Here is a 90,416-nt window from a genome sequence, read left to right on the forward strand (position 1 = left end):
CGGCTACATCCGGCGTGCAGCCCCGGGCATCTACAGCTGGTTGCCGCTGGGACTGAAGGTCCTCGCCCGGGTCGAGGCGATCGTGCGCGAGGAGATGGAGGCGATGGGTGCACAGGAGGTGCACTTCCCCGCCCTGCTGCCCAAGGAGCCCTACGAGGCGACCAACCGCTGGACGGAGTATGGCGACGGCATCTTCCGGCTGAAGGACCGCAAGGGCGCGGACTACCTGCTGGCGCCGACGCACGAGGAGATGTTCACCCTCCTCGTCAAGGACCTGTACACCTCGTACAAGGACCTGCCCGTGAGCCTGTTCCAGATCCAGACCAAGTACCGCGACGAGGCCCGCCCACGCGCCGGGCTGCTCCGCGGCCGCGAGTTCATCATGAAGGACTCCTACTCGTTCGACGTCGACGACGAGGGGCTGGAGGCGAGCTATCAGCTCCACCGCAGCGCCTACCTGCGCATCTTCGAACGGCTCGGCCTCGAGGTGGTCCCCGTGACGGCCACCGCAGGTGCGATGGGCGGTTCCAAGAGCGAGGAGTTCCTTCACCCGACCCCCATCGGCGAGGACACCTTCGTCCGCTCGGCCGGAGGCTACACGGCGAACGTCGAGGCCGTCACGACCGTCGTCCCGGACGCCATCGACTTCACGGACGCGCCAGCGGCAGAGGTTCGGGACACGCCGGACACGCCGACCATCGGCACGCTGGTGGAGCATGCCAACTCTGCAGCTCCGCGGGAGGACCGGCCCTGGACAGCGGCGGACACCCTGAAGAACGTCGTCCTCGCCGCGGTGCTGCCCACGGGTGAGCGCGAGATCGTCGTCGTCGGCGTGCCCGGCGACCGCACGGTGGACCTCAAGCGGATCGAGGCGAACATCGCGGGGCACCTCGAGACGGGCGGGGAGGTGGCGGTCGAAGCCGCGAACGAGGAGGACCTCAAGAAGCACCCGGGCCTCGTCAAGGGCTACATCGGCCCCGGCCTCACGATCGGGTCCGCAGTCCTCGGCATCGAAGCCGCGACCGGCCTCCGGTACCTCGTCGATCCCCGCGTGGTCAGTGGGACCACCTGGATCACCGGCGCCAACGATCAGGGCAAGCACGTCTTCGGCCTGGTCGCCGGTCGGGACTTCGGCTGGGACGGCGTCATCGAGGCCGTCGAGGTGCGTGAGGGCGACGAGGCTCCCGACGGTTCGGGGCCGCTCGTCGCCGCTCGTGGCATCGAGATGGGTCACATCTTCCAGCTCGGCCGCAAGTACGCCGAAGCGCTCGGGCTCAAGGTCCTGGACCAGAACGGCAAGCTCGCCACCGTGACCATGGGCTCGTACGGTATCGGCGTGACGCGTGCCCTCGCAGCACTCGCGGAGTCCAACCACGACGACCGCGGCATCATCTGGCCCCGCAACGTCGCACCCGCCGACGTGCACATCGTTGCTACCGGCAAGGGCGCCGAGGTGTTCGAGGCCGCGGAGAGACTCGCCGGTGACCTCGAGGCAGCTGGACTCACCGTGCTGTACGACGACCGCCCGAAGGTCTCTCCCGGCGTGAAGTTCGGCGACGCGGAACTCATCGGCGTGCCCACCATCGTCGTCGTCGGGCGCGGACTGGCGGACGGCGTGCTCGAGGTGAAGGACCGCCGGACGGGTGAGGCGCAGAACGTGCCCGTCGACGAGGCGGCCGCGCTCCTGCGCGAGCTCACCGCGCACTAACCCGCCGTGGGCTCGGGACTGGAGGAACTGCACCTCGCGACGATCCTGCTGGTGCTCGTCGCGGGCTTCGCCGCGGGATGGGTCGACGCCGTCGTCGGCGGAGGCGGTCTCCTCCAGCTGCCGGCGTTGCTGCTCGTGCCCGGCATCGCGCCGGTGGAGGCCCTGGCGACCAACAAACTGGGATCGATCTTCGGCACGACGACGAGCGCGATCACCTACTACCGCCGGGCGCACCCGGATCTGCGGACGGCGCTTCCGATGGCGGGCATCGCCCTCGTCGGGAGTTTCGGCGGGGCGATCCTGGCCGCCTCCCTGCCGTCGTCGGTCTTCAAGCCGATCATCGTCGTGGCGCTCGTCGCCGTGGCGGTGTTCACCGCGCTGAAGCCCTCCGTCGGGACGCTGACGAAGCTGCGGCACCAGGGCGCACGACACTACGGAACGGCCGGGGGCATCGGCCTCGTCATCGGTTTCTACGACGGCCTGATCGGACCCGGCACCGGATCCTTCCTCATCATCGCGATGGTCACGCTGCTCGGCTACAACTTCCTCGGTGCCAGCGCCAAGGCGAAGATCGTGAACATGGCCACCAACTTCGGTGCGCTGATGTTCTTCCTGCCGAACGGTTCCATCCTCTGGGGACTCGGGCTCCTGCTGGGCGTCGCGAACATGGCCGGTGGCTACACGGGGTCCCGCATGGCGATCAGCCAGGGCAGCAGGTTCATCCGGATCGTGTTCCTTGCCGTGGTCGGCGCCCTGATCCTGAAACTGGGCGCCGACGTGTGGATGGAGAACGTCCGGCCGTTCCTCCGTGACTAGGAGCTCTCGTGGCTCCCGCTGCCGGTCCGGCTACAGGGCAGGGAGTTCGCTGACCGCTGGCAGCCCATCCAGCGTGCGTCCCGCCACCGAGCTCGCCACCCACAGCGAGCGCTGCGCATCACCCGTGCGGCGGTGGTGGAGGTAGGACAGCGCGTTGCGGACCTCGCGGACCACGGTCCAGCCGCGGGACAGTTCGCCGTCGAGTCCTGCGGCAGCCGACAGAGCGGCGCAGTGGGCACGCAGGTGCCCGGCCGGGTCACCCTGGTCCAGCTCGGAGAGCCGGTTCCACAGCATCGGAGCGACCGCGTATTCCGCGTCGCCGAGGACGGGCTTCGGGTCGATCGCCGTGAACTGCCGCAGCTGACCCTGCGCGGAGGGCAGGAGGTTCTCGTAGTGGAGGTCGGAGTGCACGAGGACGTCGCGCTCCGAACGCCGGCCGACGACGCCCCTCGACTGGCACACCTCGAGGGCAGCCTCCATGAGCCAGCGCGGAAAAGGCTCCCCGAGCTCGGCCCAGCGGGCGGGGAGGGTATCGGTCCACTGCTCCGCTTCCGATGCGAGGTGCGGGAAGGCGGCCCAGAGGGCGCTGTCTCCCGGCGGCAGCGACAGCAACCGCAGAACCTCGCCCCAGGGGGCAGGGGTCTCGTCGATCGGGAGGTGCTTAAGGGAATGGTCCCCATCGAGTCGGTCGAGCAGCATCGCATAGTCGGGACGAGACGCCGCCAGCAGGCGAACCGCGCCCGCGCCGTTCCACAGTTCCAGCGCGTCGGGTTCGGGCAGCGCCTCGTCATGCGGGATCGAGAGTTTGAGCACCGCTCTCTCCATGCCCCCCGTGCCGCGACGCAGGACCGGCACGACGACGGCGCACTGGCCGGCCCAGGCACTCCGTCCCGGCGGAAGGTCGAGTTGCAGGTCCCAGGCGTCGAGCCGGTCCAGGAGCAGCCTGCGCCACTGCCGTGTCCACTGCATCCCGCCGTCGATGGTCCGGGCGCTGTGCAGGAGGCGCGGCGGCAGGTCGGGGAGTTCGGGCCGGGAGTTGTCCGTGATGTGCGAAGAGCTCTCCGCGCCCTGATCCTCATCCCTGGTCATCGGCCGCTTCCACCGGCGCAGGAGGGCCCTGCGGCGTCGGTACCACGCTCGCGCTCGTCGGGGCTGCGCCAGCCGTGCCTTCCGGCCCGTCGTCGAGCCCGGGCAGCGGCTCAAGTGCCGCGCCTGCCCCGATGCTGCGCTGGACGGCGGCGTTGAGCGAGGTGACGGCCCAGGGACGTACAGCGGGACTGACGGCGGACACGAGGCCGGCATACAGCGCGACGTGGTCCTGCTCGAGGTCGCGCAGGGCACGGGAGGGATCAGCCCGGAACGCCGCACTGATCGTGAAGCCGGCAGGAGCCGGAGCGGCAGGGACGCACAGCGCTGCGAGGCGATCAGCAGCGGCATCCGCTGCTGCGTCATGCTCCGCCGATCGCGCGAGCGCTCCGGCCCTGTCCTCGAGCAGCGCCGCGGCGACCTCGTAGCCGTAGCGGGCCTGGTCCTCGGCGTTCTTCGCCGCGAGCAACGCCTGGCGGTCGGCGTCCGGCCCGAGCGGGGTCCCGGCGCACTCCCCGGCAATCGTTCCGTCCTCTGCCCGAGCCGGCGTCGACGCACCGGGCTGGTCCTCGGCAGCAGTACCCACAGACTCTCCGAGCGGCGGGAGATCCGGGGACACGCCGAGCACCTGACCGAGCGCTGAGGCGTGCCACCACTGATTCGCTCCGGCCGAGGCCAGCACCCTGGCCGCCCCGGGCTCGGCCGACACGGCGTCGCCGAGGCTTTCGAGGGCACTCTCGCGCAGCATCGCCAGCACCAGCATCCCGTCGACGGGCGGGGTGGCGGGAGTGGAGCCGGGACCCGGCGAATCCCCTGACGGGCTCGGCGTCCGCCCGGTTGCCGTGCCACCGTTCGCCGTGGTTTCGTCCGACTCGACCGAGGGCGCTGTCGGCGCCGGGGTGGGGGAGCGGGGCAGCGCGACGGCGTCCGCCTGGACGTCGAGGTCCGAGGCCGCTGCGGTCAGTCGGTCCGCGAGGGCAGGCTGGACGGCCGCCGCGGCACGCGCGTCCTCGGCCAGTGCGCGGAAGCGGTCCTCGGCGTCGAGCTGTGCCTGTTCCGATGCCGAGTAGACGCGTCCCTGAGGTTCCGGCGAGCGGACGCCCACTCCGATGCCCACGACGAGAAGGACCGCGATGACAAGACCGATGAGCCGTCCGGACCAGCGCACGGCACGCCCGGCAGCGGAGGCGACACGCCCTCCGCTTGCCTGCTGCCTGCTCTCCTGACCCCGGTTCATCACAGTTTCCGATGATGCCACGGCAGCCCGCGTTTCACCGGGCCATACACCGGGCGCCACGGAAAGTCGGTACTCTTGAAGGACAACATCATCGAGTGGGAGGCAGCCATGGCGGTCCGGTCCGGGAACGAAAATCATGCCTCGAGCCGCAAATCGGCCGTCGAGGCCGAGTTGCAGGCTGAGGCGCAGCGCCTGCGGACCAGGCTGCAGCCCGTGGTCGAGCAGCACAACCTCTACCTCGAGGATGTCGACATCAAGGTCGCCGGATCCCACCGCACGGTTCATGTCGTCGTCGACCTGCCCGAGGACGCCTCGGGAAGCGTCGGACTCGATGTGATTTCTGCCATCTCGACGGACCTCTCCGCGGCGATGGACAGCGATCCCGAGGACGACGACCGCCCCTACAACCTCGAGATCTCCTCGCCCGGAGTCTCCCGCCCCCTGACCGAGCCGCGGCACTGGCGCCGCAGCGTCGGACGCATGGTCGAGGTGAAGCCCGTCAGCGGCGACGTCGTCGTCGGGCGCCTGCAGGAGGTCACCGCCACGGGCATCCGGCTGATCCCCCAGCTGCCGGTCAAGAAGGGCATGAAGCCGAAACAGGGCGATCCGCTCGCCCTCGAGTTTTCCAGGATCCGCAAGGGGACCGTCCAGGTCGAATTCGCGCATCTTGAGGATGAACACCACGATGACAGCGATGGGGCCGATCCGGACATCTCCGGCGCCGTGCACCACGCCTAAGGAGAACCCACATGGACATTGATATGAGCGCGCTGAGGCTCCTCGAGCGCGAACGGGAGATTCCGCTCGACAAGCTGATTCCCACCATCGAGCAGGCATTGCTCATCGCATACCACCGCTCACCCGGCGCCCACGAGACGGCACGCGCCGAGCTCGACCGCCGCAACGGACACGTCACCATCTGGGCAACGGAGAAGGACGACGACGGCGCGCCCATGGGCGAGTTCGACGACACCCCGACGGGCTTCGGCCGCATCGCCGCGAGTACCGCGCGGCAGATCATCCTGCAGCGCCTGCGGGACGCGGAGGACGACAACATCCTCGGGGAGTTCCGCGGCAAGGAGGGCGAACTCGTCGCAGGCATGATCCAGCAGGGCAACAATCCGCACATGGTGCAGGTGAACCTGGGATCCGTCGAGGCCGTCCTCCCGCCGCCCGAGCAGGTGCCAGGGGAGAAGTACCTGCACGGCACGCGACTGCGCGCGTTCGTCGTCGATGTCCACCGTGGCATGAAGGGGCCGTCGATCACGCTGTCCCGGTCCCACCCTGGTCTCGTGCGGAAGCTCTTCGAACTGGAGGTCCCCGAGGTCGCGGACAAGACGGTAGAGATCGTCGCCCTCGCGAGGGAGGCCGGGCACCGCACCAAGATCGCCGTGAAGGCGAATGTGCCGGGCGTCAACGCGAAGGGTGCCTGCATCGGCGAGATGGGCACTCGTGTCCGCGCCGTCATGAGCGAGCTGAACGACGAGAAGATCGACATCGTCGACTACAACGACGACCCGGCTGCGTTCATCGCGAGCTCGCTGTCACCGTCGCGCGTCACCTCGGTGACGATCACGGACGAGGCCACGCGCTCGGCCCGCGTGGTCGTGCCGGACTACCAGCTGTCCCTCGCCATCGGCAAGGAGGGCCAGAACGCCCGCCTCGCTGCGAAGCTCACCGGCTGGCGGATCGACATCGTCTCGGACGCCGCGCAGGCGGCCCAGGCGCCGAAGCCCTAGCGCCGGTCGGCCAGCGGAACCGGAAGGGGTAGAATGGAAGGGACTGCTGTCGAGTCGCGCCCGGAAGACTCTGCTCATCGAGAAGACTCTGCTCATCGAGTGAATACTGCTCACCGAGAGAATACTGCTCACCGAGAAGAGTCCGGGCACCGTCCGGAGGACACTCATCCGATACGCACCTGCGTAGGATGCCGCCGGCGGGACCGCCAGTCACACGTGATGCGGGTTGTTGCACGACCGATCGACGGGCAGGATGTCGCCGTCATCGATGAGCGGCGCCGGCTATCCGGACGGGGTGCTTGGCTGCATCCCGACCCGGCATGCATGGAAACGGCCGTCAAGCGGAAAGCCTTTAACAGGGCCTTCCGCAAGCCGGTGGATACTGCGCAGTTCGCAGCGGACTTCCAGGCACACCTGGAGCGTCGAGATGGACGCTCCGACTCACCACCGTCCTCCCGGAAAGCGGGTCAGAACCCTCATGGAAACCCGATGAGAACCCAGCGATGAGTGCGCAACGATGACCAATCCGTTGCGCTCTGCATTCGATCTACCAGACGCCCTAGCGACTGGGATCAGCAGTAGGAAATAGACGGTTCGTGCCTGACTCGGTGCGGACCGAGACAGGAGAAATGTGGCCAAGGTCCGCGTACACGAGCTCGCCAAAGAGCTCGGTATAACCTCGAAAGACGCAGTCGCAAAACTGCAGGAACTGGGCGAATTCGTCCGTTCAGCCTCATCCACCATCGAGGCACCCGTCGTGAAGAAACTTCGCGGCGCGTTCCCCGATGCCGCCGGTGCCAAGAGCGTTGCGGCACCCTCACGCCCCGCGGCTCCCGCGCCGTCGGGCCCGAAGCCGGGTGCTGCCCAGGCTGCTCCTGAGGCTCCCGCCCCGGCCGCACCTGCACCCGCCGCACCTGCACCCGCAGCTCCCGCTGCTGCTGCAGCACCCGCGACTCCGGCGGCTCCGCCCGCTCCGGCAGCCCCCCAGGCATCCCCGTTCTCGAACGGTGCCGCTCCAGCCGAGAAGCCGGCCGCCGCAGCACAGGTCACCCCGCCCGAGCAGGGCACCCAGAACGACGGCGCGACGCCCGGTTCACGTCCGGCCCCGCGTCCCGCCACCCCGCCCGCCGCACCGTCGGCAGGCACCACGCGTCCCTCGGGTGCCCGCCCGGGTGGAGCGCCTCGTCCGGGCAACAACCCGTTCGCACCCTCGCAGGGTATGGGTTCGCGCCGCGGGGACACCGATCGCGGAGCCGACCGCGCGTCGGACCGTCCGCCGCGTCCGGGCAACAACCCGTTCGCACCCTCGCAGGGCATGCCCCGGCCCGGTCGTCGTGACGATGCCCAGCAGCGTCCCGCCGCAGGACCCGGTGGTCCCCGTCCGGCTGCTGGTGCAGGTGGACCCCGTCCGGCCGCTGGCGCAGGTGGACCCCGCCCCGGCGCGCCGCGTCCCGGCGCTCCCCGTCCCGGTGGTGCTCCCGGCTCGCGCCCGACACCGGGCATGATGCCCAACCGCACCGAACGCCCTGCTGCCCCCGGCCGCGGAGCGCCCGGTGCCGGTGCTGGTGCCGGTCCGCGCCGCGGACCCGGCGGTGCGCCGAACAGCCCCAGCGGAGCACCCGCAGGCGGCGGCTTCGGTAAGGGCACCCGCGGACGCGGCGGCACTGCCGGCGCGTTCGGAAAGGGTGGAGCCGGCCGCGGCAAGCAGCGCAAGTCGAAGCGCGCGAAGCGGCAGGAACTGGAGCAGATGTCGGCTCCTTCGCTGGGTGGCGTGAACGTACCCCGTGGTGACGGCAACACCATCGTGCGCCTGCGCCGTGGTTCCTCCATCACGGACTTCGCCGACAAGATCGAGGCGAACCCCGCCGCACTCGTCACCGTGCTGTTCCACCTCGGTGAGATGGCCACGGCGACCCAGTCCCTCGACGAGGACACCTTCGAGGTGCTCGGCACGGAACTCGGTTACAAGATCCAGGTCGTCTCGCCCGAGGACGAGGAGCGCGAGCTCCTCAGCAGCTTCGACATCGACTTCGACGCCGAACTGGCAGCCGAGGGCGACGAGGAGCTCGAGGTGCGTCCGCCGGTCGTCACGGTCATGGGACACGTCGACCACGGTAAGACCCGACTGCTCGATGCGATCCGTAACACCAAGGTCGTCGAGGGCGAGCACGGTGGCATCACCCAGCACATCGGTGCCTACCAGATCCAGCACGTCCACGAGGACAGCACGCGGGCCATCACCTTCATCGACACCCCGGGCCACGAGGCGTTCACCGCCATGCGTGCCCGAGGCGCGAAGGTCACCGACATCGCCGTGCTCGTCGTCGCGGCCGACGACGGCGTCATGCCCCAGACCGTCGAGGCACTGAACCACGCACAGGCGGCCAACGTGCCGATCGTCGTGGCCGTCAACAAGATGGACAAGGAAGGCGCGAACCCGGACAAGGTCAAGGGCCAGCTCACCGAATACGGCCTGGTGCCCGAGGAGTACGGCGGCGACACGATGTTCGTGCACGTCTCCGCGCTCCAGGGCGTCGGCATCGACGAGCTCCTCGAGGCCGTCCTCCTCACGGCGGACGCGGCACTGGACATGCGGGCCAACCCGAACAAGGACGCCCGCGGCATCGCGATCGAGGCCAACCTCGACCGCGGACGCGGCGCCGTCGCGACGGTGCTCGTGCAGTCCGGAACGCTGCATGTCGGTGACACCATCGTCGCCGGTACCGCACACGGTCGTGTGCGTGCCATGTTCGACGAGAACGGCGACGTCGTCACGAAGGCCGAGCCGTCGCGTCCCGTGCAGGTTCTTGGTCTGTCCAACGTGCCTCGTGCCGGTGATACGTTCTTCGTCACGGACGACGAGCGCACCGCTCGCCAGATCGCCGAGAAGCGTGAAGCAGCCGACCGCAACGCAGCCCTCGCGAAGCGCCGCAAGCGGATCAGCCTCGAGGACTTCGATCAGGCTGTCGCAGAGGGCAAGGTCGACACCCTCAACCTCATCCTCAAGGGTGACGTGTCGGGTGCCGTCGAGGCCCTGGAGGACTCGCTCCTCAAGATCGACGTCGGCGAGGGCGTGCAGCTGCGCGTCATCCACCGTGGCGTCGGCGCGATCACCCAGAACGACGTCAACCTGGCGACCGTCGACAACGCGATCATCATCGGCTTCAACGTCAAGCCGGCGGAGCGCGTCGCGGACCTTGCCGAGCGTGAGGGCGTGGATATGCGCTTCTACTCGGTCATCTACGCCGCGATCGACGATATCGAGCTCGCCCTCAAGGGCATGCTCAAGCCGGAGTACGAGGAGGTGCAGCTCGGTACCGCAGAGGTCCGCGAGGTGTTCCGTTCCTCGAAGTTCGGCAACATCGCCGGTTCGATCGTCCGTTCGGGAGTCATCCGACGCAATTCGAGGGCGCGCGTCCTGCGCGACGGCAAGGTCATCGGGGACAACCTCTCCGTGGACTCGCTCAAGCGCTTCAAGGACGACGCCACCGAGGTCCGTACCGACTTCGAGTGTGGTATCGGTCTTGGCTCCTTCAACGACGTCAAGGAAGGCGACACCATCGAGACCTTCGAGATGCGGGAGAAGCCCCGCGTCTAGCATGTAGGTCGGCACGGGCGCCCTGGTTCTCCGGGGCGCCCGTGCCTGTCGCAAACCCGGAACCCCGCGACGAGTTCCTCCACCACACCCCGCTTCAGTAGGAGTATCAGCAATGGCAGATCCGGCCCGCGCCGCGCGGCTCGCGCAGCGCATCAAAGTCATCGTCGCCGAGGCGCTTCGGCGTCGCGTGAAGGACCCCCGGCTGGAAGCCGTCACCATCACCGATGCCCGCGTCACCAACGACCTGCAGCACGCAACGCTGTACTACACGGTGCTGGGCGATCCCGAGGAGCAGCAGGCAACGCGGATGGCGCTCGAGTCCGCACGCGGTGTGCTGCGTTCCGAGGTCGGCAAGAACATCACGGCCCGGCTGACGCCCACCCTCGAGTTCGTTCCTGACGAGGTGCCGGTCAACGCCAGCCACCTCGAGGAGTTGCTGCAGAAGGCGCGCGAGCGCGACGCCGAAGTGGCAGCGATCGCGCAGGGCGCAGACTTCGCCGGCGATGCGGACCCGTACCGCACGTCCGACGACGACGACGCAGAGCGGTAGTCCTCCCACAGGTACTCGGCGAAAGGCAGTCGGCCTCCCGGTCGGCTGCCTTTTGCGTCCCCTTCGGCGGTGTCAGGAGCGGGGTGGCGCGGGAAGTCGGGAGAGCCCCTCGACGAGCTCGTCCGTCCGACCGCAGAGCGCTATCCGGACCCAGCCCTCGCCCATGGATCCGAAAGCGGTGCCCGGTGCGAGGGCGACTCCCCGCTCCGAGAGGAACGTCCTCGTCCAGGTGCGGACGTCGCCACCCGTCGCGAATGAGAGGTCGGCCCACAGGTAGAACGCACCAGAGGCGTCCAGATAATCGATGCCCAGTGAGTCCAGGACGGACGTGGCCGCATCCCGGTTCGAGCGGTAGTGCTCGAGCGCCGTGGAGACGTAGTCCTGCGGGCCCGTCAATGCCGCGAGGCCTGCGTACTGCGACGGCGCGGAGACGCAGGACACGGTCGCTTCCATGACGTTGCTGAGGAGCGGTTCCATCCCGGGCGGCGTGACGAGGGCGCCGATGCGGAGCCCTGTGAGTCCGTAGGTCTTGGAGAGCGTGAGTGACGTGATGACGCGGGCTTCCCGTGCCTGGGGAACGGCCTCCGGACCGCCGGCATCGAATCGTGCGGGACTCACGTGCGGCACGTCGTAGGTGAAGGCTTCGTAGCACTCGTCGGAGACGATCCAGAGATCCTGCTCGTGCGCGAACCGGACGAGCTCGCGCGTCAGCTCGTGGTCGAACACCGAGCCGAGGGGGTTCGACGGCGAGTTGAGCATGAGTACCTTCGTCCGCTCCGTCACGAGGTTCCGCAGGTCCTCGATCCGCGGTTGGAAGCCGTGCTGCGGGACCAGGGGATAGGAGACGGGCACGCCGCCGAGCAGGCCGACCGTCATGGTGAAGGTGGGGTATCCCGGATCGGGGACCAGCACCTCGTCACCGACCCCGATGAGGGTGCTGAGCGCCAAGTGGAGGCCTTGTTGCGCTCCGGCGACGACGAAGACCCGCGACGGGTCGTCGTCGACTCCCGACCGGCGCGAGAACCGCTCGGAGAACGCGGCTCGGACGGGAGCGATGCCGGCATTGGGTGTGTAGTTGGTGTCATCCCGGTCCAGAGCGGCCATCGCCGCCTCCAGCACATGCCGCGCAACGGGGAAAGCCGGCTCGCCGATGCTCAGGACGATGGCATCGGGAGTAGCCCAGGCCGCTTGGGTGATCTCACGGATCTGGTTGACCGGGACATTGACCACATGGGACGGAGTGGAGGGCATACGCAGGATGGTATCGCGGGGCAACGGACACGACTGCTCGTATCGCGCACCCGCCGGGGCGTGCCTGATCAGCAGGACCGGCCGCCCGGTGATAGCAGCGCCAATCGCTTCCACCCATCGGACGGACCGTCGCAGGGAAGCCGCACAGCGGCCCATATACTGGGAGGCGTGAATTCCGGGCAGGTCCACTCAGGGCTGATCATCGTGGACAAGCCTCAGGGCTGGACCAGTCATGACGTCGTGGGGCGTATGCGCCGACTGGCTGGAACCCGGAAGGTCGGTCACGCGGGAACCCTCGACCCGATGGCAACCGGGGTCCTGGTGGTCGGCATCAACCGAGCGACGCGGCTGCTCACCTTCATCGTGGGTACCTCGAAGACGTACACGGCCACCATCCGTCTGGGGCAGTCGACCGTGACGGACGATGCCGAGGGCGAGGTCACGGGCGGCAGCATCGCCGCTGCGGTGACCGAACAGGAGATCCGCGCGGCAGTAGGCGCGTTGACGGGTGAGATCCAGCAGGTCCCGAGCAGCGTCAGCGCCATCAAGGTCAAGGGCGAACGGTCCTACGCCCGAGTCCGCTCAGGGGAGGAGGTGGACCTGCCGGCGCGCCCCGTCACCATCCATCGATTCGCGGTCCATGCGATACGCCGGATCAGCAACGGGCGGCTACAGGACATCGACGTCACGGTCGAGTGCAGTTCGGGCACGTACATCCGAGCCCTCGCGCGCGACCTCGGCAATGCTCTCGGCGTCGGGGGCCATCTGACAGCCTTGCGCCGGACACAGGTGGGACCGTACTCCATCGATCACGCCCGGACTCTGGAGGAGCTCGCGGAGAACCTCGACATACTGTCGCTCGACGAGGCCGGGCGCGCGCTGTTCCCGGTCAGGGAGCTCTCGGACGCCGAAGCGGCTGATGTCTCCCATGGCAGGAAGATCGGACCGAGTCCCGAGCCGAACGTACCCGTCGCTGCATTCGCTCCGGACGGAACCCTGGTGGCTCTGCTCGAGAACCGGGGCGGAGCAGCGCGGACATCGTTGGTCTTCGCTCCGGGAGGCAAGGAATAGCCCATGGATCCGTTCTTCCTCGTCGGGGCCCTGGTGTGCGCCCTTTCCGCCGTCCTCTGCATCGGCGCGGCACTCCTGCGCCAGCCGCCCAACGACATCACCATCCTCTCCACGGCCGCCGTCGAACTCTTCCTGATCGCGTACGCGGTGGGTGCGCTGATCCGCCAGGTGACGGGCGAGCCCGTGCTGGGCGAAGCGTGGGAGTTCTGGGGCTACCTCCTGACCGCGCTGGTGGTACCCGTCGGCGCTTTCTGGTGGTCGATCCTCGAGAAGACGCGCTGGAGCAATTTCGTCCTCGCCGCCGCGGGGCTGACCGTGTTCGTCATGCTCTTCCGGATGGAGCAGATCTGGGATGGGGTGGCCGGCCTGTGAAGGACCGACGGGATGACCTACCTGAACCGGGAGCGCGTGGCGGTAGCTCGAGCGCGGCTGTCGGATCGAGCGAGCAGAGCCGAGCCACGGGTCCCGGGCGTCTGCTGGTCGCGGTCTACGGAGTCTTCGCGCTGGCCGCGACGGCGCGCGCCGGCTTCCAGATCGCTACGAAGTTCGAAGAGGCGCCCCTGGCCTATCTCCTCTCGGCGGTAGCCGCCGTGGTCTACATCGTCGCGACCGTCTCCCTCGCCCGGGCGGGGTCGCGTGCATACATCGTGTCCGTCGTAGCGGTCACCATAGAACTCGTGGGCGTCATCACCGTGGGCCTGCTGAGCATCCTCGATGCGCAGGCCTTTCCCAGCGAGACCGTCTGGTCCGCTTTCGGCCGGGGATACGGATTCGTCCCGCTCATCCTGCCGATCCTCGGCCTGGCCTGGCTGCGCAGGAACAGGCCGGAGGGTGCCCAGGACTGAAGCGCCGGGTCCCGCGCCCCGTAGATGGGTGGCTCCTGCCCAATCCGGTCCTCGGCGCGCGGTGACAGTCACCCCCGATTTCGGCCCCCGCCGCCCACACGCTCCGTGAGAGTATGGCGCTAGAGCACCGATCCAGCCTGCCCCAGGAGCGACATGACCAGTAACAGCCCCGAGCACGACAATCCCTCATCCACGGGCCCCGACAGGCAGTCCGGGGCCGGCGGACTCCGCCCCGACCGCGCGGGTGCGGCAGGTGGCCTCGGTCGGGTCCACTCGGACCCCTCGGGGGCTGAGCGCCCGACATCATCGCCGTCCGAGGCGCCGACGGTGCCCCGGACGGAGGGAGCCATCCCGGGTGGCACTGCAACCGGCGCGGGAATCACTCCGACCGACACCACGAAGGGCAAGGGCAAGGGCAAGACGGCCGGCAAGAACACAATCTCCGGTGGCGACTGGAATGTCTTTCGCACCGTCGTCGTCCTGGTGGGCCTTGTCATCGCCGGGTTCGGCGCCTATTACCTGATCCTGGGTACGGCTGGATTGCCGGATACGGAAGCCACTCCGGTCAATCCGACCTTGGAGAACCAGTTCCGGTTCTTCTCCGCGATGATGATCGGTGTAGGTGCTGCCTTCATCACCATCGCGATCAAGTTCCAGTGGGCGAACATGCTCTGGCTGGTGTGCCTCATGGTCTTCGTCGGCGGTATCGGGCGGGTCCTGTCGTGGGCTTTCTCGGGTACGCCCAACTACGTTCTGATCATCCTGATGGTTGTCGAGCTCGCGTTCCCTCCAGCTCTGCTCGTCTGGCACAAATACATCGCCAAGACGAGCGATCTACGCAGGGAGTTCGCGCAGCGCAGCTAGCGGACTGTGCGCCGGCGAGCGGCGATACTCAGCCCCACGCCGAGGCCGAGTGCTATCAGGGCGCTCCCTGCCATCGTCGCCGCACTGACGCCGGTTCGGGCGAGCTGCTGCTCATGGCCGGGCGACGCGTCCGCCTGGGCCGGTGCGGGAGCAGGGACGTGTTCGGCGGGTGGTCTGCCCTCCGGCACGGGGGCCGGTGCAGGTGGCTCCTCCACACAGACCGTCTCGTCAGGGATGCCGAAGGCGGAGACGAAGGGCTCCTCGGTGCTGCTTCCGCTGAACGACGCGACGACGGTGTAGCACCCAGGGGCTTCCAGAGGGACGAAGTTCCCGGACGTGACAGTGCCGTTGGCCGCTGGGACGTCGGTGTGGGAGTGAACCGGTGCATCGCCAGGGACGCTCGGTGACTCCGCAGGCATACCGGCGAGCGGACCGTACATCGTCAGCCGCACGAGGTCGCCGTCGTCAGCCGGATCGAAGCCCTCGCTGGCGACGGTGTCGTGCACGACCGATCCGACAGGAGCCGATGACTGTGAGAGCGTGGTCGTCAGTCTCGGTTGCCACGGCACCAGCGTTGTCTCGAGGGGCAGACCGAAGGGACCCGACCACGCCTGGATGAGTGGCGCCGCCTGGGCGGGTCGCGCGCTCCTCGGATCGATGCTCTCTGTCCATACGTAGAAACCAGCCGACGGCACGGTGACCGAGGGCGTCTGATAGCTGCCCGCGCCCGACACTCTCGTGGTCACGGTCCCGATCGAGGGAGTACCGGCTGGGACCGTCGGACCCTCGGCCGGCGCGGAGGGCAAAGGACCCCACAGTGTCGAGACCACGTCGAGTTCCACAGCCTCTCCGGATGCAGGATCGATGAGCCACTGACCCGGGGAGGCTACCGACACATCCAGCATGTCGTGGACGGGGGTGCCGGGAGAAGTTCTCGCGACGGAGGTACTCGTCGTGACTTCGGGCGCGAAGGCGCGCTGGAACGGAAGATCGACGGAAGTGGTGGCGTCAGCCGACACGGGTGCGACCACGAGCCTCTGGACGTCGGGTTCGCGCGGTGCGAGCCAGGCCGCGTTCGTCGCAGGAACGGAGGGGGCCGTGATCGTGACGCGAGCGGGCCCGAAGCCTGTGGGGCGAACGTCGAGGACGTGCGGATCGGCTCCGCTCGTCCATGCCGAGGTGGTCGAGCCGTCCACGAAGCCGGCGCCGGATGCCACAGCCTCCAGGCGCAGACCAGGCCGGGAAGTTCCGTCGGCCGAGAGGATCGTCGCACTCACCCGTCCACCGACACCCTCCGGAGTGAAGGCCGCCGAGATGCTGTAGGGGCCGGCCTCCGCCCGGGCTTGCTCGACCATGGCCCGGGCACGGCTTGCCACAGCGGGCGCGAGTTCCTGGTCGCGGATGAAGTGATCCATGGACGGCGTATCCCACCCCATCCCGGTGGCCGTCAGGGACCAGACCGCGAGCTGGACCGAGGCAGCCTCCCCGTTGTCCGCGGTGGCGCCCCAGCGTCCCAGCACGAGGGCGAGCGTCGAGTTGTCCTCAGCGCTGAGAGTGGTCCCGTCACTCCGGACGAACGGACCGGCGTTTCCGTCGGTGTATCCCGATGCATGGTCGGGAGAGAACCGTTCGAAGTCGGTGCAGTAGGCGATCAGGCCTTCCGCGTTCCGGTGCTGCCCCACGAAGTAACCTGTCCCTGCCACGCCTGCGCCGGTGTGCCACCCGCCGGAGACCGGCCCAGCCACAGCCGGCGCCACACCAGCCAGGCCGAGCAGGAGGGCGAGAAGCAGCGCGAGCATATGGCCGACCGTCGCACGCCGACGCCAGCGAACGGCCTGTGGAATCCGCCGGCCGACGCCGAAGGGATGCTGTCCGCGGTGTTGCCCGCGACGACCGGAGTGACGCGCACCGTGGTGAGATGCATGCTCCGGGGGGCAGTGCGAGGCAAGGTGCGAGGGTTCGTGCGGGGGTTCGTGGGAGGGTTCGTGCGCGGGAACGTGCTGGGCGGATTGCAGGGTGCTCATGGGCTACTACCGTTCGGGTCATGGGTATCGGGCTCCTCCGATGCTGGTTGCAGGCGCGTCAGAATCGATCGCCGCTGAGGCGTATGTGGACAACCGAGTACGATCGCGACGGGCGCCTGGTTGTGCAGGGGCAGTGGAGGCCTTGGAAGTACGGGCAGGGGGCGTGCGGATGGCGGCGACAGTGGCGCTTTCGGCCATAATGGGAGCGGCGATCAGTCCGCCGGGCCACATCCGAGGCCGCGGGGATCGGCCGAATCGCGAAGGAGATGCGTGTTCTACTGGAGAGACGTGGACAGTGTGCCCAGGGATTTCGGGCCCTCCGTCCTCACCCTCGGTAACTTCGACGGCGTCCATCGAGGCCACCAGCGCGTCCTGCAGCAGGTCGTCGAGGCAGCGCGCGATCGCTCCGCCGCCGCCGTCGTCGTATCGTTCGATCCACACCCCGCACAGGTCCATCGGCCCGAGTCCGCTCCGGAACTGATCATGGGTCTCGACGACCGCGTGGAGACCCTTGCCGAGACCGGCATCGACGCGCTCCTGATGATGCACTACACCCTCGACCTCGCCTCCAACTCGCCGGAAGAATTCGTCGAGCGGGTGTTCGTCGAAGCACTGAAGGCGAAAGCCGTGGTGATCGGGCACGATGTCCGGTTCGGTAGCGGCAACAGCGGCGACCTCGAGACGATGCGCGGGCTCGGGCGCAAACTCGGCTTCGAGGTCATCGCGATCGATGACTTCGGCGCAAGCTACCCGAAGGACGCCACCGATGCGGACGGCGATCGTAGGTGCTCGTCGACATGGGTGCGGGAGGCTCTGGAGGCCGGCGACGTGGGAACAGCCGCACGTGTGCTCGGCCGACACCACCGCATGCGGGGCGAGGTGGTGCACGGCGCCGCGCGCGGGCGCGAACTCGGCTATCCGACCGCGAACCTCGCTCCCTCCTCGCAGGGATTCATCCCCGCCGACGGCATCTACGCGGGCTGGCTGATCGACGAGGCCGGAACGAGGTGGCCGGCCGCCATCTCCGTCGGATCGAATCCGACGTTCGAGGGCGTTGATCGGCAGGTGGAGGCCCACGTCATCAACCGGCCCCCGGAGCGGGTCCAGGACTTCGACCTCTACGGGCAGGCCGTCGTCGTGGAATTCGTCGAGCGCCTGCGGGGCCAGGTGGCCTATACCGGCCCGGAGGCACTGATCCACCAGATGGAACGCGACGTCGATAGGGCGCGGGACCTGCTTTCGACAGAACAACAGCCCAGACGCTAAACTTGGATCAGATCCGGCTGCAGTCCGTGGTGGCTGGATTTTTCTGTGTCGTCGTGCAAACGACGCTCAGCACATGTTCACGGTACAACTCTAGGAGTTACTCGTGGCCCTTGACGCCGCCATCAAGCAGAAAATCATCAAAGAATACGCTCTCGCCGAAGGTGACACCGGTTCACCCGAGGTGCAGATCGCGATGCTTTCCCGCCGCATCCTCGACCTGACCGAGCACCTGAAGATGCACAAGCACGACCACCACACGCGTCGTGGCCTGCTTCTTCTCGTCGGTCGCCGCCGTCGCCTGCTGGACTACCTGCGGGACACCGACATCACGCGCTACCGGTCGCTCATCGAGCGCCTGGGTCTGCGTCGATAAGTAGCATCGGAAGGCGGCATCCTCTCCCTGGGAGAGGGAGCCGCCTTCTTGCTAGAGGTACGAACCGGCCGATCGCCGGAGCGTGCCGCCGGCAGGGTCCGGCACGGTGGGTGAGGCGGAGAGCTCTCCGCCTGATCGACACGCATGACCAGCACGACCTGACAGCATAGAAGTACCCAACGCACAACAGGAGTCAATCGGCGCCGCGCATTCGCGGTCCTCGGTAGTGGTCTCCGGAGCGAGGCGAAAGCCGCTCCGTGGATCTCGATCGAAGACCGGGTGCTGTGGGCCGCCCATGAGGGGCGGAGCCACGACGGGTGCCGATTGCCTCCGATACCAGGAAACGGAGGTGACTCTCTTGGAGGGTCCCGAAATTCAGTTCGCCGAAGCAGTGATCGACAACGGTCGCTTCGGAACACGCACAGTCCGCTTCGAGACCGGACGCCTCGCGCAGCAGGCCGCCGGTTCGGCGATGGTCTACATCGACGAGGACACCGCTCTTCTCTCGGCCACGACGGCCGGCAAGCACCCGCGTGAAGGTTTCGACTTCTTCCCGCTCACCGTCGACGTCGAAGAGCGCATGTACGCCGCAGGGCGCATCCCGGGCTCCTTCTTCCGCCGCGAGGGCCGTCCCTCCACCGAGGCGATCCTCGCGTGCCGCCTCATGGACCGCCCGCTGCGCCCCGCCTTCGTGAAGGGCCTGCGCAACGAGGTCCAGGTCGTCGTGACGGTGCTCGCGATCAACCCCGACGTCCGGTACGACGTCGTGGCGATCAACGCCGCGTCGATGTCCACCCAGCTGTCCGGCCTGCCCTTCTCGGGCCCGATCGGTGGCGTCCGCGTCGCCCTCGTCTCCGACGGCAGCGGCAACGACCAGTGGATCGCCTTCCCGAAGCACTCCGAGCTCGAGAACTCGGTCTTCGACATGGTGGTCGCCGGCCGTATCGCAGGCGACGACGTCGCCATCATGATGGTCGAGGCCGAGGCCACCGACAACTCGTGGACCCTGATCAAGGAGAACGGCGCGACCGCGCCGACCGAGGAAGTCGTTGCCGACGGGCTCGAGGCCGCCAAGCCGTTCATCCGTGCGCTGTGCGAGGCGCAGGCTGATCTGGCCTCGCGTGCCGCGAAGCCGACCGTCGAGTTCCCCGTGTTCCTCGACTACCAGGACGACGTCTACGCGGCTGTCGAGTCCGCCGGAGCCGAGAAGCTCGCGCAGGTCTTCCAGATCGCCGACAAGCAGGAGCGCAACAACGCTACCGACGCGCTGAAGGCCGAGTTGATCGACTCCCTCGGGGCTCAGTTCGAAGGCCGCGGCAACGAACTCTCCGCTGCCTTCCGCTCGCTCACGAAGGCCGTCGTCCGCCAGCGCATCCTCAAGGACCAGGTCCGCATCGACGGCCGCGGACTGAGCGACATCCGCAAGCTGACGGCAGAGGTCGAGGTCCTGCCGCGCGTGCACGGTTCGGCGATCTTCGAGCGCGGCGAGACCCAGATCATGGGTGTCACCACGCTGAACATGCTGAAGATGGAACAGCAGATCGACTCGCTGTCTCCCGTCACGCGCAAGCGCTACATGCACAACTACAACTTCCCGCCCTACTCCACCGGTGAAACCGGCCGCGTCGGTTCGCCGAAGCGCCGCGAGATCGGCCACGGAGCACTGGCAGAACGTGCACTCGTGCCCGTCCTGCCCACGCGCGAGGAGTTCCCCTATGCGATCCGCCAGGTCTCCGAGGCGCTCAGCTCCAACGGCTCGACGTCGATGGGCTCGGTCTGCGCATCGACGCTGTCGCTGCTCAACGCCGGCGTCCCCCTCCGTGCACCGGTTGCCGGTATCGCCATGGGCCTTGTGTCCGACGTCGTCGACGGACAGACGCGCTACGCCGCCCTGACCGATATCCTCGGCGCCGAGGACGCCTTCGGCGACATGGACTTCAAGGTCGCCGGGACGTCGGAGTTCGTCACGGCCATCCAGCTGGACACCAAGCTCGACGGCATCCCTGCGTCGGTGCTGGCCGCCGCGCTCAAGCAGGCCCGCGAAGCACGCCTGCACATCCTCGGTGTCCTGCAGGCCGCGATCGATACCCCGGACGAGCTCTCCGAGTTCGCGCCGAGGATCATCTCGGTCAAGATCCCCGTGGACAAGATCGGTGAGGTCATCGGCCCCAAGGGCAAGATGATCAATCAGATCCAGGAGGACACCGGAGCCGACATCTCGATCGAGGACGACGGCACCGTGCTGATCGGTGCCACGAACGGTGAGTCTGCCGAGGCCGCGCGTGCAGCGGTCAACGCCATCGCGAACCCCCAGGTCCCGGAGATCGGGGAGCGCTACCTGGGCACGATCGTCAAGACCACGACCTTCGGCGCCTTCGTGTCCCTGACCCCGGGCAAGGACGGACTGCTGCACATCTCGGAGCTGCGTAAGCTCGCCGGCGGCAAGCGTGTCGACAACGTCGACGAGGTCGTGTCCGTGGGACAGAAGGTCCAGGTCGAGATCACGAAGATCGACGACCGCGGAAAGCTCTCGCTCTCGCCGGTCGTCGCCGAGGAGGAGTCCTCCGAGGACGCCGGCATCGAACTGCCCGAGGTCAGCGAGGGTGCCGACAGCTAGTCTGTCGGTCCGCTCCTCCTGAGCACCTGCGGCCCCGGCGCGTACCGATCGAATCGGTCGGCGCCGGGGCCGTCTGCCTTTTCCGAACCACCAGAAAGACCAGGATGCCCCTGTCCTCCGTAGTGTCCCTGCCCCTGCTGCCGACGCCCCAGGACGGCGACGGCCCCGACCCCACCTTCGTGGCCGGCGATCCCGGTGGCAACGTCGTACGGCGCAGTGTCCTGCCGGGCGGAGTCCGGGTGCTGACCGAGGCAATGCCGGGCCAGCGGTCGGCGACCATCGGTTTCTGGGTGGGGGTCGGGTCCCGCGATGAGGCCGAGGGCCAGCACGGGTCCACCCACTTCCTCGAGCATCTGCTGTTCAAGGGCACCGAAAGGCGCAGCGCGATGGACATCGCGTCGGCCTTCGACGAGGTCGGCGGCGAATCGAACGCGGCGACCGCCAAGGAGAACACCTGTTACTACGCGCGGGTGCTCGACTCCGACCTGCCGATGGCCATCGACGTCATCGCGGACATGGTGACGTCGGCCGTGCTCGACCCCGAGGAGCTCGAGCAGGAGCGGGACGTCATCCTCGAGGAGATCGCGATGGACAGCGACGACCCCGCCGACGTCGCACACGAGAGGTTCGTCGAGCTGGTCCTGGGGGACCATCCGCTCGGCCGACCCATCGGCGGCACGCCGGAGGCCATCCGGGCGGTGCCACGGGATTCGGTCCTCGCGCACTATCGGCGTTACTACACGCCTGCGGAGCTTGTCGTGACCGCTGCGGGCGGACTCGACCACGACGTCGTCTGCCGCCTCGTGCAGGAGGCGCTGGAGACAGCGGGCTGGCAGCTCGACGAAGGAGCCCTTCCGGTACCGCGCCGTTCGGCGGCCGAGGCGCCGGTGCAGGGCGCCACGGGCGTGCACGTGATCCGTCGGGCCGTCGAGCAGTCGAACATCCTGATCGGATGCCCGTCCCTCACGGCAACGGACGAGCGCCGGTTCGCCATGAGTGTGCTCAATGCGGTCCTCGGCGGTGGCATGTCATCAAGGCTCTTCCAGGAGATCCGCGAGAAACGGGGGCTCGTGTATTCCACCTACTCCTTCTCGGCGGCCTACGCGGACGCGGGGTACTTCGGTATGTACGCCGGATGCTCGCCCGCGAAGACGGGTCAAGTCATCGAACTGCTCGGCGCGGAACTCGATCGCCTCGCAGCGGATGGGATCGACGCCGACGAACTCCGAAAGGCCGTCGGACAGCTCTCCGGCGGGCTGGTCATGGCGCTCGAGGACAGCAGCTCCCGCATGTCCCGGCTCGGCCGGTCGGAGCTGGTCTCGGGGGAGTTCGTCGACATGGACGCCTCGCTCGACCGGATCCGGTCCGTCACCGTCCAGGACGTGCAGGCGCTGGCACGGGAACTGGCCGCCGCGCCGCGCACGACCGTCGTCGTCGGGCCGTTCGACACTGAGGCGGATTTCGCACGCTAGGCGCGCGCCGTCCGGCGCAGAGCGCTCGCGCGGCCCCGCGCGTTCCCGGCCCGGAGCGGGAGGACTACCGGGCGGGTGCCCCAGCGGCCGGCCCTAGCCACCGGCGAACGGCGGCAGGATGTCCAGTACGTCCCCGTCGTGCAGCACGGTTGCAGGGTCGCGCAGTGCGACCTCGTTCAGCAGGAAGCTGCTGCGTCCCAGGATCTTCGACAGGGACGGCGCGCCGGCAACGGCTGGACGCTCGCGGAGCTCGTCCAGCACGACCGTGAGTGAACGACCGCCCGCCAGGCGCTCCTCGTCGACGCCCGCAGCAGCTTTGGCCGCTCCGAAGAACCTCACCAGCACCTCAGCCACCGATAGCGCTCATCGATCGGTCGGGCTGCACGAAACCGTCGGCACCGAGGCCCGTGCGGTCCATGCCGTGGGCCTTCGGCTTGAGCCACATCGCGTCGCGCCAGCGTTGAGCGACGGCCTCGTCGTCCGCATCGGAGCGCAGGAGGTCCCGCAGGTCCGTCTCCTCACGCGAGAAGAGGCAGCTCATCACCTTGCCCTCGGCGGTCACGCGCGTACGGCGGCAGTCGGCGCAGAACGGTTCCGTGACCGACGCGATGATTCCCACAGTTCCGAGGACGACGTCGGGAGCGTCCTTCGCGCGGACCTCCCACCGCTCCGCCGGGGCGCCGTCGCGGTTGCGCGGGTCAGGCGTGAGGACGAACCGGGACTCGACGAGGGCCCGCATCTCGGCGGCCGTCACCATGCCCGCCTTCGTCCAGCCGTGGTCCGCGTCGAGGGGCATCTGCTCGATGAACCGGAGTTCGAAGCCACGTGCCACGGCCCACTCCACGAGGTCCGGTGCCTCGTGGTCGTTGATGCCACGCATCAGCACGGCATTGATCTTGACCAGGCCCAATCCGGCGTGGGCCGCGGCCTCGATGCCTTTCAGGACCCGGTCCAGGAACGGGCGGCGCGTCAGTTGCGCGAAGGTCTCCGGGTGCAGGGAGTCCATCGAGACGTTGATGCGGGTCAGTCCCGCTTCCTTCAGCTGCACGGCACGGCGGTCGAGGCCCAGGGCGTTGGTCGTCATCGAGATGGGCAGGTCCGGGTGGTTGCTCCGGATGTCCCGGATGATCTCGAGGAGGTCCGCTCGCACGAGCGGCTCACCACCCGTCAGGCGAAGCTCCCGGACGCCGAGCAGGTCGACGCCGATCCGGACCAGGCGGACGATCTCGGTGCGGGAGAGTACCTGGTCCTTCTGCAGCCAGTTGAGGCCCTCGGCGGGCATGCAATAGGTGCAGCGCAGGTTGCATTTGTCCGTCAGGGACAGGCGCATGTCCGTGGCCTGCCTCCCGTGGGAATCCACGAGACCAGGGGCCGTGGCCCCGCGGGCGTTGCCCGGCATTCCGAGTTGGATTCCCATGCATCGAGGGTACGCCCTTTGCCGCTTCCGCCCCTACCCGGCGGAAGAGCACGGCGCAGCTGTCAATTGCGGTCCGGGTCGGGTAGGGGCCGGGTAGGGGTCGGGCCGCGGTGCAGGGGAACCGAAGCCGGTCCGCGGTCGTGTAACGGAGGAAACCTGACCGGTAACGCGCCGTCGTCGGGCCCTGACGGGGAGGCGACCATGATTCGACGGCGGACCTGGGCGCTGGCGTGCGGGGTCCTCGCGGTGGCCCTGGGGGTCATCAGCGGGGAGCTCGCAGCCGCTGCCCTGAGCCCCTCCGTCACGCCCGTCAGCGCGGTCGGTTCCTCCGTGATCGACGTCCTGCCGCCCGGTGTCAAGGACTGGGCCATCGCGTCGTTCGGAACCGCCGACAAGACGGTCTTCCTGATTACGATCGCCGTCCTCATCACGCTCGTTGCCCCCGCGACCGGTTTCCTCGAGTATCGCCGGAGGTTCGCCGGACGCGCGGTCATCGCAGGGTTCGGCGTCCTCGGTGCCGTCGCGGTGGCATCGCGCCCGCAATCCTCCCTCGTGTCGCTCGTGGCGCCGGTCGTTGCGGCCGTCGTGGCGATCCTCGTCCTCAACGCGCTCGTGCGGGCGCTTCGGACATGGTCCCGGGAAGCCGATCAGCGGCGAGCGGAGGCAGCGCCCGCCCGACGCCGGTTCCTGCAGGGTGCGGGTGGTGCTGCCATCGTCGCAGCGGCGACCGGAGTGGCAGCGACCGGTGTGCGGTCGTCGCAGTCGGCGGTCGCACAGCAGCGATCGACGATCGAGCTCCCCACTCCTACGGTGACAGCCGCCCCGCCGCCGCCCGAGGGGTCCTTCATCCCCGAGGGCGCGGACCTCGGGGTCCCCGGCATCAGCGACCTGGTGACGGCGAACGACGACTTCTACCGGATAGACACCGCCCTCGTGGTGCCCGTCATCGATGCGTCGACGTGGTCCCTCAGAGTGACAGGACTCGTGGACCGCGAGGTCGAGATCACCTTCGACGAACTGCTCGCGCTGCCCCTCGTCGAGCGTTACGTCACGCTGGCGTGCGTCTCCAACACGGTGGGTGGGGACCTGACGGGCAATGCCCGCTGGCTGGGTCTCCCCGTGCGGCTGCTCCTGGCCCGCGCCGGTGTTCGACCCGAAGCGGACATGGTGCTGTCCCGAAGCGTCGACGGCTTCACGGCAGGCACGCCGCTGGAGGCACTGACCGACGAACGGGACTCCCTCCTCGCGGTAGGCATGAACGGCGAGCCGCTGCCCGTCGAACACGGGTTCCCCGTACGGCTCGTTGTTCCCGGACTCTACGGATTCGTCTCCGCGACGAAGTGGGTGAGCGAGCTCAGGGTGACGCGCTTCGCGGATGACAAGGCGTACTGGTCTACGCGCGGCTGGTCCGAGCGGGGCCCCGTCAAGACGTCCTCCCGCATCGACGTGCCGCGCACCAACGCGAGCGTCCCGGCGGGCGACGTCGTCGTCGGGGGAGTCGCCTGGGCGCAGCACAGGGGAGTCGAGGCGGTCGAGGTGAGGGTCGACGGCGGCGCCTGGCAGCGCGCGGAGCTCGCCAGGCCCATCTCCGCCGATACCTGGTGCCAGTACCGCGCCACCCTGCCGCTCGGTTCCGGTACCCACACCGTCCAGTCGCGGGCGACCGACGCCGAGGGCGGGCTGCAGTCGGATGCCTTCGTCGACCCCGCGCCTGACGGCGCCGAGGGACTCCACACGGTAACGTTCACGGTGACCTAGACCACCTGCGGTCCTTCTGTCCACCGTGCGACCGTGGCACGCCACCCGGGACACTCAGGGGCGCGGATATGCCGGCAGACACGTGAGAGGCAGTGATGAGAAGAACCGTCGCCGAACACCAGGCCGCCGTTGCCGGGCTGCTGCGCTGGAGTAGCGGGTACGGCGGCACCGAGCCGGAGGACCTTGCGATTTCCGATGGCTTGGGGCGAACGCTGGCCGAGGACGTGCGCGCGCCGGTGGCCCTGCCGCCCTTCGACAACTCGCAGATGGACGGCTACGCCGTGCATGCGGACGATCTCGCAGTCCCCTCCTCGCTGGTCGTGGCCGAGGCGATTCCCGCGGGGTCGGTGCCGCTCGCCCTCGAGGCCGGAACGGCGGCGCCGATCATGACGGGAGCGATGCTGCCGCCGGGGGCGGCCGCCGTCGTGCCCATCGAGCGGGTTGACCCGCCGCAGTTCTATTCCGCCGCGGAACGGGCACGCGGCGAAGCGACCGTACGGCTTCCCGGCGGCATCGACGACGGCCTCTACGTCCGCCGCGCCGGGAGCGACATCGCCGAGGGAGAGGTCGCAGTGCAGGCGGGCACCCTGCTCGGGCCCGCGCAGCTGGGACTCCTGGCGGCATGTGGCGTCGGAACGGTCCTTGTCCGCCCGCGCTTCCGCGTGCTGCTGCTCTCGACCGGTGACGAGGTCGCCGAACCGGGAGCCCCTCTCGCACCCGGGACCATCTACGACGCCAACACCACGTTGCTCGAGGCATCGCTGCGTGACGCCGGCGTCGAGGTCACGCGCCACCGGCTCCTCGGGGACGACCCAGCCGTTCTCCGGGAAGCCCTCGGAGCCATCACGGCAACCAGCACGCACCTCGTCCTCAGTACCGGTGGCATCAGCCAGGGTGCCTACGAGGTGGTCAAGCAGGCTCTGGCGAACAGCAGCGTCGAGTTCTCGTCCGTCGCCCTGCAACCGGGCGGGCCCCAGGCCCACGGCACCATATCCGGCGTCCCGTTCCTCGGGTTCCCGGGCAACCCGGTCAGCGCCTTCGTCTCCTTCGAGATGTTCCTCCGCCCCGCACTCCACCAGCTCACGGGCGTTCCGTCCCGGCGCCCGGTTCTGGAAGCAGTCCTCGTCGACGCCGTGGAGAGCCCTGAAGCGAAGCACCAGGTACGGCGCGGCCTGTACCGGGACGGCAAGGTTGCGCTGGTGGGCGGTCCCGACTCGCATCTCCTCCACGCCCTCGCCGGCTCCAACTGCCTCGTCCACCTTCCCGTCGGCGTCGCGGCCCTGAGTGCAGGGGCGCAGGTCGAGGTGACACTCTTCGGGCCGGAGCCCGCGGATCCGTTCACGATCGAGGACGTGCTCGTGACGGAGGAGGCCGACACCGATGGACGCTGACGGAACGACTGCTGGAACGACTGCCCCAGGAAGGACCGCATCATGACCACGCCGACACCTCAGCCCGAGGGGCTGTCCCACGTCAGGGCCGACGGCACCGCCCACATGGTCGACGTCTCGGGCAAACAGGCGACGACGCGGCAGGCCGTCGCGGAAGCGACCCTGGAGACCACGCCGGAGGTCGTGGCGCTCATCACCGAGGCGAACCTGCCGAAGGGTGACGCCCTCGCCGTCGCCCGCATCGCGGGCATCATGGGAGCGAAGCAGACGTCCACCCTGATCCCGCTGTGCCATCCGTTGCCGTTGTCGAAGGTCACGCTGGACTTCGAGAGCGACGGCGGGCACGTGCGGATCGTCGCAGCCGTCAAGACGACGGCGCTCACCGGCGTCGAGATGGAGGCGCTGACGGCAGCCTCCATCGCGGCCCTGACCCTGTACGACATGATCAAGGCCGTGGACAAGCACGCGGTGATCAACCGCACGCGCGTGGTGTCGAAGTCCGGCGGGAAGAGCGGAGACTGGACGCTATGACATCCCTTCGCACCGCAGCCGTGGTCATCGCATCGACCCGCGCCGCAGCCGGAACCTACGAGGACGAATGCGGCCCGGCCATCGCCGAGTGGCTCTACCAGCACGGGTTCGCCGTCGCGGATGCAGTCGTCGTGCCGGACGGCGTCGCCGTCGGATCGGCGATCGGTGCCGCCCTCGAAGCGCGGCCCGCGGTCCTCATCACGAGTGGCGGAACGGGGTTGAGTCCCGATGATGCGACGCCGGAGCAGACCGCCCCCTATCTGACGCGCAGCCTCCCCGGCATCATGGAGGCCATTCGCCACGCCGGTTCGGAGAAGGTCCCGACGGCGGTCCTCAGCCGAGGTCTCGCGGGGACGGCAGGATCAACCTTCGTCATCAACCTCCCGGGGTCTCCCGGGGGAGTGCGGGACGGCCTCGCCGTGCTCTCACCGCTCATCGACCACATCTGCTCCCAATTGGAGGGCCACAATGACCACCGGTGAAGTCGTCCACGCGGCTGTCGCGGACACCCCGATCACGCCCGAGGAAGCGCACGCCGGCGTCGACTCGCCACAGTGCGGGGCAATCGTCGGCTTCAGCGGCGTGGTGAGGAACCACGACGGCGGTCGCGACGTCACGTCCCTGAGCTACTCGGCCCATCCGAGCGCCGAGCGGATCATCCGCGAGGTCGCCGAGGAGATCGCCGCGCGGCACGGCGGCGTCCGGATCTGGGTGGCCCACCGCGTCGGACCGCTCGCCATCGGCGATCAGGCGCTGGTTGCCGCCGTCGGTGCCGCCCACCGCGGAGAGGCGTTCCGTGCCTGCTCGGACCTCGTCGATCTGGTCAAGGAACGCGTGCCCATCTGGAAGGAGCAGTTCTTCACCGACGGTTCGGTGGAATGGGTGGGCGCGGGAGCCTGACAGTAGGCTGGAGCCCATGACTGAACTACTGCCCGTGGCCGTACTGGGAGCCCGGGGGCGCATGGGGGCGGAGGCCGTCCGGGCCGTCGAGGCGGCGGCGGATCTGGAGCTCGTCGCAGCCCTCGGCAGCAACGATCCGCTCGAGTCCCTCGTGTCCGCCGGCGCCCGGGTCGTCGTCGACCTGACCGTTCCTGATGCGACGGTCGGCAACGTCAGCTTCGCCGTCGAGCACGGTATGCACGCCGTCGTCGGGACGACGGGCTGGTCCGGCGAGCGGCTCACGCGCCTCCGGTCCCTGCTGGCGGACAGTCCCGGAACGGGAGTGCTGATCGCGCCGAACTTCGCGCTGGGTTCCGTTCTCGCAACCGCCTTCGCCGCCTCGGCGGCGCGCTACTTCGAATCGGTCGAGATCGTGGAACTGCACCACCCCGACAAGGTGGACGCGCCGTCGGGGACGGCCGTGAGGACGGCCCAGCTGATCTCCGCCTCCCGGTCCGCAGCGGGTGTTCCGGCTGCTCCCGACGCCACCAGGGACCAGCTCGACGGGGCGCGCGGGGCGGTCGTGGACGGCGTGCCCGTGCACTCGGTCCGGCTTCGGGGACTCACGGCCCACCAGGAGGTCCTGCTGGGCAGCCCGGGGGAGCAGCTCACCATCCGGCACGACTCCTTTGACAGGGCCTCCTTCATGCCCGGCGTCCTCCTCGGAATCCGCTCCGTAGCGCGGCATCCCGGATTGACGGTCGGTTTGGACGGGTACCTGGACCTATCGGGCGGAAACGCCTGATGCAGCCCGTCCTCGCGATCTACCGGAAGCACAGGGTGAAGCTGGGCGTCCTGCTGGTCACTGCGCTCCTGGTCTTCTGGCTTGCGGTCGCCTTCCAGCGGAGCTTCCTCCTGCTCGGCGATCCGGAACCGGTCGCGAAGGCGATCGGCGCCGGGTACCTGCTGCTGCCCTGCATCGGCGCCTGGGCGCTGATCCGCGAACTGCTCTTCGGCGCACAGACGGAGCGGATGGCACGCCAGCTGGACGGCGAAGGCGGACTCCCGGTGGACGACCTGCCGAGAACCCCCTCGGGGCGCATCGTCCGGTCCGCGGCCGATGAAGCCTTCCCCGCCTTTCAGGCCGAGGTCGAGGCCGACCCGGAGAACTGGCGCAGCTGGTTCCGGCTCTCTTGTGCCTATGACGCGGCCGGCGACCGCAAGCGGGCGCGGCACGCCATGCGCGCTGCAGGCAGACTGCATCGACAGCACGGCGCAGGCGGGTCCCGCCAGGCTCCGTGACCTAGCGACGCACGTCGGCCCGGCCCTCGCGCGCCGCGGCCGCCGCGCCCGAGGCGAGCAGCTCCAGCGGCCCGCGGGCATCGAGGCGCTGGAGAAGGATACCGAGCGCTACTGCGGCCGCGATCTGCAGCCAGAGGAGCGGTACCGGGTCCGGCAGGGGAACCAGCTGGTCGGCCCAGCTCATGACGCAGATGTGCAGGCTGTACAGCGTCAGCGTCATCGATCCGGGAGCTGACAGCGGCAGGAGTGCCCGGGGGAACCGGCGGGTCAGCAGGAGGCAGACGGCGATGAGAGCCGCAGCGCAGCCGGCCACATGGGCGAGGTCGAGCGGAGTCCCCGAATGGGGAGCACTCACCGCGAGCCACCACCAGGAGCCGGACCGGTCGACCCCCGCCAGCCCGACGTCGAGCATCGCCTCGAGCGGGTATCGGCGCCCGTCCGGTGTCTGCAGGAGCGCGGCCATGCCCCCTGCCGGCCCGAGGAGCTGGGCACTGACGAATCGTGCACCCACCGCTGCGACGACACCGGTCCCGAGGAGTGCCAGTTGCACGCCGAGCCGCGCCAGGTCCAGCCGACCGATCGCCATGCCGACGAGAATGAAGCCCAGCCACTGCAGCACGGGGTAGTAGCCGGTGAGGAAGATGTCCGCTGCCAGGGTCTGTGGCACGAGGAAGTGCTCGAACATCGGGTTCCCGCCCACCGTCGGCGGAGTCACGCCTGCAGTGACGATCGGGCGCAGGAGGTGGGCCGCCACGGGTGCGAGCAACAACCAGCCCGCGGCCCATGCCGCGAGTCCCCGCGCCCGCAAGCCGGTGAAGGGCAGCGCAACGAGGAACAGCACGCCGTAGTGGAACAGGATGATCGCGATGTTCGTCTCGACGCCCCCGAGGAGGAGGCCGAGGAGCGCGATGACTACAGCGCGGACCGCGATGCCCCTGCGGTCCGCGGTCAGAGGGCGGTCCCGGTGCGGCGACCTGCCCCCGGTCAGCAACGCTAGCCCGATTCCGGCGACGACGGCGAACAGGCCCGACGCCCGGCCGGAGAAGAGCAGCGCGGTCCACGTGGCGTCCGTGGTGCCGGGAGCGTAGAGCGGGAGGACGTGCGTGCTCATCATCCCGAAGAGCGCCACGCCGCGGGCCGCGTCGATCCCGGTCAACCGCCGCGCGACGGGCTTCTTCTGCATCCAGCCATGGTGTCACAGGCGCCTTCGCCCCACCTGTGCGGATGGCGCCTCCCGGCGACGGTCCCTCCGGGTGCTCCGCGAGCGGGTAACGTTTTACCCATGGTTGAAACCCCCTCGCGCAATCTCCCGTTCGGCTCGCTCGTGGCCGCCATGGTCACGCCCTTCACAGCCGACGGTTCCGTGGACTTCGACGCCACTGCCGCACTCGCCACCAAACTCGTCGACGACGGCTGCGACGGACTGGTCGTGTCGGGCACCACGGGGGAGACGTCGACGCTCGAGGACTCTGAGAAGGAGGACCTCTACCGTGTCGTGGCCGAAACCGTCGGGGATCGGGCGCGGGTCATCGCTGGCACGGGAACGAACCACACCTCGCACTCCGTCGAGATGGCGCGGCGAGCCGAACGGGCGGGCGCACACGCGCAACTCGTTGTGACGCCGTATTACAACAAGCCCACGCAGTCGGGAGTGCTGGCGCACTTCCACGCCGTCGCCGAGGCCAGCGACCTGCCGATCATGATCTACGACATACCGGGGCGGTCCGGGATCCCGATCACCACCGAGACGATGCTCCGCCTCGCGGATCACCCGAAGATCGGCGCCCTGAAGGATGCGAAAGCGGACTTCGCCGCGGTCACGCGCGTCCTCGCAGCCACCGACCTCGACGTCTATTCGGGTGACGACGGACTCACCCTGCCATGGATGGCCGCGGGCGCCGTCGGCGTCGTCAGCGTCAGCGCCCACGTCGCGACTCGCGCCTTCCGAGCGCTCGTGGACGCGGCGGCCGCAGAGGACTTCGTCGGGGCGCGCCGCATCCACTTCGAACTCGATCCGGTGATCCGCGCCGTCATGACCCACATCCCGGGAGCCGTGTCGGCGAAGCAGATCCTGCACCTGCAGGGCGTGCTGCCCAACGCCGTCGTGCGCCTGCCGCTCGTCGAGCCGGATCGGAGCGAGCTCGAACCGGTCCTGGCCGATCTTGCCGAGGCCGGCTGGGACGCCGCCGTCCTCCGCAGGCGGCAGGACGTCCCGGCGTGAGCGACGCGGGCGGGGCAGGACCAGCACTCCGCGCACTCCCTCCCGCCCTCCAGCCCGGCACGCTGCGCATCGTGCCACTGGGTGGGCTCGGTGAGATCGGTCGCAACATGGCAGTCTTCGAGATCGGCGGAAAGCTCCTGATCGTCGACTGCGGCGTACTGTTCCCCGAGGAGACCCAGCCCGGAGTCGACCTGATCCTGCCCGACTTCTCCTACATCGAGGACAGGCTCGACGACGTCGTCGGGCTGGTCCTCACGCACGGCCACGAGGACCACATCGGCGCGGTTCCGTACCTCCTGCGCCTCAAGGCCGACATCCCGGTCATCGGGTCCCAGCTGACCCTCGCACTGATCGAGGCGAAGCTGCAGGAACACCGCATCCGCCCGTACACGCTCACGGTGTCGGAAGGGCAGATCGAGCAGTTCGGCCCGTTCGAATGCGAATTCGTGGCGGTGAACCATTCCATCCCCGACGCCCTCGCCGTCTTCATCCGGACCGAGGCGGGCAATGTCCTGCACACGGGCGATTTCAAGATGGACCAGTTACCCCTCGACGGCCGCATCACCGACCTCCGGGCCTTTGCACGCCTGGGCGAGGAGGGCGTTGACCTCTTCATGGTCGACTCCACCAACGCGGACGTACCCGGCTTCACGACGGCGGAACGCGAGATCGGTCCCGTCCTCGAGAACCTGTTCGGGGGAGTCAGCAAGCGGATCATCGTCGCGTCCTTCTCCTCGCACATCCATCGCGTGCAGCAGGTCCTCGACGCGGCCCACGCCCACGGGCGCTTCGTGTGCTTCGCCGGGCGGTCCATGGTCCGGAACATGGCCATCGCGGCCAAGCTCGGATACCTGAAGGTGCCCGACGGCATCCTGGTCGACATCAAGAACGTCGACGATCTCCCGGACGACCGCGTGGTGCTGATGTCCACGGGTTCGCAGGGTGAGCCGATGGCCGCCCTGTCCCGCATGGCGAACGGCGACCACCGGATCACCGTGGGCAAGGGTGACACCGTTATCCTCGCGTCCTCGCTCATCCCCGGCAACGAGAATGCGGTCTACCGCGTGATCAACGGGCTGCTGAAGCTCGGCGCCGACGTGATCCACAAGGGCAACGCGAAGGTCCATGTCTCCGGTCATGCCGCAGCCGGTGAGCTGCTCTACTGCTACAACATCCTCCGGCCGAAGAACGTCATGCCCGTCCACGGCGAGACGCGGCACCTCATCGCGAACGGCAAGCTCGCGCAGCAGACAGGCGTGCCGGCGTCGAACGTCCTGCTCACCGACGACGGCTCCGTCATCGACCTCGTGGATGGCACGGCCCGAGTGGTCGGGGCGGTCGAGTGCGGCTACGTGTACGTGGACGGGGCCAGCGTCGGCGAGATCACCGACGCCGACCTCAAGGACCGGCGCATCCTCGGCGAGGAGGGCTTCATCTCGATCATCACGGTCGTCAACCGCACGACCGGCAAGATCGTCTCCGGCCCCGACATCCATGCCCGCGGGTTCGCGGAGGACGACTCCGTCTTCGACGAGATCAGGCCGAGGATCAGCGAGGCCCTGGAGGAAGCGGTCATGAGCACCGCGGACCACACGACCTACCAGTTGCAGCAGGTGGTGCGCCGCGTCGTCGGCACCTGGGTGAACCGGCGCCTCCGCCGGCGTCCGATGATCATTCCGGTGGTCCTCGAGGCCTGACGCGGGCCGACCTCGGCCTTCGGGTGCCGTCGCGCGGGTCGCGGCAGGGTGGGAGGGGCGCGGGAATCCGACGATTCAGGGGAGCCGTCGGGTACCGTGAGGATCATGGCCACTCGAACGTCCCCTGCCCCGCGGGGCCAGCAACAGACCCGCGGTAAGGGGGTACCCGCTGCTGCCGGGGCCGCCCGCAGCAAGGCGCCGGGAAAGGGTACGGGGCGCGCTCCGGCGAAGACCCGCCAGGTCCCTGTCACACCGGAACCGCAGCACGAGGACCAGCTCGCTCTTCCCCTGAGGGCCGTACGTGCCGTCTGGATGGGCATGGCACGTGTCGTCGGCTCCGGTGTCCGCACGTTCGGACACGACGTGAGCCCTGACCGCGACATCCGCCGGGACGGATCCGGCTTCTTCCTCCTCCTGGTCGCCCTGGCCGTCGCCGCCGTCGAGTGGTGGGCGCTGTCGGGCACGCCCGCCGATATCGTCCACGCCGCTGCGGGCGGCACGTTCGGCTGGATGGCGCTGCTGCTGCCCTTCCTCCTCGTGATCGGCGCAGTCCGTCTCTTCAGGTATCCGGAGCGGCACCGCGCGAACAATCGCATCGCCATCGGGCAGCTCGTGATCCTCTTCGCCGGATCCGGCATCGCGCACCTCGTCGGCGGTCAGCCAGGACTCTCCGACGGACTGGACGCGCTGTGGCGCGCCGGTGGTGTCGTCGGCTTCCTCGTGGCCGGGCCGCTCAGCAGTGTGCTGACTGCCTGGCCCGTCGGGGTCCTGTTGGCCATCGTGATCTTCCTCGGCCTCCTGATCGTCACGGCGACACCCTTCCGGCACATTCCCGCACGCCTGCGCACCCTGTACGAGCACCTCATGGGGCAGGACCCGGACGACGACGGACACCGTCGCGAGGACGGCCACGACCAGAGCTACCTGTACGAGACGCACGGTTCCACGGCGAAGCCGGAGCCGAAGCGGAGAAAGCGCCTGTTCGGCAAGGACAGGGAGGACACCCCCTTCGATGCCGAGCACGACGACGCCACGGATGGTTACGTCGGTGACGAGGCGTTCGAGCGGGCGGTGATCGAGGACGAGGAGCGTCGCGCCCGGGAAGCACAGGCGGCGGTGCCGCCAGGGGTCCGTCGCCCGACCAAGCAGGAGCTGGCCGCGGAGGAGATCAAGCGGTCGCAGTCTGCGCGCGTCCCGGTCACCGAAGCACCGGATCGCGCCCCGGAGGGCGCCACCGAGGCGATCGACGTCGTCCCCGCCGCCCGCGCACTGATCGTGCCGTCCACTCCCGTCCAGCCGCAGGTCCCGCCCACGCCCATTCCGCAGCGCACCGAGCAGCTGCAGCTCGCCGGCGACGTGACCTACACCCTCCCGCCGTCGGACTACCTGCCCGCCGGCACTCCGCCGAAGGAGCGCTCCGAGGCGAACGACGCCGTGGTCGCGGCCCTGACGCACACCATGGACCAGTTCAACGTGGATGCGAAAGTGACGGGCTTCTCCCGGGGACCCACGGTGACGCGCTACGAGATCGAGCTGGCGCCCGGCACCAAGGTGGAGCGCGTCACCGCCCTGTCGAAGAACATCTCCTACGCTGTCGCCAGCTCGGACGTGCGCATCCTCTCGCCCATCCCGGGCAAGTCCGCCATCGGCATCGAGATCCCGAACACCGACCGCGAGACCGTGTCCCTGGGAGACGTGCTGCGCTCCGGCAACGCGCGCAAGACGGAGCACCCGATGGTGATGGGAGTCGGCAAGGACGTCGAGGGCGGATTCGTCGTGGCCAACCTCGCGAAGATGCCCCACCTCCTCGTGGCAGGCGCCACCGGCGCGGGCAAGTCGTCCTTCGTGAACTCGATGATCACGTCGATCCTCATGCGCTCGACCCCGGACGAGGTCCGCATGGTCATGGTGGACCCGAAGCGCGTCGAGCTCACGGCGTACGAGGGCGTCCCGCACCTCATCACGCCCATCATCACGAACCCGAAGAAGGCGGCCGAAGCGCTGCAGTGGGTCGTCCGGGAGATGGACACGCGGTACGACGACCTCGCGAACTACGGGTACAAGCACATCGACGACTTCAACAAGGCGGTGCGCAACGGCAAGGTGGTGCCGCCCGAGGGATCGAAGCGCGTCGTGCGGCCCTACCCCTACCTCTTGGTCATCGTGGACGAGCTCGCCGACCTGATGATGGTCGCCCCGCGGGACGTCGAGGACTCGATCGTGAGGATCACGCAGCTCGCGCGTGCCGCAGGCATCCACCTCGTACTCGCGACCCAGCGACCATCGGTCGACGTCGTCACCGGCCTGATCAAGGCGAACGTCCCCTCCCGCATGGCGTTCGCGACGTCGTCGGTCACGGACTCCCGCGTGGTCCTCGACCAGCCGGGCGCCGAGAAGCTCATCGGCCAGGGCGACGCCCTGTTCCTGCCGATGGGCGCCTCGAAACCGATGCGCGTGCAGGGCGCGTGGGTCACCGAGTCGGAGATCCATCGCGTCGTCGAACACGTGAAGGGCCAGCTCCAGGCCGTCTACCGCGAGGACGTCGCGGTCGAGGCGCCGAAGAAGCAGATCGACGACGACATCGGGGACGACCTCGACGTGCTGCTGCAGGCCACCGAACTCGTCGTCACGACACAGTTCGGCTCCACCTCCATGCTGCAGCGCAAACTCCGAGTCGGGTTCGCCAAGGCCGGGCGGCTCATGGACCTGCTCGAGTCACGCGGCGTCGTCGGTCCCTCGGAAGGATCGAAGGCCCGCGACGTGCTGGTCAAGCCGGACGACCTCGAACCCGTCCTCGCGGCGATGCGTGGAGACGGGCCTCCCATCGAGGCTGCTCGTCCTGTCCAGCGACCGATCGACCTCGTGGCCGACGACCTCGCGTCCCGCGCGCAGGCGGTCGACTACCACGACGGCGCGGACGGCAGCGACGACGACGGCGCCGAGGACGCCTGGAACCTCACGGGCAGGTAGCCTGAAGTCGTGAGTAGCTCCTCGACCCCGGCGGTGCCGGTCCTCAACATCGCGAACGTCCTCACGGTCGTGCGCATCCTGCTGGTTCCGTTCTTCATCTGGTTCCTCCTGCTCGACGACGGCAGAGCGGGGCTGTTCCGCTGGCTCGCCGTCCTCACCTTCGCCGTGGCGATCTACACGGACAAGCTCGACGGCGACCTGGCGCGGAGCAGGGGATTGATCACGGACTTCGGCAAGATCGCCGATCCGATCGCGGACAAGCTGCTCATCGGGTCCGCACTCGTGCTGCTGTCCGTACTCGGCGAGTTGTGGTGGTGGGTCACGATCGTCATCCTCGTCCGCGAGATCGGCATCACCCTGCTGCGGTTCGCGGTCATCCGGTACGGAGTCATGCCGGCCTCGCGCGGAGGCAAGCTGAAGACGGTCGTCCAGACCGCTGCGATCCTGCTGTTCCTCATCCCGCTGCAGGCCGTCGCCGGTGATTGGGCCTGGTGGCCCGCTGCCGTGGTCATGGCGGCAGCCGTCGTGATCACGGTAGTGACAGGCGTGGACTACGTCCTCCAGGCGATACGCCTGCGGGCAGGTGCCCGACGGTGAGCGCCCCCGCGTCGGCGGCCGACGTCGTCGCGCTGGCCGCACGCCTCGGGCTGACCGTAGCGACGGCAGAATCCCTGACGGCGGGAATGATCGCTTCGGCACTTGCCGATGTGCCGGGGGCGTCCACCGTATTGAGAGGCGGAGTTGTCGCCTATCAGGTCGCGGTCAAGCGGGACCTGCTGGGCGTCGACGCTGAGCTCCTTGCAGCCGCCGGCGCCGTCGACCCGCGCGTTGCAGCAGCTATGGCGACCGGCGCGCGGACTGCGCTGTCTGCCGACATCGGTGTCGCGACCACCGGCGTCGCGGGTCCGTCGGCCCACGAGGGCAAACCCGTAGGGACGGTCTTCACGGCGATCTCGACCGCTTCCGGTGCCGAATCCTTCGAGCACCACTTCGCGGGAGACCGGGAGGGCATCAGGATGGCCTCACGCGACGCGGCGCTGGCGGAGCTCTTCCGGGAGCTGTCCAGGGGAACAAACCCTGGTCGAGGGTAGTTATAAACAATGCCGGCCGTTGATAGGGTTGGCGACTTAGGCTCAAGCAGATCGGGCAGGTCATCATCAGCGGCGCAGCCCGTCCGGGTTCTCGCCGCATATATGAGGGAGCAAGGCGATACAGATGGTAAAGCAGCCCGTGTCCGTAAACGGCGTGGTCCGTTGGCGTGATGTGGGGTTGGCAGATGATGCACAACGCAAGCCTAAGGAGCGCAAGATGGTAGTTCTTCGCCATGAGATCGGCGACGTCCTCCGTGACGTCCGCCAGCGCCAGGGCCGTACCCTGCGCGAGGTATCGCACAGTGCGAGGGTCTCCCTCGGATACCTCAGCGAGGTCGAGCGTGGACAGAAGGAAGCATCGTCTGAACTTCTCTCATCAATCTGCAGTGCACTCGAGGTGCCGCTTTCCTCGATGCTGCGGGAAGTCAGCGACCGTTTGGCAGAAGCAGAAGGCGTGTCCATCCCGGACACCATTCCTCAGGAATTCTCCCGGGAGTTCGGGAACGACCTAAACGACGAATTGAACGACGACTTCCGTCGGGGACTTGCGGCCACGAACCGCTAGTCGCCCCACGACAAGGAAGGCCTGTCCCTGCGGGACGGGCCTTCCTGCTGTCTGCTACCAGTTGTCCTTGGTGTAGGTGTTGTTCAGCTGGGCGATGAGCGTGCCGAGCCTGGTGAGGTCTTCGACGTCCCAGTCCTCCATGAGCTGGTGGAACGCTTGCTTGCGTGCAGTCTGCGCAGCGACGAGCTGGTGCGTGCCTGCTTCCGTGAGCGAGATCGACTGGGCGCGGCCGTCGAGCGGGTCGGCTTCCTTCTGGACGAGTCCGAGCTGTTCGAGCATCGCGATCTGGCGGCTGACCGAGGGCTTGCCCACTCCGACGCTGGCGGCTATGTCCGTGAGGCGCATCGAGCCCTCGCGCTGGAGGATCACGAGGAGACCGTAAGCCGCCGGTTCCATATCGGGGTGCACCCGTCGCGCTACTTTGTACGAGTTCGACCGCGCGCGGCGCCACAACATGCTCAGTTGCTGTTCGAGGGACTCGATGGCGGCGTCGGTGTCGGCATCTTCCCCGGGGTGACCTGCAAGGCCCGTGCCAGGGTCTGTTGTACTCGGCTTGGCGTTCATGGGCCAATTGTAGGGTTCAGCGGTCCGTGCGACACCATGCAGGACGACGCTGGATGCACCGGGCCTGTCCTGGGTCAGCGACGGCCCGGGTGGTCGGCGCCGAGGCCGGCACGAAAGTGGGGGAAGTAGCAGATGCGTGCTGTCGGTGTCCGCACGCATGATGGAGTGGGGGTGGGGCATCGATTGCGGACGATCGGAGGACCGGGCACTACGGGTGGCTGCACGATGACCAGCTAAGGACGAGGGCAGGACGGATGATATGCGATTGAGTGACTTCTGGCGTCTGATGGACGACGAGTTCGGCGAACGGTACTCGCGGACGCTGGCGCGTGATCTGGTCGTGGATCAGTTGGGCGACAGGACAGCGGCGGAAGCGCTGGGCGCGGGCGTCGACCCGAAGGCCGTCTGGGAGGCGGTGTGCCGCGCGCAGGATGTGCCGCGCGAGCGATGGCTGGGCCGGGATGTGAGGCCGCGGTGATGCCTCCTCCGACGGGCCGCGGGGACACGCGGAGGACCGACAGAATAATCGAATATCTGTTCGGGTAGGGGATATGATGGTGACGGAGGCGGCGCGCTTATGCACATAGCGACGGCCACACCTCAAACTGTCGGCGCAGGCTAATACAGTCGAAATGAACACGTAAACAGGCCAGTTGGCCATGAGTAACCGAGGTGAAGAATGGCCGCTCCAGACCGCGAGAAAGCCCTAGAAGCTGCTCTCGCCCAAATCGACAAGCAGTACGGCAAGGGTTCCATCATGCGCCTGGGCGATGAGACCAGGGCGCCGATCGAGACCATCTCCACGAGTTCCATCGCCCTGGATGCCGCACTCGGCATCGGTGGCCTCCCTCGCGGCAGGGTCGTCGAGATCTATGGTCCGGAGTCCTCCGGCAAGACCACCGTCGCCCTGCATGCGGTGGCGAGCGCCCAGCGCAACGGAGGCATCGCGGCCTTCATCGACGCTGAGCACGCGCTGGACCCCGAGTACGCCAAGAAGCTCGGCGTGGACACGGACGCGCTCCTCGTATCGCAGCCGGACACGGGTGAGCAGGCGTTGGAGATCATGGACATGCTGGTGGGCTCCGGTTCCATCGATATCGTCGTGATCGACTCCGTTGCGGCACTCGTGCCGCGCGCGGAGATCGAGGGCGAGATGGGCGACAGCCACGTGGGCCTGCAGGCCCGGTTGATGAGCCAGGCACTCCGCAAGATCACCGGACGCCTGAGCCAGACGAAGACGACTGCGATTTTCATCAACCAGTTGCGCGAGAAGATCGGCGTGTTCTTCGGAAGCCCCGAGACCACCACGGGTGGCAAGGCGCTGAAGTTCTACGCGTCGGTGCGGATCGACGTACGCCGCATCGAGACCCTGAAGGAAGGCGTGAACCCGGTGGGTAACCGGACCCGCGCCAAGATCGTGAAGAACAAGATGGCCCCGCCCTTCAAGCAGGCCGAGTTCGACATCCTGTACGGGCATGGCATCTCACGCGAAGGCGGGCTCATCGATGTCGGGGTGGAGAACGCGCTGGTCAAAAAGTCCGGCGCCTGGTTCACCTACGACGGCGACCAGCTGGGGCAGGGCAAGGAGAACGCCAGGAAGTTCCTCATCGACAACCCGGATCTGGCTGATGAGCTCGAACAGAAGATCAGGGTGAAGCTGGGCATAGGGATGCCGGTCGAAGAGCCTCCAGCTCCGAAGCTCAAGGCTGTCAGCGGCGAGTAGCCGAGTGGCATCCGAGGAGGACCTGGAGCCGGTCGAGTGGGGAGCGTCATTCGGCCGGTTCGGTTCGGACGCTTCAGCTGGTGCTACCGAATCGGAGCAGCCTCCGCGGCGGTCGACGTCCAAGCGACAGGGGCTGACGCGGTCGGCCTCGTCGTCCTTCGGTGCCAAGGGGCTGAGCAGCGGCACGAAAGGGTCTCGGGGCTCATCGCGCAGTACCCGCTCCCAGCGGAACGGTGGTGGATCCGACCACGTGCCGTTCGACGATCCCTTCGGTCCCGTTGTCGGCGCGTCCGCTGACTCCCTGCAGGATCATGCCCTGCCCGAGCGCCTGCGAGGGCGGACTGCGGGCACCGACGCTGCGGGGTCCGGTTCGCCGCGTGCCGGCGATCCGTCTGGACCAGCAGGCAGCGATGCCCCGGATGGTGGCGGCGTAGATCGTCATGGCTCATACCCCGATGCTTCGGGCGCGGGCGCGACGCGTCGTCGCCGAGCAGACAGGTCGGGGCGCTCGGACGGACGGCCTGTGAGTCGTCGCACTGGAGGCACCGGCTGGGGTCGTTCCGGTGGCCCGTCGTCACCAGCGGGTGGGGAAATGGGCGACCCGGAGGTGCTTCGGAGTGACGAGGACTGGTTATCGGAGGCGCGTGCCATCCTGCTGCGCCAGCTGGCCCTCGGGCCGCGGAGCAGGCACCAGCTCGAGCGGAAGCTCGCCGATCGTGACATACCGGCCGAGACGGCGTCGGCGCTGCTCGACCGGTTCGAGGAGGTACAGCTGATCGATGACGCCGAATTCGCCCGGATGTGGGTGCGTACCCGCACTGCTGCGAAGTCGCTGTCACGAGCATCCCTGCGGCGTGAGCTCGCGGACAAGGGCATCGAGTCGGAGCTGGCTGAGGACGCTCTCCTGCAGATCAGCGACGACGACGAACGCGAGCAGGCACGGGACGTCGTCCGCCGCAAGTTTCGCGCCCGCACCGACCTCTCGGACCGCGCTGCTCGGGAGAAGGAGGTGCGCCGGCTCGTCGGCGTACTGGCACGCAAGGGCTACAGCCCCGGTGCAGCGTTCTCCATCGTGAAGGACGTCATCGCGGACACCGAAGCACTCGACTGACCCGGTGGTGACCGACCGCGACCGGCCGCTTCGAGGACAGGTGCTTCGGCGCTGCAGCACCGGGTTGGGCCGGATTGTGGGCCTCCCCGTGGCCAGCCGTACGCTTAAGGGTGTGAGCATGACACTTCCCACTCCCATCGCAGGCACCGTGAGCAGCGCGTCGGGCGATCCCGATGCGGCCGCACAGCGCACGTACGAGGTGCGGACATTCGGCTGCCAGATGAACGTCCACGATTCCGAGCGGATCTCCGGACTGCTCGAAGACGCCGGGCTCAGCCGTGTCGAGGGTGGCCAGGCGGACGTCGTCGTCTTCAACACCTGCGCCGTGCGCGAGAATGCCGACAACAAGCTCTACGGGAACCTCGGAATGCTCAAGGCGGTGAAGGAAGCGCGCCCAGGAATGCAGATCGCCGTCGGCGGCTGCCTCGCCCAGAAGGACAGGGAGACCATCCTCAGGAAGGCGCCGTGGGTCGACGCGGTCTTCGGGACCCACAACATCGGCGCCCTGCCCGCCCTCCTGCAGCGCGCCCGGCACAACCAGGACGCCCAGCTCGAGATCCTCGAGTCGCTCGATGTCTTCCCCTCGACGCTGCCGACCAGGCGCGAGTCCGTCTATGCGGGGTGGGTGTCCATCTCCGTCGGCTGCAACAACACCTGCACGTTCTGCATCGTGCCGTCGTTGCGCGGTAAGGAGCGCGACCGCAGGCCCGGGGAGATCCTCGCCGAGATCGAGGCCCTCGTGGCCGACGGCGCGGTCGAGGTCACGCTCCTCGGTCAGAACGTGAATTCCTACGGTGTCGAGTTCGGCGACCGCGGAGCCTTCGCAAAGCTGCTGCGCGCGTGTGGATCCATCGAGGGGCTCGAAAGAGTGCGCTTCACGAGTCCCCATCCCGCCGCTTTCACGGATGACGTGATCGACGCGATGGCGGAGACCCCGAACGTCATGCCGCAGTTGCACATGCCCCTGCAGTCGGGATCGGACCGCGTGCTGAAGGCGATGCGCCGTTCTTACCGCTCTAGTCGCTTCCTCGGGATCCTGGATCGCGTCCGTGAGCGGATGCCCCACGCCGCGATCTCCACGGACATCATCGTCGGGTTCCCCGGGGAGACCGACGAGGACTTCCAGGCGACCCTCGACGTCGTCGAGCAGTCCCGCTTCGCGACCGCCTTCACCTTCCAGTACTCCCGGCGCCCCGGGACCCCCGCAGCGGATCTTCCGGACCAGTTGCCGAAGGCGGTGGTGCAGGAGCGCTTCGAGCGCCTGACCGCCCTGCAGGACCGGATTGCCCGCGAGGAGAACGCGCGCCAGGTAGGTACCCGCGTCGAGGTGCTCGTCACCGATCAGCAGGGCCGCAAGGGAAGCGAGACACATCGTCTCACCGGGCGTTCACGCGATCAGCGCCTCGTCCACTTCTCCGTGCCGGACGGCGCGGAGGTGCCACGGCCCGGGGACTTCGTGACCCTGCCCATCACCGAGGCTGCGTCGTTCCACCTCATGTCCGACCCGACCCCCGAGGAGTACAGTCTCCGGCGCTCCCGTGCCGGCGATGCCTGGGACAGGAGCCAGGCCGACTCCTGCGGCGTCCCCGCGGCCTCGGACGGCGGTCCCCGTCCCGTCCTGCTGGGCATGCCGTCGCTGCCTGTGCGGGGGAGCGCTTCTTGACCCTCCCGGTCGTCGCGGTGGTCGGGCCGACCGGATCCGGCAAATCCGACCTCGGGGTCGCACTCGCGCAACGGCTCGATGGAGAAGTGATCAATGCCGACGCCCTCCAGTTCTACCGCGGCATGGACATCGGGACCGCGAAGCTGCCGCACGAGGACCGCCGGGGAGTGGAACACCATCTGTTGGACGTCCTGGACATCACGGAGGAAGCCAGCGTCGCCGCGTACCAGACGGATGCGCGCCGGACGATCGACGGCATCCGGCGTCGTGGGCGCGTCCCCATCCTGGTCGGGGGATCAGGCCTCTACGTGCGCGCGGCCCTCGACCGGCTGGACTTCCCGCCCACCGATCCGGTGGTCCGGGCCAGGCTGGAAGCGGAACTCGCCTCGGAGGGCAACGCACGCTTCCGTGAGCGACTGCGCGCTGTCGATCCACCGTCGGCCGAACGGATCGACGACGACCGCCGGCTCATTCGTGCCCTCGAGGTGTACGAGATCAGCGGTCGAGCCTTCAGTGCCTTCATGCCACGCCGCGAGTACCACCAGCCGAGCGTGCAGATCGGTCTCGATGTGGACCGTGCAGCCCTGCGCGAGAGGTTGGGCGAGCGGGTCCACAGCATGGTGAGGGACGGGCTCCCGGAGGAGGTCGAACGCCTCGCGGCCGCAGGTCTCAGGAACGGACGCACCGCCTCGCGTGCCCTAGGGTATAGCCAGTTCCTGCAGGTCCTCGACGGAGCGATGACGGAAGCGGAGGCGGTCGAGGACACCATCGCGGCGACCCGACGATTCGCCCGCCGGCAGCTCACCTGGTTCCGGGGCGACCCGCGCGTCGGGTGGCTCGATGGGCAGGCACCCGGGCTGGCCGATCGGGCAATGGACCTGATCCGCCGTGGCGGGGACCTATCCTAGGACCGTGACCGACTTCCGCGCCGACACCGCCGCTCAGCAGCACCCGACCCTGTCCTTCACCAAGGGGCATGGCACGGGGAACGATTTCATCCTGACCCTGGATCCGGACGGCTCCACCCCCACCGACGCCGGCTTCGTCGCAGCCCTGTGCGATCGCCACCTCGGTATCGGCGCTGACGGGTACATCCGCGCGGTGCGCTCATCGGCGTTGCCCGAGGGCCGCGCGCTCCTGCAGACCGACCCGGACGCGGAGTGGTTCATGGACTACCGCAACGGGGACGGCTCCGTGTCGGAGATGTGCGGGAACGGCGTCCGGGTCTTCGCCCACTTCCTCCTCGAGAAGTCCGTCGCTGAACTGCCCGATGGAGGCCAGCTCGCCATCGGCACCCGCGCCGGCGTCAAGCGGGTGACGCGGTCGGGCGGCGGATACGCCGTGGACATGGGCCCTTGGGAGTTCATCTTCCCCGATGCCGCGGTGGCACGCGGCATGGACTCGCTCGTCGACATCCACGGGCTCGACGTCGACCGTCCTGCGCTGTCGATCAGCATGGGCAACCCACACACCGTGGTGGCCCTCGCCGAGCGGGCCGAACTCGACCGGACCGAGCTGCACACCGCACCGATCGTCCAGCCTGTTCCGCCCGAGGGCACCAACGTCGAACTCGTGGTGCCGTCGGATCCGCTGGTGGGGGATGACGGCGTCGGTCGGCTCACCATGCGCGTCCACGAGCGGGGGGTCGGGGAGACGCAGTCCTGCGGCACGGGAGCATGCGCCGCCGCTGCAGCGACGCGGTACTGGGCGGGCCCTCACGCGCCTCTGCAGTGGCTCGTGACCGTTCCCGGTGGGGTGGTGGGCGTGACGTTCTTCGACGGCCCGGAGGGCCGCGAGCACGTGCAGCTCAGCGGTCCGGCTGTACTGGTCGCGGACGGTGTGCTGCTGCCGGCCCCCTGACGGGACATGGCAGGTCCAGGCCCTACTAGGCGGCGCGGTGTACGTCCAGGATGCGGAACGACTTCGAGGTATCCGCACGCCTGACACGGAAACCCTCGGGTAGCTCCTCGCCGAGCCAGCGCTGCAGCGAGTCCGCGCCGAGGTTTTTCTGCACGACGAGCCACGCGTGCCCGTCTGGTACGAGACGTGGCAGCCAGCGAAGCAGCAGCGCGTGCAGTTCCTGCTTACCGATCCTGATCGGCGGATTGGACCAGATGGTGTCGAACTCCAGCGCCGCGTCGACGTCGTCGGGCGCGCGGGCCACGACGTTCGCCAGCCCCAGCCGGTGGGCGTTTTCTGTCGTGAGGGCGATGCATCGCTCGTTCACGTCGACGGCGTGGACCTCCGCCTGGGGCGCTTTCAGCGCCATGGTCAGGGCGATGGGGCCCCAGCCGCACCCGATGTCGAGCAGGCGTCGGCCTTCCGGATCCGGCACCGTATCCAGCAGGATCGCGGTCCCCTTGTCCACGCCGTCCGGGCTGAAGAGGCCCGACGACGTGACGAGTTCGCGACGCGCGCCTGCCAGTACGACGGAGAGAGGGCGACGCGTGTCAGGTCCTGACGGCTGCGCGCTGAAATAGTGCTGTGACTCCATGACCGAAAGCCTAGTGGCACGCCCGCGAAGAGCACGTGCTGTGCCATTTCGCGCTGGGAGAATACGGTGGTCCCTGTTGCGCGGACGGCCTTAGAATTGATGCACATTCATCTAGGGAGACTATGACCACGAATAACGGACATTCCACCGGAGCCGACATGGGCCCGGAGGAGATCCAAGCCGTCATCAACAGGATCCTCGCCAGCGACGAAGCTGCCGTGGCGAAGGAGAAGGACGGAACACGAAGGCCCAACGAGACACAGGCTGCACCGATCGACAGGACCTGGCGTTCGCGGGCCCTCGCACTATCGGGCGATGACCAGCAGTCGGCGGCCGACGGCGATCAGCAGGACCTCGCAGAGCGCCGCGCACTGCGTCGCGTGGCGGGTCTGTCGACCGAGCTCGAGGACGTCACCGAGGTCGAGTACCGGCAGTTGAGGCTGGAGCGGGTCGTCCTCGCTGGTCTCTGGAGCGAAGGTACCGCCCAGGATGCAGAGAATTCGCTGCAGGAGTTGGCCGCACTCGCCGAGACGGCAGGGTCGGAGGTACTCGACGGCATGGTGCAGCGACGCCTCAAGCCGGATCCCGGTACGTTCCTCGGCTCCGGCAAGGCCCAGGAGTTGAAGGAGGTCGTGCAGGCCACCGGTGCTGACACCGTGATCGTCGACAGCGAGCTGTCTCCGTCGCAGCGTCGTGGTCTCGAGGACATCGTCAAGGTCAAGGTCATCGACCGCACGGCCCTGATCCTGGATATCTTCGCGCAGCACGCCAAGAGCCGTGAGGGCAAGGCCCAGGTCGAACTCGCGCAACTCGAGTACCTGCTGCCGCGCCTCCGTGGCTGGGGCGAGTCGATGTCACGCCAGGCCGGCGGTCAGGTGGGTAGCGCGAGCGCCGGCATGGGGTCGCGCGGCCCGGGTGAGACGAAGATCGAGCTCGACCGTCGGAAGATCCGCACACGCATGGCCAAGCTGCGGCGTGAGATCGCGGAGATGAAGCCGGCGCGTGAGACCAAGCGCTCCAACCGGCGTCGCAACCAGGTGCCTTCGGTCGCGATCGCGGGTTACACGAACGCCGGCAAGTCCTCGCTGCTCAACCGGCTGACCGATGCCGGCGTCCTGGTCGAGAACGCGCTGTTCGCGACCCTGGATCCGACGATCCGCAAGGCGGAGACACCGGATGGGATCGGCTACACGCTGGCCGACACCGTCGGTTTCGTCCGGTCACTTCCTACCCAGTTGGTCGAGGCCTTCCGCTCGACGCTCGAGGAGGTTGCCGACGCGAACCTGATCCTTCATGTCGTCGACGCGTCCCACCCTGATCCCGAGGGGCAGATCGCTGCCGTGCGGGCAGTTCTGACCGAGGTCGATGCGCGCAAGGTGCCCGAGATCATCGTGCTGAACAAGGCGGACGCAGCCGACCCGTTCGTCATCGAGCGGCTGCGCCAGCGCGAACCGCGTTCCGTCGTCGTCTCCGCGCGTACCGGAGCCGGCCTGACCGAGCTCCGGCAACTGATCAGCACGAACATCCCGCGACCGGGCGTCAAGCTGGACCTCATCGTGCCCTACGCACATGGTGAGATCGTGAGCCGCCTGCACGAGGAGGACGTGGAGATCCTCGGCCTGGAGCATGTGGACGAGGGAACCCGCCTCGAGGTGATGGTCCGCGAGGGCCTGGCAGCGGAGCTGGAGCCGTACGTCCGGCATGAGTGACAGCGCGCGCTCCGGTGCTGCTCCCGCGGCGCCGGAGGCAGTGCGCCATTCCGCCGAGACCCGGCAGGCGCTCGAACTGCTCGATGCAGCGGTCGGCGCGATGGGCGGGGAGATGCGCGCCGGCCAGCATGAGATGGTGCGGCAGGTCAGCGAAGCCATCCGCTCGGGCGATCACCTGCTCGTCCAGGCCGGCACCGGCACGGGCAAGTCGCTCGCGTACCTCGTCCCGCTGATCGTGCATGCCATGGAGAGCGACAGGCCCTCGGTCGTCTCGACCGCGACACTCGCGCTGCAGGCCCAGATCGTCGGACGGGACCTCCCGCGCCTGCTCGACGCCGTGCTTCCCGCCCTCGCGCGCCCGGTCGACGTCGCACTGCTGAAGGGACGCTCGAACTACGTGTGCGTCCACAAGACCGGGGGTGGCTTCCCCGAGGAGGACGCGCCCGACGCACTCTTCAGCATGGGCGAGGACGCAACGCCCCATCCCTCTCCGGCCTCTTCGGCGGCGGGAGTCGGAGGGCCTGCATCTGCGCTGGGTCGGGAAGTGGTCCGGTTGCGGGAGTGGGCGGACGAGACGACGACGGGGGACCGTGACGACCTCGTGCCCGGCGTGAGCGACCGCGCATGGCGCCAGGTCTCCGTATCGAGCATGGAGTGCCTCGGCGCTGCCCGCTGTCCTGTGGCCCAGGAGTGCTTCAGTGAGAAGGCACGGGCAGCCGCCGCGGACGCGGACATCATCATCACCAATCACGCGATGCTCGCCATCAGCGCCTTCGAGGGTCTCGCCGTCCTGCCCGAGTACGACGTCGTCGTCATCGATGAGGCGCACGAACTCCACGACCGTGTCACGGGTGCCGTGTCGGGGCAACTTTCGGCTTCCATGGTCGCTGCCGCCGCCACCGCTCTGCGCCGCCACGCCTCCATCACCACCGGCGCCCTCGACACGGCTGCCGCCGCGTTCGAGGCCGCGTCCGAGTCGGTGCCGACCGGACTGCTGGCCGGAGCTCTGCCGGACGACCTCGAGCAGGCCCTGGCGCAGGTGCGTGATGCCGCCCGTGCAGCGCTTTCGGACACGAAGACCGACAGCAAGTCCGAGGCCGACGCCGACGGTGGCCGGCAAGTCGCCCGCTCCCGCGTGACACTCGTCTTCGATCTCGCGGAGCGGATCCTCGCTGCCGGCGACCTCAACGAAGTGGTCTGGGCGTCGCGTGCCAGCGCGTTCACGCCGGGGTCCGGGTACGCCCAACCGGACGAGAGCGCGCCCGCGACCCTGAACGTCGCCCCGCTATCCGTCGCAGCGCGGCTGCGGGAGGGATTGTTCGAGGACCACACCGTGATCCTCACGTCGGCGACACTCGCGATCGGGTCGGAGTTCGGTCCTGTAGCCGGGTCGCTCGGTCTCAGCGGCGCCGGGGCGCCTGCCTGGACGGGAGTCGACGTCGGCAGCCCGTTCGACTACCCGCGGCAGGGCGTCCTCTACGTGGCGAAGGATCTTCCGAAACCCGAACGGGGGACGTCGGAGGCCCAGCTGGAGGAGCTGCTGACACTACTGAAGGCGTCGCGCGGGGGAGCACTGGGTCTGTTCTCCTCGAAGCGCGCGGCGGAGGAGGCCGCAGAGGCACTGCGCCCCAAGGTCGATTTCGAGATCCTGTGCCAGGGGGAGTCATCCCTCAGCGCCCTGGTGACGCAGTTCGCCGACGAACCGGACACGTGCCTGTTCGGGACGATGTCCCTGTGGCAGGGAGTCGATGTGCCCGGCTCGTCCTGCCGGCTCGTGATCATCGATCGCATCCCCTTCCCGCGCCCGGACGATCCACTCATGACAGCCCGCACCCGGGCTGTCGCCCGAAGCGGCGGCAACGGCTTCATGAGCGTCTCCGCCACGCATGCGGCGGTACGGCTCGCGCAGGGCGCGGGGCGCCTCATCCGGGCAACCGGGGACAAGGGCGTCGTCGCCGTGCTGGACAGCCGCCTCGCCACTGCCAGGTACGGCGGTTTCCTCCGCGCTGCCCTGCCGCCCTTCTGGGCGACGACGGACAGGGCCACGGTCACCGGGATCCTCGATCGGCTCTCGGCCCGCTGACGCCGGAGCCACCGGCCTCCCGGTTGCGGCAGCCGGATGCAGGCCGGCCGGCGCGCAGGAAGGCGCTGCAGCCGTATCGACCACGGCGGAGGGCTTGAGGGCAGGTGCTTCTCCTGCGCCCTACAACGCGCGCATCACCGAGACGACCTTGCCCATGATGCTCGCATGGTCGCCCAGGATGGGCTCGTAGCGGGTGTTCTGGGGCAGGAGCCAGGTGTGGCCGTCCCGCTGGCGGAAGGTCTTCACTGTGGCCTCGTCGTCGAGCAGGGCCGCGACGATGTCACCGTTCTGTGCGCTCTGCTGCCTGCGCACGACAACCCAGTCGCCGTCGCAGATGGCGGCATCGACCATGGAATCGCCGGAGACCTTCAGCATGAAGAGGTCGCCGTGGCCGACCAGTTGGCGAGGCAGGGGCATGACGTCCTCGACGACCTGCTCGGCGAGGATGGGCCCACCGGCCGCGATGCGGCCCACGAGTGGAACCATCGCGGTGTCGACGGCGACGTGGCGATCCGCCGCCACCTTCTCGCCTGCCGTCGAGCCCTCTGCGTCCGACGATGGCTCGTCGGCAAGCGTCAGCGGCAACAGCACCTCCATCGCTCGCGGCCGCTTCGGGTCACGCCGCAGGTAACCGAGGCGCTCGAGCTGTGACAACTGGTGGGTCACGCTCGACAGGCTGGCGAGGCCGACGGTGTCGCCGATCTCCCGCATCGAGGGCGGATAACCGTTGTCCGCGATCGAACGCTGGATGGTTTCGAGGATCGTCAGCTGGCGAGCGGACAGCCCTTTGGACACGGCGCGTCCACGCGGGCGACCGCGGCCCGCCGAGATGGGCGTGGGGTCGGCCGGAATGTCGGCGGTGTTCGATTTCTTCCGGTCGGCCGGTGTTGCTTCCGCCACTGTTGAGCCTTTCGCCTGGGACTGCGCATCCCGTCGTACCCGCCGCTCCGCTGCCGATGGAGACGGAAGCCGGTTCTGTCAGAGGCGGGTGGTTGTCTGAGGTACATCACCGGCGGAGAGGCGCCTCACGAGCCCAGTCTTCCGGTGGTGTTCCGTGCTCTTCACGCTAGGACACGCGGAGGCAGTTATCAAACATATGTTCGAGCGAGTCTCGACAACGGTCGTTCGTGAGTGCTAGAAATAGGCAGAGCAGAATTAGAATGTGTGTTCGACCCGGAGGTTCCTCCGCGACGGATCATTCGAAGGAAAGAAGGATGGGTAATGGCTGAAGCACCAGTACTGCAGGGCAGCACGGCGCTGTGGGCCCAGGCGACCGCTCCGCGAGAGGTCCGCCTCCGGCTCGTCACCGCCTTCGACCAGTCCTCGGGCGGCCACTCCGTCCACACAGGGTCCGACAGCCCAGCAGAGGCGTCGCCGTCCTACCGCACCTCCACGCAGCGGAGTGCACCTGGTCCCCTGACCCTGACGAGGCGGGGGCGCCTGCTCCTGGTCGGTCTGCCGATCGCGCTGGGGGTGGCAGTCCTGATCCTCCTCGGTGCCTTTCTGACATCCCAGGCCCAGGCGGGGGAGTCGGCTCCAGCGTCGACAGCCACGGTGGAGGTGAATCTCGCGGCAGGCGAGACGCTGTGGGACCTCGCGGTGCAGTACGCCCCGCACCGGGATCCGCGTGCCGTGGTCGCCGAGATGGTGGAGCTCAACGACCTGCGCAGTTCCGTCGTCCGGGCGGGCCAGAGCATCTCGGTGCCCTCGGAGTCGTCGCAGGGCTGAATATCGGCGTACTACCCAATCGGGCGTCGATGCTCTCCCGGTCATGGAACGAGCAAGCAGCCTGCGTCATTAGCTGAGGAAGATGCCATCGCTTAAACTCGGGGAGTGCCTTCCTCCGTCGACGCCCTAGCAAACCTCCCCCTCCGCGATGATCTCGTCGGGCTGCACCCCTACGGCGCTCCGCAACTGGACGTCCCCGTCCTGCTCAACGTCAACGAGAACACGCACGGCGTGCCGGCCGATGTTCATGCCGCCATCGTGGAAGCAGTCGCCGAGGCCACGCGGGGATTGAACCGGTACCCGGACCGTGAATTCTCGGAACTCCGCAAGAACCTCGCGGACTACCTGGGACACGGACTGACGCCCGATCAGTTATGGGCAGCCAACGGGTCGAACGAAGTCCTCCAGCAGGTTCTTCAGGCCTTCGGTGGACCAGGGCGCACCGCTATCGGGTTCCCGCCCACGTACTCGATGTACCCGCTCCTGGCCAGTGGAACCGGGACCCGGTATGTCACCGCGGAGCGCAGCGCGTCTTATGCAATGACACCAGAGGCCACTGCAGCAGCGGTTCGAGAGTCTGCAGCGAACATCGTCTTCCTGTGCTCGCCGAACAATCCGACGGGTACAGCGTTGGATCTCGATGTCATCGAGGCGGCCTACGACGCCGGCCAGGACGCCCGGGCCATCATCATCGTGGACGAGGCCTACGGCGAGTTCTCGCAGGCGGGGAAGCCGAGTGCACTGACTCTTCTTCCTGGACGCCCCCGGCTGCTGGTGTCGCGGACCATGAGCAAGGCGTTCGCGCTGGCCGGTGCGAGGATCGGCTACCTCGCGGCTGCTCCGGAGGTAGCAGACGCCCTTCGTCTTGTCCGCCTGCCGTACCACCTGTCGGCCATCACCCAGGCGACAGCGAATGCAGCGCTCACCCACGCGGATACGCTGCTGTCGAATGTCGAGGCGATCAAGGTCCAGCGTGACCGCATCGTGCGGGAGCTCACGGCCCTCGGACTCTCGCCCGCTCCCTCGGACGCCAACTTCGTGTTCTTTTCCGGCCTCGATGACCCGCGTCGGATCTGGGAGGGGCTGCTGGACGCCGGCGTTCTCATTCGGGACGTCGGCATCCCGGGCTCCCTCCGGGTCACCGCGGGAACAGAACGGGAGACCACGGTGTTCCTGACCGCGTTGACCAAGCTGCTCCAGGTCGCCCGGTAGGGCTGTCCGGCCGGCTCGTCTCCTAGACTTGGAGCAGAGGGCGGCCGAGGCCCTGACCAGCCCACCCGCCCGACGAACGTGTGACCGCGCCTGCTCGACCGGCAGCGCACCGAAGGAATGCAATGACAGTTGATGCCGCCCGCGGCCGTACGGCCCGCATCGAGCGTGTGACGAGCGAATCCAGTGTCCTCGTCGAACTCGACCTCGACGGTACGGGCGTGTCCTCGATCGACACCACCGTGCCGTTCTACGACCACATGCTCACCGCCCTGTCGAAGCACTCGCTCATCGACCTGACCATCAGGTCCTCGGGCGACACCCACATCGATGTCCACCACACCGTCGAGGACACGGCCATCGCCATCGGCGAGGCCCTCCGGCTCGCGCTGGGCACGAAGGCCGGGATCCGTCGGTTCGGCGAGGCCACCGTCCCCCTGGACGAGGCTCTGGCGAACGCCGTCGTCGACATCTCCGGACGCCCGTTCCTCGTGCACGGCGGCGAGCCGGCGGGGCAGGAGTACCACCTGATAGGGGGTCACTTCACGGGCTCCCTGACGCGTCACGTCTTGGAGGCCCTCGCCCTGCACGCACAGATCTGCCTGCACGTGACCGTCATCGCGGGTCGGGATCCGCACCACATCGTCGAAGCCCAGTTCAAGGCACTCGCTCGGGCCCTGCGCGCAGCAGTGGAACCGGACCCGAGGGTCGAGGGCATTCCGTCCACGAAGGGGGCGCTATGAGTACGCGGACCGTGACCGTCCTGGACTATGGGTCCGGCAACGTGAGGTCGGTCGTCCGTGCACTCGAGCACGTCGGCGCCGACGTGGTCCTGAGCGCCAAGCGCGACGATGTCCTCAACGCCGACGGCCTGCTCGTACCCGGTGTGGGGGCTTTCGCTGCTGTGATGAAGGGCCTGAAGGACGTCGACGCGCTGCGCATGATCGGTCGCAGGGTCGCCGGCGGGCGTCCGGTCCTCGGGATCTGCGTCGGGCTGCAGGTGCTGTTCGACGAGGGTGTCGAGCACGGCGTCCGCACGCCGGGCATGGGGGAATGGCCAGGGACCGTCGAGCGGTTGAAGGCCGACGTCGTTCCGCACATGGGCTGGAACACGGTGAAGGCGCCCGAGGACACCGTCCTGTTCGACGGTATCGGTGACGAGCGCTTCTACTTCGTGCACTCCTACGGGGTGCAGGACTGGTCCTTCGACGTGACGCAGCCCGCCATGAAGCCTCCGCAGGTCACCTGGTCCGACCACGGAGGCCCCTTCATCGCGGCCGTCGAGAACGGTCCCCTCAGCGCCACCCAGTTCCACCCGGAGAAGTCGGGCGATGCAGGTGCCCAGCTGCTGAGGAACTGGATCGAGGGCCTGAAGTGACGCGATGCTGAGTCTCGTGCTGATGGGGGTGGCAGGGCTCCTCATCGGTGGGGCGTTCTCCCTTCGCAGCCAGGAGTTCCCCCTGTGGGTATGGATCGCCTTCCTGGCTCTGGCCGGTCTCGCACTGCTTGCCGCCTACCTGTTCACACTGTCCGGCGAGTAGCCGGACCCGCCCCGACGTCACGACACCGCGGCTCCGGCCGCCCGTACGAAAGCAGATCATGAGCCTTACCGAAACACCCACGCTCGAACTCCTCCCCGCCGTCGACGTAGCCGATGGGCAGGCTGTCCGCCTCGTGCAAGGCGAGGCTGGCAGTGAGACCAGTTACGGCGATCCGCTCGACGCGGCGCTGGCCTGGCAGGAGGACGGAGCAGAGTGGGTGCACCTCGTGGACCTGGATGCAGCTTTCGGCCGGGGCTCGAACCAGAAGTTGCTCGAACGGGTCGTCAAGCACCTCGACATCAAGGTCGAGCTCTCCGGCGGAATCAGGGACGATGCTTCCCTCGACGCCGCGCTGGAACTCGGCGCCACGCGGGTCAACCTCGGGACGGCTGCTCTCGAGAATCCCGAATGGACCGAGCTCGCCATCGCCCGCTACGGCGACGCCGTCGCAGTCGGGCTCGACGTCCGCGGGACCACTCTCGCGGCCCGGGGCTGGACCGAGGAGGGTGGCGACCTGTGGGAGGTCCTGCAGCGCCTCGAGGACGCCGGCTGTGCCCGCTATGTCGTCACCGACGTGACCAAGGACGGAACCCTCAAGGGCCCCAACCTCGCACTCCTGAGGGAGGTCCTCTCGAAGACAACCCGACCCGTCGTCGCCTCGGGCGGTATCTCGAGCCTCGATGACATCGCCGCCCTGCGCGAGCTCGTGCCGCAGGGTCTCGAGGGAGCTATCGTCGGCAAAGCGCTGTACGCCGGGGCGTTCACCCTGCCGCAGGCACTCGACGTGGCAGGGCTGCCCGGCGCGGACGCGTGACCGGCAGGCAGCTTCCCGCTCACATCGCGGCGGCGCTGGCGGGCAACACCGCTGACTCCGCAGGCCGGCCGTGGGCCGGCCGCGACCTGTCCGGTCCGGACAACCCGCTGCACAGCTTCGACGACGACGACGGCGCGGCCAACCCGCAGCTCATCGCGGCCCTGGCCGGACTGCTGGCGGCTGCCGACGAGCCCGGCGCGCCCGAGAAAGCCGTCCTCACCGCCCTGAAGGCAGCCCGGGTGTTCATTCCCATCGTCGCCCAGGTGGCCCGGGCGGCGGAGACCCATGCCGGGCTGACGGCAGACAAGGAAGCCGATATGGCCCTGGTCACGCTGACGGCGCCCGATGGTCGGAAGGCGCTGCCGGTCTTCTCATCGACGCAGGCGCTCGAGCGCTGGCATCCGGACGCGCGACCGGTCGCCGCCTACGCGGCGCGGGCTGCACTCGCCGCCGTCGCCGAGGACGCTGAACTCATGGTGCTCGATCCGGGAGCAGATCTCACCTTCGTGGTCCGGCGCCCGGCCCTGTGGGCCCTGGCGCAACAGGTCGACTGGACTCCGTCCTACGAGGATCGGGCTCTGGCGTCACTCGTCGAGGTGGCGGCGCGAGGAGAGGAACGCATCCTCTCCCTGGCCCTGCGGCCAGCCGCAGGCGTTCGCACCCGCTCGGCCGACGGTAGCATTGCCTCCGGCGGAGGACCCGGTCCGGAACTGCGGATGGACCTCCAGCTCCAGGGCGGGCTCTCGCCCGAGGAGGTGCGCGACGCCGTCTCGTCCTTCCGTACGAGACTGCTCGCCATTCCCGAATTCGTCGAACGGGTCGACTCGCTCGATATCAAACTCACCCGCTGACGGAGGCGTCGGCGGAGAAAGACTGGCCGTGAACTTCGCCGTATACCGGGATCTGCTGCGCATCCGCTCCGTTCGCATGCTGTTGATCGTCGGCATGATCGCCCGCTTCCCCCACTCCGCAGCGGGTGTCCTACTGACACTGCACGTCGTGCAGACCCTCGATCGAGGCTACGCCGAAGCGGGTGCCGTCGCTGCCGTCGTCACCATCGGTATCGCCGTCGGAGCTCCCTGGCGCGGGCGGCGGATCGACACGGTCGGGCTGCGTCGGGCGCTCATCCCGTCCGTCGTCGCCGAAGCGGCCATCTGGTCGATCGCCCCACACCTGTCCTACCAGTGGCTCCTCGTCGCGGCACTCGTCGGCGGGCTCTTCACCCTTCCGGCGTTCTCCGTCATCCGGCAGGCGCTCGGCGTGTTGGTGGAGGGCGACCGGCGTCGCACGGCCTTCACCCTCGACGCCATCTCCACCGAGGTCATCTTCATGGCCGGGCCGGCGGTCGGTGTCGTGTTGGCGACGCAGGTGTCGACCGTGCTCGGACTGACACTCGTCGGGCTCGCCACGGCATCTGCCGGCCTCTTCCTGATGTGGTTCAATCCGCCGACCCGCTCGGGGCAGCGTCCCGACGGGGGAACGGTGCCGGCTGCGGCGCCCTCAGGAGTGGGCGAAGCCGCAGCCGACCTCATCGGCTCGCGCGACGCCGGTACCGGGGGCGGACTCGGGGTATCACTGTTCCGTCGCGGGGTACGGAACGCATTCCCCTGGCTGACGATCCAGCTCGTCGTCGTCATGGTCATTGCTGCGGGCGCGGGCCTCGTGCTGTCGGGCTCGGAGGTCGGGATCGTCGCCGCCCTCGAGCTCTCCGGCAACGAGAGTCAGCTCGGGCTCGTGTTCGTCGCCTGGTGCGCGGCGTCCGTCGTGGGCGGCCTGGTGTACGGCGCACTGCATCGGCCCGTGGCACCCGCGGTCCTGCTCATCGGCATGGGGGTGCTGACGCTGCCGATGGGGTTCGCCGACAGCACCCTGTCACTGGCACTGCTCTCCATCCCGGCGGGCCTGCTCTGCGCTCCTGTACTCTCCGCGGCCTCGGAGAAGGTCGCGGATCTCGTCGCCGAGGAGCGGAGGGGCGAGGCGATGGGCTGGTACGGGTCCGCGCTGACGTCCGGGGTGGCGCTCGGCGCTCCGGTCGCCGGCGTGCTGATCGACCTGACGGGTCCCTGGGGCGGTTTCACCGCGGTCGCCGTGGTCTCCGCGCTGATCGGCGTGGTCGGACTCGCCGCACGGAACCTCGGTGGCCAGGGCATCGCGGCCAAGCACACGCACGCAGGGCGCTAGTCGCCCGGAAGGACGGCCGGGCGCAGAGCTGCACGAAGAGGTGGGGTGGCGAAGGCGACACCCGAAGGCCGGTGCGCGGAAGCGCTGAGCGCAATTCAGCTCGGGGAATCGGCGCCCGAACGCGTCGGGCGCCGCCGGAAGTCAGTTGACGGGGCCCGTGTACTTCTCGCCCGGCCCCTGGCCAGGAGGGTCCGCGATGATGGACGCTTCGCGGAACGCGAGTTGCAGGGACCGGAGGCCGTCGCGCAATGGACCGGCATGCTGTGACCCGATCTCGGGCGCAGCCGCAGTGACGAAGCCGGCAAGGGCCGTGATCAGCTTGCGCGCCTCGTCGAGGTCCTTGAGCTGCTCTGCGTTCTCCTCGTGTCCGAGGCCGCACTTCACGGCTGCGGCACTCATGAGGTGGACGGCCGACGTCACGATGACCTCCACCGCGGCGACCTCGGAGATGTCGCGCATCTGCTGGCGAACGTCCTGCTCCGCGTCGGACGCGGCGACCCCTTGCTCCTGCTCCTCTGCGAAGCTGCGACGGGAAGCCGCTGCGGCCCCGTCATCGAAAGAGGCCCCGTCATCGAAAGACTGGTGCGGATTGTCGTGTGGAGTGTTCATACTGGTAAGCTTGGCATAGACCAACCGGTCGCTGTTACTCGTCGTGCTCCGTCAGGAGCTCCGGGGAAGGCGCCGGGATGCAAGCGGAGACCTCTCCCACCCGCGTTTGCCTGGTGCGCCCTTGGACGCATTGCAGGTAGCCGGGTCACCTGGTCGGTCATGATGATGATCGCGCAGGAAGCTCAGTGCTTCCGCCCATCGTTCATGGCTGTCCGTCGAGGCCTTCGATTGCGCATGCAATGGGAGGCCTTCTTTCGTCTGCAGGCGGTTCCAGCTTGAGAATCCACAGGAGTCACACATTAGCGAGCCAAGAATCAATGATCGTATCCGCGTTCCCGAGGTGCGGTTGGTCGGACCTGCCGGCGAACAGGTAGGAATCGTCCGTATCGAGGACGCGCTCCGACTTGCCGCCGAGTCCGACCTGGATCTGGTCGAGGTAGCACCGCAGGCAAAGCCTCCGGTCGCCAAGCTCATGGATTTTGGTAAGTACAAGTACGAAGCCGCTGTAAAGGCGCGCGAGGCACGGAAGAACCAGACCAATACGGTGCTGAAGGAAATTCGTTTCCGCCTCAAAATCGACACCCACGACTACGAGACCAAGCGTGGGCACGCGATCCGCTTCCTCGGAGCTGGTGACAAGGTCAAGGCCATGATCCAGTTCCGCGGGCGTGAGCAGCAGCGGCCCGAGATGGGCATCCGCCTGCTGCAGAAGTTCGCCGATGACGTTGCAGAAGTCGGAGTCGTCGAGTCCTCGCCGCGCATCGACGGACGCAACATGGTCATGGTGATCGGTCCCACCAAGAACAAGGCGGAAGCCAAGGCGGAGGCACGCCGCGAGACCCAGCGCGCCGAGGCGAAGGCTGCCAACGAAGCCGCCAAGACAGGCGGTGACACCAGGCGTGTCGACACCTCCGGCGATAGCGGTGCCCCCCTGACGCAGTCCCTCGCGGATCTGCTGCCCGAGGGCTACGCGATCAGGAGCGAGCCAGAGGCTGCTGTGAAGGAGACGCCCGTGCAGGCGGCGCCCGCCGAGGACGCTCCTGTCTTCGAGATGGCTCCTGCTGCGGAGACTCCGGCGGCTACGAGGCCCCCGGCCCAGGCAGCACCCGCGGCGGCTTCGGCGCCGAAGGCCGCACCGGCCCGGTCCTCGTCCGCTCCGCGGTCGACGGCATCGCGTCCGGCCGCAGGGCGCCCCGCGGCGTCACGGCCGGCCGTCGATCGGTCGGCCGCTGACCGTCCGGCGGTGTCACGCCCGGCGGCTGCTGCTCCGGCACCGAGGCCCGCGACAGCTGCACCCGCGACACCGGCTTCGCCTGCCGCACCCTCGGCCGCCAAGCCGGCCGCGGCACCGAAGCCGGCGGCCACAGCCAAACCTTCGGCCATGCCGAAGCCCGGAGCGCCGAAGCCGTCGGCGACCCCCAAACCTGCCGGCAGGACAGCTCCGACAAAGAGCCCTACCAGCCGTCCCAAGCCCGGAAGCACGGACTAGGGCTCCGGCCCGCTCCCTACGGGTACGTACGAAAACCAGCAGGCACCTCCGGGTGCCGAATTCCGGGTGCAAGCGCCCGGCCAACTGAAGGAGATCGGTTCCCATGCCGAAGATGAAGACCCACAGCGGCGTCAAGAAGCGCTTCAAGCTGACCGGTAGCGGCAAGCTCAAGCGCCAGCAGGCGAACCGCCGCCACTACCTGGAGCACAAGTCCTCGACGCTGACACGCCGCCTCGCGAGCGATCAGATCGTCTCGAAGGCCGACACCAAGGTCATCAAGAAGATGCTGGGCATCTAACCACCAATCCACCCCTCGGGAAAGCGCCGCGTGAACCGTGCAGCGCTGCGGCTGCGGCCGTGACCGAAGAAGAACAAAAGGAGTACGCACGTGGCACGTGTGAAAAGGGCAGTCAACGCCCACAAGAAGCGTCGGGTCATCCTCGAGCGCGCCAAGGGTTACCGCGGCCAGCGTTCGCGCCTGTACCGCAAGGCGAAGGAGCAGCTGCTCCACTCGTTCGTCTACAGCTACGGTGACCGCCGCAAGCGCAAGGGCGACTTCCGTCGCCTGTGGATCCAGCGCATCAACGCTGCATCCCGCGCCAACGGCCTGACCTACAACCGCCTCATCCAGGGCCTCAAGGCCGCCGAGATCCAGGTCGACCGCCGCATGCTCGCCGATCTTGCCGTCACTGACGGCGCCGCATTCGCTGCGCTCGTCCAGATCGCCAAGAACGCCCTGCCTGCCGACACCTCGGCTCCGCTCAAGGCTTCGGCCTAGGCTATTCGGCTGTTGCAGGCCGGCGGCCCGCGCACCCGTACATGATGAGTGAGGACGGACGCCCCCAGGCGCCACTGATGACCAACACCCAGGCAGACCGGGTGAAGGAGGTGGCACGCCTGGCCGGGCGTCCGTCTCGTTTAAGGCGCCGCGAGTTCCTCGCCGAAGGGCCTCAGGCGGTGCGCGAAGCCCTTCGCCTGCACCTCGATCGCCGAGTGAGCGGCGGTGATGTCGGCGGTGATGTCGGCGGTGATGTCGGCGGCCGTATCGTCGTCGATGTCTATGCGACGCAGGATGCGCTCGATCGGCATCAGGACATAGCAGACCTCCTCGCCCTGAACGGTTCGCCCGACGTCCGTCGGGTGAACCCGGACGTGCTGGCCGCGATGTCGTCGACCGTGACCCCGCAGGGCTTCATCGCGGTCTGCACCTTCGTCGACGTCACGCTGGACGATGTGTTCGCCACCGCCCCGCGCCTCGTCGCCGTGCTCGTCGAGGTTCGCGACCCTGGCAATGCGGGAACGATCATCCGCGCTGCCGACTCCGCGGGCGCTGACGCCGTCATCCTGACCAGTGGCAGCGTGGACCCCTACAATCCGAAGACCGTGAGGTCCACCGTGGGGTCGCTGTTCCACCTTCCGCTCGTGATCGGGGTAGAGCTCGAGGGCCTCATCGAGAGGCTGCGGGACGCCGGGATGACGGTCCTCGCCGCGGACGGGTACGGTGCCACGAGCCTTGATGACCTCCAGGACACCAGCGCCGCGCGCAGGTTCGCCACGGTCCAGGAGCCGGTCGACAGCGGAGCGCAAGGACGCGAACTCGGCGCCCAAGCCGCCGAAAGGCCGGACGCCGCCGTCGCTGGAACCGCAGGCCCCGCGGTCCCGCGGCTGGAGAATGCCAGTGCGTGGCTCTTCGGCAACGAGGCCCAGGGGCTCCCGGACGAGGTGACCGCTGCCGCAGATGCGCGCGTCGCCGTTCCGATCTACGGGCAGGCGGAGTCGCTCAATGTCGGCACTGCTGCCACGGTGTGCCTGTACGCTTCAGCGCGCGCGCAACGCCTCCGCTGACCTGACTTCGCTCGACGTCGGAGTGTCCATCGCGGCACGACGGCGTTCCAGCTTTCCGCTGGCAAGGGCGACCCCCAGCCCGAGTAGGGCGAGGATCGCTCCCACCGTGGCAGGAGCGGTGAACCCCCAACCCGCCGCGATGACCGCGCCACCGAGGGCCGCACCCAAGGCATTGGCTGTGTTGAGCGCGGAGTGGTTCAGTGATGATGCGAGCGAGGGCGCACCAGGGGAGACGTCCAGAAGGCGGGCCTGAAGGGGAGGAATGAGCATCGACCCGCTCGTTCCCACCAGGAAGACGAAGAGACACGCGCTCCACGGTCGGGTGGCCGCGAGGGGAAACAGCACCAGGACGGCCGCGATGGCAGCCATGACGCCGTAGATGCTTCCCATGATGGACCGGTCGGCCAATCGACCGCCCAGGATGTTGCCGACCACCATGCCGATCCCGTACAGCGCGACCACGAGGGGCAGCAGGGACGTGCTGAGTCCCGCGACCTCCGTCATGAGCGGCGAGACGTAGGAGTAGACGGCAAAGAACCCGCCAAACCCCACGATGCCGATCAGGAGGGTCATCCAGAGCTGCACACGACGCAGGGCACTCAGCTCGCGGCGGATGCTCGCGCCGGCCCGCACCGGTATGTCCGGTACGAAGGCCCTGACCAGGACCAGCGTCGCTGCGCCGATCAGGCCGACGAGAAGGAACATCGAGCGCCAACCGAACTGTTGCCCGAGCCAGGTGGCGAAGGGGACACCGATCACGTTGGCGATGCTGAGGCCGAGCATCACCATCGAGATGGCCCTGCCGCGCCGTGCGGGATCCGCGAGTGACGCGGCGATGACGGCGGCGACGCCGAAGTAGGCGCCGTGCGGAAGACCGGACAGGAACCGCGAGGCGAGCATCCAGCCGAAACCGGACGCGAAGAAGGACGAGAGGTTGGCGAGGGTGATGACCAGCATCAGGGCCAGTGCGACCGCGCGCTGGGGTTTCTTCGCACCGAGGGTGGCGAGGACAGGGGCGCCCACGACCACTCCGAGCGCATAGGCGGAGATCACGTGCCCTCCCTGCGCGTAGTCCACGCCGAGATCCGCCCGCATCTCCTCGAGCAGGCCCATGATGGTGAACTCGGTCGTACCGATGGCGAACCCTCCTACGGCGAGTGCGCCGATCGCTAGGACGAGGCGGCGTCCCGAGAGGCGCTGCGCGGGGGTACCCCCAGGGTTCGGAGAAGTACCGGTGGCGGACAGTCCTGTGCTCGACGGGGGAACGGGGGAACTCATCGGAATGTCCTTGCGGCGGAAGGTGAGGGGCGGGCTTGTCGCCGGTCGGCCCCGCGGCAGGGTGGGGTGGGCGGCGACGCGGACGTCGTCGTCGTCCTTCCAGCCTAGGCGATAGGTCAGGCAGTCGCGGATTGTGCAACCACTTGCGGGCGCGAAAGGCGATTGCAGGCGAATAATCAGCAGTCTTACGATCAGTGGACGAGATTCGGTTGAGCAGCGGCCTCTCGTACCTTCTGCTCAGGAGTTCCACATGACATCAGGTACGCGTTCCACGGCCAGCGGTGCAGGGGTCGTTCCTGCGCTCGTCGACAGGGCCACCTCATGAGGACGTTCGGCGTGGAGGAGGAGTTCCTCCTGGTCGATGCGGACACGGGGCAGCCAGTGCCGCTCGGGCAAAAAGCCTTCGGTCAGTGTTCCGACGACCGCGTCACGTGCGAGATCAAGCAGGAACAGATAGAGACCGGTACCCGTCCCCACGATGACGTGAACGATCTCGCCATGGACATCGCGCGGTGCCGTGCCCTCGCCGACGAGGCGGCGATACGCGTAGGAGCGAGGGCTGCAGCCCTCGCTACCTCCCCGCAGCCGGCGAACCCGCTCGCGACGCCCGGCACCAGGTACGAAGTGATGCAGGACAGGTTCGGCCTGACGGCGAGCGAGCAACTGACCTGCGGCTGCCACGTCCATGTATTCGTCGAGGACGACGACGAGGGCGTCGCCGTGCTGGACCGCATCCGTGCTTGGCTGCCCGTCCTGCTGGCGCTCTCGAGCAATTCACCGTTCTGGTACGGCACGGATACCGGGTACGCGAGCTATCGCTCGCAGGCGTGGAGCCGCTGGCCGATGACAGGCCCCTCCGACGTCTTCGGCAGCCCTGAGCGATATCACGCCTCGGTCCGGAGCCTGCTGGACACCGCTGTGCCCGTGGACCTCGGACAGATCTATTTCGACGCCCGGCTCAGCCACCACCACCCCACCGTGGAGGTACGGGTCAGCGACGTCTGCCTGTACTCGGACGACGCCGTCCTCATCGCACTGCTGACCCGCGGACTCGTCGAGACCGCCGCGCGCGAATGGCGGGCGGGCACGGCCCCACTCGATGTGCCGACCACCACCGTGCGAATGGCGTCCTGGCGCGCGGGCAGGTTCGGCATGGACGGCAACCTCCTGCATCCCCTCGAGGCGAAACCCCGGGACGCCGCATCCGTCGCGTTCGCACTCCTGCGCTACGTGCAGCCGGCCCTGCAGGACCACGGTGACGCCGAGATAGCGGAATCCCTGCTCCGCCAACTGCTGGCGCGCGGGACGGGCGCGAGACGCCAGCGGGCGGCGCTGCTGCGCAGGGGAGACCTCGCGGATGTCGTTGCCGATGCGATCCGAGTGACGAACCTGGGAAGGGTCGGGCTGGCGGACCACCACGAGGCGGCACCCCGAGCGTCCCTCCGGACACTCGCCAGGGTGGCCGGCTGGGGCCGGGCGAGCGCCTCCTGAACCGGGGCTACCGCGCCAGCGGCTACAGGCATAGAACGATCGACTATGGAACGAAGAGATGGGATCACGCCATGGGTTGGACACCGCATCCATTTCAATTGCCGCAGAGCGAGCACCTGCGCGAGGACATCAATCTGCCACAGGAGCCGGAGAACGAGAGCGCCGCGGAGTTCTCGGAGGAGACCTACACCTCCACAGAGCTGAACGCCGGTCAGCAGGTACCAGGTTTGAGCCCGCATGGCGAGTACCGGCGGGGCGACAACCCGGAACACCAGACCGCGCCCACGGGGGACAAGCTCGCGTCACCGGAAGAAAGCTGAGAACCCGTCGGTCCGGGTGGAGCCGCGGGCTCCATCGATAGACTCGACTGGTGACGCAACCAGCACCCAGCCAGCTCCTCCAGATCGTCGGAGCGGCCGTCGTCGACTCCCTCGAGGACCCGACCGCACTCCTCGTTGCCCGGCGGACAGCCCCGCCACAGTTTGCCGGGATGTGGGAGTTCCCGGGAGGGAAGGTCGAACCCGGGGAGACCTGCGAGGAGGCGTTGCGGCGCGAACTCGAGGAGGAACTGGGCATCGAGGCCACTCTGGGCGCAGAGATCCCGGGCCCGGATGCGCAGGGGTGGCCCCTGAACGAACGTGCCGCCATGCGCGTGTGGTTCGCCGAGGCGTCGGCCGGTCGAGCGGAACCCCTCCAGGATCACGACGAACTGCGGTGGGTGCCGCTGCATCCGGGGCAGGAGCTGGACGCGCTTCCCTGGATTCCCGCGGACCGGCCGATCCTTGCCGCGCTACTGGACGCCTGCGCGGTGGACGAGAGAGCCGGACCCATCGCCGCTCGGCCTAGAACAATGAGGACTGGACCGGACCGTGCGGCGCAGGACTCCCGCTGAGCGTCGGAACGGGCGCTGCTGCCGGTTCCGACGCTGCCGGTTCCTTCGCAGGCGACAGGTTGCGGAGGAACCCGGCACCTGCCGTGAGCCTGTGTTTCTGCCGGAAGACCCTGACGCGTCCCGACAGCCACTCCCGGTACTCCTTCGACGCGTAGCTTCCACCGCCGTAGAGCTGCTCGTACTTCGGGACCAGCAGCGGATGATGGGCGGACAGCCACTGCATGAACCATTCGCGCGACCCTGGCCGGAGGTGCAGTGGGCCGGCGCTCACGCCTGTCGCCCCTGCCGCCGCGAGCTCGCCGAAAAGCCGATCGAGCGACTCGTCGCCGTCCGTGAGCCAGGGCAGGATCGGCATTGCCATGACGCCGCATGGCAGCCCGGCCTCCCGGAGCCGGGAGATCAGTGCGAGCCGCGCTTTGGGTGCGGGCGTGCCGGGTTCGATCGTTTCGGCAAGGACGGGATCCACGAGGGCGAGCGAGATTCCCATGCCGACCGTGACCGACTGCGCAGCGGCCTTCAGGAGGGGGATGTCCCTGGCCAGGAGCGTGCCCTTGGTGAGGATGGAGAAGGGAGTGCCGGAATCCGCGAGTGCGGAGATGATGCCCGGCATCAGCCGGTATCGTCCCTCCGCCCGCTGGTACGGGTCGGTGTTCGTTCCGAGGGCGACATGCTCGCGGTGCCAGGACGGGCGGGACAGTTCCCGCCTCAGTACTTCGCCGGCATTGATCTTCACGACCAGTTGAGCGTCGAAGTCCAGGCCGGTATCGAGGTTCAGGTAGCTGTGCGTCTTCCGGGCGAAGCAGTAGACGCATGCGTGTGAGCAGCCGCGGAACGGATTGATGGTCCAGGAGAACGGCATCGACGATGTAGGGGGCACCTTGTTGAGCACTGACTTCGCCGTCACCTCGTGGAAGGTGATCCCGGCGAAGTCCGGTGTTCGCACGGTCCGTACGAGTCCGGCAAGAGGTAGGAGGGCGGGCACGACCGCCCCGCCGTCGTCCGTGAGCTTCTGGCCTTCCCATCTCATGGTGTCATTAGAACACGTGTACTAATAGCCTGTCACGGCGCGCCGGGACGAACGCCTAGGCTGGAACCATGATCCTGCTGACCGGTTTCGAACCCTTCGGCGGCGAGGCCACGAATCCGTCCTGGCAGGCTGCGCGGCTCGCAGCCGACCTGCTGTCCGCGGAGGGGATGCCGGCGGCCGCCGTGGAAGTTCCCTGCGTCTTCGGGAGGAGCGTCGAGGTGCTCGCCCAGGCCGTCGAGGACCATCGACCCGAGATCGTGCTGTGCGTCGGGCAGGCGGGTGGGCGCGAGCGCATCTCCATCGAGCGCGTCGCCATCAATGTCGACGACGCCAGGATTCCCGACAATGCCGGCCGGCAACCCATCGACGAACCAGTGGTTCCCCGGGGCCCGGCCGCCTACTTCTCGACGTTGCCGATCAAGGCGTGCCGCGAGGCGGTGGCACGCCTGGGCATCCCGGTCGAGGTGTCGCAGACTGCGGGGACCTACGTCTGCAACCACATCTTCTACGGGTTGATGGACCTTCTCCAGCGCCGTGATGGTGTCCGCGGTGGCTTCGTCCACGTCCCCTTCTCTCCGGAGCAGGGGAGTGCCCACGGGCAACCGGGGCTCGCCATCGAGCACATGGCCGCGGCCCTCGTGGCCGTCGCCAGGACGACGGCCGGGACCACCACGGATACGCGCGTCACCGCCGGCGCGGAGCACTGACCCGCGAGGAGCGCCCAGCCCTTCGCGAGGTCCAGGCGGCCTGGGCGGCGCGGATGCTCTCGGCGAGTGGCCGCACCGGCTGCTCGAGGTAAGCGCCGTCGGCGAGCCCTGCGCGGCGCTCGAAGATGTTGCGCGAGGCAGGATCTCCCGTCCGCAGGAGGGAGTAGACCGCGGCCAGCAGGTACGCGGGAAGAAAGGGCAGTCCGAGGCACGCGGCGTACTGGCGCGTGTGCCGCGCCTCGTGCTCCAGCAGGCGTGCGAATCCAGCGGTACTGTCCCGGGGGACAGTACCGCGCATCAGCACCACGCTACCGACGGTGAAGGCCCGGGCCCTGGGCAGGCGACGGCGGTAGCCCTGCGCCAGGATGATGCCGTGCGGGCCCGTGGTCACGCTGCAGCCTGACAGGGTTGCCAGGGCGAGGCCGCACGGTGTCGACAGGTTGATCCAGTTGAGCAGCGGCACGAGCCTTGGACGCATGCCGTCATCGTAGGGCACCCAGCAGCGTCCTACGAGGGGAGGAGGGCTGCGGGAGCATCCCGGTTGCGGTGCCGCCGAGCGGGTCGCCTAGACTTGACCCGCCGGTGCGCCCACGCTGCGACACGGCGTTTTCCTGTCCCCGGCCCGGCCTGCCCGCAGACCGTCCGCCGCACACCGAGAGTGCAAGGTAAGCAATCCCCATGTCCGAATCCCCCCACGCTGGGCCAGGCGGCCCCGACGCCCAGGTGCCCGATCCACTGGACGCCGCGTCGGTCACCGCTGCCGTCGACGCAGCGCTCGCCGACATCGCGGCTGCAGCCGACCTCGACGCGCTGAAGGCGGTCAGGATCGCGCACACCGGGGAGAAGTCGCCCCTGAGCCTCGCGAATCGGGGAATCGGCGCCCTCCCCAAGGAGCAGAAGTCGGCGGCGGGCAAGAACATCGGACCGGCGCGTGGCCGGATCAACCAGGTGCTCGCCGCCCGGGCGACCGAACTCGAAGCGGAGCGGGACGCGCGGATCCTCGTCGAGGAGGCAGTCGACGTCACCGCCGCACCCCACCGTCGCCGGATTGGTGCCCGCCACCCGCTGTCCACGCTGCAGGAGCGCGTCAGCGACGTCTTCGTGGGCATGGGCTGGGAGATCGCCGAGGGTCCCGAACTCGAGTCGGAGTGGTTCAACTTCGATGCCCTGAACTTCAAGCCCGACCACCCTGCCCGCGAGATGCAGGACACCTTCTTCGTCGAACCTCCCGAGGCCCACCTCGTGCTGCGCACGCACACCTCACCCGTGCAGGTCCGCTCGATGCTCGAGCGCGAGCTGCCGATCTACGTGCTGTGCCCGGGCAAGGTGTTCCGCACCGACGAGCTCGACGCGACGCACACCCCGGTGTTCCACCAGTTCGAGGGGCTGGCCATCGACAAGGGCCTCACCATGGCCGATCTGGTCGGCACACTGGAGCACTTCACGCAGCAGCTCTTCGGTGATGAGGCCAAGGTCCGGTTGAGGCCCAACTACTTCCCCTTCACCGAGCCGAGCGCGGAACTCGACATCTGGCACCCGGGCGCCAAGGGTGGGCCTCGGTGGATCGAGTGGGGTGGCTGCGGCATGGTCAATCCCAACGTGCTCCGTGCCACCGGTATCGACCCGGACGTCTATTCCGGTTTCGCCTTCGGAATGGGGATCGAGCGGGCGCTCATGTTCCGCAACGAGGTCAGCGACATGCGCGACATGATCGAGGGCGATGTACGTTTCAGCGAACACTTCGGGATGGAGATCTAGTGAGAATCCCACTGTCCTGGCTGCGCGAGTACGCAGCCGTACCCGCGGATGCGACCGCGGAAGACGTGATGGCCGAGCTGGTCAAGGTCGGTCTGGAGGAGGAGGACGTCCACCGTCCCACCGACGAGCTGAAAGGCCCGATCGTCGTCGGGCAGGTCCTCAGCCTCGTCAAGGAGCCGCAGTCCAACGGCAAGACCATCAGCTGGTGCCAGGTGCGCGTGGTGCCGGAGGGCGCCGAGCAGACCCTGACCGGTGACGGGATCGATCCGTCGGGTGTGCAGGGCATCGTGTGCGGCGCCCACAACTTCGTCGAGGGCGACAAGGTCGTCGTGACGCTGCCCGGTGCGGTCCTGCCCGGTGATTTCCGCATCAGCCCCCGCAAGACCTACGGCCACGTGTCGGCCGGCATGATCGCATCGGTGCGTGAACTGGGCATCGGCGACGACCACGACGGCATCCTCGTGCTCTCGACCCTGGGGCTCGATCCGGAGGTCGGCACCGATGCCTTGGACCTGCTCGGCCTGTACGACGAGGCCGCGGAGATCAACGTAACCCCTGACCGTGGCTACTGCTTCTCCATCCGCGGAGTGGCGCGGGAGTACGCGCACGCCACGGGAACGCAGTTCACCGATCCCGCCGCCGTCGTCGCCGTGCCGCAGGCGAGGGGTACCGGTTATCCGGTGCGCCTCGAGGACACGGCGCCGATCTATGGCAGGCCGGGGTGCGACAGGTTCGTTGCCCGGACGGTACACGGCGTGGATCCGTCGCGGCCGACGCCGCCGTGGATGTCGGCGCGCCTCCGGCTCGCCGGCATCCGGTCGATCTCACTCCTGGTCGACATCTCCAACTACGTGATGCTCGAACTCGGCCAGCCACTGCACTTCTACGATTTCGACGCGCTCTCGGGTGACATCGTGGTGCGGCGCGCGACGGCCGGGGAGACGCTGCGCACCCTCGACGACCGGGAGCGCGTCCTCGACCCCGAGGACCTGCTCATCACCGATGCCTCCGGCCCGATCGGCATCGCAGGCGTCATGGGTGGCGCCGCCACCGAGGTCTCTGACAGCACGAGCAGTGTCCTCGTCGAGTCCGCCCACTTCGAGGAAGTGGGCATTGGCCGTTCCCGACGCCGCCACCGGCTGCCCTCCGAGGCATCCAAGCGCTTCGAGCGCGGCGTGGACTGGAACGTCGCGGGCGTCGCGGCCCAGCGTGCCGTGGAGCTGGTCCTCGAGCTCGCGGGCGGAACGGCCGACGACGCCGTCACCGACGTGGGTCAGGCGCCCGAATCCCGCGTCATCGAGCTCGCCGCCGATTTCCCCGCACGCCTGATCGGCCGCGAATTCACCGATAAGCAGATCAGGGGGGCGCTCACCGACCTCGGTGCGACCGTGGACACCGTCGACGGCGGCTACCGCGTCACGGCACCGAGCTGGCGGACCGACCTCGAGACGCGAGAGGACCTGACGGAGGAGATCATCCGCCTCGTCGGGTACGACACCATCCCTTCGACCCTGCCCGTGGCGCCTCCCGGCCGTGGCCTGACGCGCGTCCAGCAGCAGCGCCGACGTCTCCTCAACGCGCTCGCTTCGGCAGGGCTCACGGAGGTGCTGTCCTACCCGTTCGTCAGCGAGAAGGCCAACGGCGTCTTCGGGCAGCCGGAGGAGGGACCTGCGGCTCGCTCGGTGAAGCTGGCGAATCCCCTCAGCGCCGAGCTCGGCCACCTGCGCCGGTCCATCCTGCCGGGCCTCGTCGAGCTCGCCAAGCGCAACCACTCGCGCGGCTTCCGTGACCTGGCGCTGTTCGAGTCCGGCGCGGTGTTCCTGCCGGGCGAATCCCTCGGGACGACGTCGATCCCGCCGCTCGGGATCAAGCCCGACGACGACGTCCTCGATGCTCTGTACGCCGGTATCCCGGACCAGCCACAGACGATCGCCGCCCTGTTCACGGGTCACGACGTGGCTCCCTCGGCCGGCGTCACGCCCCGCGCGTGGGACTGGGCCGATGCCGTCGACGTCGTGCAGTTCATGGCGGAGGTCACGGGCGTCGACGTCGTCGTGCGGCAGGGCAGCCACCAGGCGTTCCACCCGGGCCGCACGGCGGAGTTCTCGCTGCGCAGCGGCGAGGTGCTGGGCTACGCCGGGGAGCTCCACCCGAAGCTGATCGCGGCACAGGACCTTCCCGCCCGGACGGTCGCCCTCGAGATCAACGCGGACCTGCTCTTCGACGCCGCAGCCGACGTCATCGTCGCGCGGCCGCTCTCCACCTATACGCCGGCAACCCAGGACGTGGCGCTCGTCGTCGAGTCCGGAGTGGTGGCGGGTGACGTCCTCGACACGCTGCGCGAGGGGGCGGGCGAGCTCCTCGAGGACGTCAGCCTCTTCGACGTGTACACGGGCGAGGGCATCGGCGAGGGCCGGAAATCGCTGGCGTTCGCGCTCCGGTTCAGGGCACCTGACCGCACGCTCACGGCGGAGGAGGCCAGCGCCGCTCGTGACGCCGCAGTAACGCTTGCGGCCGACCGGTTCGGCGCCGTCCAACGCTGACACCGGGAGCCCGCCACGACCGAAGGCCCGTCCACACCGTCCGTGTGGGCGGGCCTTCGGCCGTGCGGGGCAGGGGTCAGGGGATGAGCAGCACCTTGCCGGTGGTCCGCCGCGCCTGGAGGTCCTCGTGCGCCCTGGCCGCGTCGGCGAGCGGGTAACGGGCGCCGATCCGGACGTCGAGGTGACCGGCGGCGACGGCGCCGAAGAGTTCCTCGGAGCGCCAGCGCCGTTCCTCGGGCGTGAGCAGGTAGTGCGCGAGGGTGGGGCGGGTGACGAAGAGCGAACCGCCGCTGTTGAGGCGCTGCACGTCGAAGGGCGGCACTGCGCCGGAGGCCGCCCCATAGACCACGAGCGTGCCGCGAATCCGCAGGGAGCGTAACGACTTCTCGAACGTCGACCTGCCCACGCCGTCGAACACGACGTCGACCCCTGTGCCGTCCGTCAGGGTCCGCGTCGCTTCGGCGAAGCCGTCGTACCGCAGGACCTTATCGGCGCCGGCACGGCGCGCCAGGTCCTCCTTCTCGCGCGTGGACACCGTGGTGATCACGCGCGCGCCCTTGGACTTGAGCAACTGGATGAGCAGCAGGCCGACGCCGCCGGCTCCCGCGTGGAGCAGCACCGTGTGGTCGGGCTGGACCTGGAAGGTGGAATTGATGAGGTAGTGCGCGGTCATGCCCTGCAGTGGCAGCGCTGCTGCGGTCTCGAGGTCCACGCCGTCGGGTACCGGTAGCGCCTTGTCCGCGTCCACGACGGCGAACTCCGCGTAGGTCGCCCTGCCCTCCGCGAATGCGATGCGGTCGCCGGGCGCAAAGCCCGCCGCGCCCTCGCCGATCTCCTCGACCGTCCCGGCTGCCTCCGCCCCCGGCGTGAAGGGGAGCTCCACGGCGTAGGCACCGCTGCGCTGGTAGGTCTCGATGAAGTTTACTCCGGCGGCGGCGACCCGCACCAGGAGCTGGCCCGGCCCGGGCACGGGGCGGTCGACCGTCTGGAGCGTCAGGACGTCCGGGCCGCCGGGTTCGGCGACGACGATGGCAGAGGGCATGGGGCAGGTCCTTTCGGTGGCGTCCCATCATGCTATTCCCGAAGCTGGCCAGGATGCATGCATAGTTATGTGCCACACTGCATACCTTTGCTGTACGCTGGAGCACATGACGTTCTCCGCAGCAGTATCGGGCGCCAGCGGCTACGCCGGGGGCGAGCTCCTGCGCCTCCTGGCCAACCACCCGGACATCGAAGTGGGGGCCATCACGGCCCACAGCAACGCCGGATCGCGCCTCGGCACCCTCCAGCCCCATCTCCTTGCGTTGGCGGACCGGGTGCTGCAGGAGACCACGCCGGAGGTTCTGGCCGGACACGACGTCGTCTTCCTCGCACTCCCGCATGGCGCCAGCGCCGAGGTCGCGGCCCAGCTGTCGCCGGAGACGCTCGTGATCGACGCCGGGGCGGACCATCGCCTCGAGGATCCCGCCGCGTGGGAGAAGTTCTACCAATCGGCGCACGCCGGCGCCTGGCCGTACGGCCTCCCGGAACTGCCGGGCCGCCGCGCGGAACTGGTGGACGCCCGCCGCATCGCTGTGCCGGGCTGTTACCCGACGAGCGTCCTCCTTGCGCTCACGCCCGGCTTCGCCGCGGGGCTCCTCGAGCCCGACGACGTCGTGGTCGTGTCGGCGTCCGGCACCTCCGGCGCGGGCAAGGCCGCGAAGCCCCATCTGATCGGGGCCGAGGTGATGGGAGGCATGAGCCCGTACGGTGTCGGCGGCGGACACCGCCACACGCCGGAGATGGAGCAGGGCCTGAGCCTCGCCGCGGGCGAGCGCGTCTCGCTCTCCTTCACCCCGACGCTCGCGCCCATGGCCCGGGGCATCCTGACGACGGCGACGGCCAGGGCGCGCCCCGGTGTCGGCTATGCGCAGTTGCGCGAGGCATGGGAGCTGGCCTATGCGCAGGAACCCTTCGTGAGGATCCTGCCGGAAGGGCAGTGGCCCGCGACGAAGTCCGTCCTCGGCTCCAACTACGCGAGCCTCCAGCTCGCCTTCGACGACCATGCCGGGCGGGTCATCGTCAGCAGCGTCATCGACAACCTCACCAAGGGAACTGCCGGCGGAGCCGTGCAGTCCATGAACATCGCCCTCGGACTCGACGAGACCGCAGGCCTGAGCATCCAGGGGATCGCACCGTGAGCATCACCTATCCGGGCGGGTTCCGGGCCGCCGGAGTTGCCGCCGGGCTCAAGAGCACCGGCAAGCCCGACGTCGCGCTCGTCGTCAATGACGGGCCCCTATATAACGCCGCCGCCGTCTTCACCTCCAACCGGGTGGCGGCTGCGCCCGTGCTGTGGTCCCGGCAGGTGGTCTCGGACGGGCGCGTCGACGCCGTCGTCCTGAACTCGGGGGGTGCCAACGCGTGCACCGGCCCCGAGGGATTCCAGAACACGCACAGGACGGCCGAGGTCACGGCCGAACTCCTCGGCGTCTCGGCGGGCGACGTCTTCGTGTGTTCGACCGGCCTGATCGGCGAGCAGTTGCCGATGGACAAGCTCCTGGCCGGAGTGACCGACGCCGTCGGGTCGCTCGGCAGGGGAGGGGGACCGACCGCGGCAGAGGCGATCATGACGACGGACACGGTGCCCAAGGAGGCGCGCTACCCGGCGACGGCGGATTCCGCGAGCGAGGGGTACGCGATCGGCGGCATGGCCAAGGGTGCCGGTATGCTCGCACCCGGTTTGGCGACGATGCTCGTGGTCCTGACGACGGACGCGGCACTGGACCCCGCGGCCCTCGACGCCGCGCTGCGGGAAGCGACCCGTGTGAGCTTCGACCGCACCGATGCCGACGGCTGCATGTCCACCAACGACACCGTCGTGCTGCTCGCGTCCGGTGCCGCCGGCATAGCACCGGACCAGGCCCAGTTCACCGCGGCCCTGACCGACGTCTGCCTCGACCTCGCCGCGCAGCTCATCAACGACGCCGAGGGCGCCAGCCACACCATCGCGGTACGGACCGTCAACGCAGCGTCCGAACGCGATGCCGAGACGGTCAGCCGCGCCGTCGCCCGCTCAAACCTGTTCAAGACCGCGATCTTCGGCAACGACCCGAACTGGGGTCGTGTCCTCGCAGCGGTCGGCACGACGGACGCGGCCTTCGAACCGGACCGGCTGAACGTGTCGATGAACGGCGTCCAGATCTGCCGGAACGGCGGCATCGGCGACTCCCGGGACCTGGTCGACCTGACCGGGCGGGACGTCACCGTCGAGATCGACCTCGCGGCCGGAGCCGCGAGCGCGACGATCTGGACCAACGACCTCACGCACGAGTACGTGCATGAGAACTCGGCCTACTCGAGCTGAAGGGGGAGACATGACCGGCACGGGAACCGACACGGACACAGGGCCTTCGGTCTCGACACTCAGGGCGCAGGACAAGGCAGCGACCCTGATGGAGGCGCTGCCGTGGATCCAGCGCTTCGCCGGGACCACGATGGTCGTCAAGTACGGCGGCAACGCCATGGTGAACGAGGAGATGCGCCGCGCTTTCGCGGAGGACATCGTCTTCCTCCACCACGTAGGCATCCGTCCCGTCGTGGTGCACGGCGGCGGTCCGCAGATCAACGCGATGCTCGGGAAGCTGGGCATCCAGTCCGAGTTCAAGGGTGGTCTGCGCGTCACCACTCCCGAGGCCATGGACGTCGTCCGCATGGTCCTGACGGGGCAGGTGGGCCGTGAGCTCGTAGGCCTCATCAACTCGCACGGGCCCTACGCCGTCGGCTTGTCGGGGGAGGACGGCGGCCTGCTCCGCGCCGTCCGGACGGGCACCGTCGTCGACGGCGAGCCGGTGGACCTCGGTCTCGTCGGCGAGGTGACCGCGGTCCACCCGGGCGCGATCCTCGACATCCTGCAGGCGGGGCGCATCCCCGTGATCTCGACCGTCGCCCCCGAGTACGACGCCGACGGCGAGGCGACGCAGCAGGTGCTCAACGTGAACGCCGATTCCGCCGCTGCAGCGCTCGCCGCCGCGCTCGGAGCGTCGAAGCTCGTGATCCTCACCGACGTCGAGGGCCTGTACGCCGCGTGGCCGGACCGCTCGTCGCTGATCTCCTCGCTCTCGGCGGCTCAGCTCCGCGAACTCCTGCCCAGCCTCGAATCGGGCATGATCCCCAAGATGAAGGCGTGCCTGCAGGCAGTCGAGGCCGGTGTGGAGCGCGCGCACATCGTGGACGGGCGGCTTGCCCACTCGATGCTGCTGGAGACCTTCACCACCGCGGGCATCGGAACGCAGGTGGTGCCCGACGCCGCCGGCGGGACTCGTGCGGGATCGGACCGCGCCACGGCTCCCTCGACACCAGCGGACGCACACACCACCTTCAGCGCAGGAGCTTCGTCATGAACGGGACCAGCATCGCCACCACGGGCAGGCATGCCGCGGAGCCCTCGGCAGCAGGTGACGGCAGGGTGGACCTCCTCACCGGTGGGGATTCCGGTACGGCCTGGCTCGCCCGGTACAACGGAGCGCTCATGGGCGTGTTCGGCACGCCGCAGCGCGTGCTCGTACGAGGCTCCGGCTGCCATGTCTGGGACGCGGACGGGAACCAGTACCTCGATCTCCTCGGCGGGATCGCCGTCAACGCCCTGGGCCACGCGCACCCCTTCGTCACCTCCGTGATCTCCAGCCAGCTCGCCACCCTCGGGCATGTCTCGAACTTCTTCACGAGCCCCACGCAGGTGGCGCTCGCCGAGAAGCTGCTGGCCCTCTCGCAGGCCCCGTCCGGTTCGGGCGTGTTCTTCACGAACTCGGGCACGGAAGCCGTCGAGGCCGCCTTCAAGCTGGCCCGCCGGAACAGCACGCCCGAGCGGCACCGCATCATCGCCCTCGAGGGCGCCTTCCACGGCCGCACCATGGGCGCACTCGCCCTGACGTCGAAGCAGGCATACCGCGAGCCGTTCGAGCCGCTCCCGGGCGGAGTCGAGCACGTGCCGTTCGGCGACATCGACGCGCTCCGGGCAACCCTCGACGGCACGGTGGCCGCGCTCGTCATCGAACCCATCCAGGGTGAGGCGGGAGTCCGCCCGCTCTCCGCCGAGTACCTCCGCGCAGCGCGGGAGCTCACGCGCGAGCACGGCGCGTTGCTCATCCTCGACGAGGTCCAGTCGGGTATCGCCCGGACAGGCCGCTGGTTCGCGCACCAGTGGACCGACGGCGTGGTACCGGACGCCATGACCCTCGCCAAGGGACTCGGCGGCGGTTTCCCGGTCGGCGCGCTCGTCACGTTCGGCGAGGACGTCTCGACCCTGATCACGGCAGGCCAGCACGGCACCACCTTCGGCGGCAACCCGGTGGCGACGGCGGCGGGACTCGCGACGCTGCACGCCCTGGAGGCGTCCGGCGCCCTGCAGCGCGTGTGCGACGTCGGCGCCCACGTCCGTTCGCGCCTCGCCGGGATCGAGGGAGTCACCGCCGTCCGGGGCGAGGGGCTGCTGATCGGGTTCGACCTCGACGGCGATCACGCGCCGGCTGCAGTGCAGGCTGCGCTAGCTGCAGGATTCATCATCAACGCGACCGGTCCGTCGACCATCCGCCTCGCTCCGCCGCTCATCCTCACCATCGAGCAGGCCGAGACGTTCCTCGACGCCCTGCCCGCGATCCTCGCCACCGCCCTGACCACCGCCCGGGAGGCAACAGCATGACGCGCCACTTCCTCGTCGACACCGACCTCACGCCCGCCGAGCAGGCCGAGGTCCTCGACCTCGCCGCCGAACTCAAGGCACGCCCCTACTCCCACGCCCCGTTCGCGGGCGAGGGGGCCGGCTGCAAGACGGTCGCCGTGATCTTCGACAAGACGTCGACCCGCACGCGCGTCTCCTTCGCGGCCGGGATCGCCGACCTCGGGGGAGTTCCACTGATCATCGGCGCAGGGGATTCGCAGCTCGGGCACAAGGAGTCGATCACCGATACGGCGAAGGTCCTCGAGCGGATGGTCGCAACGATCGTCTGGCGCACCTATGCGCAGGCGGGACTGGAGGAGATGGCTGCGGCGTCGAGCGTGCCGGTCATCAACGCCCTCTCCGACGACTACCACCCGTGCCAGCTGCTCGCGGACCTCCTCACCATCCGGGAGCACAAGGGAGCCCTGGCAGGGTTGACGATGACCTATCTCGGGGACAGCGCCAACAACATGGCGAACTCCTACCTCCTGGCCGGCGTGACGGCGGGCATGCATGTGCGCATCGCCGGGCCGGAGGGCTACCTTCCCGACCCGGCCGTCGTCGCCGCCGCCGAGGAGCGGGCCGCCGAGACCGGCGGATCGGTCCTCGTCACGTCGGACGCCGCTGTCGCCCTTGCCGGTGCCGACGTCGTCGCCACCGACACCTGGGTGTCCATGGGACAGGAGGACGAGAAGGCGGCACGGCAGGAACTCTTCCGCTCCTACGCCGTCGACGCGGCGGCCATGGCGAAGGCCGCCCCGGACGCCGTCGTGCTGCACTGCCTGCCCGCCTACCGCGGCTACGAGATCGCCGCGGACGTCATCGACGGTCCCCAGTCACTCGTATGGGACGAGGCGGAGAACCGGCTGCATGCGCAGAAGGCGCTCATGACATGGCTCGTCGCCCGGTCGGCCGGCTCGAGCCGGTCGGTGCCGCTCGAGGGGGAGGGACCCTCCGCATGACGGTGCAGCGCGATTCGACGCGGCCCACCACGAAGACGGCCCGTCACGCACGGATCACCGACCTGCTCACGGCGCAGTCCGTGCGTTCCCAGGCGGAGCTCGCGACGCTGCTCGCAGCGGACGGCGTGCAGGTCAACCAGGGGACGTTGTCCCGCGATCTGGTCGAACTCGGCGTGGTGCGTGTCAGGGGAGCCGATGGAGCGCTCGTCTACGCGGTGCCCGTGGAGGGAGGCGGTCGCCACGTGCAGAGCGGTGTCTCCCAGGAGATCCTCGACGCGCGCCTCGCGAAGCTGTGCAACGAACTGCTGGTGACCGCCGAGTCGTCCGGGAACATCGTCATCCTGCGCACTCCGCCCGGCGCCGCGAACTTCCTCGCCCTGGCCATCGACCATTCCGTGATGCCGTCCATTCTGGGAACCATCGCGGGGGACGATACCGTGATGCTCGTCAGCCGGGACGTCGACGGCGGGGCGGCCGTCGCAGAGCGCTTCCTCGGGCTGGCCCAGGAAGCGCAAGGGGCCGGCGAACCGGCGTGAGGCCCGCGCCGCTACGCTGGCACAGAGCGGGCAGCGCTACCGCACGATGAGCCTCACGCGAACGACCACACACAGACCCACCACGACCACACAACCTCACGGGCGACAGCCCGGACCATTGAAGGAGCATATTCCGTGACCGAACGCATCGTCCTCGCCTACTCAGGCGGACTCGACACCTCCGTCGCCATCGGCTGGATAGCCGAAGCCACCGGCGCCGAGGTCATCGCCGTCGCCGTCGACGTCGGACAGGGCGGGGAATCCCTCGAGACCATCCGCCAGCGCGCCCTCGGCTGCGGCGCAGTGGAAGCCTACGTGGCGGACGCCCGCGACGAGTTCGCGACCGAATACTGCATGCCGGCCCTGAAGGCCAACGCGCTGTACATGGACTCCTACCCGCTCGTCTCGGCGCTGTCACGACCCGTGATCGTCAAGCACCTCGTCGCCGCGGCGCGTGAATTCGGCGCCACCACGGTCTCCCACGGCTGCACCGGCAAGGGCAACGACCAGGTGCGGTTCGAGGTCGGCATCCAGACCCTCGGCCCGGACCTGAAGTGCATCGCACCCGTCCGCGACCTCGCCCTCACGCGGGACAAGGCCATCGCCTTCGCCGAGGAGAAGGGCCTGCCGATCGAGACGACCAAAAAGAACCCGTTTTCCATCGACCAGAACGTCTGGGGCCGCGCCGTCGAGACCGGCTTCCTCGAGGACATCTGGAACGCCCCCACCAAGGACGTGTACGACTACACCGCGTCGCCCGAGTTCCCGCCCGCGGCGGACGAGGTGGTCATCTCCTTCAAGGAGGGCATCCCCGTCGCCATCGACGGCAACGCCGTGACGCCGCTGCAGGCCATCGAGGAGCTCAACCGACGTGCCGGTGCTCAGGGCATCGGCCGCATCGACATCGTCGAGGACCGTCTGGTCGGCATCAAGAGCCGCGAGATCTACGAGGCACCGGGCGCCATGGCCCTCATCGCCGCCCACCGTGAACTCGAGAACGTCACGATCGAGCGCGAGCAGGCCCGTTTCAAGAAGACCGTCGATCAGCGCTGGACCGAGCTGGTGTACGACGGCCAGTGGTTCTCGCCCCTCAAGCGCTCGCTCGACACGTTCGTCGACGACACGCAGAAGTACGTCTCGGGCGATATCCGCATGGACCTCCACGGTGGGCGTGCGACGGTCACGGGCCGCCGCTCCGACGTGGCGCTGTACGACTTCAACCTCGCGACCTACGACTCCGGCGATACCTTCGACCAGTCGATGGCGCGCGGCTTCATCGAGATCTTCGGCCTGTCCTCCAAGGTGGCGTCGAGCCGGGACCAGCGGGCGGGCGCCTGATGGTTCCAGCGCACGACGGCGTCGCGGACGCCGCAGCCAGGGGCGGAACGAACGAGGGTTCGCTGTGGGGCGGCCGGTTCGCCGGCGGCCCCGCCGATGCCCTCGCGGCCCTGAGCAAGTCAACGCACTTCGACTGGCGGCTGGCGACGTACGACATCGAGGGCTCCCGTGCGCACGCCCGGGTGCTGCACCGCGCGAACCTGCTCGACGACGCCGAGCTGGCGGGGATGCTGGACGCCCTCGATCGCCTCGACGCCGACGTGCGCTCGGGTGCCTATGTCCCGGCGGAGAGCGACGAGGACGTGCACGGTTCGCTCGAGCGCGGCCTGATCGAACGCGCGGGCGCGGCGCTGGGAGGCAAGCTACGTGCCGGCCGCTCACGGAACGACCAGGTGGCGACGCTGGGCCGCATGTACCTGCGGGACCATGCGAGGATCATCGCCCGGGGGGTCCTGGCGACGATCACCGCGCTGGTCGACCAGGCGGAGGCGCACCTCGAGGCGCCCATGCCCGGGCGTACGCACCTGCAGCACGCGCAGCCGGTGCTCCTGAGCCATCACCTGCTCGCCCATGCCTGGGCGCTGCTGCGCGATGTGCAGCGCCTGCAGGACTGGGACCGGCGCGCCGGGATCTCCCCCTACGGGTCCGGTGCCCTCGCCGGATCATCGCTGGGGCTCGATCCCGAGTCCGTCGCGGTCGACCTCGGATTCTTCTCCGCTACGCACAACTCCATCGACGGGACCGCAGCCCGGGACGTCTACGCGGAGTTCGCCTGGGTCGCGGCGATGATCGGGGTCGACCTCTCCCGCGTCAGCGAGGAGATCATCATCTGGGCCACGAAGGAATTCTCCTTCGTCACGCTCGACGACGCCTTCTCGACCGGATCCTCGATCATGCCGCAGAAGAAGAACCCGGACGTCGCCGAACTCGCGCGTGGCAAGGCCGGGCGGCTGATCGGTGACCTCACGGGTCTGCTGGCGACGCTCAAGGGTCTGCCTCTCGCCTACAACCGCGACCTGCAGGAGGACAAGGAGCCGGTGTTCGACGCCGTCGACACGCTCGAGGTCCTGTTGCCGGCCGTCTCCGGGATGATCGCCACGCTCGTCTTCAACACGGAGCGCATGGCTGCCCTGGCGCCGCAGGGGTTCGCTCTGGCAACGGACATCGCCGAGTGGCTCGTCCGGCAGGGGGTGCCCTTCCGCGAGGCGCACGAACTGTCCGGCGCGGCTGTCCGGGTGGCGGAGCGGCGCGGTGTCGAACTCTGGGACCTGACGGACGACGAATTCGCGGGGATCTCCGAGCACCTGACGCCCGCCGTGCGCGAGGTGCTCACGGTCGAGGGATCGCTGGCCAGCCGCGATGCCCAGGGCGGTACTGCTCCTGCCGCCGTCCGCCTCCAGCTCGCCGCGCTGAAGACGGAACTCGACGGCGTCGGAGGATACGCTGCAGGCTGATCCCGGCCTGCTCCCGGCCTGATCCTGGCGGGTGCGGCGCGGTTCCTGACGGAAGCGCGCCGCGCTGCACCTTCTCCATGGATGCCCGGCAGTCCGGCCGACGCTACGCCCGTCGCGAAGCCCCTTGCACGTGCGCGACGGCGGCCGCAGGGTGTGAGCATGCAGCCCACCGCCCAGCGTGCCTCCCTCCGGGAGTTCTTCCCCTACCTGAAGGGGCACGTGCGCGTCCTCCTCCTGGTCGCCGTCGTCTCCCTGATCTCGACCGGCCTCTCGATCGCCCAGCCGCTCATGGTCCAGCAACTCGTCAACGCCGTGTCGGCGAGTCGACCGGCCACGGTGTTCATCTGGTTCCTCGTCGCGATCACCCTCGGCGGCGCTGTCTTCGGGGCAGCGCAGTCCTACCTCCTGCAGCGCACGGCCGAGTCCGTGGTACTGGGTGTGCGCCGGTCACTGGTCCGGCAGTTGCTGGCCCTTCCCGTCCGTGAATTCGACCGCAGGCGTGTGGGGGACCTCATGTCCCGCGTCGGCTCGGACACGACACTCATGCGGAGCGTCATCACCTCGGGCCTCTTCGAGATCGTGTCGTCCATCCTGATGTTCTGTGCCGCCGTCGTCCTCATGGTGCTCATCGACCCGCTGCTGTTCGGCATCACGCTCTCGGCGGTCCTGCTCGGTGCAGGCGGCGTCCTGTTCCTCGGCCGCCTCATCCGCACGCGGAGCCGCGACGTCCAGGATGCCGTCGGGTCGATGACCGCCGCCGTCGAGCGCGGGCTCTCCGGCATACGGACGATCAAGGCGTCGGTCGCGGAGGAGCGCGAGGCAGCGGTGATCGACGGCGAGGCGACGAAGGCGTTCCGCGCCGGTATCGCGATGGCGCGCTTGCAAGCCGCGGTGCAGCCCATCATGTCCATCTGCGTCCAGGGTGCCTTCATCGTGGTCCTCGCCGTCGGGGGGATCCGCGTGGCCGGCGGCCAGCTGCAGCTCGGCGACCTGATCGCGTTCATCCTGTACCTGTTCCTCCTCGTGATGCCCATCGGATCCGCGATGAGCGCTTTCGTCCAGATCCAGTCGGGGCTCGCTGCGCTGGACCGCATCCAGGAGATCGCCCGCCTCGACCCCGAGCGGTCCGACGAGACCGGGCTCGTGCCCGCGACGCCGGCCGCCGGGCCCGGAGTCGACAGCTCGCCGGCGGCTCCCGTCGGCGGTGCCATCGAATTCCGTGACGTCAGCTTCCGGTACGCCGCCGGGGACGACGACGGGGCGTCACCAGCCGGGCCGGCCGGGGACGCCCCGTCCGGGGACGAGTCCCCGGAGAAGGGACAGGTGACCGGCCCGCCGGACCGCGGTCAGCTCGTGCTCGACGGCGTCACCTTCACCGTTCCCGCTGGTAGCAGGACCGCGCTCGTCGGACCCTCGGGAGCGGGGAAATCGACGGTTCTGGCTCTCCTCGAGCGGTTCTACGAGCCGACGGACGGCAGGATCACCTTCGGCGGCACCGGGCTGCCGGGTCTCCACCGATCCTCTCTCCGCTCACACATCGGGCTGGTCGAGCAGGAGGCGCCGGTGCTCAGTGGAACCCTGGCGGACAACCTGAGACTCGCCGCACCCGGCGCGACCGACGAGCAACTCCGACGCGTCCTCGCCGCCGTCGGGCTCGACGCTCTCGGAGACCGGTCCGACGACGGCCTCGACCTCAATCTGGGGGAGGACGGAATCCGGCTTTCGGGCGGCCAGCGCCAGCGCCTCGCCTGGGCCCGCGTGATCCTCGCCGACCGTCCTGTGCTGCTCATGGACGAGCCGACGTCGGCCGTCGATTCGCGGACGGAGCAGCTGCTGCAGCAGACCCTGGGGGAGGCATCACGGAACCGGACGGTCGTCGTGGTCGCGCACCGCCTCTCCACGGTGGCCGACTTCGACCAGATCGTCGTACTCGATCAGGGTCGCGTTGCTGCCGTGGGCACCCACGAGCAGCTCCTGCAGGACAGCGAGCTGTACCGCGACATGGCCGCGCGTCAACGCCTGGTCGCGCACGCATGACGACCGGAAGGGGTGTTCCGGGACCCGTCGGGCCGATCAGTCGTCGACAGGTCGCCCGGCCTCGCGATCCAGCAGTCGCTGCTTGACGTGCAGCCCCCAGCGGAAGCCGCCGAGTGTGCCGTCCGTCCTGATGATCCTGTGGCAGGGGACGAAGAGCGCCGCCGCGTTCTTCGCGCACGCTCCCGCAGCTGCCCGGACTGCGCTCGGGCTGCCCGCGCGCTCGGCGTATTGGAGGTAGGTGACGGGTGAGCCCGGCTCGACCGTGCGCAGCACGTCCCACGCGTGGGCCCGGAACGGTCCCGAGACCTGCACCACCCGGACCGCATCGATGGCACCGAAGTCGCCGTCGTAGTAGCGGGACACGGCGTCGACGATCGGCTGGACCGACGAGGAGGCGGGGTCGAAGCTTCTTCCTCTGATGGTCGGATGGATCTGTCCGATCAGGTCCGACGCGAGGTCCGTCCATCCGGACGAGAGGACCGCGCCCTCCGCCTCGATGACGGTGAAGGCGCCGTCGGGCGTGTCCAGCGTGGTCGTGGTGGCGCCGTGCAGGGTAGCGGCGTGGGCAAGAGTGGCGGTCATGGCGGTCCGATCGTTCGAGTGCGGTGGGAGACGGGTGGGTGGCGCGGAGCCGATGCGGAAGGGGAGGGAAACCGGTCAGGCGACGACGACGAGTGGTGGCCGGGACGTCCCATCCCGGATGCGCGGTGCTGCGGTCCGCCAGAGGTGCAGCGTCGCGTATGAGCGCCATGGCCGGACGCCGGCCATCGCGTCGTCGAGCGAGGCACGGGAGGAGCGCGGATCGATCGCAGTGATCTCCGGTGTCGGTCGGGTTCCGCCCGGCCGTTCGAGCCGCGCCCACCCACTCCGCACTGCGGCGTCGGACGGAAGGTGGATGTCGGGGTGCCCGAGCACGCGCATGATCACGTAGTCGGCGGTCCACGGTCCCACGCCGTCGAGCTGCAGGAGCGCTGCACGCAGGGTCACGGGATCGGATCCGACGCCCACCTCGAGGGCGCCGGACGCGAGCGCCCGTGCTGCCGAGCGCAGGGCCTGGTTGCGTCGGTGCGGGCCCCGCAGGAGCGGTTCCGGTGCTTCAGCGAGATCCTCCGCCGACGGGAACAGCTTCGTCAGCGGCGTACCGGGCAACTCCACGGGGGCGCCTGCCGCCGCAAGCCGGGTGAGTGCTCCGGTCGCCGCGGGGACCGTGACCTGCTGACCCACGATCGCACGGACCAGGGTCTCATGGGGATCGAGTGAGCCCGGAAGCCGCATGCCGGGCGTGCACTCCACCAGGCCCGCGAAGGAGGGGTTGCGCGACAGGGCCGCATCGATCGCGGCGGGGTCGGCGTCGAGGTCGAACAGTCGCCGGATGCGGGTCAGGAGCGCGGGAAGATCCGCCAGACCCGACACCGAGACCGTCACCGGCAGGGCTGCCTGTCCGTTGCCGCGCAGCTCGACGGCGTTCGCCCTGAACCAGGCCGGACCGGACGGCAGCCGGAGCAGTCGTTCGTAGCTCGCGGCTCCGGTGTGCTCGACCCCTTCGATGGAACGGGCGGCGAGAAAATCGAAGATCCCGTTGTCGTAGGGCAACCGCACGGGAAGGGACAGTGAGATCCGGACCTGTCCGCCCGTCGTCACGCCGTCGCCGACCGGGTCGTCCGCCCTTCTGCGGCGCTGCTGCCGGGAGGCGTCCCGCAGCTGCCGCGGGGTGAGGTCGAAAACCTGCTGGACGGTGTCGTTGAACTGCCGAACGCTGCCGAATCCGGCGGCGAAGGCGATGTCCGCGAAGCGCAGCGGGGAAGCGGTGAGCAGGGCTCGGGCGGTCTGCGCACGGTGCGCGCGGGCAAGCGCGAGAGCGCCCGCGCCGAGCTCGTCCTTCAGGATGCGGTTCAGGTGCCGGGGCGAGTACCCGAGCCCGGCCGCCAATCCGGACACTCCCGAGCGGTCCACCTCGCCGTCGGCGATGAGGCGCATCGCCCGGGCCGCGGTATCGCTCCGGATGTTCCACTCCGGGTCTCCCGGCACGGCCTCCGGCAGGCAGCGTTTGCAGGCGCGGTAGCCGGCCTCGTGCGCCGCGGCCGACGTGCGGAAGAAGGTGACGTTGGTCGGCTTGGGCGTCCGGGCGGGGCAGGAGGGCCGGCAGTAGATCCCCGTGGTCGAGACGGCCGTCACGAACTGCCCGTCGAATCGCACGTCGCGAGCATCGATCGCGCGGTACTGCTGCCAGAAGTCCATGCCGCCATCCTGTCATTGCGCAGGGGTAGGAACTAGCGGGAATCGGACGTGGCTGCGGGAGGGCAGCGGCGGGGTTTTGCTACGGTCGACGGGTGACGGAGCAGAGCGGGACGCCGCAGGACGGTCGGGACAGGCTCGGCGGCAGCGCGCTCGACGTGGCCCCGTGGCTCCTCGGCGCGCACCTGACGCACAGGAACGAGGACGGCGAGGTCACCGTGCGCGTGACCGAGGTGGAGGCGTACCTCGGTCCGGACGACCCGGGTTCCCATGCATTCCGCGGCAGGACCGCGCGGAATGCGACCATGTTCGGCCCTGCCGGTCACCTCTACGTCTACTTCACCTACGGCATGCACTACTGCGCCAACATCGTCTGCGGCAGGGAGGGCTGGGCGACCGGGCTGCTGCTGCGGGCGGGCGAGATCGTCGAGGGTGCGGACCTCGCGCGGCATCGCCGCTCGCATCCGGCGTCGGATCTCGACCTCGCCCGTGGCCCCGCCCGCCTCGCTCAGGCACTGGGGCTGGACCGCCGGTTCGACGGGGCCGATGCATTCGCGGATCCCTTCCGGCTCGTCCTCCCGGGGGAACCAGCGACGGCGGTGGAACAAGGTCCACGAGTTGGAGTGAGCGGTGTCGCCGGGACAGCGGAGTACCCGTGGCGTTTCTGGCTGCCGGGGGAACCCACCGTCTCCCGGTACCGTCCCGGCAAGCAACGCCCAGCCCGTAAGGTTGATTCGTGACGATGAGCGGAGCGGACAGCGCGCAGGACCCAGCAGGACCCTCGGCGCTCGCCGCGGAAGCGAAGGGATCCATCGACCGGCTGTGCGCCGTCGTCCCCGATTTCCCGTCGCCCGGGATCATGTTCCGCGACCTCACTCCCGTCTTCGCCGACGGGCTCGCATTCCGCTCCGTGGTCGAAGCCCTGGCGGAGCCGTACGCAGGGACCTTCGACGCGGTCGCCGGAGTCGAGGCCCGGGGATTCCTCCTCGCGGCTGCCGTCGCCTACGCGACTGGAACCGGCGTCGTCACGGTGCGCAAGGCCGGTAAGCTGCCGCGCCCCGTGTTCCGCGAGTCGTACGATCTCGAATACGGACAGGCGGCGCTCGAGATCCACCGGTCCGACCTTCCGTCGGGTGCCCGCGTCCTCGTGCTCGACGACGTCCTCGCCACGGGCGGGACGCTGGGGGCGGCGTGCACGCTGCTCGAGAAGGCAGGAGCCGTCGTCGTCGGATGCGGCGTCGTACTCGAACTCGGAGACCTGGGCGGACGCCGCACACTCGCCGGCCGCCCGGTCCGGGCGCTGGAGACCGTGTAGCATCCGCCGCGCTAGAATTGACGGTCTGCCTTTCTGGAAGGAAGTTTCCGATGCATGAGACGTCCCAGGCCAAAGCCGAGCTCGACCACGAGCGCGAGTACGTCGACGGCCTGTACCGCCGGCTCGACGAACTCCGGGCAGAGAAAACCCAGCAGCTGGCTGACGTCCGACGCACGCAGGCAGCAGGATCCCACCAGAACCGGTCGGAACGCGACGCCTTCGCCACGATGTACGAGGACCGCCTCGCCCAGCTGAACGCGGTCGACGACAGACTCGTGTTCGGGCGCCTGGATCTCGACGACGGGGACAAGCGGTACATCGGTCGCATCGGCCTCTCCGACGACGACCTCCGCCAGCTGATGGTCGACTGGCGCGCCCCTGAGGCGGGGACCTTCTACCAGGCCACGGCGTTCGAGCGCATGGGTGTGCGGCGGCGTCGCCACCTCATCCTGTCCCGGCGCGACGTCGTCGCCATCGAGGACGACGTCCTCGATGCGGATCTCCTCGGGGATGACGAGTCCCTGCAGGGGGAGGGCGCGCTGCTGGCGGCGCTCAATTCCCGCCGTACCGGCCAGATGTCCGACATCGTGGGAACCATTCAGGCGGAGCAGGACCGCATCATCCGCGCGCCCCTGCCGGGAGTCACCGTTGTCCAGGGTGGTCCCGGCACGGGCAAGACGGCCGTGGCGTTGCACCGCGCCGCGTATCTCCTCTACACGCACCGCGATCGGCTCAAGTCGGCAGGTGTCCTGCTCGTGGGTCCCACCGACGCCTTCATGAAGTACATCGAGCGCGTCCTGCCGTCCCTCGGCGAGACCGGCGTGGTGATGGCCGGGATCGGAACGCTCATGCCGGGTGTCGCCACCGTGCAGGAGCCGAACGACGAGGTCGCCGCGATCAAGGGCCGGCTCGAGATGGCGCAGGTCATCAGGAACGCTGTCGCCAATCGTGAGCGCGTGCCGGTGGAGAACCAGCGGCTCAACGTCGAGGGCACCGTGCTCACGCTCACGCCGAGGCAGGTGAGCCGTGCGCGGGAGCGTGCCCGCGCCACCGGCAAGCCGCACAACGAGGCACGGGTGACGTTCGTGAAGACCCTCCTGCGCGAGCTCACGGAGCAGTTGCTGGACAAGCTCGAGGAGTCGTCGGGCGGGGGGAACAATGCCGACCGGTCCTACCTGGCGGAAGATGTCCGCAGCTCCCGCGATGTCCGGATCGCACTCAACCTCGCCTGGATGCCGCTCACGCCGCAGAAGCTGGTGTCGGAGCTGTTCGCGCGTCCGGAGCTGCTCCGTGCGGCGGCGCCCCAGCTGACCGCTGCCGAACTCGCCGCCCTGGCACGACCCGTCGGCTCGCCCTGGACCGAAGCCGACGTGCCGTTGCTCGACGAGGCCGCCGAACTCCTCGGTGAGCTCGACGCATCAGCGGGCCGTGACAGCGCAGCGCAGGAGCAGGAGCAGAAGCGCGATCTCGCCAATGCCGAGCGGGCTCTCGAGAACGTCAACGCGTCACTAGAGGACGCCGGAGTCGACGGCGTGCTGACGGCGGAGGACCTCGCGCAGCACAACGCCGTCACCGCGACGCGACTCTCGGCGGCGGAACGGGCTTCGGGCGACCGCACGTGGGCCTACGGCCACATCGTGGTCGACGAGGCGCAGGAGTTGTCGCCGATGCAGTGGCGCCTGCTGATGAGGCGGTGCCCGCTCAAGTCCTTCACCATCGTCGGTGACATCGCGCAGACGAGTTCGGCTGCAGGATCGAGGTCGTGGCAGCAGGCGCTCGAGCCGTTCGTGGGGAACCGGTGGCAGCTCGAGGAGCTGACGGTCAACTACCGCACTCCGTCGCAGATCGCCGAGGCGGCGGTTCGCATGGCCAATGCCGCAGGTTTGGTCGTATCGGCGCCCAAGGCCGTCCGGGAGGGCAGGTTCAGTCCCGTCCTCGATACCGTGCCGGAGCTCATCCCGTCCCTGGTGGGCGTCATGCCCGAGGAGCTGTCGGCCATCGACGGCGGGCTGCTCGCCGTCATCGCTCCCGAGAACCAGCTCGACGACGTCCGTGGTGCGCTGACGGCGAGTTACGGCGATCGCGTCGGCTCCGGAGCAGGCGGGCCGGGCCAGGACATCGTGGTGATCAGCCCGCGGGAGTCCAAGGGGCTGGAGTTCGACGGCGTCGTCATCCTCGAACCGCACGAAATGCTGGACTCCGCCACGGCCAGGGTCGGTGATCTGTACGTCGCGATGACCCGCCCTACCCAGCGCCTGCGCATGATCTCGACCGGTCGAATTCCTGCTGGTATCGCCGGCTGATAATTTGGGAGGGTGTCCCAGCAAACAGATACCCCGGTCAGTGGCCTCGAAGGCCAGCACAACGATCCGTCGTTCGGCACCATCTACGACGAGCTGGTGTGGCGCGGCCTGGTGTATGTGTCAACCGACGAGGGCGAGTTGAAGGAACTGCTGGCGGGCCCTCCCATCACTTTCTACTGCGGATTCGATCCCACGGCTCCCAGTCTCCATCTCGGCAACCTGGTCCAGCTGCTGACGATGCGTCGGCTGCAGCTCGCCGGACACCGCCCCCTGGGCCTCGTCGGGGGGTCCACCGGGCTCGTCGGTGATCCGCGCCCGACGGCGGAACGCACCATGAACACGAAGGAGACCGTCGCGGAGTGGGTCGGCTACCTCCAGGGCCAGGTGCAGCGGTTCCTCTCTTTCGAGGGCGACAACGCGGCCCGCATGGTCAACAACCTCGACTGGACCGGACCGATGAGCGTCATCGACTTCCTGCGTGACGTCGGCAAGTACTTCCGCGTGGGCACGATGATTAAGAAGGAGACGGTCGCCAAGCGCCTGAACTCGGACGAGGGCATCAGCTACACCGAGTTCAGCTACCAGATCCTGCAGGGCATGGACTACCTGCAGCTCTTCCGGGACTACGGCTGTGTGCTGCAGACGGGCGGGTCCGATCAGTGGGGCAACCTCACGAGCGGAACCGAGCTGGTGCGCAAGGTCGAAGGGAAGGGTGTGCATGCCATCGGCACGCCGTTGATCACGAACTCGGACGGCACCAAGTTCGGCAAGAGCGAAGGCAACGCCATCTGGCTGGACTCCGCGATGACGAGCCCCTACGCGATGTTCCAGTTCTGGCTCAACACCTCGGATGCCGACGTGGCCGAGCGGTTGCGCATCTTCACGTTCCGCAGCAGGTCGGAGATCGAGGATCTGGAGCGGGCGACCGCTGAGCGCCCCCACGAGAGGGCGGCCCAGCGAGCCCTCGCCTACGACGTGACGTCGCTCGTCCACGGGGTCGAAGCGACCGGGAAGGTCATCGCTGCCTCTGCTGCACTCTTCGGGAACGGCGAACTCGGCGGACTCGACCTCCCTACCCTGCAGGCAGCGACAGCGGAACTCGAATCCATGTCCGTCGCCCGGGATGCCCTGGGCATCGTCGACCTCCTCGTCGCATCTGGCCTGTCGGCCAGCAACTCGGCGGCTCGCCGCACGATTGCCGAGGGCGGCGCCTACGTCAACAACACGAAGATCACGGACACCGATCACATCATCGGTGACGACGACTTGCTGCACGGACGCTACCTTCTGGTCCGCCGCGGGAAGCGCAACCTGGCGATGGTCGACGTCGTCGGGTGATCCTTGCGCTGATGCACGCTGTTGCTCGGGCCGGCACGCTCCTCGGGAGGGTGTCGGCCCGTGCTGTTCGCCGGTGGTGGTGGGTGGATTTGTGTCGGGGGAGCGGTGGTCGTATAGTTGTGGAGTTGCCCCGGTGAGGGTGACCAACCCCTTCGAAATCTAGCGGTCAGTCTGTGCGCTCTGAAACGGGCCAGGAATTGACCTCTATTTGTGATGGGATTGCTTTGTCGAATTTGCATTCTGCAGGCTTTAGGCCAAAGCAGCGGATTTGACAAGGGAAATCGAAGTGAAATAAGCTGTGAACATAACGACGAGGGAAAACAAGCCGGGAAGGCGCGGAAGCGCCGGGTTTGCAAGTAATCGGACGTTCCTGTTGTTTGAGAACTCAATAGTGTGCCAAGT

General features: G+C 68.6%; 85 protein-coding genes (1 of these 85 cut by a window edge). 67 read left to right on the forward strand and 18 right to left on the reverse strand.

Annotation, left to right across the window (positions count from 1 at the left end; all coding sequences use genetic code 11):
- Both FDK12_RS10690 and FDK12_RS10695 read left to right on the forward strand, forming a co-directional pair.
- Positions 1-1,708 carry the 3' portion of a proline--tRNA ligase gene (locus FDK12_RS10690; protein ID WP_137369552.1) on the forward strand. It extends 92 nt beyond the left edge of the window, so 1,708 of the gene's 1,800 nt are visible here — the last part of the coding sequence; its start codon lies off the left edge, out of view; the stop codon is at positions 1,706-1,708.
- Between the two features lie 6 nt (positions 1,709-1,714).
- Positions 1,715-2,524: a sulfite exporter TauE/SafE family protein gene (locus FDK12_RS10695; protein ID WP_104118199.1), complete on the forward strand. Its 810-nt coding sequence runs from the start codon at positions 1,715-1,717 to the stop codon at positions 2,522-2,524.
- 30 nt (positions 2,525-2,554) lie between these two features.
- On the opposite strand, the gene FDK12_RS10700 is transcribed toward FDK12_RS10695, so the two are convergent.
- Entirely contained in the window at positions 2,555-3,613 is a 1,059-nt protein-coding gene (locus FDK12_RS10700) for an aminoglycoside phosphotransferase family protein (protein ID WP_137369553.1), read from the reverse strand.
- Entirely contained in the window at positions 3,600-4,847 is a 1,248-nt protein-coding gene (locus FDK12_RS10705) for a DUF4439 domain-containing protein (RefSeq protein WP_189636330.1), read from the reverse strand. Before FDK12_RS10705 ends, FDK12_RS10700 begins: the two co-directional genes overlap by 14 nt.
- Before the next feature lie 75 nt (positions 4,848-4,922).
- Here FDK12_RS10705 and rimP point away from each other — a divergent pair, with 75 nt between their 5' ends.
- The 5 genes from rimP (at position 4,923) to rbfA (ending at position 10,734) form a co-directional block, all read left to right on the forward strand.
- Positions 4,923-5,585 carry a ribosome maturation factor RimP gene (rimP, locus tag FDK12_RS10710; RefSeq protein WP_223263229.1) on the forward strand — a complete coding sequence of 221 codons (663 nt, stop codon included), beginning with the start codon at positions 4,923-4,925 and terminating at the stop codon, positions 5,583-5,585.
- 11 nt (positions 5,586-5,596) lie between these two features.
- Positions 5,597-6,586 carry a transcription termination factor NusA gene (nusA, locus tag FDK12_RS10715; protein WP_137369556.1) on the forward strand — a complete coding sequence of 330 codons (990 nt, stop codon included), beginning with the start codon at positions 5,597-5,599 and terminating at the stop codon, positions 6,584-6,586.
- Between the two features lie 219 nt (positions 6,587-6,805).
- Entirely contained in the window at positions 6,806-7,093 is a 288-nt protein-coding gene (locus FDK12_RS15470) for a YlxR family protein (protein WP_411266165.1), read from the forward strand.
- A gap of 124 nt (positions 7,094-7,217) precedes the next feature.
- A complete protein-coding gene (gene infB, locus FDK12_RS10725) occupies positions 7,218-10,184 on the forward strand; it encodes a translation initiation factor IF-2 (RefSeq protein ID WP_137369558.1) in 2,967 nt (988 codons plus the stop codon).
- A 112-nt stretch (positions 10,185-10,296) separates the two neighbouring features.
- On the forward strand, positions 10,297-10,734 hold the full coding sequence (gene rbfA, locus FDK12_RS10730) for a 30S ribosome-binding factor RbfA (protein ID WP_104118205.1): 438 nt from the start codon (positions 10,297-10,299) through the stop codon (positions 10,732-10,734).
- Positions 10,735-10,806: 72 nt separating this feature from the next.
- Here rbfA and FDK12_RS10735 read toward each other — a convergent pair whose 3' ends face one another.
- Complete coding sequence (locus FDK12_RS10735; RefSeq protein WP_137369559.1) at positions 10,807-11,985, reverse strand: pyridoxal phosphate-dependent aminotransferase; 1,179 nt, start codon at positions 11,983-11,985, stop codon at positions 10,807-10,809.
- A gap of 168 nt (positions 11,986-12,153) precedes the next feature.
- On the opposite strand from FDK12_RS10735, the gene truB reads away from it, so the two are divergent.
- From truB to FDK12_RS10755, 4 genes are all read left to right on the forward strand, one after another.
- Entirely contained in the window at positions 12,154-13,056 is a 903-nt protein-coding gene (truB, locus tag FDK12_RS10740; RefSeq protein WP_223263230.1) for a tRNA pseudouridine(55) synthase TruB, read from the forward strand.
- Between the two features lie 3 nt (positions 13,057-13,059).
- Positions 13,060-13,428, forward strand: a complete 369-nt coding sequence (locus FDK12_RS10745; RefSeq protein WP_137369561.1) for a hypothetical protein — start codon at positions 13,060-13,062, stop codon at positions 13,426-13,428.
- Positions 13,425-13,901 (forward strand): hypothetical protein, encoded by a 477-nt coding sequence (locus FDK12_RS10750; RefSeq protein WP_137369562.1) that lies wholly within the window; start codon positions 13,425-13,427, stop codon positions 13,899-13,901. The genes FDK12_RS10745 and FDK12_RS10750 overlap by 4 nt, the downstream gene beginning before the upstream one ends.
- Before the next feature lie 153 nt (positions 13,902-14,054).
- Positions 14,055-14,765, forward strand: a complete 711-nt coding sequence (locus FDK12_RS10755; RefSeq protein ID WP_137369563.1) for a DUF4345 domain-containing protein — start codon at positions 14,055-14,057, stop codon at positions 14,763-14,765.
- Here FDK12_RS10755 and FDK12_RS10760 read toward each other — a convergent pair.
- Complete coding sequence (locus FDK12_RS10760; RefSeq protein WP_137369564.1) at positions 14,762-16,564, reverse strand: hypothetical protein; 1,803 nt, start codon at positions 16,562-16,564, stop codon at positions 14,762-14,764. The two genes, FDK12_RS10755 and FDK12_RS10760, sit on opposite strands and share 4 nt — an antisense overlap.
- 495 nt (positions 16,565-17,059) lie before the next feature.
- On the opposite strand from FDK12_RS10760, the gene FDK12_RS10765 reads away from it, so the two are divergent.
- The 4 genes from FDK12_RS10765 (at position 17,060) to FDK12_RS10780 (ending at position 22,517) form a co-directional block, all read left to right on the forward strand.
- Positions 17,060-18,055: a bifunctional riboflavin kinase/FAD synthetase gene (locus tag FDK12_RS10765; RefSeq protein ID WP_137369565.1), complete on the forward strand. Its 996-nt coding sequence runs from the start codon at positions 17,060-17,062 to the stop codon at positions 18,053-18,055.
- A 103-nt stretch (positions 18,056-18,158) separates the two neighbouring features.
- Entirely contained in the window at positions 18,159-18,428 is a 270-nt protein-coding gene (rpsO, locus tag FDK12_RS10770) for a 30S ribosomal protein S15 (protein WP_137369566.1), read from the forward strand.
- Positions 18,429-18,786: 358 nt separating this feature from the next.
- Positions 18,787-21,045 carry a polyribonucleotide nucleotidyltransferase gene (locus tag FDK12_RS10775; protein WP_104118274.1) on the forward strand — a complete coding sequence of 753 codons (2,259 nt, stop codon included), beginning with the start codon at positions 18,787-18,789 and terminating at the stop codon, positions 21,043-21,045.
- Between the two features lie 104 nt (positions 21,046-21,149).
- Positions 21,150-22,517: a M16 family metallopeptidase gene (locus tag FDK12_RS10780; RefSeq protein ID WP_137369567.1), complete on the forward strand. Its 1,368-nt coding sequence runs from the start codon at positions 21,150-21,152 to the stop codon at positions 22,515-22,517.
- A 93-nt stretch (positions 22,518-22,610) separates the two neighbouring features.
- Here FDK12_RS10780 and FDK12_RS10785 read toward each other — a convergent pair whose 3' ends face one another.
- Positions 22,611-22,862: a MoaD/ThiS family protein gene (locus FDK12_RS10785; protein ID WP_137369638.1), complete on the reverse strand. Its 252-nt coding sequence runs from the start codon at positions 22,860-22,862 to the stop codon at positions 22,611-22,613.
- Between the two features lies 1 nt (position 22,863).
- Entirely contained in the window at positions 22,864-23,934 is a 1,071-nt protein-coding gene (moaA, locus tag FDK12_RS10790; RefSeq protein WP_137369568.1) for a GTP 3',8-cyclase MoaA, read from the reverse strand.
- 201 nt (positions 23,935-24,135) lie between these two features.
- On the opposite strand from moaA, the gene FDK12_RS10795 reads away from it, so the two are divergent.
- From FDK12_RS10795 to FDK12_RS10825, 7 genes are all read left to right on the forward strand, one after another.
- A complete protein-coding gene (locus FDK12_RS10795) occupies positions 24,136-25,692 on the forward strand; it encodes a molybdopterin-dependent oxidoreductase (protein ID WP_137369569.1) in 1,557 nt (518 codons plus the stop codon).
- 95 nt (positions 25,693-25,787) lie between these two features.
- Positions 25,788-27,083: a gephyrin-like molybdotransferase Glp gene (gene glp / locus FDK12_RS10800; protein ID WP_137369570.1), complete on the forward strand. Its 1,296-nt coding sequence runs from the start codon at positions 25,788-25,790 to the stop codon at positions 27,081-27,083.
- Positions 27,084-27,125: 42 nt separating this feature from the next.
- Positions 27,126-27,614, forward strand: a complete 489-nt coding sequence (gene moaC / locus FDK12_RS10805) for a cyclic pyranopterin monophosphate synthase MoaC (protein ID WP_137369571.1) — start codon at positions 27,126-27,128, stop codon at positions 27,612-27,614.
- Positions 27,611-28,096, forward strand: coding sequence for a molybdenum cofactor biosynthesis protein B (locus FDK12_RS10810; RefSeq protein WP_137369572.1), 486 nt, complete (start codon positions 27,611-27,613; stop codon positions 28,094-28,096). The genes moaC and FDK12_RS10810 overlap by 4 nt, the downstream gene beginning before the upstream one ends.
- Entirely contained in the window at positions 28,083-28,514 is a 432-nt protein-coding gene (locus FDK12_RS10815) for a molybdenum cofactor biosynthesis protein MoaE (RefSeq protein ID WP_137369573.1), read from the forward strand. Before FDK12_RS10810 ends, FDK12_RS10815 begins: the two co-directional genes overlap by 14 nt.
- A 16-nt stretch (positions 28,515-28,530) precedes the next feature.
- Positions 28,531-29,298, forward strand: a complete 768-nt coding sequence (gene dapB, locus FDK12_RS10820) for a 4-hydroxy-tetrahydrodipicolinate reductase (protein ID WP_137369574.1) — start codon at positions 28,531-28,533, stop codon at positions 29,296-29,298.
- Entirely contained in the window at positions 29,298-29,795 is a 498-nt protein-coding gene (locus tag FDK12_RS10825) for a hypothetical protein (RefSeq protein ID WP_137369575.1), read from the forward strand. The genes dapB and FDK12_RS10825 overlap by 1 nt, the downstream gene beginning before the upstream one ends.
- Position 29,796: 1 nt before the next feature.
- On the opposite strand, the gene FDK12_RS10830 is transcribed toward FDK12_RS10825, so the two are convergent.
- On the reverse strand, positions 29,797-30,978 hold the full coding sequence (locus tag FDK12_RS10830) for a heparan-alpha-glucosaminide N-acetyltransferase domain-containing protein (protein WP_137369576.1): 1,182 nt from the start codon (positions 30,976-30,978) through the stop codon (positions 29,797-29,799).
- A gap of 99 nt (positions 30,979-31,077) precedes the next feature.
- On the opposite strand from FDK12_RS10830, the gene dapA reads away from it, so the two are divergent.
- The 6 genes from dapA to FDK12_RS10860 all read left to right on the forward strand — a co-directional run bounded on the left by dapA (position 31,078) and on the right by FDK12_RS10860 (position 38,339).
- The gene (gene dapA / locus FDK12_RS10835; RefSeq protein WP_137369577.1) at positions 31,078-32,016 is read left to right on the forward strand and encodes a 4-hydroxy-tetrahydrodipicolinate synthase; all 939 of its coding nucleotides are present in this window, start codon (positions 31,078-31,080) and stop codon (positions 32,014-32,016) included.
- Positions 32,013-33,713: a ribonuclease J gene (locus FDK12_RS10840; protein WP_137369578.1), complete on the forward strand. Its 1,701-nt coding sequence runs from the start codon at positions 32,013-32,015 to the stop codon at positions 33,711-33,713. Before dapA ends, FDK12_RS10840 begins: the two co-directional genes overlap by 4 nt.
- Before the next feature lie 105 nt (positions 33,714-33,818).
- Complete coding sequence (locus FDK12_RS10845) at positions 33,819-36,683, forward strand: FtsK/SpoIIIE family DNA translocase (RefSeq protein ID WP_137369579.1); 2,865 nt, start codon at positions 33,819-33,821, stop codon at positions 36,681-36,683.
- A gap of 9 nt (positions 36,684-36,692) precedes the next feature.
- Positions 36,693-37,280, forward strand: a complete 588-nt coding sequence (gene pgsA / locus FDK12_RS10850; protein ID WP_137369580.1) for a CDP-diacylglycerol--glycerol-3-phosphate 3-phosphatidyltransferase — start codon at positions 36,693-36,695, stop codon at positions 37,278-37,280.
- Positions 37,277-37,774 carry a CinA family protein gene (locus tag FDK12_RS10855; RefSeq protein WP_137369581.1) on the forward strand — a complete coding sequence of 166 codons (498 nt, stop codon included), beginning with the start codon at positions 37,277-37,279 and terminating at the stop codon, positions 37,772-37,774. Before pgsA ends, FDK12_RS10855 begins: the two co-directional genes overlap by 4 nt.
- Positions 37,775-37,898: 124 nt before the next feature.
- Complete coding sequence (locus FDK12_RS10860; protein ID WP_104118228.1) at positions 37,899-38,339, forward strand: helix-turn-helix domain-containing protein; 441 nt, start codon at positions 37,899-37,901, stop codon at positions 38,337-38,339.
- Positions 38,340-38,393: 54 nt separating this feature from the next.
- On the opposite strand, the gene FDK12_RS10865 is transcribed toward FDK12_RS10860, so the two are convergent.
- Entirely contained in the window at positions 38,394-38,903 is a 510-nt protein-coding gene (locus FDK12_RS10865; RefSeq protein WP_223263231.1) for a MarR family winged helix-turn-helix transcriptional regulator, read from the reverse strand.
- A gap of 259 nt (positions 38,904-39,162) precedes the next feature.
- Here FDK12_RS10865 and FDK12_RS10870 point away from each other — a divergent pair, with 259 nt between their 5' ends.
- Together FDK12_RS10870 and recA are read left to right on the forward strand one after the other, a co-directional pair.
- The gene (locus FDK12_RS10870; RefSeq protein ID WP_137369582.1) at positions 39,163-39,381 is read left to right on the forward strand and encodes a DUF3046 domain-containing protein; all 219 of its coding nucleotides are present in this window, start codon (positions 39,163-39,165) and stop codon (positions 39,379-39,381) included.
- A gap of 201 nt (positions 39,382-39,582) precedes the next feature.
- Complete coding sequence (gene recA, locus FDK12_RS10875; protein ID WP_137369583.1) at positions 39,583-40,626, forward strand: recombinase RecA; 1,044 nt, start codon at positions 39,583-39,585, stop codon at positions 40,624-40,626.
- A 202-nt stretch (positions 40,627-40,828) separates the two neighbouring features.
- Here recA and FDK12_RS10880 read toward each other — a convergent pair whose 3' ends face one another.
- Positions 40,829-41,068 (reverse strand): hypothetical protein, encoded by a 240-nt coding sequence (locus tag FDK12_RS10880; protein ID WP_137369584.1) that lies wholly within the window; start codon positions 41,066-41,068, stop codon positions 40,829-40,831.
- Positions 41,069-41,218: 150 nt separating this feature from the next.
- Between FDK12_RS10880 and FDK12_RS10885 the strand changes: the two genes are divergently transcribed.
- From FDK12_RS10885 to dapF, 4 genes are all read left to right on the forward strand, one after another.
- Positions 41,219-41,737 carry a regulatory protein RecX gene (locus FDK12_RS10885; RefSeq protein ID WP_137369585.1) on the forward strand — a complete coding sequence of 173 codons (519 nt, stop codon included), beginning with the start codon at positions 41,219-41,221 and terminating at the stop codon, positions 41,735-41,737.
- 112 nt (positions 41,738-41,849) lie between these two features.
- Positions 41,850-43,400 (forward strand): tRNA (N6-isopentenyl adenosine(37)-C2)-methylthiotransferase MiaB, encoded by a 1,551-nt coding sequence (gene miaB / locus FDK12_RS10890; RefSeq protein WP_223263232.1) that lies wholly within the window; start codon positions 41,850-41,852, stop codon positions 43,398-43,400.
- Positions 43,397-44,308: a tRNA (adenosine(37)-N6)-dimethylallyltransferase MiaA gene (miaA, locus tag FDK12_RS10895; RefSeq protein WP_223263233.1), complete on the forward strand. Its 912-nt coding sequence runs from the start codon at positions 43,397-43,399 to the stop codon at positions 44,306-44,308. The genes miaB and miaA overlap by 4 nt, the downstream gene beginning before the upstream one ends.
- Positions 44,309-44,312: 4 nt before the next feature.
- Positions 44,313-45,260: a diaminopimelate epimerase gene (dapF, locus tag FDK12_RS10900; protein ID WP_137369588.1), complete on the forward strand. Its 948-nt coding sequence runs from the start codon at positions 44,313-44,315 to the stop codon at positions 45,258-45,260.
- 25 nt (positions 45,261-45,285) lie between these two features.
- On the opposite strand, the gene FDK12_RS10905 is transcribed toward dapF, so the two are convergent.
- Positions 45,286-45,894 carry a class I SAM-dependent methyltransferase gene (locus FDK12_RS10905; protein WP_137369589.1) on the reverse strand — a complete coding sequence of 203 codons (609 nt, stop codon included), beginning with the start codon at positions 45,892-45,894 and terminating at the stop codon, positions 45,286-45,288.
- 122 nt (positions 45,895-46,016) lie between these two features.
- Here FDK12_RS10905 and hflX point away from each other — a divergent pair, with 122 nt between their 5' ends.
- Together hflX and FDK12_RS10915 are read left to right on the forward strand one after the other, a co-directional pair.
- Positions 46,017-47,603 carry a GTPase HflX gene (hflX, locus tag FDK12_RS10910; protein WP_137369590.1) on the forward strand — a complete coding sequence of 529 codons (1,587 nt, stop codon included), beginning with the start codon at positions 46,017-46,019 and terminating at the stop codon, positions 47,601-47,603.
- Entirely contained in the window at positions 47,596-49,686 is a 2,091-nt protein-coding gene (locus tag FDK12_RS10915; protein WP_137369591.1) for an ATP-dependent DNA helicase, read from the forward strand. Before hflX ends, FDK12_RS10915 begins: the two co-directional genes overlap by 8 nt.
- A 120-nt stretch (positions 49,687-49,806) precedes the next feature.
- Here FDK12_RS10915 and lexA read toward each other — a convergent pair whose 3' ends face one another.
- A complete protein-coding gene (lexA, locus tag FDK12_RS10920) occupies positions 49,807-50,517 on the reverse strand; it encodes a transcriptional repressor LexA (RefSeq protein ID WP_137369639.1) in 711 nt (236 codons plus the stop codon).
- A 390-nt stretch (positions 50,518-50,907) separates the two neighbouring features.
- Here lexA and FDK12_RS10925 point away from each other — a divergent pair, with 390 nt between their 5' ends.
- From FDK12_RS10925 to FDK12_RS10955, 8 genes are all read left to right on the forward strand, one after another.
- Positions 50,908-51,414 (forward strand): LysM peptidoglycan-binding domain-containing protein, encoded by a 507-nt coding sequence (locus tag FDK12_RS10925; RefSeq protein WP_137369592.1) that lies wholly within the window; start codon positions 50,908-50,910, stop codon positions 51,412-51,414.
- Positions 51,415-51,519: 105 nt separating this feature from the next.
- The gene (locus tag FDK12_RS10930) at positions 51,520-52,626 is read left to right on the forward strand and encodes a histidinol-phosphate transaminase (RefSeq protein ID WP_137369593.1); all 1,107 of its coding nucleotides are present in this window, start codon (positions 51,520-51,522) and stop codon (positions 52,624-52,626) included.
- Positions 52,627-52,748: 122 nt separating this feature from the next.
- Positions 52,749-53,366, forward strand: coding sequence for an imidazoleglycerol-phosphate dehydratase HisB (hisB, locus tag FDK12_RS10935; protein WP_104118240.1), 618 nt, complete (start codon positions 52,749-52,751; stop codon positions 53,364-53,366).
- Positions 53,363-54,001, forward strand: a complete 639-nt coding sequence (gene hisH, locus FDK12_RS10940) for an imidazole glycerol phosphate synthase subunit HisH (RefSeq protein WP_137369594.1) — start codon at positions 53,363-53,365, stop codon at positions 53,999-54,001. The genes hisB and hisH overlap by 4 nt, the downstream gene beginning before the upstream one ends.
- Positions 54,002-54,005: 4 nt before the next feature.
- The gene (locus tag FDK12_RS15075; protein ID WP_181036440.1) at positions 54,006-54,164 is read left to right on the forward strand and encodes a hypothetical protein; all 159 of its coding nucleotides are present in this window, start codon (positions 54,006-54,008) and stop codon (positions 54,162-54,164) included.
- Positions 54,165-54,222: 58 nt separating this feature from the next.
- A complete protein-coding gene (gene priA, locus FDK12_RS10945; RefSeq protein WP_104118242.1) occupies positions 54,223-54,978 on the forward strand; it encodes a bifunctional 1-(5-phosphoribosyl)-5-((5-phosphoribosylamino)methylideneamino)imidazole-4-carboxamide isomerase/phosphoribosylanthranilate isomerase PriA in 756 nt (251 codons plus the stop codon).
- Positions 54,975-55,829, forward strand: a complete 855-nt coding sequence (locus FDK12_RS10950) for an SseB family protein (RefSeq protein ID WP_137369595.1) — start codon at positions 54,975-54,977, stop codon at positions 55,827-55,829. The genes priA and FDK12_RS10950 overlap by 4 nt, the downstream gene beginning before the upstream one ends.
- Positions 55,830-55,857: 28 nt before the next feature.
- Positions 55,858-57,159: an MFS transporter gene (locus FDK12_RS10955; RefSeq protein ID WP_137369596.1), complete on the forward strand. Its 1,302-nt coding sequence runs from the start codon at positions 55,858-55,860 to the stop codon at positions 57,157-57,159.
- A 141-nt stretch (positions 57,160-57,300) separates the two neighbouring features.
- On the opposite strand, the gene FDK12_RS10960 is transcribed toward FDK12_RS10955, so the two are convergent.
- Positions 57,301-57,768 carry a DUF1844 domain-containing protein gene (locus FDK12_RS10960; RefSeq protein WP_137369597.1) on the reverse strand — a complete coding sequence of 156 codons (468 nt, stop codon included), beginning with the start codon at positions 57,766-57,768 and terminating at the stop codon, positions 57,301-57,303.
- 340 nt (positions 57,769-58,108) lie between these two features.
- Here FDK12_RS10960 and infC point away from each other — a divergent pair, with 340 nt between their 5' ends.
- The 4 genes from infC to FDK12_RS10980 all read left to right on the forward strand — a co-directional run bounded on the left by infC (position 58,109) and on the right by FDK12_RS10980 (position 61,102).
- Positions 58,109-59,257: a translation initiation factor IF-3 gene (gene infC, locus FDK12_RS10965; RefSeq protein WP_411266166.1), complete on the forward strand. Its 1,149-nt coding sequence runs from the start codon at positions 58,109-58,111 to the stop codon at positions 59,255-59,257.
- Between the two features lie 103 nt (positions 59,258-59,360).
- Entirely contained in the window at positions 59,361-59,555 is a 195-nt protein-coding gene (rpmI, locus tag FDK12_RS10970) for a 50S ribosomal protein L35 (RefSeq protein WP_104118246.1), read from the forward strand.
- Positions 59,556-59,645: 90 nt separating this feature from the next.
- Positions 59,646-60,035 (forward strand): 50S ribosomal protein L20, encoded by a 390-nt coding sequence (gene rplT / locus FDK12_RS10975; protein WP_055772447.1) that lies wholly within the window; start codon positions 59,646-59,648, stop codon positions 60,033-60,035.
- A 44-nt stretch (positions 60,036-60,079) separates the two neighbouring features.
- The gene (locus tag FDK12_RS10980) at positions 60,080-61,102 is read left to right on the forward strand and encodes a TrmH family RNA methyltransferase (protein ID WP_137369599.1); all 1,023 of its coding nucleotides are present in this window, start codon (positions 60,080-60,082) and stop codon (positions 61,100-61,102) included.
- Here the strand turns inward: FDK12_RS10980 and FDK12_RS10985 are convergent.
- Positions 61,076-62,380, reverse strand: coding sequence for an MFS transporter (locus FDK12_RS10985; RefSeq protein WP_137369600.1), 1,305 nt, complete (start codon positions 62,378-62,380; stop codon positions 61,076-61,078). The two genes, FDK12_RS10980 and FDK12_RS10985, sit on opposite strands and share 27 nt — an antisense overlap.
- Positions 62,381-62,701: 321 nt before the next feature.
- Between FDK12_RS10985 and FDK12_RS10990 the strand changes: the two genes are divergently transcribed.
- From FDK12_RS10990 to FDK12_RS11000, 3 genes are all read left to right on the forward strand, one after another.
- A complete protein-coding gene (locus FDK12_RS10990; protein ID WP_137369601.1) occupies positions 62,702-63,871 on the forward strand; it encodes a glutamate--cysteine ligase in 1,170 nt (389 codons plus the stop codon).
- Between the two features lie 98 nt (positions 63,872-63,969).
- On the forward strand, positions 63,970-64,191 hold the full coding sequence (locus tag FDK12_RS10995; protein ID WP_137369602.1) for a hypothetical protein: 222 nt from the start codon (positions 63,970-63,972) through the stop codon (positions 64,189-64,191).
- Positions 64,192-64,241: 50 nt separating this feature from the next.
- A complete protein-coding gene (locus FDK12_RS11000; RefSeq protein WP_137369603.1) occupies positions 64,242-64,763 on the forward strand; it encodes an NUDIX domain-containing protein in 522 nt (173 codons plus the stop codon).
- Here FDK12_RS11000 and FDK12_RS11005 read toward each other — a convergent pair.
- The gene (locus FDK12_RS11005) at positions 64,714-65,790 is read right to left on the reverse strand and encodes an Rv2578c family radical SAM protein (protein ID WP_137369604.1); all 1,077 of its coding nucleotides are present in this window, start codon (positions 65,788-65,790) and stop codon (positions 64,714-64,716) included. The two genes, FDK12_RS11000 and FDK12_RS11005, sit on opposite strands and share 50 nt — an antisense overlap.
- A 68-nt stretch (positions 65,791-65,858) precedes the next feature.
- On the opposite strand from FDK12_RS11005, the gene pcp reads away from it, so the two are divergent.
- Positions 65,859-66,497, forward strand: a complete 639-nt coding sequence (gene pcp, locus FDK12_RS11010) for a pyroglutamyl-peptidase I (protein ID WP_137369605.1) — start codon at positions 65,859-65,861, stop codon at positions 66,495-66,497.
- Here the strand turns inward: pcp and FDK12_RS11015 are convergent.
- A complete protein-coding gene (locus tag FDK12_RS11015; RefSeq protein WP_137369606.1) occupies positions 66,475-66,975 on the reverse strand; it encodes a DUF4157 domain-containing protein in 501 nt (166 codons plus the stop codon). The genes pcp and FDK12_RS11015 overlap by 23 nt on opposite strands.
- Before the next feature lie 200 nt (positions 66,976-67,175).
- Between FDK12_RS11015 and pheS the strand changes: the two genes are divergently transcribed.
- The gene (gene pheS, locus FDK12_RS11020) at positions 67,176-68,255 is read left to right on the forward strand and encodes a phenylalanine--tRNA ligase subunit alpha (protein ID WP_137369607.1); all 1,080 of its coding nucleotides are present in this window, start codon (positions 67,176-67,178) and stop codon (positions 68,253-68,255) included.
- On the forward strand, positions 68,255-70,798 hold the full coding sequence (pheT, locus tag FDK12_RS11025; protein ID WP_137369608.1) for a phenylalanine--tRNA ligase subunit beta: 2,544 nt from the start codon (positions 68,255-68,257) through the stop codon (positions 70,796-70,798). The genes pheS and pheT overlap by 1 nt, the downstream gene beginning before the upstream one ends.
- Positions 70,799-70,874: 76 nt before the next feature.
- Here pheT and FDK12_RS11030 read toward each other — a convergent pair whose 3' ends face one another.
- Entirely contained in the window at positions 70,875-71,840 is a 966-nt protein-coding gene (locus tag FDK12_RS11030) for a quinone oxidoreductase family protein (RefSeq protein WP_137369609.1), read from the reverse strand.
- Positions 71,841-71,946: 106 nt separating this feature from the next.
- Here FDK12_RS11030 and argC point away from each other — a divergent pair, with 106 nt between their 5' ends.
- From argC to FDK12_RS11075, 9 genes are all read left to right on the forward strand, one after another.
- Entirely contained in the window at positions 71,947-72,978 is a 1,032-nt protein-coding gene (argC, locus tag FDK12_RS11035) for an N-acetyl-gamma-glutamyl-phosphate reductase (protein WP_137369610.1), read from the forward strand.
- Positions 72,975-74,144 (forward strand): bifunctional glutamate N-acetyltransferase/amino-acid acetyltransferase ArgJ, encoded by a 1,170-nt coding sequence (gene argJ / locus FDK12_RS11040; protein WP_137369611.1) that lies wholly within the window; start codon positions 72,975-72,977, stop codon positions 74,142-74,144. Before argC ends, argJ begins: the two co-directional genes overlap by 4 nt.
- A gap of 10 nt (positions 74,145-74,154) precedes the next feature.
- Positions 74,155-75,180: an acetylglutamate kinase gene (argB, locus tag FDK12_RS11045; protein ID WP_137369612.1), complete on the forward strand. Its 1,026-nt coding sequence runs from the start codon at positions 74,155-74,157 to the stop codon at positions 75,178-75,180.
- Positions 75,177-76,478 (forward strand): acetylornithine transaminase, encoded by a 1,302-nt coding sequence (locus FDK12_RS11050; RefSeq protein ID WP_137369613.1) that lies wholly within the window; start codon positions 75,177-75,179, stop codon positions 76,476-76,478. The genes argB and FDK12_RS11050 overlap by 4 nt, the downstream gene beginning before the upstream one ends.
- On the forward strand, positions 76,475-77,458 hold the full coding sequence (gene argF / locus FDK12_RS11055) for an ornithine carbamoyltransferase (RefSeq protein WP_137369614.1): 984 nt from the start codon (positions 76,475-76,477) through the stop codon (positions 77,456-77,458). The genes FDK12_RS11050 and argF overlap by 4 nt, the downstream gene beginning before the upstream one ends.
- Positions 77,455-77,994 carry an arginine repressor gene (locus tag FDK12_RS11060; RefSeq protein WP_137369615.1) on the forward strand — a complete coding sequence of 180 codons (540 nt, stop codon included), beginning with the start codon at positions 77,455-77,457 and terminating at the stop codon, positions 77,992-77,994. Before argF ends, FDK12_RS11060 begins: the two co-directional genes overlap by 4 nt.
- Before the next feature lie 135 nt (positions 77,995-78,129).
- The gene (locus tag FDK12_RS11065; protein ID WP_137369616.1) at positions 78,130-79,332 is read left to right on the forward strand and encodes an argininosuccinate synthase; all 1,203 of its coding nucleotides are present in this window, start codon (positions 78,130-78,132) and stop codon (positions 79,330-79,332) included.
- The gene (argH, locus tag FDK12_RS11070) at positions 79,332-80,786 is read left to right on the forward strand and encodes an argininosuccinate lyase (protein WP_137369617.1); all 1,455 of its coding nucleotides are present in this window, start codon (positions 79,332-79,334) and stop codon (positions 80,784-80,786) included. Before FDK12_RS11065 ends, argH begins: the two co-directional genes overlap by 1 nt.
- 159 nt (positions 80,787-80,945) lie before the next feature.
- Entirely contained in the window at positions 80,946-82,823 is a 1,878-nt protein-coding gene (locus tag FDK12_RS11075) for an ABC transporter ATP-binding protein (RefSeq protein WP_189636331.1), read from the forward strand.
- 36 nt (positions 82,824-82,859) lie between these two features.
- Here the strand turns inward: FDK12_RS11075 and FDK12_RS11080 are convergent, their stop codons facing one another.
- On the reverse strand, positions 82,860-83,405 hold the full coding sequence (locus tag FDK12_RS11080) for a methylated-DNA--[protein]-cysteine S-methyltransferase (RefSeq protein ID WP_137369619.1): 546 nt from the start codon (positions 83,403-83,405) through the stop codon (positions 82,860-82,862).
- Between the two features lie 75 nt (positions 83,406-83,480).
- Positions 83,481-85,061, reverse strand: a complete 1,581-nt coding sequence (locus FDK12_RS11085; protein ID WP_137369620.1) for an Ada metal-binding domain-containing protein — start codon at positions 85,059-85,061, stop codon at positions 83,481-83,483.
- Positions 85,062-85,153: 92 nt separating this feature from the next.
- Between FDK12_RS11085 and FDK12_RS11090 the strand changes: the two genes are divergently transcribed.
- From FDK12_RS11090 to tyrS, 4 genes are all read left to right on the forward strand, one after another.
- Positions 85,154-85,798, forward strand: a complete 645-nt coding sequence (locus tag FDK12_RS11090; protein ID WP_137369621.1) for a DNA-3-methyladenine glycosylase — start codon at positions 85,154-85,156, stop codon at positions 85,796-85,798.
- A gap of 119 nt (positions 85,799-85,917) precedes the next feature.
- Positions 85,918-86,373, forward strand: coding sequence for an adenine phosphoribosyltransferase (locus FDK12_RS11095; protein ID WP_262983385.1), 456 nt, complete (start codon positions 85,918-85,920; stop codon positions 86,371-86,373).
- A gap of 50 nt (positions 86,374-86,423) precedes the next feature.
- Positions 86,424-88,676 carry a HelD family protein gene (locus tag FDK12_RS11100; RefSeq protein WP_137369622.1) on the forward strand — a complete coding sequence of 751 codons (2,253 nt, stop codon included), beginning with the start codon at positions 86,424-86,426 and terminating at the stop codon, positions 88,674-88,676.
- Between the two features lie 12 nt (positions 88,677-88,688).
- Positions 88,689-90,014, forward strand: a complete 1,326-nt coding sequence (gene tyrS / locus FDK12_RS11105; protein ID WP_137369623.1) for a tyrosine--tRNA ligase — start codon at positions 88,689-88,691, stop codon at positions 90,012-90,014.
- Positions 90,015-90,416 lie beyond the last annotated feature (402 nt).

Source organism: Arthrobacter sp. NamB2 (genome assembly GCF_005281365.1).
Taxonomy (GTDB): domain Bacteria; phylum Actinomycetota; class Actinomycetes; order Actinomycetales; family Micrococcaceae; genus Arthrobacter_D.

Coding starts and splice junctions, on each gene's coding strand:
- FDK12_RS10980 (WP_137369599.1), top strand. CDS start 60,080: ATGAGTGAGGACGGACGCCCCCAGGCGCCACTGATGACCAACACCCAG.
- hflX (WP_137369590.1), top strand. CDS start 46,017: ATGACCACGAATAACGGACATTCCACCGGAGCCGACATGGGCCCGGAG.
- FDK12_RS10880 (WP_137369584.1), bottom strand. CDS start 41,068: ATGACGATCTACGCCGCCACCATCCGGGGCATCGCTGCCTGCTGGTCC.
- FDK12_RS10830 (WP_137369576.1), bottom strand. CDS start 30,978: ATGCAGAAGAAGCCCGTCGCGCGGCGGTTGACCGGGATCGACGCGGCC.
- FDK12_RS11100 (WP_137369622.1), top strand. CDS start 86,424: ATGCATGAGACGTCCCAGGCCAAAGCCGAGCTCGACCACGAGCGCGAG.
- glp (WP_137369570.1), top strand. CDS start 25,788: ATGAGAAGAACCGTCGCCGAACACCAGGCCGCCGTTGCCGGGCTGCTG.
- FDK12_RS10860 (WP_104118228.1), top strand. CDS start 37,899: ATGGTAAAGCAGCCCGTGTCCGTAAACGGCGTGGTCCGTTGGCGTGAT.
- FDK12_RS11080 (WP_137369619.1), bottom strand. CDS start 83,405: ATGACCGCCACTCTTGCCCACGCCGCTACCCTGCACGGCGCCACCACG.
- FDK12_RS10700 (WP_137369553.1), bottom strand. CDS start 3,613: ATGACCAGGGATGAGGATCAGGGCGCGGAGAGCTCTTCGCACATCACG.
- argB (WP_137369612.1), top strand. CDS start 74,155: ATGACCGGCACGGGAACCGACACGGACACAGGGCCTTCGGTCTCGACA.
- rpmI (WP_104118246.1), top strand. CDS start 59,361: ATGCCGAAGATGAAGACCCACAGCGGCGTCAAGAAGCGCTTCAAGCTG.
- FDK12_RS10985 (WP_137369600.1), bottom strand. CDS start 62,380: ATGAGTTCCCCCGTTCCCCCGTCGAGCACAGGACTGTCCGCCACCGGT.
- FDK12_RS10760 (WP_137369564.1), bottom strand. CDS start 16,564: ATGCTCGCGCTGCTTCTCGCCCTCCTGCTCGGCCTGGCTGGTGTGGCG.
- argF (WP_137369614.1), top strand. CDS start 76,475: ATGACGCGCCACTTCCTCGTCGACACCGACCTCACGCCCGCCGAGCAG.
- FDK12_RS10990 (WP_137369601.1), top strand. CDS start 62,702: ATGAGGACGTTCGGCGTGGAGGAGGAGTTCCTCCTGGTCGATGCGGAC.
- FDK12_RS15075 (WP_181036440.1), top strand. CDS start 54,006: ATGCTGAGTCTCGTGCTGATGGGGGTGGCAGGGCTCCTCATCGGTGGG.
- FDK12_RS10795 (WP_137369569.1), top strand. CDS start 24,136: ATGATTCGACGGCGGACCTGGGCGCTGGCGTGCGGGGTCCTCGCGGTG.
- FDK12_RS10915 (WP_137369591.1), top strand. CDS start 47,596: ATGAGTGACAGCGCGCGCTCCGGTGCTGCTCCCGCGGCGCCGGAGGCA.
- FDK12_RS11060 (WP_137369615.1), top strand. CDS start 77,455: ATGACGGTGCAGCGCGATTCGACGCGGCCCACCACGAAGACGGCCCGT.
- FDK12_RS10705 (WP_189636330.1), bottom strand. CDS start 4,847: ATGAACCGGGGTCAGGAGAGCAGGCAGCAGGCAAGCGGAGGGCGTGTC.
- FDK12_RS10960 (WP_137369597.1), bottom strand. CDS start 57,768: ATGAACACTCCACACGACAATCCGCACCAGTCTTTCGATGACGGGGCC.
- nusA (WP_137369556.1), top strand. CDS start 5,597: ATGGACATTGATATGAGCGCGCTGAGGCTCCTCGAGCGCGAACGGGAG.
- FDK12_RS11095 (WP_262983385.1), top strand. CDS start 85,918: ATGTTCCGCGACCTCACTCCCGTCTTCGCCGACGGGCTCGCATTCCGC.
- FDK12_RS11085 (WP_137369620.1), bottom strand. CDS start 85,061: ATGGACTTCTGGCAGCAGTACCGCGCGATCGATGCTCGCGACGTGCGA.
- FDK12_RS10810 (WP_137369572.1), top strand. CDS start 27,611: ATGACATCCCTTCGCACCGCAGCCGTGGTCATCGCATCGACCCGCGCC.
- FDK12_RS10925 (WP_137369592.1), top strand. CDS start 50,908: ATGGCTGAAGCACCAGTACTGCAGGGCAGCACGGCGCTGTGGGCCCAG.
- dapA (WP_137369577.1), top strand. CDS start 31,078: ATGGTTGAAACCCCCTCGCGCAATCTCCCGTTCGGCTCGCTCGTGGCC.
- pheS (WP_137369607.1), top strand. CDS start 67,176: ATGTCCGAATCCCCCCACGCTGGGCCAGGCGGCCCCGACGCCCAGGTG.
- FDK12_RS10745 (WP_137369561.1), top strand. CDS start 13,060: ATGGATCCGTTCTTCCTCGTCGGGGCCCTGGTGTGCGCCCTTTCCGCC.
- moaC (WP_137369571.1), top strand. CDS start 27,126: ATGACCACGCCGACACCTCAGCCCGAGGGGCTGTCCCACGTCAGGGCC.
- FDK12_RS10865 (WP_223263231.1), bottom strand. CDS start 38,903: ATGAACGCCAAGCCGAGTACAACAGACCCTGGCACGGGCCTTGCAGGT.
- FDK12_RS11005 (WP_137369604.1), bottom strand. CDS start 65,790: ATGAGATGGGAAGGCCAGAAGCTCACGGACGACGGCGGGGCGGTCGTG.
- FDK12_RS10870 (WP_137369582.1), top strand. CDS start 39,163: ATGCGATTGAGTGACTTCTGGCGTCTGATGGACGACGAGTTCGGCGAA.
- hisB (WP_104118240.1), top strand. CDS start 52,749: ATGACAGTTGATGCCGCCCGCGGCCGTACGGCCCGCATCGAGCGTGTG.
- pcp (WP_137369605.1), top strand. CDS start 65,859: ATGATCCTGCTGACCGGTTTCGAACCCTTCGGCGGCGAGGCCACGAAT.
- argC (WP_137369610.1), top strand. CDS start 71,947: ATGACGTTCTCCGCAGCAGTATCGGGCGCCAGCGGCTACGCCGGGGGC.
- recA (WP_137369583.1), top strand. CDS start 39,583: ATGGCCGCTCCAGACCGCGAGAAAGCCCTAGAAGCTGCTCTCGCCCAA.
- priA (WP_104118242.1), top strand. CDS start 54,223: ATGAGCCTTACCGAAACACCCACGCTCGAACTCCTCCCCGCCGTCGAC.
- FDK12_RS10825 (WP_137369575.1), top strand. CDS start 29,298: ATGCAGCCCGTCCTCGCGATCTACCGGAAGCACAGGGTGAAGCTGGGC.
- FDK12_RS10885 (WP_137369585.1), top strand. CDS start 41,219: ATGGGCGACCCGGAGGTGCTTCGGAGTGACGAGGACTGGTTATCGGAG.
- FDK12_RS10735 (WP_137369559.1), bottom strand. CDS start 11,985: ATGCCCTCCACTCCGTCCCATGTGGTCAATGTCCCGGTCAACCAGATC.
- FDK12_RS10845 (WP_137369579.1), top strand. CDS start 33,819: ATGGCCACTCGAACGTCCCCTGCCCCGCGGGGCCAGCAACAGACCCGC.
- FDK12_RS10815 (WP_137369573.1), top strand. CDS start 28,083: ATGACCACCGGTGAAGTCGTCCACGCGGCTGTCGCGGACACCCCGATC.
- rbfA (WP_104118205.1), top strand. CDS start 10,297: ATGGCAGATCCGGCCCGCGCCGCGCGGCTCGCGCAGCGCATCAAAGTC.
- FDK12_RS11050 (WP_137369613.1), top strand. CDS start 75,177: ATGAACGGGACCAGCATCGCCACCACGGGCAGGCATGCCGCGGAGCCC.
- hisH (WP_137369594.1), top strand. CDS start 53,363: ATGAGTACGCGGACCGTGACCGTCCTGGACTATGGGTCCGGCAACGTG.
- FDK12_RS11030 (WP_137369609.1), bottom strand. CDS start 71,840: ATGCCCTCTGCCATCGTCGTCGCCGAACCCGGCGGCCCGGACGTCCTG.
- FDK12_RS11075 (WP_189636331.1), top strand. CDS start 80,946: ATGCAGCCCACCGCCCAGCGTGCCTCCCTCCGGGAGTTCTTCCCCTAC.
- FDK12_RS11015 (WP_137369606.1), bottom strand. CDS start 66,975: ATGCGTCCAAGGCTCGTGCCGCTGCTCAACTGGATCAACCTGTCGACA.
- FDK12_RS10780 (WP_137369567.1), top strand. CDS start 21,150: ATGCCCCTGTCCTCCGTAGTGTCCCTGCCCCTGCTGCCGACGCCCCAG.
- moaA (WP_137369568.1), bottom strand. CDS start 23,934: ATGGGAATCCAACTCGGAATGCCGGGCAACGCCCGCGGGGCCACGGCC.
- FDK12_RS10905 (WP_137369589.1), bottom strand. CDS start 45,894: ATGGAGTCACAGCACTATTTCAGCGCGCAGCCGTCAGGACCTGACACG.
- dapB (WP_137369574.1), top strand. CDS start 28,531: ATGACTGAACTACTGCCCGTGGCCGTACTGGGAGCCCGGGGGCGCATG.
- FDK12_RS15470 (WP_411266165.1), top strand. CDS start 6,806: ATGCGGGTTGTTGCACGACCGATCGACGGGCAGGATGTCGCCGTCATC.
- FDK12_RS10755 (WP_137369563.1), top strand. CDS start 14,055: ATGACCAGTAACAGCCCCGAGCACGACAATCCCTCATCCACGGGCCCC.
- argH (WP_137369617.1), top strand. CDS start 79,332: ATGGTTCCAGCGCACGACGGCGTCGCGGACGCCGCAGCCAGGGGCGGA.